Raw genomic sequence first — 98,132 nt, 5'->3', positions numbered from 1 at the left:
CTGCGGTCAGCGTCGTCTTACCATGGTCAACGTGCCCAATCGTGCCGATGTTGACGTGCGGTTTTGTACGCTCAAACTTTTCCTTTGCCATGATGGCCTCCTTTTTCGGTAATGAAGGGAGCGTGATACCCACGCTCCCTCAAATCTTTGGTTATGCGTATTTCGCCTGGATCTCGTCCGAGATGTTCTGCGGAACCGGGTCGTAGTGGTCGAACTGCATGGTGAACTGGGCGCGGCCCGACGACATCGAACGCAGAGTGTTGATGTAGCCGAACATGTTCGCCAGCGGAACGAACGCGTCGATCGCGATCGCGTTGCCGCGCGGTTCCTGACCAGACACCTGGCCACGCCGCGAGGTCAGGTCGCCGATGATACCGCCGGTGTATTCTTCCGGGGTGATCACTTCGACCTTCATGATCGGTTCCAGCAGTTTCGCGCCAGCTTTGCGCATGCCTTCACGCATACACATACGGGCCGCGATTTCGAACGCCAGAACACTCGAGTCAACGTCATGGAACTTACCGTCCAGCAGGGCAACCTTGAAGTCGATCACGGGGAAGCCAGCCAAAGGGCCGCTGTCCATAACCGACTGGATGCCTTTTTCAACACCCGGGATATATTCCTTCGGAACAGCACCACCAACGATGCGGCTCTCAAACGAGTAACCTTCGCCCGGCTCGGTCGGAGTGATCTCAAGCTTAACCTCACCGAACTGACCCGAACCACCCGACTGTTTCTTGTGGGTGTAGGTGTGTTCGACCGGCATCGAGATGGTTTCACGATAGGCCACCTGAGGTGCACCAATGTTCGCTTCAACCTTGAACTCGCGCTTCAGACGGTCAACCAGGATGTCGAGGTGAAGCTCGCCCATGCCCTTCATGATGGTCTGACCCGATTCCAGGTCGGTTTCCACACGGAAGGACGGGTCTTCGGCGGCCAGACGGGCCAGACCCTGGGACATCTTCTCTTGGTCGCCCTTGGTTTTGGGCTCAACCGCGATCTCGATCACCGGATCGGGGAAGGTCATGGTTTCCAGAACCACCGGATCCTTCGCGTCACACAGGGTGTCACCGGTGGTGGTGTCTTTCAGACCCGCCAGCGCGATGATGTCTCCTGCAAACGCTTCTTCGATCTCTTCCCGGTTGTTCGAGTGCATCATCATCATACGACCGATGCGCTCTTTCTTACCTTTGGTCGAGTTCAGGATCGAGTCACCCTTGTTCATGGTGCCCGAGTAGATCCGAGTGAAGGTCAGCGAGCCAACAAAGGGGTCGTTCATGATTTTGAACGCCAGACCCGAGAAGGCCATTTCGTCGTCTGCACGACGTGCGATGTCACGAACTTCTTCCTCGTCGCCGGGTTTGAAGCCCATGTAATCGACAACGTCCAGCGGGCTGGGCAGATAGTCGATCACAGCGTTGAGCAGCGGCTGAACGCCTTTGTTCTTGAACGCCGAGCCACCCAGAACCGGAACGAACGCGATGTCCAGAGTGCCTTTGCGCAGCAGTGCGCGCAGGGTCGGAACGTCGGGCTCATTGCCTTCCAGGTATTCCATCATCGCGTCGTCGTCCATTTCGACGGCCGCTTCGATCATCTTACCGCGCCATTCGTCAGCCATGTCTTTCAGGCTGTCGCGGATCGGAGCTTTGATCCAGCTTGCGCCCAGATCTTCGCCCTGCCACAGCCACTCTTCCATAGTGACCAGGTCGATCAAACCTTCCAGCTCGGACTCGGCGCCGATCGGAATACCAACCGGAACAGCGCGTGCGCCGGTGCGGTCTTCGATCATGCGAACGCAGTTGAAGAAGTCTGCGCCGATCTTGTCCATCTTGTTGACGAAAACCATACGCGGAACTTTGTAGCGGTCAGCCTGACGCCACACGGTTTCGGTCTGGGGCTCAACACCTGCGTTTGCGTCCAGAACGCAGACGGCACCGTCGAGAACCGCCAGCGAACGCTCAACTTCGATGGTGAAGTCAACGTGGCCGGGGGTGTCGATGATGTTCAGGCGGTGCTTGGGGGTATCGGCGGTTTGACCGTCCTCGGTGCGCTCCCAGAAAGTGGTGGTCGCAGCCGAAGTGATGGTGATGCCGCGTTCCTGCTCCTGCTCCATCCAGTCCATGGTGGCTGCACCATCGTGCACCTCACCGATGTTGTGGGATTTACCAGTGTAATACAGGATACGCTCCGAGCAGGTGGTTTTACCTGCATCGATGTGCGCCATGATACCGAAGTTACGGTATAGTTCGAGCGGATATTCGCGTGCCATTTTTGATAAGCCTCTGAATTACCAACGGTAGTGGCTGAAGGCTTTGTTCGCCTCGGCCATCTTGTGGGTGTCTTCGCGCTTCTTCACGGCGGTACCGCGGGACTGTACAGCGTCCAGCAGTTCGCCGGCGAGGCGTTCTTCCATGGTGTTTTCGTTGCGGCCACGCGCAGCAGTGATCAGCCAACGGATGGCCAGTGCTTCGCGGCGCTCGGGGCGCACTTCGACCGGAACCTGATAAGTTGCACCACCAACCCGGCGCGAGCGAACCTCGACCGACGGCTTGATGTTGTCGAGCGCTTCGTGGAACACTTCGACAGGTGCGCGCTTGATCTTGTTCTCAACGCGGTCAAAGGCGTTGTAAACGATGCGCTCTGCGACCGACTTCTTGCCGTCGATCATCAGGTTGTTCATGAATTTGGTCAGTACCTTGTCGCCAAATTTGGCGTCAGGCAGGACTTCGCGTTTTTCGGCGGCGTGACGACGTGACATATCAGCCTCTCCTTCTTACTTGGGACGCTTCGCGCCGTATTTCGAACGACGTTGCTTACGATCTTTGACGCCCTGAGTATCCAGAACACCGCGCAGGATGTGGTAACGCACACCGGGAAGGTCTTTTACACGGCCGCCACGGATCAGAACAACCGAGTGTTCCTGCAGGTTGTGGCTTTCACCGGGGATGTATGAGATGACCTCGAACCCGTTGGTCAGGCGCACCTTGGCAACCTTACGCATAGCCGAGTTCGGCTTCTTCGGTGTGGTTGTATATACACGTGTGCAGACGCCGCGTTTCTGCGGGCACTGCTCCAGGTGCATGGACTTCGAGCGTTTTACTTTGGGCTGCCGCGGCTTGCGGATCAGCTGTTGAATAGTTGGCATTCCGGTTTCTTCCCCGTTTTGCAACACACATGACATGCACGCGCATTGCGTGCGGTTAAACTTGCTGCACTTATGCGTCCACAAGCGCAAAACCCGCGAACGTTCCCATTCCGAGGTGAACGTCGCGGTTGGTTATCAGAGGACGCGAACTGCAAAATTGTCCGGGTCTTGACCAGTTCATTACTGAAATCGGTTTTGGGGCGGCCCCCGGTACCGAGATGACGCGCGTAATAGGGGGAGTCGGCCCAAGTGTCAACAGCACTTACCCCAGTGCGCCAAACTGGCCAGATTGCGCTGTGATATCAACGATTGCGCACACCGGCCAGCCTCTTCTGGCGTTGCGGGTGAAGGCATAGCCCGGCATAGTGCGCGCAGAACAGTTTTGCGATGGATGACAGATGCAGGTTATCGGCCTTTGCCGCTTTTCCTTTCCGGCCCTTGGCAGCTTTCAGACCGAACATGAAACCCTGGATGATCGGCGTCGTCACCTCTACAGCCCTGCCCGTCTGGAAGAGAGGTTCCGATTGTTTGAGTCCTCGACCCTGCCCTGTTTTCGCGAACACACCGACGAGGATTTCGAGCTGCTGGTGGTGATCGGAGACTGCCTTCCGAAAGATGCCTATGACCGGCTACACGACCTGACAGCAGATGTGAAACAGGTCCGGATCGTTCAGGAATCGCCTCGGGCCGACAAATCGCATCGCCATATCATGAAAGATATCCTGAACGCGGCCCGCAAAGACCCGGCTCAGCCTTGCATCCAATTCCGCCACGACGATGACGACGCGGTATCCGTGGATTTCGTTGAACGTCTGCGCGAAGCCGTCCGCGACAGCAAAGGCCTGATGGAGCGCAACACCATTGTCGGCATTGATTTCAATCAGGGCTTCTTTGCCCGTCTCAACGCCGATGGGATAACGGCGAAACCGACGCATAAACCGCTTTTGGGCGTGGGTCTTGGGATGCATATCGCAGGCGGCTGCAAACAGACCATCATCAGCTTTACCCATCATCGCATGGGCCGCTTCATGCCCATCGTCAGCTATACCGACGCACCAATGTGGATGCGTTCGCTCAACGGGTTCAACGACTCACGCGGGGCGCGCAACTATGACCGCGAACTCTCGGCCCTCAGCCCCGAGCTTGAGGGAGAGTTCATCGCCCGTTTTGCCATTGATCAGAGCATCGTCCGAAACGTTCACGGCGCGCCCTGAGTTGTCCTTTCGCGGAACAGTGTGAACAAGCCAGCCGCGACAACCAGCCCGGCGCCGAACAAGGTCACCGCATCGGGCCATTCGCCAAACACCACCCAGCCCAGCCCCAAGGCCCAAATCAGACTGGAGTATCGGAAAGGGGCGATAAACCCAACCTCGCCTTCTCGCATCACCTTCACGCTGCACAGATATCCGATCAGGACAAATACAGCAGCCGAGGCCACCAGAACAGCATTGCCGCCGGACAGGTTGACCCAGCCCTCAAACGTCGACACCAGCCCTGCGGCAACAGAGATCGACAGCGAAGTGGCAAGGGTCACCACCAGTGATGGAACCTGCGGTGACATGCGCCGGGTGATCAAGTCTCGGATCGTCACCGAGACCACGGCCAGCAACGCATAGATCGCGTAGACGCTGAATCCGTCCGGGCCGGGCCGAACGATCAGCAACATGCCCATGAACCCGACGACAATCGCCATAATGCGCCGCCAGCCGATATGTTCCGAGAAGAACAGGACCGCCCCCAGCGTCACGGTCAAAGGCAACACCTGAAGAACCGCAGTCACATTCGCCAACGGCATGTTCTTGAGCGCAGTCAGAAAGAAAAACGTCGCAGATAGTTCGGCGACACAGCGAATTGAGACCAACCATTTGTCATGCCGAGAAAAATTCAGGTGCAAAGCTCCAAGATGGCGCGCCAACCCGTAAACCAGCAGTGTCGCCAATGCCCCCCGGATCGCAACCAACTGAAACAAGGGAAGTTCTCGCAGCGCGATTTTGACCAGCGTGTCATTCACTGTAAATGCGGCCATGCTGGCCATCATCAGCAGTGCGCCTTTAACATTTGGACTCATTCAAACAATACTCGGCCTTCAAACAATGGCGGTATTCACGCTTCAATCTCACGCAAAGTCAATTCGCGCGTTTCAATCCCAAAATTTTTTCACAAAGAGCAACTGTAACCGGTTGTTTTCCAGTCGCTTCAGTCCGTCATCTGAGCCGACGGCGTCGATTTAGAGATCGCGATCTCCTCTTCCGTCATATCTTCCGCCACACCTTCGAACAACGGGGTCGAAAGATACCGTTCACCGGTATCTGGAAGCATCACCAGCATCACCGATCCGTCCGGAGCGGTCTCGGCCAGTTTCATCGCCACCGCAAATGTGGATCCACCCGATATGCCGGTGAAAATCCCCTCTTCCGCAGCCAGACGGCGCGACCAGGCAATCCCGTCTGCGCCGGGCACGGGGATCAACTCATCATAGAAGCCGTTGTCTATGGCCTCCTGCAGGACCCAAGGAATGAAATCAGGCGTCCAACCCTGAATCGGATGCGGCTCGAAGTTCGGATGGCTTTCGGTCGGCTGATGTGTGTCGTTGCGGGTATTCACATAGCCTGACGAGACAATCGCCGCATTCGCAGGTTCCGTCAGGATAATCTTCGTCTCCGGGCGTTCTTTCCTCAGAACCCGCGCCACGCCAGAGACGGTTCCGCCGGTGCCATAACCCGTCACCCAATAGTCGAGCTTCTGCCCGTCGAAATCCGCCAGAATCTCTCGCGCGGTAGTGTTTTCATGAATGTCGGCATTTGCCGCGGTTTCAAACTGGCTGGCGAGGAACCAGCCATTCTGCTCGGCCAGCTCCTTGGCTTTGGTATACATGCCAAACCCTTTCTGGGCGCGCGGAGTTAGAACAACCTTAGCCCCCAGGAACCGCATCAGCTTACGCCGCTCGACCGAGAAACTGTCGGCCATGGTCACAACCAGAGGATAGCCCTTGGCCGCGCAGACCATCGCTAATCCGATCCCTGTATTGCCCGAGGTCGCCTCAACAACCGTCTGCCCCGGTTTCAGCCGACCGTCCCGCTCGGCCGCTTCGATGATGTTCAACGCCAGACGATCCTTGACGGAACTGGCCGGATTGAACGCTTCGAACTTCACGTAAACCGTCACGTTTGAGGGCGCGATTCTATTGATGCGCACGCAGGGCGTATCTCCGACAGTGTCCAGAATGCTGTCATACAGGCGCTTGCGCCCTTGCGTTTGCCGGGTTGTCATGGCGGCCCCCTCCTCTGCTTTGCGCAACCATGCCACAAACCGGGTCACATTGATAATTTTCTTTGCGAAAGCGCGCTTCGGCGGGCGCAAACAAAAAAGGCCCCGCGAAATCGCAGGGTCTTTTCTGTCTTTCAGGTCCGAGGGTTACTCGCGGCTTTCCGGTGTTTCCACCAGAACGTCAAGCTCATCCCCGACCATGTCGTCGTCAAAGCTAGGCGCGGCCAGAGCAGCAGCGGCTTCGGCCTCTTCCCGACGGGCTTCAATGACCACATTGTCACGCGACTGCGCGATGTGGCGCACGGCCTGAGTTGCACCACCGGTACCGGCGGGGATCAGGCGACCAACGATGACGTTCTCTTTCAGGCCAACCAGCTTGTCTTTCTTGCCCTGAACCGAAGCTTCGGTCAGCACGCGGGTGGTTTCCTGGAACGACGCCGCCGAGATGAACGAACGCGTTTGCAGCGAGGCTTTGGTGATCCCCAGAAGGATCGGCTCGCCCTGTGCCGGACGACCACCGCGGGCGATGGTCTTCTCGTTGGCCGCGTCGAACTCTTGCTTGTCGACATGTTCGCCTTTCAGCAGGGTGGTGTCGCCTGAATCCAGGATCTCCCACTTCTGCAGCATCTGGCGCACGATGACCTCGATGTGCTTGTCGTTGATCTTCACGCCCTGCAGACGATACACGTCCTGCACCTCGTCGATCATGTAATCCGCCAGCGCTTCGACACCCATGATGGACAGGATGTCATGCGGAGCCGGGTTACCGTCCATCAGGTATTCACCCTTCTGGATGAAGTCCCCTTCGGCGACCGGGATGTGCTTGCCCTTGGGCACCATGTACTCGATAGTCTCCATGGACTCGTCAGCCGGTTCGATGCTGATGCGGCGCTTGTTCTTGTAGTCGCGGCCAAAGCGCACGTAACCATCGGCTTCTGCGATGATCGCGTGATCTTTCGGACGGCGGGCTTCGAACAGTTCGGCCACACGCGGCAGACCACCGGTGATGTCCTTGGTCTTGGCGCCTTCACGCGGGATACGCGCGACAACGTCACCGGCTTCGACAGTCTGGCCATCTTCGACCGACAGGATCGCATCCACCGACATCGGATAGTGAACCGGGTTGCCCGCATCGTTGCGGACCGGCTCGCCATCTTCGCCGACCAGAATGATCTCGGGCTTGAGGTCGCTGCCTTTGGGGGCGGCGCGCCAGTCGATCACGATCTTCTGGGTCATACCGGTTGCTTCGTCGGTCTCGTCGCGGACAGCAAGGCCCGAAACAAGGTCGACGTATTTCGCGGTACCGGCTTTCTCGGCGATGATCGGCAGGGTGTAGGGATCCCATTCGAACAGCTTGTCGCCACGGGCCACTTTGGTTCCGTCCTTGACGAACAGCTTGGAGCCATAGCCCAGCTTGAAGCTGGCCCGCTCTTCGCCGTGTTCGTCGTTGATCACCAGCTTCATGTTCCGGCCCATGACCAGGCTTTCACCTGCGGCATTGATCAGAATCTGCGGGTTCTCGAAGGAAACGACACCTTCCTGGCTGGCTTCCTGGAACGACTGCTGGCCACCTTGCGCAACACCACCGATGTGGAAGGTCCGCATCGTCAGCTGCGTACCGGGTTCACCGATGGACTGAGCGGCGATGATGCCGACAGCTTCACCCGTGTTCACCATGGTACCGCGTGCAAGGTCACGACCGTAGCAGGTGGCACAGACGCCTTCCTCGGACTCACAGGTCAGAGGCGAACGGATGCGCATCGAGGCAACACCGGCTTCGTCGATAGAGTCGGCCATACGTTCGTCGATCAGCTGACCTGCGGCCACGATCACCTCATCGGTGCCCGGACGCAGAACATCGTCAGCAGCCACACGGCCCAGCACACGTTCGGCCAGCGATGCAACAACCTCACCGTCATTCACGGCTGCTTCGGCAGTGATCGCACGCTCGGTGCCACAGTCGATCTCACGAACGATGCAGTCTTGTGCCACGTCCACCAGACGACGGGTCAGGTAACCCGAGTTCGCCGTCTTCAGAGCGGTATCCGACAGACCCTTACGGGCACCGTGGGTCGAGTTGAAGTACTCGAGAACGGTCAGACCTTCTTTAAAGTTCGAGATGATCGGCGTTTCGATGATGTCACCGTTCGGCTTGGCCATCAGGCCGCGCATACCGCCCAGCTGTTTCATTTGAGTGACCGAGCCACGCGCACCAGAGTGGGCCATCATGTAGACCGAGTTCGGTTCCTGCTCGGAGCCGTCCTCAGCCCGATCCGACGACGAGATCGTCGACATCATGGCCTCGGTGACGCGGTCGTTACACTTCGACCAGGCATCGACAACTTTGTTGTACTTTTCGCCCTGAGTGATCAGGCCGTCCATGTACTGCTGTTCAAAGTCCTTCACCTGACCGCGGGTGTCATCAACGATGCCCCACTTGTCACCCGGAATGACCATGTCGTCCTTACCGAACGAGATGCCCGCCTTGAACGCTTCTTTGAAGCCCATCGACATAATCTGGTCACAGAAGATAACCGACTCTTTCTGACCGCAGTAACGGTAGACGGTGTCGATCACCTGCTGCACTTCTTTCTTCCGCAGAAGACGGTTGACCAGCTCGAACGGCGCTTTGTTGTTCATCGGCAGCAAGGCACCCAGACGCAGACGGCCCGGAGTGGTTTCATAACGCTTCTGAACTTCGTTGCCTTCGTCGTCGATCTGCGTGATCCGCGCGGTGATTTTCGAGTGCAGGTGCACTTCGCCGGAATCCAGCGCGTGCTGAACTTCGTCGATCGACCCGAACACCTTGCCTTCGCCCGGCATGCCTTCACGTTCCAGGGTCACATAGTAGAGACCCAGGATCATATCCTGCGACGGAACGATGATCGGCGCGCCGTTTGCAGGCGACAGAACGTTGTTCGTCGACATCATCAGAACACGGGCTTCCAGCTGCGCCTCAAGGCTCAGCGGCACGTGAACAGCCATCTGGTCGCCGTCGAAGTCAGCGTTAAAGGCCGAACAGACCAGCGGGTGCAGCTGAATGGCTTTACCTTCGATCAGGACCGGCTCGAACGCCTGAATGCCAAGACGGTGAAGCGTCGGCGCACGGTTCAGCATAACTGGGTGTTCGCGGATCACCTCGTCGAGGATATCCCACACTTCGGGACGCTCTTTCTCGACCAGTTTCTTCGCCTGTTTCACGGTCGAAGACAGACCCTTGGCTTCAAGACGCGAGTAGATGAACGGCTTGAACAGTTCCAGCGCCATCTTCTTGGGCAGACCACACTGGTGCAGCTTAAGCTCCGGACCGGTCACGATGACCGAACGACCCGAGAAGTCGACGCGTTTGCCCAAAAGGTTCTGACGGAAACGACCCTGCTTGCCTTTCAGCATGTCCGACAACGATTTCAGCGGACGCTTGTTGGCGCCGGTGATCACGCGGCCACGACGGCCGTTGTCGAACAGAGCATCCACGGATTCCTGCAACATCCGCTTTTCGTTGCGGACGATGATGTCAGGCGCGCGCAGTTCGATCAGACGCTTCAGACGGTTGTTCCGGTTGATGACGCGGCGATACAGATCGTTAAGATCCGAGGTCGCGAAACGGCCACCATCCAGCGGAACCAGCGGACGCAGTTCCGGCGGAATGACCGGGATCACGGTCATGACCATCCACTCGGGTCGGTTCCCCGACTCGAGGAAGGATTCGACAACCTTCAGACGCTTGATGATCTTCTTGGGCTTCAGTTCGCCGGTTGCTTCGGCCAGATCAGCGCGCAGCTGCTCGGCTTCGGCTTCCAGATCGATCTGGGCCAGCATCTCACGGATGGCTTCGGCACCGATATTGGCGGTGAACGCGTCCATGCCATAGGCATCCTGCGCGTCCATGTACTCTTCTTCGGTCAGCATCTGGCCATAGGTCAGGTCAGTCAGACCGGGCTCGATGACGACATAGTTTTCAAAGTACAGAACGCGTTCCAGATCACGCAGCGTCATGTCCAACATCAGACCGATGCGGGACGGCAGCGATTTCAGGAACCAGATATGCGCAACAGGCGCGGCCAGTTCGATGTGGCCCATACGCTCGCGGCGGACTTTCTGCAGGGTGACTTCCACGCCACACTTTTCGCAGACAACGCCGCGATACTTCATCCGCTTATATTTGCCGCACAGACATTCGTAATCTTTGATCGGGCCAAAGATCCGCGCGCAGAACAGACCGTCACGCTCGGGCTTGAACGTCCGGTAGTTGATGGTTTCGGGTTTCTTGATCTCGCCATAGGACCAAGACAGGATCCGCTCGGGCGACGCCAGCGAGACCTTGATCTCATCGAAGACCTTCGGGGGCGTCAGCGGGTTGAACGGGTTGTTGGTGATTTCCTGGTTCATTTGTTACCTCAAATCTTGCGGAAGGGGGGACGGGAGAAAGGGCAGCGCCCTTACTCCTCAACCTCCGCATCCAGGAGTTCCATATTCAGGCCGAGGCCACGGACTTCTTTAACCAGAACGTTGAACGATTCCGGTACGCCCGCTTCAAAGTTATCCTCGCCCTTGACGATCGACTCATAGACCTTGGTCCGGCCGGCGACGTCATCCGATTTCACGGTGAGCATCTCCTGCAGGGTGTAGGCGGCGCCGTAAGCTTCCAGAGCCCAGACCTCCATCTCACCAAAGCGCTGACCACCGAACTGCGCCTTACCGCCCAGCGGCTGCTGGGTAACCAGGCTGTACGGCCCGGTCGAACGCGCGTGGATTTTGTCGTCCACCAGGTGGTGCAGTTTCAGCAGGTACTTGATGCCCACGGTCACCGGACGTGCAAATTGCTCACCCGTACGACCGTCGAACAGAACCGACTGACCGCTTTCCGAGAAGCCCGCACGCACCAGCGCGTCGTTGACGTCTGCTTCCTTGGCACCGTCGAAGACCGGGGTTGCGATCGGAACACCACGGGTCACGTTGCCCGCAGCCTCGATCAGACCATCCTCGTCCAGACCGGTGATGCCTTCTTCGTAGACATTCTCGCCATAGGCCAGCTTCATCGCTTCGCGAACTGGGGTCAGGTCGCCGGACCGGCGATATTCACCCAGAGCGTCGTCGATGTTCAGACCCAGACCGCGTGCGGCCCAACCCATATGGGTTTCAAGGATCTGACCAACGTTCATACGCGAAGGCACACCCAGCGGGTTCAGACAGAAGTCAACCGGCGTACCATCGGCCAGGAACGGCATGTCTTCCATCGGAACAACCTTGGAGATCACACCTTTGTTCCCGTGACGACCGGCCATCTTGTCGCCCGGCTGCAGCTTGCGCTTCACGGCGATGAAGACTTTGACCATCTTCATCACACCCGGCGGCAAGTCGTCGCCACGACGGACCTTCTCGACCTTGTCTTCGAAACGGGCGTCCAGAGCACGCTTTTGCACTTCGTACTGCTCGTTCAGAGCTTCAACGATCTGTGCGTCCTGCTCGCCTTCCAGCGCCAGCTGCCACCACTGACCACGGGTCAGGGTTTCCAGCAACTCCTCGGTGATCACCGACCCTGCCTTGACGCCTTTCGGGCCTTTGACAGCGGTTTTACCAAGGATCAGGCCTTGCAGACGCGCATAGATGTTGCGGTCAAGGATCGCTAGCTCGTCGTCCCGGTCACGGGCCAGGCGTTCGACTTCCTCACGCTCGATCTGCAGCGCACGCTCGTCTTTCTCGACGCCGTGACGGTTGAAGACGCGGACCTCAACGACCGTACCGTAATCACCCGGCTTCACGCGCAGCGAGGTGTCGCGCACGTCAGACGCTTTTTCACCAAAGATGGCGCGCAGCAGCTTTTCTTCCGGGGTCATCGGGCTTTCGCCCTTCGGAGTGATCTTGCCGACCAGAATATCGCCCGGCTCAACATCCGCGCCGATGTAAACGATGCCCGCCTCGTCGAGGTTGCGCAGCGCTTCTTCACCGACGTTCGGGATGTCGCGGGTGATCTCTTCCGGACCCAGCTTGGTGTCACGGGCGGCGACTTCAAATTCCTCGATATGGACCGAGGTAAAGACGTCGTCACGCGCGATACGTTCCGAGATCAGGATCGAGTCTTCGTAGTTGTAGCCGTTCCACGGCATGAACGCGACGACCACGTTCTTACCAAGGGCCAGTTCACCCATATCGGTCGACGGACCGTCGGCAATGACTTCGCCCTTCTGGACGGTGTCACCCACCTTGATCAACGGACGCTGGTTGATGCAGGTGTTCTGGTTCGAACGCTGGAACTTGCGCAGACGATAGATGTCAACGCCAGCGTCGCCCAGTTCCAGATCTTCGGTGGCGCGGATAACGATACGCTGGGCATCGACCTGGTCGATGATACCTGCTCGTTTCGCCTGAATCGCAGCACCCGAGTCGATCGCGACCTTTTCCTCGATCCCGGTACCGACCAGCGGCGCCTCAGCGCGCAGCAGCGGAACCGCCTGACGTTGCATGTTCGAGCCCATCAGAGCGCGGTTGGCGTCGTCATTTTCAAGGAACGGGATCAGCGATGCAGCGACCGAGACCAGCTGTTTCGGCGACACGTCGATCAGGTCCACATTCTCGCGCGGGGCAAGCGTGTAGTCACCGGCTTGACGGGTCGACACCAGATCGTTGATGAACTTGCCATCAGCGTCCAGCGTCGCGTTCGCCTGCGCCACGGTGTGACGCATTTCCTCGGTCGCGGACATGTAGTGAACCTCATCGGTCACCTCGGCGTCTTTCACGACGCGGTACGGTGTTTCGATGAAGCCATACTTGTTCACGCGGGCAAAGGTGGCCAGCGAGTTGATCAGACCGATGTTCGGACCTTCCGGCGTTTCAATCGGGCACATCCGGCCATAGTGGGTCGGGTGTACGTCGCGCACCTCAAAGCCCGCACGCTCACGTGTCAGACCACCGGGGCCAAGCGCCGAGAGGCGGCGTTTGTGGGTGACTTCAGACAGCGGGTTGGTCTGGTCCATGAACTGCGACAGCTGCGACGAGCCGAAGAATTCACGAACAGCAGCCGCAGCCGGTTTCGCGTTGATCAGGTCTTGCGGCATGACGGTGTCGATCTCAACCGACGACATACGCTCTTTTATCGCGCGCTCCATGCGCAGCAGGCCAACGCGGTACTGGTTTTCCATCAGTTCGCCGACCGAGCGCACACGACGGTTGCCGAGGTGGTCGATATCGTCGATGTCGCCTTTGCCGTCACGCAGTTCCACCAGCGCCTTGATGCAGGCCACGATGTCTTCGCGGCGCAGGGTGCGCAGAGTGTCGGGCGCATCCAGAGCCAGACGCATGTTCATTTTCACGCGACCAACGGCGGACAGGTCGTAACGCTCGCTATCGAAGAACAGAGTGTCGAACAGAGCCGACGCGGCTTCGACGGTGGGCGGCTCACCCGGACGCATGACGCGGTAGATGTCCATGAGCGCGCTTTCGCGGTTCATGTTCTTGTCCTGCGCCATGGTGTTGCGCATGTACGGACCAACATTGACGTTGTCGATGTCCAGAACCGGAATGTCGGTGATGCCCGCGTCGATCAGCTCTTTCGCGGTGCCGCCGATCAGATCGCCGTCCTTGTCATATTCCAGCGTCAGCTCGTCACCGGCTTCGACATAGATCGCACCAGTTTCCTCGTTGATGATGTCCTTGGCGACGTATTTGCCAACGATGTGATCGAACGGAACCAGCAGGTCGGTGACGGTGCCCTCGTCGATCAGTTTCTTGACCGCGCGCGGAGTGACTTTCTTGCCTGCTTCGGCAATCACTTCACCGGATTTGGCGTCAACCAGATCGTAGGTCGGACGGGTGCCGCGTACACGCTCGGGGAAGAACGGTGTGACCCAGCCCTTCTTCTTGTCCAGCTTGTAGGACACGGTGTTGTAATACGCGTCCATGATCGCTTCCTGATCCAGACCCAATGCATACAGCAGGGTCGTCACAGGCAGTTTGCGGCGACGGTCGATACGGGCGAAGACGATGTCTTTGGCGTCGAACTCAAAGTCCAGCCAGCTGCCGCGATACGGGATGATGCGGCAGGCAAACAGCAACTTGCCCGAGGAATGGGTTTTGCCCTTGTCGTGGTCAAAGAACACACCGGGCGAGCGGTGCATCTGGGACACAATCACGCGCTCGGTACCGTTCACGATGAACGTTCCGTTCGGTGTCATCAAGGGCATGTCGCCCATGAATACGTCCTGTTCTTTGATGTCTTTGACCGATTTCGCGCCGGTGTCCTCATCGACATCAAACACGATCAGACGCAGAGTGACCTTCAGCGGTGCGCTGTAGGTCATGTCGCGCTGCATGCACTCTTCGACGTCGTATTTCGGTTTTTCCAGATCGTATTTCACGAACTCCAGAACGGAGGTTTCGTTGAAATCCTTGATCGGGAAGACCGACTGGAACACACCGTTGATGCCTTCGCCGTCTGTGGGCTGTTCTGCATCGCCGGAGCGCAGGAAAAGATCATAAGAAGATTTCTGCACCTCAATGAGGTTCGGCATCTCCAGCACTTCGCGGATTTTGCCGTAATATTTACGAAGACGTTTCTGGCCAAGGAACGTTTGAGCCATGTCAGATGTCACCTTTCGATGTTCTCAGCGGGCAAAGACACCGTCGGGCCCCGGCATCCTGCACATTCGAGACGACACGCCCGGATCAATTCGTGGCCACCGTCCCGAAGGCGGCCTCCCGATCCGAAAACCGTGTCTTAGAAAACGCCCCACGGCATGAGGCCCTTTCTAAGACAGGTTCGGCTGGACCCGGATTTCTCCGGACCCAGCCAAATTTTTCGGCACATCAGCGATGCGCCAGAGACTAAGCTTAGGCCAGCTCGACTTCGGCGCCAGCTGCTTCCAGCTTGGCTTTGACGTCTTCTGCTTCTGCTTTGTCCACGCCTTCTTTGATCTTGCCGCCGGCTTCGACCAGTTCCTTGGCTTCTTTCAGGCCCAGGCCGGTGATGCCGCGAACTTCTTTGATGACGTTGATTTTCGATGCGCCGGCGTTCTTCAGAACGACGTCGAATTCGGTTTTTTCTTCCTCAGCTGCACCGCCGGCGTCGCCACCAGCAGCCATGACAACTGCGCCGCCTGCTGCGGGCTCGATGCCGTATTCGTCTTTGAGGATGGTTTTCAGTTCTTGTGCTTCCAGCAGGGTCAGACCCACGATGCTTTCTGCGAGTGCTTTCAGATCAGCCATTTTATCAGCTCTTTCCGTTTACAGTGTGTGTTCCAACGTCAGGGGGTATCCCCTACGCAGATCATTCAGTGCCAACCGCTTACGCAGCTTCCGCCTTCTCTTCGATGGTGGAAAGGATGCTTGCGATGTTGCTTGCAGGTGCGCCAATTGCACCGGCGATGTTCGAAGCAGGCGCGCCAAGCATACCAGCGATCGTAGCAATAAGCTCTTCACGCGACGGCATTTTCGACACGGCTGTAACACCAGCCCGGTCCAGAGCGTTCTCACCCATTGCACCGCCAAGGATTTCGAACTTTTGGTTCTCTTTGGCGAAGTCCTCGGCCACCTTGGCTGCTGCCACAGGGTCCTCGGAATAGGTCAGAACGGTCATCCCTGTCAGCAGGTCGGCCATGCTTTCACACGGCTTACCCTCAAGGGCGATTTTGGCGAGCCTGTTCTTGGCAACACGCACGGAACCGCCCGCGTCACGAGCACGTGCGCGAAGGTCCTGCATCTCGGCAACTGTCAGACCGGCGTAGTGAGCAACCACTACGACGCCAGAGCTTTCGAAGATTTGGCCGAGTTCCTCGACCACTTTCTCTTTCTGGGCTCTATCCACAGTTCTCTCCAAGTTTGGGGCGATCACTCACCCCGGCTCATATTTGCCGAAGGCAAGCCCCCGGCGTTCAGGTCCGTTGTTACGGGATTGGCCAAAATGCGCCCGAGGGTGGGACCCTCAGAATTCTTTGGTCTTACCCGTCTCAGGCAGGGAATTAAGGGGCCATATGGCACCACCCACCGTCTTGGACGAAACGAAATAAAGCGCACGACGAATCGCACGCTTTACTTCGCAGCCTTACTTAGGGCAGATGGCGGGGGTTTCCAAGGGGTAAATTGCCCCTATTTGCACTTGCGGCATCAAGGCGGAATACACCCTTTGCATGAGGGACGATCTGCCCAGGGGTCAATAAACGCCAGCAATGTCATTGACAGTGGGTTTCAGCTACGGTCACCTCCGATGTGAATGCCCGAAAACACTCCGGGCTTGAGGCAAAATGACAGCGGTTACTCTGGAAGAATTCGACAAGGCCAGTGCCTGCGCCCAAGAGTTGGCACAGGACTGCCTCGGCACGCCCATCACACAGGTCCGCTTTCACTGTCGATCCCACGCCTTCCCCGATACCCGCCTGGTGTGGAAGGTCGAAACCTCGAACCGATCCTACGCGTTAAAGCTTGATACCTTGTCGCCTGAAACCGGACGCCTGCGCAAAGAGTTCGATCTGCTGGTGCAACTGACCGAACACTTCAAGACGTCCAAAAACAACCGGGTCGTCCGCCCTGTTTACATGTCGCCAAGCGGCGTGTTCATGGTGACCGAGTTTGTCGAACGTCCGACCGCGACAGACATCATCTACAACAGCGACGACGACGCTCAGGTGGCACAAGTCTATCGACGGGCGGGGTCGTGGCTGCATGACCTGCACGGCGTTCAAAACGCCGCGGACTACGCGTTTCGGCCGCGTTGGATGACCGACAACATACGCGAGCAATCCACCCAAGTTCCCTCGCATATCTCGGACATCAGCCAACCCATGGTCGAGATGTTTCTGGCCGAAGCCGCATCCTTGAAAAACCGCCCCGACCTGCGCGTGTTTTCCCATGGGGATTTTCACGGCCTGAACCTGATCATGGGCCAAGGAACTGCCATCGGGCTGGATTTCACCGAGGCCCGCGACAAGCTGGCCGTCTATGATATCGTCGACTTTCTGAAGGCGGATATCTTCCGGGACGGGGCCAATAGGGACATCGATCGAAGCGGCGTTCTGACCCGCAACAAGGAGATGTTCTTCCGCCAGTATCGCCACCCGATCGACACTCAGATCCTCGATTGCTGCCTGCGGGGCCGATTGCTGAAGGACTGGCTGCGCCTTTGGCAACCGGACTTCACCTGCAGCGAATTTGAACTGCGCAAACGAGAGCGGCTGCAATTGCGTCTGCAACAGGCCTTTCGCTAGGGCATCAAAAAACCCGAGCAGCTTGCGCTACTCGGGTTTCAAGGATTTCTACGTCTGCGTTAAGACTTATTCGCCAGCTGCAGCCGCCACGTCCAGAGTCACACCCGGGCCCATGGTCGAGCTCAGCGCGATTTTCTTCATGTAGGTGCCTTTGGCGCCCGACGGCTTGGCTTTCGCAACAGCCGAGATGAAGGCACGGATGTTTTCGGCCAGCTTGGCTTCGTCGAAGGACGCTTTACCAACACCGGCGTGCACAACGCCACCTTTTTCAGCTTTGAACTGAACTTCACCGCCCTTGGCTGCTTCAACGGCCGCTTTCACGTCCATGGTCACGGTGCCAACTTTGGGGTTCGGCATCAGGTTGCGCGGGCCCAGAACTTTACCCAGACGACCAACGATCGGCATCATGTCAGGGGTCGCGATGCAGCGATCAAATTCGATGGTGCCGCCCTGGATGGTTTCCATCAGGTCTTCTGCGCCAACGATGTCTGCACCTGCTTCTTTCGCTTCGTCAGCTTTGGGGCCACGCGCGAATACGGCAACGCGCATCGCTTTACCGGTGCCGTTCGGCAGGCCAACGACGCCACGAACCATCTGGTCTGCGTGACGGGTGTCAACGCCCAGGTTCATCGCGATTTCGATGGTCTCGTCGAATTTCGAGGTCGCGTTGCCTTTCACCAGGGCAACTGCTTCTTCAACCGACAGGTTTTCCTTGCCGGCGACAGCTTCGCGCGCAGCGCGGGTACGTTTACCGAGTTTTGCCATCTTACTTCACCTCGATGCCCATAGAGCGGGCCGAGCCCAGGATGATCTGCATTGCGCCTTCGACGTCGTTGGCGTTCAGATCTTTCATTTTGGCTTCGGCGATTTCGCGAACCTGCTTGGTGGTCACGGTGGCCACGGTTTCACGACCTGGGTTTTCCGCGCCACGAGGACGGTTACGCTTGCCAACCGGCTTCAGGCCAGCGGCTTTTTTCAGGTAATAAGACGCGGGCGGCGTCTTGATGTCCATGGTGAAGGACTTGTCCTGATAATAGGTGATCACGGTCGGGCAAGGTGCACCCTGCTCCATGTCTGCGGTCTTGGCGTTGAACGCCTTGCAGAATTCCATGATGTTGATGCCGCGCTGACCCAGTGCGGGGCCAACTGGCGGCGACGGGTTCGCCTGACCTGCAGGAACCTGCAGCTTCATTGTACCAGCAAGCTTCTTGGCCATTTGGTTTTCCTTTCAACGTAGGCAGGACGCGTCCCACCCGGTTTATGTTGCGTGGTCCGATCTGGGATCGCGATCCCTAAAACCTCCCACGAGAGAATCTCGCCCGATGACGATAGAGGCGGCGTTTATAGGGGAATGAGTGGGTTGGCAAGTGGCTGACACTCTATTGCCAAATGACTTTTAGCTGGCTTGAGCCTAATGGCACTTTTGAATTACTTAACATAGTGATTTTTCTGAATACATAAGTTGCCTGAGAGACTCAGACGGGTGTCTTGTTGCAACTTGGGCACAAAAGGGGTGATCTGGGATGGCATCATCTCGGCTGAACAAGGGACTGCTGATCTGCGTTCTAGTTGCCATGCAGCCAGGATGTGGCAGCAAGGCCCAGGATCAGAGCACAGGACCCCAAACGGACGCCCAAAACAACGGGTCCAACAGTACTTCTTCATTCACTCAGACAGGAATTGATCCCGACACCTACGCCGGTCGGTTTCAGATCAAACTCACCAAAGAAGTGCCGCTACGCGATGTTCCCGTTCCTTTTACGGTCTATAGCGGTCTTGACGAAGCCAGTCCTACCAGATTGCGGATAAAGGCCTTCACGGACTTGCGTGGATTGCAGGAAAAAGCACCCCAGATACTGACCGGCCCACTGGAAGAAAGCTGCAAACGCCAAATTTATCTAGAGGTTCGAAGTGTCTCCGCCAAAGGGGCAACCGTGCAGGTCGTAGGCTCCGCCCGCGCACAGTTTACGAGGTGCAATCGGCAAGAAGAACCCGGCTTTCGCTATTTTGGAGCAACTGTTGACGCAGTTGCAGTCGCCAAGGCCGAAGTAGAAGGCCAATGCCTTAAATTCTCTATCGAAGAAGTTGACCTTAGTCCGCGCGGGTTCATTGGCTCTGTCTCTAACCTGTTCGGTCTGACCAACCGCATCAACCAAGCCGTCCTTGAAAAGGGTGGAGAGTTTTTGGCAGCCCATCCGGTGTGCCCTCCACTCCCCGAGGAATTCGCTGTTCTCGATCCAGTTTACGAGTCTGGCGGCACACGTGAGATTGCCCCCGGTGGTTTGGGGGCAGCTGTTGTCGGATCGGCCGATGTCAGCGCCGAGACTATTGTCAAAGTTCTCGGCGGGCTGAAAGAGCTGGGCGTATTGGAGTTCGCTGAATGAGACTTTGGCTAGTTCTCCCAGTCTTTGCGACGGCTCTACTGTGCCCACGAGCACCCTACGCGCAGCAGGTGGATTTTAGTGTCGCCTCGACGTTACAGATTCGCGAAACAGAACTGCCCTATACTCTTGATCTAGAACTGACGGCCGTAGGCCCCACGCGCCTTGGCGTAGGTGCACTTCTGGATCTACGTCAAACACAGAGGATCGTACCTCAACGATTGGCTGACAACGCGATTGTCGATAACTGCGGCCTGCAAGTCCGGCTCGATGACTTGACCTTGGACGCGCAGGGCGATGCGATAGACTTGGATGGGGACGTAACTATCACGATCTTCGAATGTAGCCGAACCAGCGAACGCGACTTTCAACGAGGTGAGCAGAAAAGAGCGTTCTTGGCGAATATGTTCACCAAAGCGACTGTCGAATTGCGTAACAACTGCGCCCACTTCAAACTCTTTGATCTGACACTTGCCGCGCCTGAGGAACAGCACGAGCAACTTTTAGAGGACGACACACTCGAGTCGGTTAAGGAGCTTATGCTGGCCGCCATAGACTTGGTGCTCAATGAAACCCCGTTGTGCCCGAAACTCCCAGCCGAGCTTGCCTCACTTGACCCAATCTACGAAAACGGCGGTCCGCGCGAGATTGGAGAAGGAGGGCTTGGCGTGTTTCTTGACGGATCTGTGGATGTCAGCCCCTCAACTATTTTGGACATACTGACCGTTCTTCAACAGCAGGAATTGATCCCCGGTCCGCCATAATTGTGCGGTAGTATAGGCTTTGGAATCCACGAAGTCTTCAGATTTAGGCCTGCTGGTCTAGCCGCCGAAACAATGACAAACGCCGCGGTGCTCGTGGCATCGCGGCGTTGCAAAATTCACTGGGAAGCGCGTCAGTCCTGTTTGGTGACCTGAGTAAAGTCCAGCTCGACCGGCGTTTCCCGGCCAAAGATCGAAACCGAAACTTTCAGCTTCTGGTTCTCGTCGTCCACGCCCTCGACCATGCCGTCGAAATCCTCGAATGGGCCGTCGTTGACCTTGACCTTCTCGCCGACCTCGAAGCTGATCATCAGCTTCGGCGCTTCTTCACCTTCCTGAACGCGGTTTAGGATCTGGTTCACTTCGGCGTCGCGCATCGGCATCGGACGGCCTTGGGGACCAAGGAAACCAGTGACGCGGTTGATCGAGTTGATCAGGTGATAGCCCTGATCCGACATTTCCATATGCACCAGCACGTAGCCGGGCATGAAGCGGCGCTCGGTCGTGACTTTCTTGCCCCGGCGCACTTCGATCACCTCTTCAGTGGGGACCAGCACTTCGTCGATATCGTCCTCAAGGCCCTGTTCAGCCACCGACGTGCGGATCTGCTCTGCGATCTTCTTTTCGAAATTCGAAAGAACGCTGACCGAGTACCACCGTTTCGCCATGAACCTGTCGTCCTTGTTTGTCTTGGGCCAAGCCCCGCATCGCGGGTTCACCCTGTATTGAAATCCTGTCGCGGCCTGCCCGCGTGTTCCGGAATAAAAAGCGGCGCGCAGCCCGAATCGCCACACGCCCATTCCGAATAGTCCCGTGTGAACTACTCTGAGATTCCGCGCTGTGCAAGGGGGGCTGCGGTGTTTCCGCGTCTGAGGGCAGTTAGCTGAACGCGCCCAGGATCAGTTGCAAGCCGCCACGAATGCCCAGATCGACCAGGGCAAAGAAAACAGCTGTCAAAGCAGCCATGATGAACACCATGACCGTGGTCAACAGCACCTCGCGCCGTGTCGGCCAGACGACCTTGGAAACTTCGGCTCGAACTTGCTGAATGAACTGTATCGGGTTGGTGGTGGCCATTTGGCGGGGTCTCTCTGCTAGCGGATAGGCCGGACATAGCCGGGCATTGCGGCAATTTCAAGGGCGGTTGGGATCAACTGTGATTTTGCATCCTCCGCCAGCTACTGCTTGGGTTTGTCATCCCATTCATCACTGAGGATACGGCGCGCATCGCCCTCGGGGTCTTCGTATTGGTTCGAGCGGACCGTGTAGACAAAAGCAACGAGGCCAATTCCGCCCAGAAACAGGGAAATCGGGATCAGATAGGCGAGCACTTCCATGATAGTTACCTCAGCCGCAGGGCATTCAAAGATACGGTAATCGACGAGGTCGACATCGCCAACGCCGCAATCAAAGGCGTGGCAAGCCCGATCACCGCCAGCGGCACCGCAATCACGTTATAGACGGTGGCAATGCGGAAATTCTCGCGAATCCGTTTCGTGGCTTTGACGGCAGTTTCACAAGCATCCGCGATGGGGGACAGGTCAGTTCCCAGAAGTACGATATCGGACGCAACGCGCGCCGCATCCAGGGCCGAGGCCGGTGAGATGGACACATGCGCCGCCGCAAGGGCTGCCGTATCATTCAGACCATCGCCCACCATCAGGACCTTGTGGCCCCGTTCGCTGAGGTCCTGAATGCGCTGCGCTTTGTCCTGAGGCAACGCTTCGGCAATCCAGTTCTCGATCCCCAGTTTCGCGGCCAAAGCTTTCACCGCACCGGTCGAATCGCCCGAAATCAGGATCACCTGCTTTCCAGCCTTGGCGAAGCCCGAGACCGCCTCAGCCGCGCCCGGTCGCGGTGCATCGGTGAACCGGAAAGCCACCGGCGCATTCGACCCAACCGACAGCCAGGCGGAAGTCTCGACCCCTTGTTCCGCACCGACCCAAGCCGCGCGTCCAAGGCGCACGCGCTGGTTGCGATACTGGGCCTCCGTGCCATAGCCCGGAACCTCGGTGATGTCGCGCAGCTTGGCGGGTTTGATCCCGGCCTCACGCGCAGCTTTGGCCAAAGCGACCGACAAGGGATGCGCCGATGCCTCGGCCAGAGCCAGTGCGATTTCAAGGTCGGCCGTGCTGTGATCGCCCAGATTCGTCACCTCGGGCGCGCCGGAGGTAAGCGTGCCGGTTTTGTCGAAGACGACCGTGTCGACCTCGGCCAGACGCTCCAGCGCGGTGGCGTGTTTGATCAGCATTCCCTTGCGGAACAACCGACCCGAGGCCGCCGTGGTCACTGCAGGAACCGCCAGCCCCAGCGCGCAAGGGCAGGTGATGATCAGTACCGCTGCCGCGATGTTCAGGGCCGTGCGCAGATCGCCGGAATAGATGTACCAGCCCACAAAGCTGAGCGCCGACAGGATGTGGACGCCGGGGGCATAGAGCTTGGCCGCTTTGTCCGCCAGAGATGTGTATCGAGACCGGCCGGATTCGGCGATGGCCACCAGATCGGCCATACGATGCAGGGATGTATCTTCGCCGACCGCTGTGGCGCGGATGGTTAAAGGGCCGGTCAGGTTGACCTCGCCCGCGCTCACGATCTGACCTGCCTCTGCAAACACCGGCAGGGTCTCTCCCGTCAGCAGGGAACGATCCAATTCCGACTGACCCGAGACGATTTGGCCATCCACCGGCATCCGCCCTCCGGGCCGCACAAGGATCAGGTCACCAACGGCCAGGGTGGATACAGCAACCTCTTCTTCGGTACCGTCGATCAACCGAAGGGCGCGGGGGACCTCCAGCGCTGTCAGTTCCTCAGCCGCGGACCGCGCGGCGGCGCGGGTGCGGTAGTCTAAGTACCGACCCGCCAACAAGAAGAAGGTCAGCGTCAGCGCGGCGTCGAAATAGGCATGTTCGCCGCTCAGCGCTGTTTCCCAAAGGGATGTGACAAGGGCCAGCAGAATCGCCAGAACAATCGGCACGTCCATGTTCAGCCGACGCACGCGAAGGGCTGACCATGCGTTGGCAAAGAAGGGCCGCGCCGAGAAAGCGATCGCAGGCAGGGCGATGGCGGCAGAAATCCAGTGGAACATGTCCCGCGTCGCGTCCGTCGCCCCCGACCAGACCGAGACCGACAGCAGCATCACGTTCATCGAGGCGAACCCGGCCACCGCCAAGCGCATCAGCAGGTCGCGCCCCGCCTTGTCCGCACTGGTGGCCGACAGGGCGCCAGCGTCCAGCTCATGCGCCTCATAGCCCGCGTGCTCGAGCACCGGGATCAGATCAGCAGCGCGCATTTCCGGCGCGGCTTTGATCATCGCACGCTTCAGGGTCAGGTTGACGCGCGCGTCCTCGACCCCGGGATGGGCGTTCAAAGCCCGCTCGACATTGGCGATACAGGCGGAACAATGAATACCGGGCAGAGACAGCGCGATCTGAACATCCTCAGGGATCGGTCGCGCAGGTTCCGCCGGGGCGGCGATACACCCCGGACAAACCGCCGCACCTGAGGATAGCTGAGCCGTCACCGCCCTACCCTTTCACATACAGGGGAACCCGCTGAGCGAACTCGGCCCCTGAATGATCGCGAGCGACCAAACGGATATTCCAGTTCCCCTTGCCCAGCGTCGCAGGCGTTGCATAGGCAAGCCCGTCAAAGGTGAAATCGGGCGAGAAATCATCGCGCACATGGGTTGCACGGCCTACAACGGCCTGCAACTCGGCCACCTGAACCGGCGCGCCGCTGGCGTCTGTGATGTGCAGGATCAGCAGACCGCCCGTGTTTTCAGCGCGCACCTCCCAGCCCAACGCCTGATGCTCCTTCAGACGGTCATTGAACTCCTGACTGGCGACGTATGAGTTTTTGACCTCCAGCCCCGGGAAGGTTTTGACCGCGCTATAGGCCAGGATCAGGTTCACCGTGATGATCACACCAAAGGCACATACGAACACCGCAAGGGCGTGTTTGCCGGTGAATTTCCGCTCGGACATGATCAGTTCCCTCGTCCGTTAAAGCTTGTGTCTTTATAGGCGCGTTCACCGCTGTCGAGGTCCTCGACCCAGATTCGGACGGCAGACGTATCTGTACGCGCAGGCCCCGTATCAGGCGCCGCAGTGATATAGACCCGCACCAGTTGCGCAGTATCGGGGGCCACAGTAACAGTTTGCCCGTCAACGCCTTCGATTTCCAGTAGCATTGCCGGATCGCCGGTCAGAGACAGATTGAACGGACGTTCTTCGCCATGTTTGTTGCGCAGGCGCACGTCGTAGGTGTTGCGGATGGTGCCGTCCGACATCGTCACAAAGGTCGGATTGCGCACAGGCGCGACCGTCAGGTCGATATCAGACCGGATGAACAGCGCGAACAGCAGCGCGAACCCGACCAGAGACCACAACGCGGTGTACATGATCGTGCGCGGACGCAGAATGTGCTTCCAGATATTCTTAGGTGGCTGACCTGCGCGCTCATGCGCCTCATCACTCAGCGCCATATAGTCGATCAAACCCCGCGGTTTGCCGATCTTGGCCATCATGTCGTCGCAGGCGTCGATGCAAAGGGCGCAGGTGATGCACTCCAACTGCTGACCATCGCGAATGTCGATACCAACGGGGCAGACATTCACACAGGCCATGCAATCGATGCAATCGCCCAACTCGGAATCGGCCGTGCGCTTACCTTTGCCGCGTGGCTCACCGCGCCATTCGCGATAGCCGACGACTAGGGTGTCCTCGTCCATCATCGCGGCCTGAATGCGTGGCCACGGGCAGGCATAGATACAGATCTGTTCACGCGCGAAGCCACCAAAAAGGAAGGTGGTGCCGGTCAGGATCAACATGGTCGTGTAGGCAACGGGGTGTGCGTTGCCGGTCACCAGATCACGCAGAAGGGTTGGCGCGTCTGCAAAGTAGAACACCCAAGCCCCGCCGGTAGCCAGGCCGATCAGGAACCATGCGGTCCATTTCGTTAGACGCAAACGGGCCTTGCGGAGGTCCATCTTCTCTTGCCGGTGCAGGCGCAAGCGGGCGTTGCGGTCGCCCTCGATCCAGCGTTCGACCAGAATGAACAGGTCGGTCCAGACGGTCTGCGGGCAGGCATATCCGCACCAAACCCGGCCCAAGGCCGATGTGAACAGGAAAAGCCCAAGACCGGCCATGATCAGCAGGCCCGCAACAAAGTAGAATTCGTGCGGCCAGATCTCGATCCAGAAGAAATAGAAGCGGCGGTTGGCCAGGTCCAGCAACACAGCCTGATCCGGCAGGCTGGGCCCTCGGTCCCATCTGATCCATGGGGTGACGTAGTAGATCCCCAAGGTCACAATCAGGATAATCCATTTCAGGTTCCGGAACGGACCTGAGACACGCCGAGGAAAGATAGGTTCTCGGGCGGCATACAAGCTGGGGGCGGGATCGGAATCGCTCACTGGCTGGCTCCAAGGATGGGTCTTATGGAAGTGTGTTCTTCCAGATCATGGACGCGCAAACATTGACATGGGTCAAAACGCGCATCGGACAAACACCTTTTACCGCGCGTCACCCGCCTGCCGCCTCAACCAGCTGACAAATGTCTTTACCGCCGGTCTTAGAGGCGTTTTGGCCGTCAAAACGTGGTATCCGCTGCTTTCAGGCTCAGTATGGAGCTCGACAAGGCGGCCCGCTTTGATATCCTGCTCGACGAAATGTCGCACCGTGGCTGTGACACCCTGCCCTGCCCGCAGCCCTTCAAGCAGCAAGGTCCCCGGCAGCGAGATGCGCCTCCCCTGAGGCGGATGATCCACCCCGCGTCTGGCCAGCCAGGTCGAGGCCTCGGTGGTGCCAAACTCTTCCAGCCAAGGCAGCTGGCTCAACTCCTCCGGCGTCCAACCCAATCGACCGCCCAGCAGGCTGGGGGCCGCAACGACAACAAAAGGGGTTTCAAGCAGCATTTCGCAATCCACACCGGGCCACCCTCCGGAGCCGTATCTGATCGCAACATCGACGCCGCCCGGCGTCAATTCCACCAGATGCGGAGAAGGGTCGATCGTCAGGCTGATTTCAGGGTATTTGGCCTGAAATTCCGGCAGTCGCGGCATCAACCACGAGGCGGCGAAGGTTGGCGTCAGCGACACGTGAACCGGACGGGCGCCACCCGCGCTCATCACCTCTTCCACGGCAGCGCCGATTGAACCGAACCCAAGCTGCACGGAACGGGCCAGATGCGCGCCTTCGGCTGTTAGGGAGAGGGACTTTCCATCGCGTCGGACCAGAGCGACGCCCATGTGCTTCTCCAACACGCGCAACTGCTGGCTTATGGCAGCGTGACTCACATTCAGCGCCGCGCCGGCCTGCACCACACCACCCTTTTCAGCAAAGGCCGAAAAAGCACGAAGGGACGAGAGCGGAGGCAGTTTCAACCATTTCATATGTAATCCCAGCTTACATATAGAAATAGCAATTGGTTCGCATCCTGTACAGGGAAACATCATCCTAGGCGCATACAGAAAACGCGAAAGGAAAGCCCCATGCTGAGTGTTTTTGCGAAATCGTTCATGACCGCGACACGGATCAACGAGCCAAATCTCAGGGACGTGCCGAAACCAACCCGCAATAAAGCGCGCTGGTTGCCCGAGCATCATTGGTGGAAGAAACACCCGCACACGGTCGATCTTGACGAGTTTTGAAACGCGGCCTGTTCTGGATCGGCCAATGGCTCTATGATGGTTTTGGAAATAGGCACCGGCTGTTCAGGAAACGCGCGAACAGATGGAACAGCCGGTGCCGGGACCAAGGGGCAGCAAGCCGCCCCAAGGTATTCTTTTAGCCCTACTGACCGCCACCCAGTTGGTGGACATAGGCGGTCACGGCGCGGATTTGCGCCTCGGTCAGGCGGGTATCCCACGGGGGCATCACGCCGAAGCGGCTGTAGGTCACCGTCTCGGTAAGGGCCTCTTCGCTGCCGCCATAGAGCCAGATGGCATCCGTCAGGTTCGGCGCGCCCTGGAAGACGTCGCCTTTGCCGTCCTCGCCGTGACAAGCAGCGCAATTGTCTTCGAAGACAACCTTGCCTGCCTGCGCTGCCGCATCATCGGTCTGCGCATTGGTCAGCGACATCACGTACTGAACCACTTGGGTGATCTCTTCCCGTTCGAGAATCTCGCCAAAGGCCGGCATCTCGGAGTAGCGCGCATCGTCGCTTTCCTCGTTCCGGATCCCATAGCTGACGGTGAAATGGATATCCTCCATCGTGCCGCCCCAAAGCCATGCGTCATCCAGCAGGTTCGGGAAGCCCGCCGCGCCCTGCGCGCCCGAGCCGTGACACTGCGCACACCAGGTGCGGAACACAGCGCTGCCTGCGTTGACGGCATATTGCTGCAACTCAGGGTCCGCCGAGATTTCCTCGAGCGGGGTTTCGACCAGCTTGGCGTTCCAAGGAGCGTTGGCCTCTTCGAACGAGACCAGCTCCTGCTGGACTTCGGCCCGAGATGACCAACCCATGACGCCTGCCGTCGCCGACTGAACCAGTGGCCATGCGGGATACATGATCGTGTAGATCACACCCCAGAAGATCGTGGCGTAGAAGGTCCACAGCCACCAGCGGGGCATCGGGTTGTCAAATTCTTCGATGCCGTCCCAGCTGTGACCAGTTGTATTCGGGTCACCCGGCTGTTTATCAGGTGTCTTAGTCATTTCCGCGCCTCCTCGGATGTGGCGGGTTGGTCTTGCTGCGGTGCAGGTGCATCGACGTGGCGGAAAGGGATGTTGGCGGTGTCGCTGTATTCCTTGCTGGCGCCTGGGCGGAACACCCAGACAATGATGCCAACAAAGAAGGCGAACAGCAGAAGCAACATCCAGCTATCTGCGAACTGTCTCAGGAGAGTATATTCTTCCATTGCACCCTCCCTCAGCGGTTTGCGTCAGGCGTGAAGGTCGAGAAGTCGACCAGCGTGCCCAGCATCTGCAGATAGGCGATCAGTGCGTCAGCCTCGGTCAGGTCGGATTGACCATCGAAGTTGCGCACGTTGACCTTGTCACCATAGCGCTCCAACAGTCCGTCATAGTCACTGTCGGGATCGGCCTGAGCGCGGAAGTCGGCTTGCGCGTTCTCCAGCATCTCGTCGGTGTAGGGTGTACCGACCACCGCATTCGCCGCCATGATGTCGCCGATATACTTGCCGTCGATCTTGCGGTTTTCGAGGAAGCCATATTTCGGCATCACCGATTCCGGCACCACCGATTGCGCATCACGCAGGTGGCGTACATGCCAATCGTCCGAGTAGCGGCCGCCAACACGCGCCAGATCAGGCCCGGTCCGCTTGGATCCCCACTGGAACGGGTGGTCATACATCGACTCGGCCGCCAGCGAGTAATGGCCATAGCGTTCGACCTCGTCCCGCATGGGGCGGATCATCTGGCTATGGCAGACATAGCAGCCTTCGCGGATGTAAATCTCACGGCCCGCCATTTCGAGAGGGGTGTAAGGGCGCATGCCCTCCACCTTCTCGATGGTGTTCTCAAGGTAGAACAGCGGGGTGATTTGAACGATGCCACCGATGGTCACGACCAGAAAGCTGAAGATCAGCAGAAGGGTCGCGTTGGTCTCAAGCACTTTGTGTTTGTCAAGAATTGCCATTGCTCCGGCCTCCTTTATTCAGCCGGGACTGCGACGGTCAGGCTGGCCTCTTTGGCCGGCGCCTTACGCACAGTCATCCACAGGTTGTAGCACATGATCACCGAGCCAGCGAGGAATAGAACCCCACCAAGACCGCGAACCACATACATCGGGAACTTGGCGGCAACGGTGTCAGCGAACGAATTCACCAGGAAGCCGTTGGCATCCACTTCGCGCCACATCAGGCCTTCCATGATACCGGTGACCCACATCGACGCGGCGTAGAGCACGATGCCGATGGTGGCGAGCCAGAAGTGCCAGCTGACCATCTGTAACGAATACAGACGCTCACGCTTCCACAGGACAGGCACCAGATAGTACAGCGCACCAAAGGTGATCATGCCGTTCCAGCCCAGCGCGCCTGAGTGTACGTGACCAATGGTCCAGTCGGTGTAGTGGCTCAGCGAGTTCACCGCACGGATCGACATCATCGGACCCTCAAAGGTGGACATGCCGTAGAAGCCGACCGAGATGACCATCATACGGATGATCGGGTCAGTGCGCAGTTTGTCCCATGCGCCCGACAGGGTCATCAGACCGTTGATCATACCACCCCAGGACGGCATCCACAGCACGATCGAAAACACCATGCCCAGCGTCGAGGCCCAGTCGGGAAGCGCGGTATAGTGCAGGTGGTGCGGACCGGCCCAGATATACAGGAAGATCAGCGCCCAGAAGTGGATGATCGACAGCTTATACGAGAATACGGGACGTTCGGCCTGTTTCGGGATGAAGTAGTACATCATGCCCAGGAAGCCCGCAGTCAGGAAGAAGCCCACAGCGTTGTGGCCATACCACCACTGGATCATAGCATCCTGTACGCCCGACCAGACGATAACCGATTTCGAACCCCAGATACTGACCGGGATGGTCATGTTGTTGACCAGGTGCAGCATCGCAACGGTCACGATAAAGGCCAGGTAGAACCAGTTGGCCACATAGATATGCGGCTCTTTCCGTTTGATGATCGTACCCAGATAGACAGCCAGATAGGCGACCCAAACGATGGTCAGCCACAGGTCCACATACCATTCAGGCTCGGCATATTCCTTGGACTGCGTGCCGCCCAGAACATATCCGGTCGCTGCCAGAACAATGAACAGCTGATAGCCCCAGAACACGAACCAGGCCAGGTTTCCGCCCCACAGACGCGCCGCGCTGGTGCGCTGAACCACGTAGAACGAGGTCGCGATCAGAGCGTTGCCCCCAAAGGCAAAAATCACCGCCGAGGTGTGCAGCGGACGCAACCGCCCAAAGTTCAGATAGCCTTGCGCCCATTCGAAATTGAGCGTTGGAAATGCCAGCTGGAACGCAATGAAAGTTCCCGCCAGGAACCCGACCACGCCCCAGAAGGCCGTTGCGATCACGCCGTAGCGGATCACGCCATCCATGTACTCGCCCGAGCGATCGACAAGAATATCTGGCTCATCCGTGTTTCGAAGCGTCCAGATGAACAGACCACCGGCGATGATCATCACCAGTATCGCATGCACCTGATACGCCAAATCGCGTGCATAATTGGACCCGATCGCGGCAAACAGCACGACCAGACCAAGCACGATCAGCTTGATGTAATTCGACATATTGCGTCCCTTTACCCTGCCCTGCGCGATTTACGTGCCGCACAGAACCTTTTTGACTGTCCCCCGTAATGAAGAAGAACACCCTCTGCCGCTTTGATCTGAGTCAAGACAATCCGTTGTTTTCTGTGACACCCATAGTCAAGTGGAGGGGCGCTGGTCGCATTGGATCGGCTGCTCGAAAGACGAGGTCGATATGGCTTACAAATCAATTCTCACAATCATGACGGAAACTACGAATGCGCAGGCAGCGCTTTCTCAAGCGGCGGCATTGGCCGAAGCGCAGGATGGTCATGCCGAGGCCCTGTGCCTAGGCGTCGATCGCAGTCAGACAGGGTATTACTACGCCGGGGCGAACGCACTTATCCTTCAGGAAACCCTCAGCCGGGCCAATGCCGAGGCCGATGAACTGCTAAGCTATGCCGAGGATTTTCTGGGAAAAACCGGTGTGCGGTGGTCTGCCGAAAACGGAGTCGCCCAGATCGCGGACATTGGACGCCACGTTGCCCATCGTGCACGGTTCTCGGATTTGGTTGTCCTACCGCACCCCTATGGTGAAGGGCGCGGTGCCGAAGCGGAACCGATTGTCGAAGCCGCCATGTTCGAAGGTCACGCTCCGGTCATGGTCGTCCCGAACGCGGGGCAACCTGTTTCGAAGCCTAAAAACATCATGATCGCGTGGAACGAAAGCGTCGAGGCTATGCGCGCGGTGCGCTGCGCCCTGCCATTTCTGAAAGATGCCGATCTGGCGCGTATCGTGGTGATCGACCCGCCACGCCATGGGCCCGACCGCTCTGACCCGGGCGGCATGCTGTCCCAGACGCTCGCTCGGCACGGTGTCCGGTGCGATATCGAAGTCCTTAGCAAAACAATGACCCGGGTGTCGGACATTCTGAACCGCCACGCTATGGACACTGAATCAGACATGATTGTCATGGGCGCCTACGGCCATTCTCGCTTTCGCGAAGCGATCCTTGGCGGTGCCACGCGCAACATGCTGGAACAATCCGCTGTACCGGTCTTCATGGCGCACTGATCGCGTGCTGACCCGAACAAAAAAGCCGCCCTGCGGGGCGGCTTGATCACCTTGGTATATGACTGTCAGGTGGCGTCGCTAAACCAAGAAACCTCCGTCCGAGTCATCTCCGGCCTCTTCCATAAGGCGACCCAGATCGGGGATGGTGACGTGGCGTTTGCCTTCCAACACGATAACCCCGTCCTTTTTCAAGGCCGAGATCTGTCGGCTCACCGTTTCAAGCGTCAGACCGAGGTAATCCGCCATCGCCTCACGCGTCAGCGGCAAGTCGAACACGAGTGGGCCTGACAGCCCTTTTTGCGTGATCGAGGCATCCCGGCGCGCGATGATCGAAAGCAGGCTGGCGATCTTCTCCCGCGCCGTCTTGCGACCCAGAACAAGCATCCATTCCCGCGCTGCGTCCAACTCGTCCAGAGTCATCTGCAAAAGCCGATGCGCGATATGAGGGGTCTCACTCAACAACCCTTCGAACGGCTTCTTGCGAAAGCAGCACATCACCACATCCGTGGTGGCCTGAACGTCATATGGCGCAGAATCACGTCCGGGACGCCCGACAAAATCACTGGGCAGCAGCAGACCCACCATCTGGGTCCGCCCGTCCTCCATCGTCTGGGTTAGGGACGCGATACCCGAAACGACCGAACCGACAAAGTTCATCTGATCGCCGGACCAGATGATCGTCTGACCCGCTTCGAAACTTCGATAATATTTAATCTCTTCAAGTGACTGCAGCTCATCAGCATCGCACCGGGCACAGACGGCTCGATGACGAATCGGGCATTCGTCACAGTTGGAATGATCAAACTTTATCTCTACTGACATTCGCTTTCCTACTTGATCTCTATCAAAGCAACCAAGACTTGGGTCCCTTAAAGGTATCTCCATGATAGATAAATCACAATTGGCAAGGCTTGGACTTTTTGACGCGAAGGTGCCTCGCTACACCAGCTACCCGACCGCCCCCCATTTCAGCAATGACGTGGGGGCTGATCTATTTGGTGACTGGATCGCACGGATTAAACCCGGCAGCGCCATCTCGCTCTATGTCCATGTCCCCTTCTGTCGGCGTCTATGCTGGTTCTGCGCCTGCCGCACGCAAGGCACGCAAACCGACAGCCCCGTGGTTGCCTATGTCGACGTATTGAAGGCCGAGCTTGACCTATTGGCCGCGCGCCTGCCCGAGGGGGTGGTTCTATCCCGCCTGCATTGGGGCGGCGGCACCCCGACCCTGCTGAATGCCGACCTGATGCGCGATCTGGCGCGCTACCTTCTGGATATCGTGCCGCTGGGACCGGATGCCGAGTTCTCGGTCGAGATCGATCCGAATGAGATTGACGAAGCGCGGCTGGATGTCCTCGCCGAAGCGGGCATGAACCGCGCCTCGATCGGGGTGCAGGATTTCGATGATGAGATCCAGAAAACCATTGGGCGCATCCAAAGCTACGACACCACGCGGGATACGGTGGATATGATCCGCGCGCGAGGGATCACCAGCCTGAATGCCGATATCCTGTTTGGTCTGCCACACCAGACCAAGGCGCGGATGACCGAAAGTGTGCAGAAGCTGTTGTCGCTCAGCCCGGATCGCGTCGCGCTCTACGGCTATGCCCATGTTCCATGGATGGCGAAACGACAGCAACTGATCCCGTCCGAGGCGCTGCCAACGCCCGAGCAGCGTCTGGATCTTTTCGACACCGCCCGCCGCCTGTTCATGTGGGACAATTACGCCGAAATCGGAATCGACCACTTTGCGACGCAACAAGACGGGCTGACCAAAGCGTTGAAAGCGGGCCAACTGAAACGCAACTTCCAGGGCTATACCGATGATCAGGCCGAAGTTCTGATCGGCGTCGGTGCAAGCTCGATCTCGCGCTTTCCGCAGGGCTACGCGCAAAACAACCCCGCGACCTCGGCTCATACAAAGGCAATCCGCGACGGTCAGTTCTCGACCTCGCGCGGGCATATGTTCAAGGGACAGGACGTGCTGCGTGCCCGCTTGATCGAAGCGTTGATGTGCGATTTCCGGGTCGACTCGGCCGAGATTCTGCGCGGCCATGATGTATCCATCGCAGAGCTGAACAAGATGTATGCTGAGGTAAACGCAAGATTTGACGGCCTGCTGCGCGTCACCGATGACGGGCTGTTTATCCCGCCCGAGGCGCGTGCTCTGACCCGGATGATCGCCCGCAGTTTCGATGCCTATGACCTGAGCAAAGCCGGACATAGCTCTGCGATCTGACCTTGGGTTTAAGGGTTGGGTTTCGGCAGCTCCAAGCCGATCCCGAACGAGGGCTTGACGCAAGGCTGGTGTTTTCTCCACACTCGGGGCGTGGGTCTTCGATCAGGTCCACAGCCCGAGGCAGGCAAATCCGCAGACAAACCATGCCAACGCATTTGCGCAAGGCAGCCCCTTTCGTGCAGCCACTCTGCAACCTGAAAGAGGGACAGCACATATGCGCGTTTTCACCGTCCTAGGCCCCAGTCAATCGGGCAAATCCACTCTGGTCGAGGCCATCAGCCGCCTCGACGGGCGCCCGACAACATTCGACATCTCCGGAACCGTGCATTTGCACGGTTTTTCTTATTTGGACGAACCGTGGTGCGCGGTCGACGTGGATGGCGGCGGCGATGCGCTGGCCTATGTGGGACCAGCCATGGCGATCTCGGACGCCGCCGTGGTCGTCGTCCCGCCAGACCCCGATGCCGCCGTACTTTGCGCGCCGTATCTGCGGCTGGTGGAAGAGGCCGGCATCCCCTGCTTCCTGTTCATCAACCGAATGGACAACCCCAACGGCCGTATCCGCGACATCATCGCGGCCTTGCAGACCTATTGCACCCATCACATCGCCTTGCGGCAGGTCCCGATCCGCGACGGCGATACAATCATAGGCGCGGTTGATCTGATCTCGGAACGCGCTTGGAAGTATCAGGAGGGCCAGCCCTCGGCCTTGATCGAACTGCCTCAATCCGTCGAGGACCGTGAGCAGGAAGCCCGCACTGAATTGCTGGAAACGCTTTCGGATTTCGATGACCATCTGCTGGAGCAGCTGATCGAAGACAAGCAGCCCCCCAGTGCCGAGATTTACGATCTGGCCGCTCAGGTCCTGCAAAATCACCAGCTGATTCCGGCCTGCCTGGGGGCCGCGCAACATGGCAACGGGCTTACCCGGTTGATGAAAGCGCTGCGGCACGAAGCACCTGAGTTCGATATCGCCGCCGGGCGAGATGAGGCCGCAGACAATGCGCGCGCGATTGCGGGCTTTGCTGATGTGAAGAAACATATCGGCAAGATCACCGTGCTGCGCGGGTTGGGCGATGGCGTCAAAGCGCATGAGGCCCTTGGAGGCGACACGGTCGGCAATTTGACGAGCCTGGACGCCAAAACACAGATCGGTGCGTTGGAGGCCGGACAGATCGGGCTTGCGGTCAAGTCTGATCACCTGAACCCCGGATACATCTATGACAGCCGGTCGGCCACACCGCTTCCGGACTGGGCGTCTTCGCATCCAGTTGCGCACCGGCAGGTCGTCTCACCCGCGCATGAGCGCGACGACGTGCGCCTGTCTAACGCCCTGAGCCGTTTGGTTGAGATAGACCCGGGGTTGCACATGGAACAAGACGAGCTGAGTGGTCATTCCGTACTGGGTTCGCAGGGTCCGCAACACATGCGGCGCGTGACGGCCAAACTGCTGGAGGATTTCGGGATCGAGATCGAAACCGACCCCGTCGAGACCGCCTATCGCGAAACCATCCGTACGCCGGTCGAACATCGCCACCGTCATCGCAAGCAATCGGGCGGCGCCGGACAATTCGCCGACGTTGTGATCTCGGTCGCGCCTCTACCCCGTGGCTCGGGCTTTCAATTCGAAGAGGTTGTGAAGGGCGGTGCGGTGCCGAAGAACTACATCCCATCCGTGGAGCACGGGGCCAAAGACGCTTTGGTACAAGGCCCCGAGGGCTTCCCGGTCGTGGATGTCAAAATTACCCTAAGCGACGGCAAACACCACAATGTCGATAGTTCGGACTACGCCTTCCGGACGGCGGGCAAGAACGCGGTGCGCGAGGCGTTGCCGCAGGCCAAGCCCGTGGTACTGCAACCGATTCTCACAGCCGAGATTCATCTGCCTTCAGATTTCGTCGGCGATCTGGTTCCCACAATCAGTTCTCTGCAAGGGCAGGTTTTGGGGTTCGAGGGCAATCCGAATGCCTCAGGTTGGGAAATCTTCAACGCCCAACTTCCGGCCGTGGCGCAAGATGAGCTACACCGAACCCTCGCTAGTGCAACTCGGGGAACGGGGTGGGTCAAACTGAGCTTCGATCATTATGAAGAGCTTCGCGGACCGGTTCCCAAACCCGCCGATCGCGAGAAAGCCAGCGCTTGAAGGAAACGCGAGGCGGGCCTTAGCCCGCCGCCGCAATCAGTTCACGGGTGTAATCTGTTTGCGCATTTTCGAACAAATCCTCGGATGCGCCCATCTCGACCACGTCGCCATTGCGCATGACGATGACCTTGTGGGACATCGCCCGCACAACTTTCAAGTCGTGGCTGATGAACAGATATGCCAGCCCGTATTTCCGCTGCAGATCGCGCAAAAGATCAACGATCTGAACCTGCACCGTCATGTCCAGCGCGCTTGTCGGCTCATCCAGTACCAGTAGTTTCGGACGCAGCACCATGGCCCGCGCAATCGCAATCCGCTGACGCTGTCCGCCCGAGAACTCATGCGGGTAGCGATCCATTGAGGCCGGGTCCAAGCCCACCTCTGTCATTACTTCAGCCACCAGCTCTCGCGGGGCGCGATGCGGGTCGACATTGTGAATAGAGAGCCCCTCGGAGATGATCTGCTGGCATGTCATACGCGGGCTCAGGCTGCCGAACGGGTCCTGAAAAACGATCTGCATGTCCTTGCGCAGGCGCCGCAATTCTCGCGTGGACCAGCGGCGCACATCCTGATCGCGGAAGGTGATCCCACCCTCGGACGCGATCAGCCGCATGATGGCCAGCGCCATCGTCGTCTTGCCCGAGCCGCTTTCTCCGACGATGCCAAGGGTTTCCCCGGCCCGGACGCTGAAGGTTGCATCGTTGACGGCTTTCACATAGCCGACAGTGCGTTTCAGAAAGCCGCGCTGGATCGGGAACCAGACCTTCAGGTGATCGGTTCGGGCGACCTCTTCTGCGTCTGCGGCGACGGGATCGGGGTGTCCCGAGGGCTCGGCCTCCAGCAGTTTGCGCGTGTAGGGATGCTGTGGGTTGTTGAAAATCTCTGCCGTGATTCCGGTTTCGACAATCTCACCGTCTTTCATCACGCAGACCCGGTCGGCGATCCGACGCACAATCCCAAGATCATGGGTGATGAACAGCATCCCCATGTTCTCAGATTTCTGCAGCTCGGCCAGAAGTTCGAGAATCTGCGCCTGTATGGTCACATCCAAGGCGGTCGTCGGTTCATCCGCGATCAGAACATCCGGTTTGTTGGCCAGCGCCATGGCAATCATCACACGCTGCCGCTGCCCGCCCGACAGCTGGTGCGGATAGCTGTCCAGACGATCCTCAGGGTCGCGAATGCCAACCTTGTTCAGCAACTCCACAATTCTGTCGCGCGCGGCATCCCCGGCCAAGCCCTGATGCAGCGCCAGCGATTCTGCCATCTGTTTCTGGATCGTGTGCAGCGGGTTTAGCGAGGTCATCGGCTCCTGAAAGATGAAGCTGATATCGTTGCCGCGCACCTCCATCAACTTGTCCTCGGACGCCCCGATCATCTCGGCCCCGTCATATTTGACCGAACCTTCGACCATGGCGCTGTCGCCCAGCAGCGACACTGTCGACAATGCCGTCACCGACTTGCCCGAGCCGGACTCACCCACCAGTGCCACCGTCTCACCTCGATCCACGGTGAAGGAGACGCCTTTGACCGCAGCCGATACCTCGCCGTCCTGGCGGAACGAGACCTTGAGGTTGTTTACATCCAAAAGGCTCATGAGAAGGTCTTTCTGGGATCAAACGCATCGCGGACGCCTTCGAAAATGAAGACCAGCAGCGACAGCATGATGGCAAAGGTGAAAAAGGCGGTAAAAGCCAGCCACGGGGCCTGCAGGTTCTGTTTTGCCTGCAAGGTCAGCTCACCCAGCGACGGGGCCGAAGAGGGCAGACCGAAGCCAAGGAAGTCCAATGAAGCCAGCCCGCCAATCGTACCGGTTACGATGAAGGGCATGAAGGTCAGCGTCGCAACCATCGCATTGGGAAGCATGTGGCGGAACATGATCGTCATGTTGCCCACGCCCAGCGCCCGCGCGGCGCGGACATATTCCAGATTGCGCGCCCGTAGGAACTCGGCCCTTACAACGCTGACCAAGCCGGTCCAGCTGAACAGGATCATCAGGATCACCAGAAGCCAGAAACTTCGGCCGAGAATGGCGAACATAATGATGATGACATAGAGCGACGGGGTCGCGGACCATATCTCGATGACCCGTTGAAAGATAAGATCGAGCCAACCGCCAAAGAAGCCCTGTATGGCCCCGGCGAAAATACCGATCAGGCTGGCCACGCCGGTCACCATCAAAGTAAACAGGATCGACAGGCGGAAGCCATAGATCACCCGCGCCAGCACATCCCTTTTGGTATCGTCCGTGCCCAGCAGGTTCTGCCCGTTGGGCGGCAAGGGGGCCGCACCGGGGCGATCGACGCTAGTGTTGTAGGAATAGGGGATCAGTGGCCAGATGGCCCAACCTCGCTCGAACCCTTCGGCTTGAAATGTCCCCGCTTCGATCTGCTCGATGATACCTTCGGGATCGTCGAAACAGTCCTCAAGTCCGCCACTGTCGATCAAGCAGCGGACCTCGGGGTCGCGATAGATCGCCTCGGTTTGGAAATCGCCGCCAAATTCAGTTTCGGGATAGAAGTTAAAAATCGGCGTGTAGAATTGACCACGATATTGCACGAGGATCGGTTTATCGTTGGCAATGAACTCGGCGAACAGGGACAGGCCGAACAGCACCGAAAAGATGATCAGCGACCAGAAAGCCCGGCCATTGCGTCGGAAATTGCGCCAACGCCGTTGGTTGAGAGGGGAAAGCGCCATTTACCCCTCCCTCTTCTCAAAATCGATGCGTGGATCGACCAGCACATACATTAGGTCGCTGATGATACCGACAACCAGCCCCATGAGACCAAAGATGAACAGAGTGCCAAAGATCACCGGGTAGTCTCGCGCCACCGCGGCCTCAAACCCAAGGCGACCCAGACCATCCAGCGAGAAGATCGTCTCGATAATAATTGACCCGCCGAAGAAGACACCGATGAAAACTGCCGGAAAGCCCGCAATCACGATCAGCATCGCGTTGCGGAAGACATGACCATAGAGAACCTTGCGTTCCCCTAAGCCTTTGGCGCGGGCGGTCATGACATATTGCTTCTTGATCTCATCCAGAAACGAATTCTTGGTCAGCAGTGTCAGCGTCGCAAAGGCTGAAATCGTCAGGGCAATGATCGGCAGCGCGATGTGCCAGAAATAGTCGGCTATCTTGCCCAAAAGGCTGAGGCTGTCCCAATTGTCAGAGGTCAGCCCCCGCAGCGGGAAGATCTGCCAGTAGGATCCACCGGCAAAGAGTACCAGCAGGAGAATGGCAAACAGGAAACCGGGGATGGCGTAGGCCACGATGATCGCTCCACTGGTCACGGTATCGAACCGCGACCCGTCCTTGACTGCTTTGCGGATGCCTAGCGGGATCGAGACCAGGTAGGCGATCAAGGTCGACCACAGGCCAAGCGAGATCGACACGGGCATCTTTTCCAACACCAAATCAATCACGCTGATCGACCGGAAATAGCTCTCGCCAAAATCGAGCGTCAGATAGTTGCCCATCATTCCAAGAAAACGCTCAAGAGGCGGCTTGTCGAAACCGAATTCCTTTTCCAATTCCGCAATGAACTCAGGAGGCAGGCCGCGCGCGCCCACATATTTGTCGTCGAAGACACCGCCTGCAGGCTCGGACCCGGCACCGGCGTCTCCACCCCCGGCGAAGCCCGCAAAGACATCGCCCTGTCCTTCGATCTGAGCGATGATTTGTTCAACGGGTCCACCCGGAACAAACTGCACCAGCGTGAAGTTGACGACCATTATGCCCAGCAAGGTCGGAATGACCAAAAGCAGGCGTCTTAGAATATAGGCGCCCATTTTACCGCAGCGCGCCTTTTGCCTTCAAATCGGCTTCTTTCTCGGGGTTGATCCACCAAAGGTCCAAATGACCTAACGAATAGGGCGGCAGGTTCTCAGGGTATTCGTACATGTCGTAATAGGCTGTCCAGTAGTCCGCGATGTATCCCACGGGGATCACGAAAAACTCATATCTCAGGGCACGGTCCAAAGCCATAAGTGCCGCGTCCTGATCAGCCTGATTGTCGGTTTCAAAAGACGCTTCAATAATCGCGTCGACCAACGGGCTTGCCAGGCCAGCGGGATTGAACAGGCTAAAGGCTGCCTCTTCGGACCCATACATCTGGCTCAATCCGCCTCCGGTCGACAGGAACGACCCATACCGCGTGGAATAGACCATGTCGTAGTCGCGCTCTCGGCTACGCAATGTGTATTGTGCCGGATCAACCTTTTCCGCAGATGCATCTACACCCAGTGCCTGAAGATTCTGAACATAGGTTTCGATCATCGTCGCCGTCGATGTCGGCAAGTTCGAAGGGTATGGGATATTCACCTTCAGCGTCTGCCCTTCGGCATTGCGACGCACGTTGCCTTCGCCCACGGGCCAACCCGCCTCGTCCAACATCTTCGACGCTTTGCGCAGGTTGCGCCGGTCGTTCAGGCGCGCCGGGTTGGATTCATGCGCAACGACGACATCCTCGGATATAAAATCGGCTGGGACGACATCGCCAAGCGTTTCCAAGAAGGCCAGCTCTGGGCCCGCTGGGGTGCCCTGCGCTTCAAGCGGTGTGCCTTGCACAAAAGAGTTGCGAGGTGAATTCAATCCAAACAACAAGGATTCGTTTGCCCATTCAAAGTTGAATGCCAGAGCCAACGCTTTGCGGACGTTCTTATCTGCGAATTGGGGCTTGCCGAGATTGAACACAAAACCAGACGGTGTCGGCGGGCTGCCATCCTTGATTTCGTCACGCACAACCGAACCTTCTGTCAGCTTGGGGAAGTCATAACTTGTCGCCCAGAGCTTGGGATCGCTCTCGATCCGCATCGTATATTCGCCCGCCTTGAAACCTTCGAAAGCGGCAGTCTGGTCAGCAAAATATTCGACGCGAATAGTGTCAAAGTTGTTGCGGCCTACGTTGAATGGCAGGTCTTTGCCCCAATAGTCGTCGCGGCGCTTGTAGACGATACGGCGGTTGATGTCATAACTGTCCAGCTTGTATGGACCCGAACCGACCGCCACTTCCAGCCGAGGTTCATCCAGACGACGCGACTCGTCGGCTTCAAACCATGCTTTCGAGAAAACGGGCGTCGATCCTACGGTTTCGATCAAGCTACGGCGTGTAACTTCTGGGTTGAAAGTGAACCTCACGGTGTGATCATCCAGCGCCTCAGCCCCGGTGACCATACGCCCGACGGCCTGCGCGTAAGACGGCAGGCCCTGCTCGATAAACAAACGGTGGCTGTAAACAACGTCTTCAGCCGTGACCGGTGTTCCATCCCAGAATATGGCCTCAGGGCGCAAGTTGAAAATGACGTAGTTGCGCCCTTCGTCGTACTCGAGGCTTTCCGCCAGAACACCGTAGTACTGACCGACGCTGTCATCCGCGCTTTCAAACAGGCGGTCATATTGGATTGTGGTTAACGCTCCACTCCGACCCTTTCGTGAGTAAGGATTCAGCGAGTCAAAGGTTCCAGAGGCTGCCAGTGACATCTCACCGCCCTTGGGAGCGTCGGGATTGACGTAATTCAGATGCGGATAGTCCGCCGGGTAGTCCAGATTTCCAAAATAGGAGTACCCATGACTGGTTGTAACGTTTTCATCATTTGCTTGGGCGACCTCGGCTGATCCGAGCGCTACGGCGACCAACCCTAAGACCACCCCCCAATGCCGAATACTCATGTCGCGCGCAGCAGGCAGGAGGGGTTTCATATGGCTCATCCTCTGGATTGTTGTCGTCATCTATGTTTGTTCCGCCAGCTAAATCGCCAGTCCTGGCTGATTCAAGTTTAGAATGCGTGAACGCTTTGTGAAGATTTTCGACATAAAAAAAGCCGCTGCACAAGGCAGCGGCTTTGGGTTTTTTCACAAACGTGATGGCAATCAGTTGCCGATGGTTTGCAGATAGGCAATCAGGTCAGCGCGTTCTTGAGGCTTTTTCAGGCCGGCAAAGCTCATGGATGTACCCGCGATATATGCGTTGGGTCTTTCAACGAAGGCATCAAGCGCTTCGGGGGTCCAGTTGCCACCATGCGCCTGCATCGCCGCCGAATAGCCGGTGAAGCCTTTGGCCGACGCAACGGGCCGGTCTACAATGCCGTATAGGTAGGGTCCGGTGCCGTTCGCACCGTCTTCCAACTTGTGGCACGCAGTACATTTGCGGAAAACTCTGGCGCCCTTTTCAGGGTCCGCGGCGGCCAGCAGGTCTTCAAAGACCACCTCTTCGCCATCGGCGCTTTCACCCGAGCTTTCGGTCTCGATGATGTAGGCAGCCTGTGCATCCCCATGGCCCCCATGCGAATGGTACAGGATGTCACCACCCCATTTGGCAAGAAGCAGCACAAGGAACGTGCCAAACAGGCCCGCAGCGGCCTTGGTAACTGTCATCGTGTCGAACATTGATCGCTAGTCCATTTCAGCTGTCTGAAAAGGTGTCTAAGGCTTCCCCTTGCGAGAGGCAAGGTATAGACACCGCGACGAAACGCCCAATTTTGTAACTTGTTGCACGGGACCGACCAAATGACCAAACGCATTGCCTTTCAAGGCGAACCCGGCGCCTACAGCCACGAGGCCTGCCGCAACGCGCGCCCGGAAATGGAGGCGCTGCCGTGCCGTACTTTCGAGGATGTGATCGAATCAGTTCGGTCCGGCGTGGCTGATCTGGCGATGTTGCCGGTCGAAAACACGACCTATGGGCGGGTGGCCGATATCCACCGCCTGTTGCCGCATAGTGGCCTGCAGATCATTGATGAGGCCTTCGTGCGCGTTCACATCAACCTGCTGGCCGTACCCGGCGCGACGCTGGACGACATCACCGAGGCGCATTCCCATCTGGTGCTGCTGCCCCAATGCGCAGGCTTCCTGCGCCAGCACGGTATTCATGGGCGGGTCAGCCCCGACAACGCCCGCGCCGCGCGTGAGGTATCCGAGGCGGGTGAAATCCATTCCGCCGCTCTGGCCAGCGAACTGGCCGGAGAGATCTACGGTCTGAACGTCCTCGCCCGTCATATCGAGGATCATGGCGACAACACCACGCGTTTTCTGGTCATGTCACCCAAGGCTGACCTGTCGCGTCGGGGCGAGCATGGCATGATCACCAGCTTTGTCTTTCAGGTCCGCAACATTCCTGCGGCGCTCTATAAGGCGATGGGTGGGTTTGCGACAAATGGGATCAACATGACCAAGTTGGAAAGCTACATGGTCGATGGCTCGTTCACCGCGACCCAGTTCTATGCCGATATTGTCGGGCATCCGGAAGACCGGAACGTGCAACTGGCCATGGACGAGCTTGAGCATTTCACCACCAATGTGGAAATACTTGGCGTCTACCCGGCAGCCCAGCCACGCGGCTAGGCCCGCGCTTCAGGTAAATGTGAGTTTAAGCGCCATGCCTGTGGCGCTGCTCCAGTTCTCGGGCGAATTCCGCAAGGCGCATTTGAAAGCGTTTGCGAAACCGCGCTTGGCCCAGCTTCATCGACTGCAGCAGCAACCGCGCCGGCAGGGACTTGGCGCTGAGTGACAGGTCCACACTCAAGCGGGTCCGACGCTGAGACAGGGCCATAAAGTCAACCACCGTAACCCCGGTCATGCCCTTGCCCGTCGCCTCGAATCGCATTTGCGAGGGGTGGTCGCAATCGGTCAGCAGTACGGACATCTTGCGGGGTTTGCCGCGCAGCTTGAACTCGGTCTCCCACGCCATGCCTGCGGAGGGTGCGACCCCACCAGTGGTACGGCGCACGTCAACGCCACGGCGCATCGCCATGCGTTCGAACCGATCGAAATCGGCAACCATGTCAAAAACCGAGTGGATGGGAGCCTCGATATCTTCGCGCGCTGAAAACTGCATGTGGGCCTTTGCTGCTCGTTCTTTCCGTTTAGTGTTTCTTTAGTCCAGCGTATCTGCAAGCCAGTTCTGAAGCAGGAAATGCGCAATCGCCCCCTTGCGAGCGGGCAGCAGGCGCGGGTGCTCCCCCGCGAAGGCCTGCATCATCTCGGATTTGCTGACCCACATTGCCTCTTCGATCTCAACCGGGTCGATCTGGATGTCCCGAGACAAAGCTTCGCCGGCACAGCCGAACATCAGCGACGCCGGAAACGGCCAGGGCTGGCTTGACAGATAGGACACGGCACCCACGGGAACGCCCGCCTCCTCCATCACCTCGCGCCGCACTGCAGATTCGAGTGTCTCGCCCGGCTCGACGAAGCCTGCCAGCAACGAGAACATGCCCTCAGGCCATCCCGGCGAGCGCCCCATCAGCACGCTGTCGCCATGGGTGATCAACATGATCACAACCGGGTCGGTGCGTGGGAAGTGTTGGCCGCCACAAGCCGGGCAACTGCGCTGCCATCCGGCTTGCGATACGTCGCTTGGCGCGCCGCAGCGGGCACAGAAGCGGTGCGTCTCGTGCCAGCCGATAACCGCCTTGGCTGTCGCCGCAAGCTCGGCATCGCGGGCGGATAGGCGCGTCATGATCCGACGCAGCTCGGCAAACACATGGCCCTCAGGCAGATCGGGATGCTGTTGCTCGGACGGGTCGATGAAATTGCCCAAGCTCGACAGATCCAGCCCCTCGGCCTGCCATTCAGAGATATCGGCAGCAAACACCGCCGCCCCTTCATCGGAACAGCCAAGCAGGATCGGAGCCTCAACCACGCCACCTGGGCCATTCGCGACCAGAGGATGCGCCATGTTGACCAGACCCAACCGATCCAGGGCCTCGCCCTGCACCAGCACTTTTCCACGCCACAGCAACAAGCAACGGGCCTTTGGATCTTGAGCCGCTTCCGTCAGCTTGTCCGCATCCCCACGCAGATGGGCCGCACGCTCAAGGCCTGAGCTGCCGAATGTCACGGTCTCTGCGTTTTTCATTGGGGTCCCCTCGGGTGTTTGCGCCTAGGGCTGCCATGTCCGCGCAGGTGTTGCAATGTCAATTCACTACTGCGGCATATCGACAGGTGCCACCGAAACACCGCATGACCGCCTCGGATTTTTCACTTATTTGTCCTCTTGGTAAAATTTCTTAACTCTCATAGCCCAAAAGTAGACAACCAAACGTGAACGCAATTTCCCCGCGCATGAAAGACGCGCAGGACGCAGGAACGCATATCCGCATTCTGGCAACCACAGATCTGCATATGACCCTGACAGGGTTCGACTATTATGCGGACAAAGCAGACCCGACCATCGGGCTGACGCGTACGGCGTCGGCGATCCGAAACGCCCGCAAACAGGCCAAGGGTGCCTTGACCCTTCTGTTCGACAATGGCGACGCGCTGCAAGGGACGCCGATTGGGGACTGGGCGATGGAAAACGATGGCCTGCACCCGATGATGCAGGCCTTCAAAGCACTAGAATATGACGCGATCGGCTTGGGCAATCATGATTTCGGGTTCGGGCTGGATGTGCTTGAACGCGTCATAGACCAAGCCCCTTGCCCCGTGATTTGCAGCAATTTGACCCACATGGACAACCGGCAGCCCTGGCTGCGCAGTGTCGTTCTAACCCGGTCCATTGCGCAGGAAGAAACGATCCGAATCGGCGTATTGTCAGTGCTTCCGCCTCAAACCACGATGTGGGAGGCGCATCACCTGAAAGACACGTTCATTGCCGAGGACGCCCTGACCGCCGCCCGAAGAGCAGCTGAGGCATTGGGCGCGCAAGGCTGCGATCTGGTCGTCGCGCTGGCGCATTCAGGGTTGGAGCAATCGGTCGCTCAGCCGGGGCTTGAGAATGCGGTGATTCCCCTCGCCGAGATTGAGGGCATAGACGCGATTGTTGCTGGTCACACGCATCTGACACTCCCCGGCGCGGGGCATCACGGGCTTGACGGTGTTGATGCCGAAACCGGTCTGGTCCACGGCACACCTGTGGTCATGGCCGGGTCTGCCGGGTCTTATCTGGGGGTCATAGACCTGCATATGACCAAAACGCCCGAGGGGCGCTGGCAGATCACGGATCGCCACTGCAGCCTTGTCGCCACAGCCGGTGAGGTTGAAGACACCAACCTGAGCGACCTGCTCAAGCCTGCTCATCTGGCCACGCGCAAGAGAATGGCCGAACCTGTCAGCCAGACCAAGCAGAGCCTGCACAGCTATTTCAGCTTCTGCGCGCCGGATCGAGGCCTCGCCCTGGTGGCGGCGGCGCAAGCGGCGGGTTTGCGCCCGTTTCTGCACGGCACCGCTTTCGCCGACCTACCGCTTCTGTCTGCAATGTCCCCTTACAAATTCGGCGGTCGCGCCGGGCCGAGGAACTACACAGACGTGCCTGTGGGCGAGATTTGCCTGCGTCACGTCGCTGACCTGCATGTCTTTCCCAACGAGTTGCGGGCCGTCGAAATCACCGGCGCGCAATTGCGGGACTGGCTTGAGATGTCGGCTGGTGTTTTCAACCAGATCCACCCAGACACCCAGGCCGAGCTAACGGATTCCCGCCGGGCAGGGCATAATTTTGACGTCATGTTTGGCGTGACCTATCAAATTGACCTGTCCAACCCGGCGCGGTTCGACAGCAACGGCACCTTGACCGATCCAACCGCCCGGCGCATCCGCGACCTGAGCTTTGACGGACAAACACTCCGCGATGACCAGAGTTTTGTCGTCGCCCTCAACAACTACCGCGCCAGCGGTGGTGGGCATTTCCCTTTCGTCGGAAAGGCACGGACCATTCCGCTGCCGTCCAGAGATATCAAAGGGATATTGCGGGACTACCTGTCAGATCGCCTGCCCGCAGACCCTCTGGATCGGGCTCCATACCCGTTCTCCTTCGCTCCGATGAATGGCGCGCGCACGCTCCTCAAAACTGGCGGCGGAGCATTGAAGTATTTGCCTGAGCTAGGCGAATACTCCCCCGAATTACTGGGGCCCGATGCTGAAGGCTTTGAAAGTATACGACTGACCTTGTGACGGGTTGTCATTTTCACATCGCTTCCCTATATCAGGCCCTGAGAGGTTGGCGCGGGCGAGCGCCTCGCCAACCTGGTCAGGTCCGGAAGGAAGCAGCCACAACGAGCCCCGCTTGGGTCGATGTCCAACCTCTCACTTTATAGAAACCATCAGCCGCAGGAGGGCTTTATGATTGTAGCAAACACCCTTCGGGCAGATCGGTTCTAAACCCAACTCTCCGATTGCCTGAACACATCACCAACGGATGCGCGTCTGCCATCCGATGGGATTGCTTTATCTGAACACAGGCAAACCAATGTCTTTTACTCTTTCGGACCTGGGATGGTCCTCTCACTTTGCTGCACAACACGCGGCGCACGCGCAGCTTACACCTTTTCGTATTACCGGTGTTCACAGGGACCGTCTGGTCGGGATGAACGAGACCGGTGAAATGTCTCTATTGGCCCCTGGTCACTCTACCGGCGATTTTGCGGTTGGAGATTGGGTGCTGGCCGATGACCAAAACCGGGTTCGGCATCTGCTTGACCGGCGCAGCCTGTTGCGACGCCGTGCCGCTGGAACCGGGGCCGAGGCACAGTTGATCGCCGCCAATGTTGACGTGCTGTTCATCGTCAGCTCGTGCAATGCGGATTTCAATGTGCCCCGGCTCGAACGGTATCTGGCGCTGGCGCATCAGGCCGGGTGCTATCCTGTCGTGGTCCTGACCAAAGCGGATAGCTGCTCGGACCCCGCAGCCTATGCCAAACAGGCCGAAGCGTTGGCCCCGTTTCTGACAGTCCTGACGGTCAACGCGCATGACGCGTCAGACCTGCAACAGGTTCTGGCATGGTGTCCGGCGGGTCAGACAGCAGCTTTGGTCGGGTCATCCGGGGTTGGTAAAACAACGCTCGCCAACGGAATGACCGGTCAGGATCAGGCAACAGCCGCAATCCGCGAGGATGACGCACGAGGCCGTCATACCACGACGTCTCGCGCCTTACGCCCGATGCGAAACGGCGGTTGGCTGGTCGACACCCCCGGCATGCGCGCCCTGCGCCTGCTCGATGCGCAGGATGGGGTGGACGAAGTCTTCTCGGACATTCTGGAACTGGCCCACACCTGCCGGTTCTCGGATTGCCAGCATGAGGCCGAACCCGGCTGCGCTGTGCAGGCGGCAATTGAGGCCGGCACGCTGGATGCAGATCGGCTGGACCGCTGGCGCAAACTGAGGCGCGAGGATCAGCGCAACTCTGAGACCGTGGCCGAGGCGCGGGCGCGCGACAAGGCTTTCGGCAAAATGGTCCGGTCCGCGATGCACGGAAAATCCGCGCGGCGCGGCGATTGAAACAGGAGCGCCGGTCCGCCGGCGTCCCCCATCAAGCGATCAATCGGGGCCAGAGCGCCGCATTGCGGCGGGCAAACACACCGATATGGCCGATTTCCGGAACGCCAAACTCTTCTGGTGACAAAAGGTGACGGCGTGCCTTCGGCCCGTAAAGTTCAGCCAACCGCCAAACGGCAGCTTCTGGGACCATCTCATCGTCGGTGAAGGCAAACAGGTCGACGGGAACGTCAGCATCCTGCCACGTAGCTTGCGGCAGTGTGTCTCCGATCTCGGGCAGATAGCTTTGCGGCGCGGTGCACCATTTGCGCCATTGCCAATAGACCTTAGGCGGTAGGTCTGTTCCAAACCCAAGTGCCTTGCCCGGCAAATACCCCAGGCCGCTCACGACCAGAGGCACATGCCCATACCAGAACAACCCGGCCAGAGCGCGGTACGGCCAAGGATGATCGCCCAATTTCACAAGGCCAGAACAGACGCAGATCATGCGATCAATCTTGTCGATATCCGGCTGCACTGGCCCCAGCATCCCTCCAAGCGAATGACCAACTGACCATTGCTGCGCCAGCGGGAACCGTCGGCGCATCTCGGCCCGCGCGGCGGGCATGTCCTGCAACGCCCAATCCGCCATCGAGATCTTCGACCGACGCTGTGGCCCCGATTTCGAATGACCGAATTCCCGGTAGTCATAGATCAGACAGGCGATATCCCGATCCGACGCCAACCACTGTGCGAAATGCTTGTAGTAGTCGCGCGGAACCCCTGTCGCGCTGTTGACCACCACCACGGTTTCGGGCTGCGCCACGGGCCGGTAAATCCGCCCGGACAGGGCGCCATCCCCCACCGGGATCTGAACATCTTCGATCAGCACTGTTTGGTTTGAATCCAACATGGGTATCCTCGGCGGAAAACTGAACTGATGAGTTCATATTGCAACTTGACCCCAGACAGCCCATGCAAGTCAACTGCGATCCCGCTTGACCACGCGTCCACTTCGCGGATCGGCTTTCCGCAACGCAGAAAGTTCAACTTGACTCAGAATGGTTATGAACGCTAGCGATGGTGCGATGGTTCCCGGCTTTCACAAGAGGTCGGGATGAAAAGGGAACACGGTGCGGTTTTCCCCGGCTTGCTCGGGACGAACCAAATCCGCGACTGCCCCCGCAACTGTAAGCGGTGAGCGATGTCGAAGAGCCACTGGCCGAAAGGCCGGGAAGGTCGGCAAAGCAATGACCCGCAAGTCAGGAGACCTGCCATCGTCAACATAACCCAAACTCGGGCGGGGTGTCCGGGCAGGCCGTGACAGACCATATCTGCCCACCTGATCCCAGCCCCTGTCCACCGCGCGGAGGGCGCAGGATGATCTGGAAGACGAAGACTCATAGGTTCTCAGCAACCATCTGCCAACATACGGGCAAGACTTGCCCCGCACTGGCACGGCTGGCGCGTTCGATGGTTGACGCGCTGGAACAAGCCGGTCCGGCGACCACATCGGATTTCGAAATCGAAGGCAGTAGCGATCTGACCCATTGCTCGGACGGCTGCCACGCCCGGTTTCGAGCCAGCCAGTCTCAGGTGCGGGTCTATTGCGGAGCGGACCCTGATGCCGACAGCGAGACCCTCGATCTCTATGCTGACCTGATGTTCGGTACCGACACGAGCAGCCTGCCTAGCGCAGCCATGACTTCCCTGCCCTGCGCCATGCTCGAGGCATCAGTGATTGCGCCGCGCAAACCGGCCCCGGCGGAACTGCAACTGTCGGCTTAGGAGTCTGCCAAAACTCGGGCGGGCAAGATGGCCCAGTGCTTCTGCGCATCGGTTTCGACTGCGCAGGGGCGTAGCTTGCGCAACCGATCCAGCGCTTGGGTTGGAGCCTCGCCGCATTCGATCATCAACCTCAGCACCACCATGCCAGAGCGACCACATCCGCCCTGACAATGGACAAGCACGCGCCCTCCGCCAGACAAAGCCTGCCGCGCCGCGGCACTAACATCGGGCCATTGCGCATCAACTTCTGACGGTGGCACGCCGAAATCCTGAATCGGCAGGTGCACCCAGCGGCTGGCGCGACCCTGAACATCGCGGCCAAAATCGCGGGCTCCGAACTGGACCAGCTCAGCCTCGGTTGTCATCGACAGCACAAGGCCCGGCCTCCAATCTCCGATCGTTTCAAGGTCGCCTGCATAGTCGCCGCCCTTTCCCGGCATCGACGTCAGGGCAAGTGTGCCCCCGCCCACTTGCAAAGCATGAATGACCAAATTCGTCATGACAGCATCCCCCCGGAAGCGTTGATCCTGACTTTAAAGCGTTTCGGGTTTTGTCTGAATCACTCTGCGACACGAATGTCCCGAGAACGCCGCAGGCGTGGCAGGGTATTCGTGTCTCAAGTCAAACCTGAAACGCTCTAGGCTTGATTCACAATCCGCAGAGTGTACCCCTGACGCGCCAGTTTCCAAAACAAAATCGTTCTTTAACTCATGTGGACGCGGGCGGCGCGGGCCTCTACGCTGCGGTGACGTCCCGAATCCGCCAGAGCAGACATGACCGACTCAGACAGCCCCGCCTATCAGGTTCTCGCCCGCAAATATCGCCCGGAAACCTTTGCCGATCTGGTGGGCCAGGATGCGATGGTCCGCACGCTGAAAAACGCGTTCGAAGCGGACCGCATCGCGCAAGCCTTTGTCATGACAGGCATTCGCGGAACCGGTAAAACCACGACCGCGCGGATCATTGCGAAAGGCATGAACTGTATCGGACCGGACGGAACTGGCGGACCCACGACCGAGCCTTGCGGTCAATGTGAGCATTGCGTTGCCATCATGGAAGGTCGCCATGTCGACGTGATGGAGATGGACGCCGCCAGCCGCACCGGCGTCAATGATATTCGCGAGATTATCGACAGTGTCCGCTACCGTGCAGCCTCGGCCCGCTACAAGATCTACATCATCGATGAGGTCCACATGCTGTCGACCAGCGCCTTCAACGCGCTGCTCAAGACGCTCGAGGAGCCGCCGGCGCATGTGAAGTTCATCTTCGCCACAACCGAAATTCGCAAGGTTCCCGTCACGGTTCTGTCGCGCTGCCAACGCTTCGACCTTCGCCGGATCGAACCCGAGGACATGATCGGCCTGTTGCGCAAGATCGCCTCAGCTGAGAGCGCAGAGATTGCCGAGGATGCGCTGGCGCTGATCACCCGTGCTGCCGAGGGATCTGCTCGCGACGCGACCTCATTGCTGGATCAGGCGATCTCGCACGGGGCCGGAGAGACGACGGCAGATCAAGTACGCGCGATGCTGGGCCTGGCGGATCGTGGCCGGGTTCTGGATCTCATGGACATGATCCTGCGGGGCGATGCAGCTGGGGCGCTGACCGAGCTTGGTGGCCAATACGCCGAAGGGGCTGATCCACTGGCCGTGCTGCGTGATCTGGCCGAAATCACTCATTGGGTCTCTGTTGTAAAGATCACTCCGGACGCAGCCGAAGACCCTACAGTTTCCCCGGATGAACGCGCCCGGGGCCAGCAGATGGCTGAGGCCCTCCCCATGCGGGTACTGACTCGGATGTGGCAGATGCTGTTGAAAGCGCTTGAGGAAGTTTCAGCCGCCCCCAACGCCATGATGGCTGCCGAAATGGCTGTGATCCGCCTGACTCACGTGGCCGACTTACCCAGCCCGGAAGAGTTGATCAAACGGCTGCAGGATACGCCTCCGCCCCCCAACGGCGGCCCAGGCGGCGGGATGCCAATCCAAAGCAACGGCGCGGCCCCGGTTGAAGCCCGCGCCGCTACAAGCTACGCCCCTGCGCCACGCAGGTCCGGCGGCGCTCCAGTCGCCGCTTTGGCGCAAGACACGCAGACCGCATTGGCGCGATACCCGAGTTTCGAACATGTGGTCGAGCTGATCCGGAACAACCGAGACGTCAAACTTCTGGTCGAGGTCGAAAACGGCGTGCGGCTGGTCTCTTACCAGCCGGGACGGATCGAGTTCACCCCTTCAGCGCAAGCCCCGACCGATCTTGCACCACGGCTGGGATCGGCCTTGCAACGTTGGACTGGCAACAGATGGGCGGTGTCCATTGTATCGGATGGCGACGCTCCGACGATCGCCGAAATCCGCGACAAGGCCGAACTGGCGCTGAAAGAAGAGGCCACGGCACATCCGCTTGTTCAGGCCGTTCTGGCGAATTTCCCCAAGGCCAAAATCACCCGGATCGAAACACCAGAACAACGAGCCGCCCAAGTCGAGACCGAAGCTCTGCCCGAGGTCGAAGATGAATGGGATCCTTTCGAAGAAGACTGACCTCTATACAAAGCAAAACCCTCCCGCGCCCGCTACGGGCAATCGGCTAAAGCCGCTCACCCTGAGCGGCCTTGGGCCCGGCAGCGCTCGGGCTTTGCCCGAGCGCTGCCGGGCCCAACGGGAGGAAAGGTCTTGCCAAAGACCTTGACGACGGGCGGGAGCGCGCTCTGCTCTTGTGTCACCACGGTGACCCCCGTATCTAGGCACAAACCGGACTTACAGGAGAAGCAAAATGCTCAAAGGATTAGGCGGCCTGGGCGATATGGCCAAGATGATGAAATCCGCGCAGGATCTTCAGACCAAGATGACGGAGATGCAGGAAGAGCTGAACAACCTGATGGTTGTTGGCGAATCCGGCGCAGGGCTGGTCAAGGCAACCGCAACCGCCAAAGGAGAGCTGAAGGGCCTGGATATCGACCCGTCGATCTTCAATGGCGACGACAAGGAAGTGGTCGAGGACCTGATCCTGGCCGCCATCAAGGACGCTCAGACCAAAGCCGCCGAGCGCTCGCAGGCCGAGATGGCCAAACTGACCGAAAGCATGGGCCTGCCCGCAGACATCAAGCTGCCGTTCTGATCTCCATCTTTTCAATAATACTCCCGCCGGAGGCTCCCTCCGGCGCCAGACAGGACAGGCCGTGAGTTCCAACAGCGACATCGACAATCTGATCGACCTGATGGCCAAGCTTCCCGGCCTCGGCCCCCGCTCGGCTCGCCGCGCGGTGCTGCACCTGATCCGGAAGCGCTCCCTGCTGCTAACGCCCCTGTCCGACGTGATGCAGCAGGTCGCCATCACCGCCCGCGAGTGCCTGAATTGCGGCAATGTGGGCACTACCGACATCTGTGACATCTGCAACGATGAGGCCCGCGCGACCGGAGAACTGTGCGTGGTCGAGGACGTCGCCGACCTCTGGGCGATGGAGCGTGCCGGCGTGTTCAAAGGCCGCTATCACGTGTTGGGCGGCACGCTGTCGGCGCTGGACGGCGTCGGCCCGGACGAGTTGCGGATTCCCCGCCTCAAGGACCGTGTAGTGGCCGAAGGCGTCACCGAGATCATTCTGGCCCTGAACGCCACCGTCGACGGCCAGACCACAGCGCACTACATCGCCGATCAGTTGGAGGGGCAGGTCCGCCTGACCTCACTAGCGCAAGGTGTGCCGATTGGGGGAGAGCTGGACTATCTGGATGACGGAACGATTACAGCAGCACTGAGAGCCCGAAAAGAGCTCTGAGTATAGCGATATGACAGCAACCGGAACGCTTTCACCCCTTCCGGTTGCACATGAGACTCTGCCTCGTTTTTCAGGAGTAAGCGCCCGACGAGTAGGTCAATTCGTAGGAATGGCTATAAATCTCGAAGACAATACCAAAGGGGTCTTCGACATAGACCATTCGGTAGGGTTTCTCTCCGGGATAATAGTATCGAATCGGCATACGTTGTTTGCCACCCGCTGCAACGATTTTTTCTACCAGGCCTTCGACATCCGGGTCTTGGACGCAAAAATGGAACGTCCCATTCTGGCGAAAGTCGATATTGTTTTCCGGTACATAATTTCCGTCAAACTCGAAAAGCTCGAACCCGATGCGATCAGCAGTCGCGAGATGCGCAATACGTAGTTTTTTCCATTCCGGACCAAACACATCAGTGCACATGATACCAATATCCGAGTCATCCTCCACCACATCAGTCGGCGGCATGATCACGTAGAAACCAAGGACTTCGGAGTAGAACTTTACAGCCTCGTCAACGTTTGGGACGGACAATCCGATGTGAGAGAACGTTCTTGGATGTTGCGGCATAGCTCGCTCCTTGTTCTATGGGACGAAAACTATTGTTCCACAGCTGAGTTTCAAGCGCCTACCCAGCGAGGCATAGCCGGGTTCAGCCATGCACATAGGTCTTCTTTCGTGGTGCCATCAGTCAAGAATGGCCTTTGCCTGCCGCACGCGGCGTGTACTATGGCTATGACCTTATCCGTTTGATTTTGGGAACTGTTATGAAACGCCTTTTTGCCCTCGCACTTGCCGCCTTTACAGCCACTGCAGCGTTTTCTCAGCAACTGATCGACAAAGGCTTTGTCGACGGCTGGAACATCATGATGGACCCCGCGTTGGGCAATGGGTGCTTGATCCAGACGGTGTATCAGGACCTCTCGGTCGTGCGGATCGGTTATGACGCGCTAGGCAATCGCGGGTATTTCGCCGTCTACAACAAGGCCTGGGGCGAAATCGAACAGGGCAAATCTTATCCGATCCGATTTGCTCTGGACGGCAAAAGCTATGACGCCACCGCCATTGGCTTCAACGAGCGTGACGTCCCCGGCGCGACCGTCTTTTTCACTGACAGGAATTTCGTCACCGCGATTGCTCAGAACAAGACGATGACCGTTTACAACCCGGCGGGCGAGGTGGTGATGGCCATCGACCTCAAAGGCACCGCCAAGGCGCTGGAATACGCGCGAGATTGTCAGAATAAAAAGCTCTAGCGAATCGGGTCGAACAGGGCGTCCTTGGCCGTGCAGTCCCGGATGACATCGCGGCCACAGGGCACGGGATCAAGGTCGCGGGACAGGCACAGGCGGACCTCTTCGATATAGCCCTGTTTGCAGGTGATGGTGATCATGTCGCGCTCGAGCTTAGGGTTGGCCTTTAGAAAGGCCTCTTCGACGATCGACGCGGGCAGTTTGACCGAGGTATCAAGCTGGCGGAACACCTCGGGCCGGGTCACGCGACCATACGCTTCGCGCGACAGATCCATATAGCCCCGCGCCGATAGGCCCGAACAGGTGCCGTGTTTCTTCCACTGATGCCATGCAAGGCCCGCACTGCCCTGAATATCCTCCATCGCGCGGGTCATCGCGCGCGACGGCGGGGCCTCGGGCGTGCGGCAATAGGAGGGCCAGCCCTGATGGAACTGCGGCCAGAGCCCGTGCAATATCCAACCGTGGTCGTGCCGGGCGTCGCATTGATCTGATCCACGCGCATCCCCTTCGCGCGCGCACCAGTTCGGAGACCAGCTCAGCGCCAGAACGTAGTAGTCGAACTCACCAGCCTTTTCGCCCTCGGCCAGCGCGGCGACTGCGCTTATGGCCCACAAAACCAGCGCTAAAAACCCTTGGCGCATTCGCCTCTTCCCTTCTTGCGTCGCGGCGACTATATACACCCCAAGTTCCCCGACAACGGAAACCTGCCCCAAAACCCGGGGCCGCCGAATTCCGGCGACGGGACAGATGTATGTATAGGAGACGGGCTGATGGCAAAACCGCTGATGGCCAAGGCAACAGCCGTATGGCTGGTGGACAACACCACGATCAGCTTTAAGCAGATCGCGGATTTCGTAGGAATGCACGAGCTTGAAGTGCAGGGCATTGCCGATGGCGATGTGGCCGCTGGCGTCAAAGGGTTCGACCCTCTTGCCAACAACCAGCTGACGCAGGAAGAGATCGACGCGGCGCAGAACAACCCGCTGCACAAGCTGAAACTCAAGTTCAACCCGTCGGCAACGGGCGAGGAAAAGCGCCGTGGCCCGCGCTATACCCCGCTGTCCAAGCGTCAGGACCGTCCGAACTCGATCCTATGGCTGGTCAAGTTCCACCCCGAGCTTAGCGACGGTCAGATCGCCAAGCTGGTTGGCACCACCAAGCCGACCATCCAGTCGATCCGCGAGCGTACGCACTGGAACATCGCCAACATGCAGCCCATCGACCCGGTTGCCCTTGGCCTGTGTAAACAGTCCGAGCTGGACGCTGTGGTGCAAAAGGCCGCCGCGAAGAAAGCGGCCGAAGGCGGCGTCATGAGCGATGACGAGCGCCGCAAGCTGGTCTCGACCGAGCAGTCGCTGGAAATGGATGCAGCACCGAAGATCCCGACCGCGATTGAAGGTCTGGAAACCTTCTCGCTGTCTGAAGAGCCGGAAGCCGACAAGGAAGACAGTGATCCGATCGTGGACGCCGACAGCTTCTTCAACCTGCCCAAAGGTGGCGGGGACGACGAAGATGAAGACGATCTGCGCCCCTGATTTCTGGCCCGCCCCGGTCTAAACTGGCTGGGGCGTTTTCTTGAGACCTCTCATGCTCAGCATTCTATCTGCCATCTTTGGCCCACATCGCGCCGTTACGATCTACGCCTTCCTGAAAACCTGGGGTTTGGGTCTGGCTGCTGCTGTGGTCATGGCGGTCATTGTCGGCGGCCTGTTCCTGCTGGGGGATGACGGCGAGCATGAGCATCATTCCTTCATGACCGTCCCGGTTTTGTCGGCCACAGCGATCAACGGGGATCTCAAGAACGGGGTCATCGCTTCGGTTCGTTTGCCGGATGGGACAGCCACGTCGATCACCTCGACTGAGGCGCCGGTTTCCCAATCGGTGGGCACCAGCGCCTGCGTGGAAAAACGCGTCTACGTGGAAAGCGGTGAGGCACGATACCGGTTCAAACTGCCTCGGTTCTGCGAGGCTGGTTGATCCCTAGCGAACCAGAGGAAAACGCCCGGGCACTGCGCCGGGCGTTTTCTTTTTCAGAGCATCCGGAAAAGGATCCCGGCGACAATCGCGCCCCCAACCCCAAGGGTCAAATAGGTTGCAAAGACGCGCGGTTTCACCAGTGACCAAACCGCAGCCATGGCCGGGATTGAGCTGACCGCCCCTGCCACCATGAAGGACATGGCCGCCCCCGCCGTCATGCCTTGCTCCATCAGCCCCGCCAAAAGCGGTGGCGCGACGTAGGAGTTCAGATAGGCGGGCATTCCGACCAGCGCGGCAACGACGATGGGCAGAACGCCTTCTCCGCCGACAACGCGTGCGATCAGGTCTGCTGGCACATAGCTGACCAGAAGCGCCTCAAGCACATAGGCCAGAGCAAGCCATTTCAGCAGGAAGATACCGTTATGAACGAACTCAGAGCGGAAACGCTGACGTCGTTCGGGTTCCTGCCAGAACTTCCAGACGGGTTTGTCATCCAGCTTGGGGCCGCAGCCACAGCAACCGGCGGGTTTGTATTCGCGCAGGGGCTGAACGAAGGCTCCGTTGCGCATCAGAAAACGCACTGCGAACCCGCCGAACAGACCCAAAGCGACTGCTGCAACGGCCTTGCCGATGGCAAAGGGCCACCCTAATGCGCCTGCGGTGATCAGCAATGTCGGCGGATCGATGAGTGGTGAGCTGAGCCAGAAGGCCATCACGGCAGAGAGCGGCGCGCCCAGTGCCAGAAGCCCGGCGATGAACGGGATCACCTCACAGGAACAAAACGGCGCAAGCCCCCCGAAAACGGCGGCCAGAAAGATCATCCGGGTTTCCCGTCCTTCAAAAGCGCGCGCCACCATGACTTCGGCCCCGGTGGCTTTGAGATAGGACAACAGAAGGACTGCGAAAAGGATATACTGGCCCGTATGCGCCAGCGCTTTGGCGGCGAAGGTTACGACCTCAGCCCAGTTTCCCGGATCGAAAACGGCGACAAGCGCCAGTATCGCGACGATCAAAGCCCAAGGCGTTTTGATCACATCCAACGCGAGTTTGGCCGATGCTTTCGGATTTTGTGATAGTTCAGCCATCGTTTGCGGCCTTTCCGATTTCGTCTGCGCAGCATTCGCTTAGAATAAACTGCGCCAGGTTTCGCAACTCGTTGAAACAGGCGCGATTGATCGTCGTGCGCCCGATCTTTTCCTGTTCAACCACACCTCCTGCGGCCAGAAACCGAAGGTGATGCGCAAGGGTGGAGGGGGCGATGCCGGTACGTGTCTGGATCTCACCCACGGTCAGACCGGCCTGCCCGGCCCTCACAAGTGTTTTCAGAACCTTCAACCGGGCCTCGGACCCCATGGCCGAAAATCCTGCTGCAGCGGTTTCCCACATCTGAAATCTCCATTAAACTAGATTTCTAGTTATTTAAGTGATTCGAATTTACTCGTCAAGCCGCATCACAAATTCACTCCGAGGCATGTAAGTCCAGATTGCCACCACCTTAAGTCCAATCTATAAGCGCTCATGGCTATCTCGGTTGACACTTTCTTTCTTGAGCTGAACGGACAGGGGACTCTGCAGGCGCAAATCCAGCAGATGATCGCCGAAGGCATCCTGTCGGGCCGGTTCCACATTGGGGAAAAGCTGCCCTCGTCCCGCAAGCTGGCAACCCATCTGGGCGTCAGTCGGATTACGGTGACACTGGCCTATACCGAGCTTCTGGCCAATGACTATCTCACCGCTAAAGGGCGATCCGGCTACTACGTATCAGAAAATGCGCCGGTCCCTCCGAAATACACACCCGTCCCGCGCAGCGAAGAGACGGTCGACTGGGACAACGCGCTGGCCCGGCGGTTTTCGGGCGGCAATGTGCTGACCAAACCTCAGGACTGGCGCAACTACAAATACCCGTTCATCTACGGGCAGGCCGACAGGACACTGTTTGACCACGCGAATTGGCGGCTTTGTGCGGTGCGGGCGCTGGGACACAAGGATTTCGAGTCCCTCACGACTGACTACGCAGATCAGGACGACCCGCTGCTGGTCGAGTTCATTGCCCGCCACACCCTGCCACGCCGAGGCATCACCGCCCGCCCCGAAGAGATCCTGATCACGCTGGGCGCGCAGAACGCATTGTGGCTGGCCTCGCGCATTCTTTTGAAAAAGGGGCGCACAGCGGCAATCGAAGACCCCTGCTATTACGCTCTGCGTGAGCTGCTGAGCCATTCGGATTGCACCATGGCACCGATCCGCGTGGATGGCGACGGGCTGCCGCCTGGGGCTTTGCCAGACGACACCGATGTTATCTTTACCACCCCCAGCCACCAAAGCCCGACAACGGCCACCATGCCCGTCAGCCGCAGAACCGCCCTTTTGGAACGCGCGAGCGAGTTGAACGCCATGATCGTTGAGGACGACTACGAGTTCGAGATGGCCTATCTGGGCGCGCCTTCACCCGCGCTCAAGTCGATGGATCGCGACGGGCGGGTAGTCTATGTGGGTAGCTTCTCGAAATCGCTGTTTCCGGGATTGCGACTGGGCTACATGGTCGGGTCCGAGACCTTCATCCGCGAGGCGCGTGCGCTTCGGTCGCTGGTGTTGCGGCATCCTCCGGGGCATGTTCAGCGCACAGCAGCCTATTTCTTGTCCCTCGGGCATTACGACGCTCAGATCAGGCGCATGTCCAACGCCTTGGCCCAACGGCGCGAGGCGTTGGACAAAGCCGTTCAAACCCATGCGCTACAAGTCGCAGGGCGTGGCGTGCTTGGCGGGTCGTCCATTTGGATGCAGGCCCCTTCGCATATAGACACCGCGCAACTGGCCACCACATTGCAGGCGCAAGGGGTGCATATCGAACCCGGCGCGCCCTTCTTTTCGGGAACAAAGCCGCCTCGGAATTTCTACCGTCTTGGGTATTCCTCAATTGCGCCAGACCGCATCGAGGCCGGGGTGAAACTGATCGCGGATGCAATCCGGGCCAGTTAACCGTCGGCTGGACGTATTCCGCCGCCTCATCTGGCCCTAACGCCGTCCGCACCCATACGCCAAAACCGTATCAAAGGCCGGGCTGAACCCCCCCGGCCAATTCACGCATTCAGTTTTGGAGAGCCACCGATGAAAATGACCACGGAAGAAGCCTTTGTTAAGGTTCTGCAGATGCACGGAATCGAGCATGCCTTTGGCATCATCGGTTCAGCCATGATGCCGATCTCGGATATTTTCGGGAAAGCGGGCATCACGTTCTGGGATTGTGCACATGAAGGCTCGGGCGGGATGATGGCCGACGGCTACACCCGCGCCACCGGCAAAATGTCTATGATGATCGCGCAGAACGGCCCCGGCATCACCAACTTTGTTACCGCCGTCAAAACCGCCTACTGGAACCACACCCCGCTGCTGCTGGTCACTCCTCAGGCCGCGAACAAGACCATGGGCCAGGGCGGTTTCCAGGAAATGGAACAGATGCGGATGTTCGCAGACTGCGTCTGCTATCAGGAGGAAGTGCGCGACCCGTCGCGTATGGCGGAAGTTCTTAGCCGCGTGATCACCAAAGCCAAGCGCGCCTCAGCCCCGGCACAAATCAACGTGCCCCGTGACTTCTTCACTCAGGTCGTCGATATCGAACTGCCTGCCGTGGTCGAATTCGAACTGCCTTCGGGCGGCGCCTCTGCCGTGACCGAAGCCGCCGCTCTGCTGTCCGATGCCAAGAACCCGGTCATTCTGAACGGTGCTGGCACGGTACTGTCCGCGGGCGGCATCGAAGCGTCGAAAGAACTGGCCGAGCGTCTGGACGCCCCCGTGTGCGTTGGCTACCAGCACAACGACGCTTTCCCCGGCTCGCACCCGCTGTTTGCCGGCCCCTTGGGCTATAATGGCTCGAAGGCCGCGATGGAACTGATCAAGGAAGCGGACGTTGTTCTCTGCCTTGGCACCCGTCTGAACCCGTTCTCGACCCTGCCCGGATACGGTATGGAATACTGGCCGACTGACGCGAAAATCATTCAGGTCGACATCAACCCAGACCGCATCGGCCTGACCAAGAAGGTCTCCGTTGGTATCGTTGGCGACGCAGCCACGGTTGCAACAAGCATCCTGGCACAGCTTTCAGGCACTGCGGGCGATGAAGGCCGCGATGCGCGTAAGGCGAAAATCGCTGAAACCAAGTCGCGTTGGGCGCAGGAACTGACCTCAATGGACCACGAGCAGGACGACCCGGGCACGACCTGGAACGAACGCGCTCGTGCGGCCAAGCCGGACTGGATGAGCCCGCGTATGGCTTGGCGCGCGATTCAATCAGCACTGCCGAAAGAGGCGATCATCTCGTCCGACATCGGTAACAACTGCGCCATCGGCAACGCTTACCCCTCGTTCGAAGAAGGCCGTAAATACCTCGCCCCCGGTCTGTTCGGCCCCTGTGGCTATGGTCTGCCGTCAGTGATCGGCGCCAAGATCGGCTGCCCGGATGTGCCCGTTGTTGGGTTCTCGGGCGACGGTGCATTTGGTATCGCGGTTACCGAACTGACGGCGATCGGCCGTGAAGAATGGCCCGCCGTGACCCAGATCGTCTTCCGCAACTATCAGTGGGGCGCTGAAAAGCGGAACTCGACCCTGTGGTTCGACGACAACTTCGTCGGCACCGAATTGGACACCAAGGTTTCTTACGCCGGTATCGCAGAAGCCTGTGGCCTGAAAGGCGTCGTCGCACGTACGCAGGACGAACTGACAGCTGCGCTGAACCAGGCGATCGAAGATCAGAAGAACGGCATCACTACCTTGATCGAAGCCATGATCAACCAGGAACTGGGTGAGCCGTTCCGCCGTGACGCGATGAAGAAGCCGGTTGCGGTTGCGGGTATCGAAGCAGCAGACATGAAGCCGCAAGTCGAGGCCTGATCGCGGTGAAGCCCCTACATCAAATTCTCGGGGCTGCGACCAGTTCCAAAAAGATCATCGCTCTCGCTGAGGGCGATGATCCACGTGTTGTAGAAGGTGCGTTGAAAGCACGCACCGAAGATGCCGCCGATATTATCCTTGTCGGCGATCAGACCAAAGTTGCCTCTTTACTGGCTGAAAAAGGCGGAAATGATGTAGCCGGGATAGACATTCACGACCCGGTAACTTCGCCCCATTTGGATCGCTTTGCCGATGCCTATTTCGAACTGCGCAAACACAAAGGCGTAACGCCTGAGACTGCGAAGTCGCTGGTGCAAAACCGTCTGAACTACGCCGCTATGTTGGTCCATCTCGGGCTGGCTGACGGCACGGTCGGCGGTGCTGTGGAAACCACTTCGGACACTGTTCGTGCCGCTTTGCAGATCATCGGCAAAGCACCTGACGCCCATATGGTGTCCAGTTTCTTTCTGATGATCTATGACCGCGACCATCACTCGGTTCAGGGCGCCCATATTTTCGCCGACTGCGGGTTGGTTGTTGATCCGAACGAACGCGAATTGGCTGAGATCGCTCAGGCCTCAGCCGCGTCCTATCGCACACTTACCGGAAAAGAGCCTCGTGTTGCGATGCTATCTTTCTCGACGAGCGGCAGTGCCAGCCATCCGAAAGTGTCCAAGGTGGTCGAGGCCACACAAATTGCCAAAGCCGCCAATCCAAACCTGGTCATCGACGGAGAGTTGCAGTTCGACGCTGCCTATGTGCCAGAGGTCGCCAGTAAAAAGGCCAAGAACTCACCGCTGGAAGGGAAAGCAAACGTGTTTGTCTTTCCCAACCTCGATGCGGGCAACCTGGGGTACAAGATCGCCCAGCGCATTGGCGGGGCCGAGGCCATTGGGCCCGTTCTACAAGGCTTGGCAAAACCCGCAAACGACCTATCGCGCGGCTGTTCTTCGGACGATGTGTTGCACATGATCGCCGTGACCGCCGTGCAGGCACAACAAGTGGGTTCATCGCAAGAGCCAGTTCATCCAGCTACTGCATAACCTCTGCGGCTTTGCCGCTTAACTGTAAACGTGTTCAAGAAAGATCAACGAACCGATGCTGGGTAAGACTGAACTCAAAAGCTCCTTCGGCGCGGATGTCGCTCAGACGGCTCGAACCATGTTCCCCGGGGTTATGGTGGCGATCACCGTAGCCGTAACGGCAAAATTCCTGTCGGAGCACTACGCGACCCCAGCCATGCTGATGGCTTTGCTGCTTGGCATCGCGCTCAGCTTTCTTGGCGAAGAGGGAAAGACCGTTCCCGGCATTGGTTTTGCAGCCAGATCCCTGCTGCGCCTCGGCGTGGCACTTTTGGGTGTGCGGATTTCGATGACGCTGATGATGGGGCTGGGTTGGGACCTGATCGCCCTTGTGGTTGGTGGCGTATTGGCCACCATCGCGTTCGGCCTCTTAATCGCGCGGTTCTTTGGTCACAAATGGCGTTTCGCGTTCCTGACGGCGGGCTCTGTCGCCATCTGCGGCGCGTCTGCGGCAATGGCGATCAGCGCCATCCTGCCCAAAGACGAACGCTCAGAAGAGCGGCTGATCTTCACCGTTCTGGGTGTCACCGTCCTGTCGACCATCGCCATGATCGCCTATCCGATTCTGGTGCGCACGCTGGGCATGGATGACGTGGCAGGCGGCGTATTTCTGGGTGGCACGATCCACGACGTGGCACAGGTTGTCGGCGCGGGGTTCTCAATCTCGGAACAAACCGGCGACACCGCCACGCTGGTCAAACTGTTCCGCGTGGCGATGCTGGCCCCGGTGGTTCTGGTCGCCTCGCTGATCATCCGCAGCGTCACCGACATGGACGAAGCAGGCAAGCGCCCTCCGATCCTGCCCGGCTTTGTGATCGGGTTTCTGGTACTGGCCGCAGCCAGCTCGTTGGGCCTGATCCCGCCCTTCCTGTCCGAGTTGCTGAGCCAGACCTCCCGCTGGTTGCTTCTGATCGCGATCGCGGCGGTTGGAATGAAGACGAACCTGAAACAAATCCTATCGGTCGGAGGCGCAGCCATCGCCCTGATCGTCGTGGAAACTCTTTTTATTGCAGGAATTATCCTCGCCGGACTAACATTCCTAACCTGACCCGCCGCCCCGACATAAGGACGCCAGATGACAATCCAGCAACCGAAGATCGACACCAGCCCGAAAGTCTCGGACGAGATCCGGCGCACCACCTGCTATATGTGCGCCTGTCGCTGCGGCATTAATGTTCACATGAAGGACGGAAAGGTTGCCTATATCGAAGGCAACCGCGACCATCCAGTCAACAAAGGCGTGCTTTGCGCCAAGGGCAGCGCCGGCATCATGCAGGTCAACGCGCCCTCGCGTCTACGCAAGCCTCTGCGGCGCGTCGGTCCACGCGGCTCGGGCGAGTTCCGCGAGATAGAGTGGGACGAGGCGATCAGCACCGCCGTCGGTTGGCTGAACGAGCTGCACGAGACTGCCCCGCACAAGCTGGCCTTCTTCACCGGCCGCGACCAGAGTCAGAGCTTCACAAGCTTCTGGGCACAGAATTTCGGTACGCCCAATTATGCAGCCCATGGCGGGTTCTGCTCGGTCAACATGGCAGCGGGCGGCATCTACACAATGGGCGGCGCGTTTTGGGAGTTCGGCCAGCCAGATTGGGACCACACCAAGCTGTTCATGCTGTTCGGCGTGGCGGAAGACCACGACAGTAACCCGATCAAGATGGGCATCGGCAAGATCAAGGCGCGTGGCGCGCGGGTGATCGGGGTGAACCCGATCCGCTCGGGCTACAACGCGGTGGCTGACGATTGGGTCGGGATCACGCCGGGCACCGATGGGCTTTTCATCCTGTCGCTGATCCATGTGCTGATGAAGGCTGGCAAGATCGACCTCGACTACCTTGCCCGCTACACCAACGCGCCGGTTCTGGTGAATGCTTCTGACGGCCCCGAGAAGGGCCTTTTCCTGCGCGATGCAGACGGAAAGCCTTTGGTGATCGACCGTGTGACCGGTGAGCCGACCGCCTTTGACAAACCCGGCGTGCGCCCGGATCTGTCCGCCACCTACGACAAAGATGGCGTAACTCACCGACCGGTCTTCCATCAGATGGCCGAGAAATACCTCTCGGACGATCACGCCCCCGAACAGGTGGCCGAGCGCTGTGGTGTTCCGGCCCAGAAAATCCGCGCCATCGCCGCCGAAATCGCCCGCGTCGCCTTTGATGAGGCCATCGAGCTTGACCAGGAATGGACCGATTTCCGCGGCGAAAAGCACTCCAAAATGACAGGCCGCCCGGTCAGCTTCCACGCCATGCGCGGAATCTCGGCCCATGCCAACGGCTTCCAGACCTGTCGCGCGCTGCATGTGCTGCAGATCCTGCTGGGTACGGTCGAGGTTCCCGGCGGCTTTCGCTTCAAACCGCCCTACCCAAAACCCGTCGAGGCGCACCCGACACCGCACGGAGACCGCCGCCCAGGCCGCCCGCTGGAAGGCCCTCACCTTGGTTTCCCGCGCGGCCCCGAAGACCTGCTACTAGATGAAGACGGCACCGCTCAGCGCATTGACAAGGCCTTTACGTGGGAAAACCCGATGTCGGCCCACGGGCTGATGCACATGGTGATCTCGAACGCCGCCGCGGGTGATCCCTACAAGATCGACACGTTGTTCATGTATATGGCGAATATGTCGTGGAACTCCTCCATGAACACCAAAGGTGTGATGGAGATGCTGTCGGCCAAGACCGAGGACGGCAAATACGTTATCCCGCATATCATCTACTCGGATGCCTATTCATCGGAAATGGTCGCCTATGCAGACCTGATCCTGCCCGACACCACCTATTTGGAACGCCACGACTGCATCTCGCTACTGGATCGCCCGATCTGCGAGGCCGACGCCGCCGCTGATGCCATTCGCTGGCCGGTGGTTGAACCCGACCGTGACGTGCGCGGGTTCCAATCGGTGCTGATTCAACTCGCCAACCGCATGAGCCTGCCGGGCTTCACAAACGAAGACGGCACACCCAAGTGGAAGGACTATGCCGACTATATCGTCAATCACCAGCGCAAACCCGGCATCGGCCCGCTGGCCGGGTTCAGAGGCGAAGATGGCACCAAGGAAGGGCGCGGAGAGGTCAACCCGGACCAGCTGAAGCGCTATATCGAAAACGGGGGCTTCTACGTCGCCCACATCCCCGAAGGCGCGGACTACTACAAACCGTGGAACGCCGCGTATCAGGATTGGGCCGTTGGAATGGGCCTCTACGACAGCCCGCAGCCCTACCTGTTCCAGCTATATTCAGAACCGATGCGCAAGTTCCAACTGGCCGCCGAAGGACACGGACCGAACCAACCCCCCGACCACCTGCGACAACGCATCAAAGACGCCATGGACCCTCTGCCCATTTGGTACGAGACCGACCAACAGGGCAACGAAGGCTTCACCGTCAACGCCCTGACTCAGCGCCCCATGGCGATGTATCACAGCTGGGGCACCCAAAACGCGTGGCTGAGACAACTTCATGGGCGCAACCCGCTTTACGTTCCAACCAAGCTGATGCGCGAACACGGGCTGCAAGACGGCGACTGGGCCAAGGTTACCTCTCCTCACGGCGAGATCACCGTACCCGTGATGGAAATGGCCGCGCTGAATGAAAACACCGTCTGGACATGGAACGCCATCGGCAAGCGCAAAGGTGCCTGGGCGCTGCAAGAGGACGCACCCGAGGCCACCAAGGGTTTCCTGCTCAACCACCTGATCCACGAATTGCTACCGCCCAAGGGGGACGGTATGCGATGGGCCAACTCAGACCCGATCACCGGTCAGGCCGCGTGGTTCGACCTGAAAGTCAGGATCGAAAAGGCCGCCCCTCCGGCGGATACCGAAAGCCAACCCGAATTTGCCCCGATCAATTCCCCCGTCGGCATCGGCCCGAAGGATATCGCGTGGAAGGTAGGCAAATGATCCAATCTTCATCTGGCCAAAAATATCTCGGGGGTGAATTGAGCCAACGGCTCAAGAGGGGGCTGGCCCCCTGCCCCGCCCACCAAAGCCGAGGTTCCTTGATATGACGCAACTCCCCGAATCCACCGATCGCAAAATGGGCCTCGTCATCGACCTCGACACCTGCGTCGGGTGCCACGCCTGCGTGATTTCCTGCAAAGGCTGGAACACCGAAAACTACGGCGCACCCTTGTCTGATCAGGATGCCTATGGCGGCAACCCCTCGGGCACATTCCTGAACCGTGTCCACTCCTACGAGGTCACACCGACCGAGGGCCCTGCCCAACTGATCCACTTCCCCAAATCCTGCCTGCATTGCGAAGACGCGCCCTGCGTCACGGTCTGCCCAACCGGGGCCAGCTACAAACGCGTCGAGGATGGGATCGTTTTGGTCAACGAAAGCGACTGCATCGGCTGCGGCCTCTGCGCCTGGTCCTGCCCCTATGGCGCTCGGGAAATGGATATGGCCGAGGGCGTGATGAAGAAATGCACCCTCTGCGTGGATCGCATCTACAACGAAAACCTGCCCGAAGTGGATCGGGTACCGTCCTGCGTCCGCACCTGCCCAGCCGGCGCTCGACATTTCGGGGACCTCGGTGATCCAGACAGCGACGTCAGCAAGCTGGTCGCTGAACGGGACGGCATGGACCTGATGCCCGAAATGGGCACCAAACCCGTCAACAAATACCTACCGCCCAGACCCAAGGATCAGATCGAGGACCAGATCGACATTCTGGCCCCACTGCTGGCCCCCGTCGCGGAAGAACCCAAAGGGTTCCTCGGCTGGCTCGACAAAACTCTGGAGAAGCTCTGATGCATCCGGCCCCTTCCGTTATCATCTTCACCACCCTGTCCGGCCTCGGTTTTGGGCTGCTGTTCTTTCTGGGCCTCGGAATGCCAGACGTTTCAGGCTGGGTCGCCTTTGTCTTCTTCCTGCTAGCGTACGGGCTGGCCGTCGGCGGGCTGCTGGCGTCAACATTTCACCTCGGTCACCCAGAGCGGGCGTGGAAAGCGTTCACGCAGTGGCGCTCTAGCTGGCTCAGCCGCGAGGGCTGGTGCGCGGTGATCGCACTGGTCCTGATGGGCCTGTTCGCAATCGGTTCGGTCTTTCTGGGCGAAAGGTGGAGCCTTTTAGGCTGGCTCGGCGCGTTGTTCTCGCTGGCGACGGTCTTCACCACGTCAATGATCTACACCCAGCTCAAGACGATCCCCCGTTGGAACATGAAGCTGACACCGGCCATGTTCCTAAGCTTCAGCCTGGCCGGAGGGGCCTTGATGGCCGGTCAAACCTCGGTCGCGCTGCCTTTGCTGTTGATCGCCGCTCTGGTGCAGATTCTGTACTGGCGTCAGGGGGACAAGGCGCTTGCCAGCTCGGGGACTGACCTCGGGACAGCAACAGGATTGGGCCAACGCGGGTCGGTGCGGGCGTTTGAGCCTCCGCATACCGGGACCAACTACTTGCTACGAGAGTTCGTCCACGTGGTTGGCCGCAAACATGCTGAGAAGCTGCGGATCATCTCGTTCCTGCTGGCCTTTGCTCTGCCCGTCGTGTTCATCGCGATTCCGTTGGAAGGGCTCGCGCTAAAACACCTATTCGCGCTGCTGGCCGTGGTTTCGCACTTGGCTGGGGTTGCCGCGTCACGCTGGCTGTTCTTCGCGCAGGCGGAGCATGTGGTTGGGCTCTACTACGGAAAGCGTTGATCACCTTTGCAGCAGACAAAAAAGGGCGGCGCTCGATATTCGAGGCCGCCCCCTTCATTAGAACGTCTAATTTAGATCAGACCTGCATGCGCCATCGCGGCTTCGATCGCAGTCTTGGTGCTGTCTTCCAGTTCAGTCAGAGGGGAGCGAACCTCGGTGCTGCACAGGCCCAGTTTGCTCAGCGCGTATTTCGCGCCGACTAGGCCGGGCTCGATGAAGATCGCTTCGTGCAGAGGCATCAGGCGGTCCTGATAGTCCAATGCCTTGGCATAGTCGCCCGCCAGCGTGGCCTGTTGGAACGCGGCACAAAGTTTCGGAGCCACGTTGGCCGTGACCGAAATACAGCCTACCCCGCCATGCGCGTTGAAGCCCAGCGCGGTGGCGTCTTCGCCCGACAGCTGACAGAAGTCGGCGCCACAGCTTGCGCGCTGCTGGCTGACGCGCGCCAGATCGCCCGTCGCGTCTTTGACACCGACAATCCGTGGCAGCTTTGCCAGTTCACCCATGGTCGCGGGGGTCATGTCGATGACCGAACGGCCCGGGATGTTGTAGATGATGATCGGAATCTCGGCGCAATCGTGCAGGGCGCGGAAATGGGCCAAAAGACCTTTCTGGGTCGGCTTGTTGTAATATGGTGTGACCACCAGTGCCGCATCGGCCCCGACAGTCTTGGCAAACTGAACGAATCGAACTGCCTCGACCGTGTTGTTCGAACCTGCGCCCGCAATTACCGGCACCCGACCTGCGGCCGCTTTGACCACTTCGGCCACGACGGTTTCGTGTTCCTCATGGCTCAGCGTCGGGCTTTCGCCGGTGGTGCCTACAGGAACCAGACCGGTCGAGCCTTCCTTTATCTGCCACTCTACCAAGTGTTTGAGCGTATCCAGGTCCAACTCGCCGTTGCTGAACGGGGTGACGAGGGCTGGCATTGAGCCTTTGAACATGGGTCGCGCTCCTTGAAGTGCGGTTGCAGTATTTGCGCCATCCTCGCTCACGTTTTTGGCTTTGTGAGTTGATACTGGCGGCGCAAGGTTTATCCTGAATGGCTCTATCCTCGGTTGGTTGGGAAATGCAAGGGATGACACGCGTTCTGGCCTTTTTGGCAACAGTGATTCTGTGTTTTGGGATGCAGGCAAGCGCCGCGCGGGCCGATGCTGCCGGTGATCTGCGCGCCGGGCTGGCCGAAATGCGCAAAGGTGACTGGAACGAAGCGCTAGCGGTTTCTGGCTCACGCGGCTCGGTTACTCGTGACATCATCGTATGGCATTGGCTGCGAGAGGGCTTTGGCAGCTCAGGCGATGTGCTTGTGTTTCTTGAGCGCCGCCCCGACTGGCCCGGACTGGCCTGGTTGCGCCGCAAGAGCGAGCCGTCCTTTACCGGGGCTGATCCGGATCGAGCGGTGAACTTCTACGCCGATCAGCCGCCGCAAACGGCCGAAGGCGCGCTGAACTATGCCGTTGCCCTGAAAGCCAAGGGCCGGATTGGGGACGCCGAGGCCGATATCGTAACAGCCTGGCGCACCATGCCCATGGGGTCGGGCTTGCAAAAGGATTATCTTGAGAATTTCGGCAAATTGCTGAAACCGCACCACACTGCGCGGCTGGATCGGATGTTGTGGGACAATCATTTGGTCAGCGCCGGGCGTATGCTGCCTCTGGTCAGCGCCGATCAGCGCAAACTGGCGGAAGCCCGAATTGCCCTGCAAAAACGCGAACCGGGCGTGGACGGTAAGATTTCTGCCGTACCCAAGGCTCTGGCAGGGTCTCCGGGACTGGCTTTTGATCGCTTTGTCTGGCGCGACAAGAAAGAGTTGGACGACAGCGCCATTGATCTGATGCTGTCACGCTCAACTGGCCCGGACGCCCTAGGTGAGCCCGACAAATGGGCTGAGGGGCGACGCCGACTGGCCCGGCTTGAGATGCGGCAGGGCAGTGCGTCCCGTGCCTATGAGGTTGCTGCCAATCACCACATGACGCCCGAGATGGGCTATGGCTATGCCGATCTGGAATGGTTGGCCGGGTTCCTGGCTTTGCGCAAGTTAAACGACCCGGCAACGGCGGTTCGGCATTTCCAGAACTTCGAAGGCGCGGTGAAGTCTCCGATTTCACGAGGTCGTGCTGGTTATTGGCTGGGTCGCGCCTACGCGGCACAAGGAAATGCCGAGAAAGCCTATGACGCTTATGCCATGGGAGCAGACTATCAAACGTCATTCTACGGCATTCTGGCAGCCGAGCAGATCGGGCGGCCGTTCGACAGCACCCTCGCCAACCCGCCCCGCGCCGCGCATTGGCGGCAAGCCGAATTTGCGAACTCCAGCGTATTGGAGGCCGGTCTGCTACTGCTCAAAGCGGGGGAGGACAACCTCTCTGAACGGTTTCTGACCCATCTGGTCGAAAGCCTCGATACAGCGCAAGCCAATCAACTGGGCGATCTGGTCATCGAGTTGAAAGAGCCGCATCTGGCCGTGATGATCGCCAAACGCGCCGCGACCACAGGAACGGTTCTGCCCGCAGCTTATTACCCAGCGCATCCGGTCGCAGATATCGGCTTGCCAATGGCAAAAGAGATGACCTTGGCCATCGCTCGGCGTGAAAGCGAATTTGATCCCGTTGTGATCAGCGGCGCAGGCGCGCGCGGCTTGATGCAGGTGATGCCAGCGACCGCGAAATTGGTCGCGCAGGAGCTGGGCATCCTCAGCGGACATCAGACCGGACGGCTGACTACGGACTGGGAGTATAATGCCAAGCTGGGCGCCAACTACCTGTCCAGCCTCGCGGCGGATTTCAACGGCAACGTGGTCATGATGGCCGCCGGGTATAATGCCGGTCCACGGCGACCGATCTCATGGATGGAGCGCTATGGCGACCCCCGCGCCGGCGAGGTGGATGTGGTCGACTGGATCGAGACCATCCCCTTCAGCGAAACGCGCAACTATGTGATGCGCGTGACCGAAAGCCTTCCGGTCTACCGCGCGCGTCTGGGGAAACCAGCCCTGCCCGTGCCCTTCTCGCAGGAACTGACCGGATCAACCCTTGCGGCGTTCGCGCCATAGGGTGAACAGCCCCGCAGCAACAACCAGCCCTGCGCCGATGACGACCTCGGGGCGGAGGACCTCGTTGAAGATCGCGATACCAAGGATCGCGACCCATACCAGATGGAGGTAGGCAAAGGGCTGCACCGCACTGGCCTCGGCCGCCTCATAGCATTTGATCAGCAACCAATGGCCAAAGGCCCCGCTGACACAGAGCGTTGCCATCCAGGCCCAGTCCGCCTTTGCCATCGGCTCCCAGAACCACATGCCGACTAGCGTCATGGCAACGGCACCGCTGACGCCGGTCCAGAAAAAACTGGTGGCGGCGCTGTCTCGGCGCGCCGCATAGCGGGTGAGCAGCGAATAGACCGCAAACAGAAAGGCCGAGATCAGCGGTATGATCGCCCAAGGGTTAAACACGCCGACCCCCGGTTGCAGGATGATCAGCACGCCGACGCAGCCGACCCCGATCGCCGTCCAACGCCGCCAGCCCACGCTTTCACCCAGAACCGGGCCACTGAGGGCCGCGACCAAAAGGGGGTAGCAGATGAAGACCGCCATGCTGTTGATCAGACCCAGCTTGGTGAACCCGAAAACCGCGACGCAGATCTCGGTCACCAGCAGAACACCGCGAAAGATCTGCAGTTTCGGCTGATCGGTGCGCGCCGCCGCCTTCAACCCTCCCGGAGCGCGGGCCGCCAGCGCAATGACAAAAGCCGCGAAGAACCAATAGCGGACCATCACCACCATATAGGTGTTATACGTCCCCGCCAGATGGCGCGAGATCCCGTCCTGCAGGGCAAACACCACTGTTGAGGCGACCATCAGCGCGATCCCGGCCGAGATATTGTTCTGCTGCGTCACGCTTTCACCGCGCGTGTCATATGCCGTTTGCGACCGTATCCGGGCGCGCGAGTGACTGCGAAACCGGCCTCTTCCAGCCCGCGGCGGACAAAGCCTGCTGCGGTGTAGGTGGCCGCGGTGCCGCCCGGCGCCGTGTGATCGGATACCTGCTGCATCAGATCCGCGCCCCAGAGTTCGGGGTTTTTGGCAGGCGAAAAGCCGTCCAGAAACCACGCATCGGCCTTGCCTGTCCAGCCGGGCAGTGTCTGACGCGCGTCGCCTTCGATCACCTCAAGGTGCAGCGTGTCGAACTGACAGGACCCGCCGCGCCATTGCGACAGGAAGCGCTCGGCCCAGGGTTGAACCTCGGGGAAAGCGGCCAAGGCGCGCGCCATATCCTCGGGGGCCATGGGGAAGGCCTCAAAACTGGTGAAACGCAGCGGGGTGGTCTGGCCCGCGGCCTCCCACGTGGACCAGACGGTCAGCAGATTCAGGCCGGTGCCAAAGCCCAGTTCGGCAATATGAAATCCCGGCGCAAAGCGTGCGGGCAGGTCGTTGCCCGATAGAAAGACATGCCGCGTCTCCTCCAACCCGTTCTGTAACGAGAAATAGGGGTCATCGAACTGGTCAGAGACCGGAATCCGGTCCTCTCTCCAAGTCAATTCGGCGTGCTGGTCTGCCATCGGGGAATCCTGTAGCTAAGCGGCGCGACACTGAACAAGGAAGAGGGGTTTGGCAATGGTCGATGTGACGGTACGCGGCGCTGGCATTTTTGGCCTATCCATCGCCTGGACCTGCGCCCGGCGCGGCGCAAAGGTGCAAGTTGTCGATCCCTTTGGCTCCGGCGCGGGCTCCAGCGGAGGGTTGGTCGGCGCCCTGGCCCCGCATGTGCCCGAGAATTGGAATGCCAAGAAAGCCTTTCAGTTCGACAGTCTGATCATGGCCGAACCCTTTTGGGCGCAGGTCGAAGCGACCGGAGGGGTCTCAGCCGGCTATGGGCGTTTGGGACGTCTGCAACCGATCATGGATGAGCGTAGCCTCCAGCTGGCGCACCAACGGCATGCCACCGCGCAAGAGCTCTGGCAGGGTCTAGCCGAGTGGCAGGTGCTGTCCACGTCGGAGGCAGGCCAATGGTGCCCGCCCAGCCCGACCAGCTATGTCATCCAAGACACCCTGACCGCGCGGATGCACCCGCGCAGGGCCTGTGCCGCGTTGGTTGCGGCGCTCTCGGTCATGGGGGTTGAGGTGGTTGGTGAGGCCCCGGACAAGGGCCATGTTCTGCATGCGACAGGTGTCGCCGGGTTGGAGGAGCTCAGCCAGAGCTTCGGGAAAACCGTCGGCAATGGCGTCAAGGGACAGGCGGCCTTGCTGCGCTTTGATGCGGGCGCGGTGCCGCAGCTATTCGCCGATGCGATACATATCGTACCGCATGCAGATGGCACGCTGGCCATCGGCTCGACCTCTGAGAGGGACTATGATGATCCAACCGGCACCGACGACGCGCTTGAGGATGTGATCGACCGCGCCACCCGCGCCGTTCCCGTGTTGCACGGAGCCGAGGTGATCGAGCGGTGGGCCGGTGTTCGTCCCCGCAGCAAAAGCCGCGCTCCGATGCTGGGTGCGCACCCGCTGCACGACGGTCAGTTCATCGCCAATGGCGGCTTCAAGATAGGCTTCGGCATGGCCCCGAAGGTCGCCGAGGTGATGGCGGACCTCATGCTGGACGGTCGCGATGAAATCCCTGAGGACTTCCGGCCCGAAGCATCACTCTGACTGCGCCTCGGCCTGCATGCACTGTCGCCCATCGGGGCCTCGAACCCACAGGTCCGGCCCGTTGCGGCAGAGTGTGGCGGTCTCAAAGTGCAAAAGCGGCGCGGTTGCCCGGAACGAAAAGCGCGTCAGCGGGCCGATCACCTCCTCGGCAAACAGCATCAGCAGCTGCGCCAATAGCGGCCCGTGTACGACCAGCCCGCCATACCCTTCGACATCGCGCGCATAGTCCAGATCGTAGTGGATCCGGTGGCCGTTGAAGGTGAGCGCGGAGTAGCGGAACAACAGGGTGCTGTCGAAGCTCACCTCGCGATGGTCTGTTTCGTCGCGACGCGCCATGGGCGGCGATGGCTTCACCTCGTCCAGAGCGGGATCTTCGCGATAGACCAAATCCTGCCATTCGGTGACACAGAGCGTCCCATCCTGCCAGATCTCATGTTTGAGCGTGACAAACCCCAATGGCCCAGTGCGCCCGGTTTTGCGGCTCTGTTTCTCCAGAACGGAATGCCGCTCGGCCTCCACACCTGCCCGCAATGGGGTATGGAAGTGCAGCCCCCCCCCGGCCCACATCCGACGCGGCAGGCCCATGTCCGGGATCAGATCAATCCCAACCCGAGGGTGCCCGTCGCGCCCCAAATCAGATGGCCTGCGCGGGGACCAGAAGTAAAGCTGATGAAAGAACGGTGGCAACGCAGAACCGTCCGAGATCATAGGCTCCAACCCCAGCGCAACTTGCAAGGCCGCCGCCCGGGCCGGGTCCATCACATCGCTTTGCCGATCCCCCAGCATACCGTATCCGCCTAAAGACGCCCGACCTCAGCCCGCAGCTTTTGCATCAACGCATGGATGGTCTTTTCATAGCGCTCACTTGTCAGCCGTCCCCCGTCGTCAAACGCGTTGGAGCTGTCGGCCAAATGGACCTCAGGGCCTTGTAGAATGCGTGGCTGGAACGGCACCAAATAGGCGCGAAGGACCATCTGGGCGCGCTCCCCTCCGGCCCGACCCGCCGCGGCGGACATCACCGCAACCGGCTTGTCGGCCCAAGGTTTGCCCGACGTGCGGCTGACCCAGTCCAGCGCGTTTTTCAGCACGCCCGACGGCCCCTTGTTGTATTCCGGTGTGGAGATAATCACCGCATCCGCTTGCGCGATCTGGTCAGCCAGCGTTTGCACGGCGACTGGGATGCCCTCACCCTCTTCCAGATCCCCGTCATAAAGGGGCAGGTTCAGATCCGCTTCGACAAAGCTGGCAGGATCAAAAAGGCGTGCCGCTTCGCGCAGAAGCTTACGGTTTGTTGCTGACTGACGCAGGGAACCGGACAGGCCAAGAAGGGTCGGTTGGGACATTGCGGGAAACTCCGTTTTAGTGTTTCCCAATAGGTAGACCGAGACGCGCCCGATCCAAACCCCATTTCTTGCACAGTTCGTGCGCGCAAAGGGGCAGCCCGAAGGTCGCCCGCAATGCACATAGGATTACGAGTTTGCGCTGGGTACGATAACGATCTCGACCCGGCGGTTCTGCGATTTGCCTTCCGGCGTCAGGTTCGAGGCAACCGGGTTATCTTCGCCACGCCCGATGGTGACAATCCGGCTGTAGTTCACACCGTTCGCCTGAAGGACATCGGCAACCGCATTGGCGCGACGCTCTGACAGGCCTTGGTTATAAGAGGCCTCGCCATCACTGTCGGTGTGACCGATGATCTGCACGTTCGAGTTCGAATAGTTCACGAGGTTCTGACCAACTCGCACCAGATCGGCACGCAATGCCGGGCGGACCGTCGCACTGTCAGTGTCGAAGGTAATGTCATTGGGAACGGTCACAATCAGCCGGTCGCCCGCATTGACGATGGTGATCCCGTCATTGGCCAGTTGCTGACGCAATTCTGCGGCCTGTTTATCAAGCTGGTTGCCGATCAGGCCTCCGCCAGCCGCACCGATGGCACCGCCTGTTACCGCGCCCAAAAGAGGGTTCGAATTATTCGCGATTGCGCCAACACCAGCACCGACCAAACCACCCAAAACTGCGCCTTGCTTTGCGTTCTGATTCGGATCGGAGGGCAGGTTCAACGTGCCCGGATCGGTACAGGCCGCCAGAGCCATGGCCGAGCATAGCCCGGTTGCTAGAAAAAACTTGGAAATCGTCATGGTATCACCTTCTGCTCGGGCCCCCGTTGATCGGGTTTGCCTTGTTGCAAATCAGTATATCACGGCAGCGTTGCGCAGGCTCAAGCAACAAAGCGGTGAAGTCGGCGAATCCCCGCCCATACCAGTTCAGACGGTCTGCGCGGCCGGATCTTCACGCTCCTGCTCGTTCCACAAATCCCGTAGCGAACTGCCTTGGCCCCGGAAACTCTGGCCCGTGTCTTCACAGGCCCAGATGCGGTCCGTCCGGAAATGCCGGAACCCGCCCCGCAGCTCGCACCACCCGGCCAGCATCGTGCATTCGATGTGGTAGATCAGAGCCACAGGCCGAATGACTCGTTCCGAGCGTTCGCCCGCGCCGTTGACATAGGTGATGCGCAGTTTCTGCTCGGCCCGTATAGCTTCACGGTAACTGGCCACTGGGATGCATCCCTTCGCGGGATCATCAACCGGCGCGCCCCAAGTCGAGACCTGCAGCCAATCGGCAGGACAATGGAGCGCGTCGATCTTGTCACAGATGCGCCGCGCCGCCCGTTGCAGATGACTGTCCCCGGTACGCGCCAGCATCGACAACCCGACCCACAGTGCCTCAACCTCTTCGGCGTCGAAATTCAACGGTGGCAGATCATAGCCGCGCCGCATCAGATATCCGACGCCTGCCTCCCCCTCGATCGGCGTGCGCTGCGCCTGTAGCTCGGCGATATCGCGGTAAACCGTGCGCGTGGAGACCTCGAGCTTTTCCGCCAGTTGATCGGCTGTCACAGGCGCATCTGCGGCCCTGAGCATCTGGATGATTTCGAACAACCGGGTCGAGCGGCTCATGTCGGGGTCTCCTGTCAAACTGCTGACAGCCTAGCACATCCCCCTGACAAGAGGGTGTCAGGAGTGGTGCGCAACTTTGGGTTGGATTTCAAAAACCCGGAGGCCCAATATGCCCAGTCTGGACAACCATGTTCTGATGCATCTGAAACTTGAACGCTGGTCGCAGGATCACACCCTTCGCGCCTATGAGATCGAGCGTGAACTAGCCGCAGATCGACACCGCGCACAACCCGCGCGCCGCAAAAGATCGCGTAGGTTTTCTCTCGGGAACCTGAAACTGTTGTGGACCAACGTGGCCTGAACCTAGAAATCCGCCTTGGCACGAAACTTCATCGCAACGCCCCCTTCGGGGCTTTTCAGGCGCAATTCCTCGGAATGCAGCATAAGGCGTGGGAAATCGCGCGCGGCGCCTTCGGCGTAAAACGGGTCACCCAGAATCGGGTGGCCCAAGGTCAGCATGTGAACACGCAACTGATGCGAGCGACCGGTTTTCGGAAACAGCCGCACGCGCGTCGTGTCCCCTTCATATTTGACGACACGCCAATCGGTGACGGCCTGCTTGCCCGTATCATGACACACCATCTGGCGCGGTCGGTTCGGCCAGTCGACGATCAGCGGCAGATCAACCGTGCCCGTCTTGGCTTCCAGCCGCCCCCAAACACGGGCAATGTAGGTTTTGCGGGTTTGGCGCTGCTCGAACTGCATGCTCAGATTGCGTTGCGCGTGGGGCGTCTGCGCAAACACCATCACGCCCGAGGTGTCCCGGTCCAATCGATGCACCAGCAGGGCCTGCGGAAACACCGCCTGCACACGGGTCAGCAGGCAATCCGCCAAATGCGCACCCCGCCCCGGCACCGACAACAAGCCCGAGGGTTTGTTCACCACAATCAGTTGCGCATCTTCATGCAGCACATCCAGTGGCGTCTGGGGGGGATCGTAGGTCTCGCTCATGCCCGCGTGCCTATCCCACAGCGTCCCTTCCCGCAACGTCGTCCTTGCGTGCGGCGCGCTTATCGTGAACCGTTGAGGAAAGAAGGGGAGAGGACATGCATCCAACAATCGAACGCATGCAAGAGGTTGTCGCCAAAGGGGACGAAGCCCTCATTCATGAGCTTTTGGCCGAGGACGTCCGCTTCATGCCGCCCACTTATTACAGCACGTGGACCGGCCGCGCGCCGGTTGCGGCCGTATTGGGCCATGTGGGCAAGGTATTTTCCGACTTCCGCTATCGACGGATCATGGGCAGCGGCAATGACTGGGCGCTTGAGTTTCAATGCAAGGTCGGAGATCTGGATGCGGTCGGCGTGGACCTGATCACGCTGAACGACGACGGATTGATCCAGCAGTTCGAGGTCGTGATGCGCCCTCACAAAACCATTGGCGCCCTGCGTGAGGCGATGATGGCCCGTGTGATGACCGACCCGCGGTTTCTGGAATTCAAATCCGCGCTAAGCTGATCATGTCAAATCCGCTTGCCGCCGATCAGATTCTGCGCGTGCCCCTTCTGCCAGTTCTGGCCGCTCAGGGCTTGGCTGTGCGCCGCAAAGCCCAGTTGCTGCCGGAACCTATTGGTCCGCGCGAAGGGCGAATAGGCCGTGGACCTCGCCTGCGCCTGTTGATTGTGGGCGACAGTTCTGCCGCTGGCGTTGGCGCGGGCACACAGGATCAGGCGCTGTCAGGCCATTTGGTCAAACACTTGGCGCGGCATCACTCGGTCGAATGGCGGCTTGAGGCGACAACCGGACACACGACACGAGACACGCTTGAGAGGTTGCAGGCAATTGATGGCACATACGATGCGGTCGTCACCGCGCTCGGCGTGAACGACGTGACCCGAGGCGTGACCTATGCGCGCTTCGTCGAACGGCAAAACCAGTTGGCACGGATACTGACCCAACGCCTCGGAGCGCGACGCGTCGTGGTGACAGCAGTGCCACAGATGAATCGATTTCCGTCCCTGCCCCATCCTTTGGCATGGGTATTGGGTCGACAATCCGAGCGCTTGGATCGTGGTCTGCGACAGGTCGTTGCCGCCCATCCGCAACTCCGACACTTGTCGCTGGATTTACCGGATGATCCCGCTCTGGCCGCGCCGGATGGATACCACCCCAGCCCCAAAACCTACGCGATTTGGGCTGAAAGCGCCGCGCGGCTTCTGCTTCAGGCCTGAGCCCGCGCCTGCCGGATCATCGGGATCGAATACACCACAAGCGCCGCCCAGATCAGAGGGAAGGCAATCATGCGGGCCCGGTCGATATGTTCTCCGAACACGGCGACTGCGGTGATAAAGATCATGGTCGGCGCGATGTACTGCAGGATACCCATTGTCGACAGCCTAACGAGTTTGGCCCCATTGGCGTAGACCAGCAAAGGCACCGCCGTCACGACGCCTGCACAGGACAACAAAACAGTATCCGATGCCAACACCCCGAAATGCCCAGTCCCCTGAACACCCAGCCACGTCACATATGCGATTGCAGGGATCAAAAGGATCAGAACCTCAAGCAGAAACCCCTGATTGGGGCCAATCGGCAAAGACCTTTTGAAGAACGCGTAGAATCCCCAACTCACCATTAAACCCAGCGCCGCCCAAGGAAGACGCCCAGCCTCGACCACCAGAACCAAAACGCCCAAAGCCGCCAGACCAACAGCAACCAGTTGCATGCGCGTCAGAGGTTCTCGCAGCAACACAGCGCCCAAGGCGATACTGAACAAAGGGTTGATATAATACCCTAGCGCTGCATCCAACGCATGGCCGGTTGAGATCGCCCAGACATAAATCGCCCAGTTCACCGAGATCAGCCCCGCCGTCAACGCCGCCATTCCCAACATCTTGGGATTGCCCAACGCCGCCCTAAGGTCTCGGGTCCGCCTCAGAATGACCAGAAGAAGCCCTGCCACCGGCACCGACCAGATTACTCGATGCGCCACAACCTCAACCGGGCCAATATGGCTCAGCGCTTTCATATAGAGAGGCAGGAAACCCCACATGACATAGGCTGAAACCGCCAGCACAAACCCTTTTGGGGTATCCGCATTTTGTGAAGGTGAGGAGGCAGTCGCCACGGGAAATCTCCGACAAGTATCGGACCCATTTACGGCAGTTCCTGAAGGGTTGAAAACTCTGAAAACAGTGAAGTCGCACATAACGAATTGTGATGGGTCGACTTCGAAACCGTGCTTTTTAGCGAGGCTCTGCCTCGCGCTCCGGGATATTTTTAGCCAGATGAAGACTGGATCCCCTGCTTCATCTGGCTAAAAATATCCCGGGGGAGTCGCGGCTTGCCGCGGCGGGGGCAGAGCCCCCCTGCTCTGCGGTTTAAACTTTCACGCGCTCGGACTTGGGATCATACATCGGCTTCAAAGACGCCTCGGCCTTCACTTTGACACCACAAACGTCGATCTCGTAGCTCGATGCCAGAACATCCGCAGCTTTTTCGCCTTCGCACGGCACGTAACCCAGACCGATTGCGCCACCCAGAGTGTGCCCGTAGTTGCCGGAACTCAGGTAGCCGACATACTCACCATCGCGCACAATCGGTTCGTTGTGGAACAACAGAGGCTCGGCATCCGTCAGCTTGAACTGCACGAGACGGTTTTTGGGCCCGCTCTCTTTGCGCGCAATCACGGCTTCGCGGCCGATGAAGTCACAGCCCTTGTCGACCTTCACGGCAAAACCAAGCCCGGCATCAACCACGTGGTCTTCACAGGTGATGTCATGCCCAAAATGGCGGAAGCCCTTTTCGATGCGGCAGCTGTCCATCATGTGCATGCCGCACAGCTTAAGACCCATATTCTGCCCAGCTGCGTGCAGCGTCTCGAAGGCATGACCTGCCATGTCTGAAGAGACATAGATCTCCCACCCCAGCTCTCCCACATAGGTGACGCGGTGCGCGCGGGCGAGGCCCATGCCAAGCTCGATCTCTTGCGCGGTACCAAATGGGTTGGCCGCGTTCGAGAAATCGTTGGGTGAGACTCTTTCGAGCAAAGCGCGCGCGTTCGGTCCCATGATGGCCAAAACGCCTTCGCCGGCGGTCACATCCGTGATGACGACGTTGAAGTTGCCTGCATGACGCTGCATCCATGTTTGATCTGACAGACGGGTCGCGGCTGGCGTGACGACTAAATAGGCGGTCTCGGTCAGGCGGGTCACGGTTACGTCGGCCTCGATCCCGCCGGTGCGGTTCAGGAACTGGGTGTAGACAATCTTGCCGTTCGGCACCGAGTAGTCGCCGCCGCCGATGTAGTTCATGAATGCCTCGGCATCCGGACCTTCGACGCGGATTTTCCCGAAGGAGGACATGTCATACATGCCGACATTCTCGCGCACGGCGCGGTGTTCTGCGGCAGAGTTTTCGAACCAGTTCTGACGCTTCCAGCTATATTGGTATTCCCGTTCCTGACCTTCATTGGCGAACCAGTTGGCGCGTTCCCAACCGGCCAATTCCCCCATGACCGCGCCTTGTTCCAACAGGTGATGGTGAAACGGAGTTCGCCGCACTCCGCGTGCGGTGGCTTTCTGACGGTAGGGGAAGTGATCGGCGTAGAGCAGGCCCAGAGTCTCTTTCGAGCGCTCGAACAGGTACTGCTTGTTGCCTTGGAAGGGCTGCATCCGGCTGATGTCGACATCGCCCAGATCAAACGGCTTCTCACCGCTGTCCATCCATTCGGCCAGCGCCATGCCCGCGCCACCGGCCGACTGGATACCAATGGAGTTAAAGCCCGCCGCGACCCAGACATTGTCCATCTCGGGCGCAAGACCCAAGTGATAGGCATCATCGGGAGTGAAAGATTCAGGTCCGTTGAAGAAGGTGTGAATCCCGGCTTCGGCCAGCATCGGCATACGGTTCACCGCCGCTTCGAGGATTGGTTCAAAATGGTCGAAATCCTCGGGCAACTGGTCGAACTCAAAGCTGTCGGGGATACCATTCATGCCCCAAGGCTTGGCGTTGGGTTCAAATGCACCCAGCAGGATTTTGCCAGCGTCTTCCTTGTAGTAAGCGCATTCATCCGGGACGCGCAGCACCGGCAGCTGGGTCAGGCCATCGATGCCCTCGGTCACGATGTAGAAATGCTCACAGGCATGCAGCGGAACGTTCACGCCCGCCATGCGACCCACTTCGTGGCCCCACATCCCGGCGCAGTTCACCACCATATCGCATTCGATATGACCCGAGGCGCTGCCATCGTCGGCCACCCAGTCGACGCCGGTGACCTTGCGCCCTTGCCTGACGACATCGGTGACCTTCACGCGTTCTTTAACAATGCCACCGCGCTGGCGCGCACCTTTGGCCAGAGCAAGCGCGATATTCGCCGGGTCACCCTGCCCGTCCAGCGGCAGATACACAGCCCCCTTGACGTCTTCGATATTCAGATGCGGATACAGCTCGGCCACGCGCTCGTTCGAGATCTCTTCGACTTCGACCCCAAAGGCGCGGGCCATGGCGGCCTGGCGGTAGATCTCTTCCTTACGCTCTTCGGTCAGCGCGACAGTGATCGAGCCGCAGCGTTTGAAGCCCGTCGCGACACCGGTTTCTTCCTCGAGCGAGCCGTAGAGCTCCTGACTGTACTTCGCCAGCTTGGTCATGTTCGCCGTCGCGCGTAGCTGGGCGATCAGACCGGCTGCGTGCCAGGTGGTGCCGCTGGTCAGCTGCTTACGCTCAAGCAGTACAACATCTTTCCAGCCCTTCTTGGTCAGGTGATAGGCAACCGAGCATCCGATCACGCCGCCGCCGATGATGACCACGCGGGCCTTGCTGGGAAGATCAACCATAATGCAGACTCCGTTCGTTCAGGTTTGTCCCTGAATGGCATGAAAAATCGGCGCAGAATCCATCAAAAACGTCATCGCATCCGCAAAAATCATCTCTGCGCGGCTTGTCTCTTTTGTTGGCGTATCACAAAGGGCGTCACACCGAAAAAACTCCGGTAAACCGATGAGAACCCGTTCGGGAAACCGCAGGCCAAACCTATTTCGCGCACGCTCATGGTGGTATTCAGTAGAAGGTTATTGGCTTTAGCCAACCGCATTTCACGATAGAACCCGTTGGGTGTAGTGCCGAAGAACGCCTTGAACTTCCGCTCGAGCGATCGATTCGAGATATTCAGGCTGTCAACAAGGTCCTGGATCGGCAAAGGGTCTTCGATATTGGCCTGCATCAGCTTGATGCACTGATCCAGTTTCTTGTCCCCAGTCGCGGTGTTTTTCGCGCCCGAGAACGGCTGCATCGACGAAAAATCGCGGATATTTTCATGCAGCATGACGTCCGCCACAGTCAATTGCGTGGGCCCCGAGATATGGCGCCCGATCACGACCAGTGCGATATCGGTGGTGGCCCCCATACCTGCACAGGTGACGACTGCGCCGCGCTCGGTTGCGATGGACAGTTTCGCTTCGAACCGTGCACCGCGCTCACGCAGGAATGAGGCGTTTTCCCAATGGGTTGCCAGATCGGCTGTACCTTGCTCGTCGATATACCGGCTTGCCGCCTCAGCCAACAAAAACACCCGCGCGCCGCGGTAGGTATAGTTCGACACCACTCGGCCCAAAGACAGGTCGGGGTGATCCGGGTCCGAGTTGCCAATCACAAACAGATAGGTGGCATCGGGTTGGTTCGGGATGGTTTCGGTCTGAACCGTTGCGTCGCTGCTGCTGGCGATCGGACCGCCACGCAGGGATCGGTAGGTATAGGTGAACGGCGGCGTCGCAGACACCCGATTGGAAATCCGTAGAACATCCACCAGCGACGCGAGTTCCAGCAGCACAAAGCCCGGCGCCACCAGAATGTCGAAATGCACGGGGCTGGTCTGACGCGTGGTGGGGGGTGGCGATGGTGTCTCGGACATACCTTTCCCTTGTCGGTTCAGACGATCCGATGACCGGCTGACTTCAGGCGACGCGCGAGGGCCTCGATATGATCCGGGCCGATCTCGCAGCATCCGCCAACAATTGTCGCGCCTTGGTCGACCCAGGCCATCGCGTGGTCGGCATAGGCCTCGGGGCTTAGGTCGTGGCGCTGTGCGAGACTATCAACCGTGGGAGCGTCTTGCAAAAACCCCTCGGCGATATGGGTGAAGCCGTTGGCATAGGCGCCGTAGGGCAGCCCCATCCCTGACAATATCTCAAGCCCGGCTGGAACCGCTTCGGGACGGGTGCAGTTGATCAGCACCGCTTGCGGATTGTAACCCTCGACCAAGGGGGCAATCTGATCCAACGGCTCGCCGGATCGCAGACGCGTTCCGTCCTCATCCATCGGAGACAGGGCCAGCCACACAGGTTTCCCGCAGCCAGCAGTGCCCCTTAGGGCGCCTTCGGCCTCCATCACCGACGAGACGGTTTCGATCAGGATCAGGTCCACACCATCCCCCATAAGCGCGACCAGTTCAGCGAATTTGCGTCCGGCCTCCTCCGGATCAGGCTCAAGATCGGGTCTGTAGGAGGCCAATAGCGGCCCCAACGCCCCAGCGATGCGCCCTCCGTTTCCTGCGCGCGCCAGATCGGCCTGAGATACGGCGGTGTGGATCAATTGCGCCAACTGGTCCTCGATCCCTTCGCGCACAAGGCGCGAGCGGTGGACGGCATAGGTGTTGGTTGTCGCAACTGTGGCCCCGCGCCGGAAGTATTCCGCATGAACCTCGCGCACCAATTCCGGACGATCGATCATCACCCGCGTCGACCAAAGCGGCGTCGGTTGTTTGCCGCTGCGCTTGACCAGCTCCTGCCCGATCGAGCCATCTAACAGAGTAATTTCGGCCATGTCATAAACTCCTTACGGGATCAGCACCAATTTCCCCGGCAACGCTTTGGATTGGAAATCCTCTTGTGCCTTGGCAATATCCCTTAGGGGATAGGTGCGGGAAATCAAAGGCTTGATCCGACCAGCGTTCATCAGCTCAACCAGACGGCCAAACACCTCGGGCGGCTGGTGAGTGCAGCCGTGAATGGTGATATCGCGCAGGTAGATTTCGCGCAGATCGGCCTGCACCATCGGACCTGCAATCGCACCTGATACAGCGTAGTGCCCGCCGGGTTTCAGGGCCAGCATGAGGCCCGCCCATTTAGGGCCTCCAACCACGTCGATCACGACGTCGAACATGTCTGCAGGCAACGCAGCATCGCGATCAAAGGTCTCAACCGCGCCTTGGGATTTCACAACCTCGGCCTTGGCGGCCCCGGTTACGCCAAACACAGACGCGCCGCGCAGGCGGGCCAGTTGCACAGCGGCCAGCCCAACACCGCCCGAAGCGCCTGTGATAAGCACCTTGTGGCCAGCTGTGACCCCGGCGCGGGTCAAAAGGTTCTCGGCCGTGCCATAGGCGCAGGGAATGGCTGCGATCTCGGTATCTGAAAAAGGCGAAGCGGAGACATCGTAGAGATCATCCGCCTCCACCAGACAGTATTGGGCAAAGGCTCCGTCGATCTCCGAGCCTAAGGCAATGAACCCCTGCGGATGGCCGGGTCGCGGGCGCGGCAAATTGATTGGGCAGGTCACGCGCTGACCGGGTTGGAACTCTGCACTCGGACCGACCGCTTCGACGATGCCGCACAGGTCGCCGCCTTGAATTCGAGGGAACTGCAGCGCGCCGCCCCACCCTCCGGCATCGACATCCTGATCGACGTCATCGGTGGCCCCGGTCACGTCCGAGGAGTACCACCCGACCCGCGTATTGATATCCGTGTTGTTGACCCCGGCAGCTGCGACGCGGACCAGAACCTGCCCGGGACCGGGCGTTGGAACGGGAATATCCTCGCGCCACTGTAAAGCCTCCGGCCCGCCGTGATGAGTGAGGTAAACGCCGGACATATGTGCAGGGATCGTCATTTCAGCCTTCCGATTTGGACTTTGGTGAAAGGCAGACTGGGGCCCGCCATGGGCCCCAGCTTGGAGTTTTGTACCAATTTGGCAATCCCCAAAGGGATCAGGCACGCAGACGCTCGTTGGCGGGATCCCAGAGCGGCTGGTCTTCCTGAACAACGGCGCGGTACTTCTGGCCGTAGATCTCAACCTCAAGCTCTGTGCCCGGGTTTGCGACGTCGGTCTTGACCATGCCCAACGCGATGGACTTGCCAACGCGATAGCCCCATGCGCCCGAGGTGGTCTCGCCCACGATCTGATCGCCCTGCCAAATGCAGGACATGTAAGGCGCGTCGCAATCGCCTGCGTCCACTGTCAGCGTGACAAAGGATTTCTTCACGCCCTGTTGCTTTTCGTTCAGGATCGCGGCCTTGCCGGGGAAGTCTTGCGGTTTATCCAGTTTAACGAAGCGCTCCAGCCCACCTTCCAGCAGCGAGTAATCGGTCGACAGATCGCCCTTCCAAGCACGGTAGCCCTTCTCGATCCGCAGCGAGTTCAGGGCGTACATACCGAACGGGGTTGCACCCGCGTCTAGGATGGCGTCGTAGATGGCTGGCATGTCTTCGTTGAGGGCGTGAACCTCCCAACCCAGCTCTCCGGCAAAGGAGACGCGGATCAGGAAGGCTGGTTTGCCCGCAACCGTCGCGGACTGATGCGTCAGCCAGCCGGTGGACAGATCCGCATCGCTGAGTCCCGAGAGGATCTCGCGCGATTTCGGGCCGGTCACGATCAGCGTGTCACGAGTGGTAGTGACGTCCTCGACTGAAACGCTAGAGGGCATGGCGGACATCAGGATGTCGCGGTCGTGCCACTGCGCGGTGGCGGCTGTGATCATCACGAACTCATCCTCGCCTAGTCGGATACAGGACATCTCGGTCAGGATACGGCCACGGTCGTCCGAAATGTAGACGAGGTTGATGCGGCCAATCTTGGGCAGACCACCGGTGATCAGGCCACGCAGAGCTTCTGCCGCTCCTTCACCTTTGACCATGAAACGCGAGAAACCCGGCAGGTCCAGCACACCGCAATTGTCGCGGACAGCTTCGCACTCTTCCTTGATGCGCTGCTCCCACGGGCCCGAGCGACCCCATGTATGCGTGGCCTCAAGCGAGGTGTCGTCGCCCGGCTTTGCAAACCAGTTGGCGCGTTCCCAGCCGTTATAGACGCCCATGACGCCGCCCAGTTCCTTGACCTTGGCATGGACTGGTGACAGCTTTTTTTCGCGCGCTGCGGGCCATTCGTGGTGCGGGAAGTGCATGGCATATTCGTTGCCGTAAACCTCCATACCCTTCTGGTTGCAATAGTCCTGATCGGTGTAGTCGGTGTAGCGGCGCGGATCGACGGCCCACATATCCCACTCGGTGTGGCCATCGACGATCCATTCGGCCAGCACTTTGCCTGCACCACCGCCTTGCGCGATGCCGAAGGTAAAGCTGTGTGCTTCGAACGCGTTTTTCACACCGGGCATCGGGCCGATCATCGGCAATCCGTCTGGCGCGTATGGGATCGGGCCGTTAATCACGCGGCCAACCCCCGAGGTTGCCATCAGCGGAACCCGTTCCATCGCGTCGGTGATGATGTCCTCAATCCGGTCCAGATCGTCGTTCCAAAGCTGGAAGCTGAAATCCTCGGGCATCGGATCGTCTTCGGTCATCCACTCGCCCTTGCAGTTGGGCTCATAGGGACCAAGGTTGAAGCCGTTCTTTTCCTGACGCAGGTAGTATGAGATATCCACGTCGCGCAGCAGAGGCAGCTTGCCGCCGTTTTCTTTCGACCATGCCTCAACCTCGGGGACTTCATCGGTCAGCAGGTACTGGTGGCTCATGACCATCGCAGGCACCATGCGGCCGCCATAGGGTTTGAACATCTCACCTACACGCTGCGCGTAGTAACCGGCCGCGTTGACAACATAGTCGCAGGCGATGTCGCCCTTTTCGGTGTGAACGGTCCAAGTGCCGTCGTCGTGCTGCGTTACATTGGTGGCCGGGCAGAAGCGGATGATTTTTTGGCCCAGATCACGCGCGCCTTTGGCGAAGGCTTGTGTCAGCTGCGCCGGGTCGATGTCGCCATCGGTCGGGTCGTACAGCACGCCTTCCAGATCATGTGTTTCGAGGAAAGGGTAGCGCTCTTTCGCCTGCTCTGGGGTCCACATCTCCATCGGGATGCCCTGGTACAGGCCCATCGACATGGCGCGTTCGAATTCCTGCATGCGCTCTTTACTGTGCGCCAAACGGATCGACCCCGAAACGTGGTAGTTCATCGGATAGTCGACCTCTTCGGCCAGACGCGAATACAGCTCGGTCGAATAACGCTGCATGTTCATGATTGCCCATGAGGTCGAGAAGGTCGGCACGTTACCCGCCGCATGCCATGTAGACCCCGCGGTCAGTTCGTTCTTTTCCAGCAGAACGCAGTCCGTCCAGCCCTTTTTCGCCAGATGATACAGGGACGAGCAGCCGACAACGCCGCCACCGATGATGACCACACGGGCCTTGGTTGGAAAATCACTCATGTGTTTTGATCCTCTGTTACTGTGCCCGCTGGGGCAGATCGTCTGAGATGTCGTAGTAGTCACCCTTGTCCGCGACAAAGATGTGCTTTGAGAGTTTCAGTCCTGTTGGTTCGCTGAGCGCGCCCATCGAGATCGAAATCGTGTCTTCTTCATTGTGCTGCCAGAACAGGAATGAGCCGCACTCGCTGCAGAACCCGCGCCGTGCGGTCTCTGAGGCGCGGAACCAACGCAGCGTGTCACTGGCGGTGAAGCTCAGGTTGTCCTGATGTGTCGAGGTCGATGACCAGACATGACCCGATTGTTTGCGGCACTGACCGCAATGGCAGGCGGAGGGCGGCGAGAGGTCTCCGTTAATCGTAAACGCGACTTTGCCGCAAAGGCAGGATCCCGTCTGCATATAGCTACCCCCTTGCTGCGGGCGCAGAGCTGGCACCCAGCAACACGCCATAGATGATGAAACAGGTCGCCATGATCCGGCGGACCCAGATATTGAACACAGCCCCCAACGCCGCCTTGCCCATCAGCGCGCCCAATAGGGTGAAGCCGGTATAGCTGAGCGTCGTGATGATCAGAGCGGTCGGCATGATCACCCCCATCTGCTGCCAGATCGGCACGTCGGGCTGCACGAATTGCGAAAAGGCCGCCAGATAGCCAGCAACGCTTTTTGGATTGATTGTCGCCACCGCAAGCGCATGCAGATAGACATGCCGCGCAGGGCGCTCAGTGGCAGGCGCCGGCCGTTTCGCGTTGATCCATCCGCGAATACCGACCCAGATAAGAAACCCCGCACCGATCAGTTTAGCGAAGAAGAAGGCGGTAGGTGAGGCTGCGATCAGGGCCGTTACACCCAATGCTGACAAGATCAGAAATGCGCTGGCCTGTGTCAGGATCGCAAGAACACCAAGCATCGCCTTCGGGAAGGGCAAGCTCATACCGTTTGAGATACAATTGACGGCATTCGGCCCCGGAGTGGTGACGAACACCACCCAGAACAGCGCGAATATGGTCCAGGCCTCAAAGCTCATCAGTATACCGGTGGTGCAATGACCCAGATGGCCACGGCGGGCTCATCATAGGGGTTTGCCCATTGATAGGGTTCGTGCTTGATGCGGAAACTATCGCCCGGCCCGACCGTGAAGTGCCGTGCACCGATCGTCAGGTCCAGTTGGCCCGAGATCATATATCCGACCTCCTGCGTTGGCCGGTCCGCGGGTTTTTGCATTTTGGATCGGGGCTCAAACGTGGAATGCACCATCTCGAAATCATCGGTCAGGTCTGGCGACAGCAGTTCTTCGATCAGACCTTCTTCACCCGAGCCCATAGGACGTCGTGAAACGGCGCGAACCACATAGCCTTGCTCCTCAACCGGAGCGGCAGAATGCGAAAACAGCATCGACATGGGAACACCCAGACATTCCGCGATCTGACGCAGGTCCGAGATTGAAGGGTCGGACATGTCCCGCTCGACCTGACTCAGCCAGCCGACCGAGCGGTTCAGGCGATCGGCAATTTCAGTCAGCGTCAAACCCCTTGCCTTTCGCAAGGCCCGCAAGTCCGCTCCGAGCGTCGCGCGCTGAGGGGTTTGCGTGTTCAAAGCCAGACTCCGATTCTCGTGAAATTCCTTCTACGTTTTTCACGATGCCTCAGTTCCGTGAAATTTCAAAGCATTTTTTCATGACAGGTCGTAAGTCAGCGACCAAACCCAAACATAACAAAGGCTTAGGCAGAGAACACGTCTTGAAGAATTTTCGTCAGTTCGGACGCGTCCACATCCGTGAAAGCATCCGGCTGGTCGCTGTCGATGTCAAACACGGCAATAACCGCGCCCGAGTCATCGCGAACCGGCAAAACAAGCTCTGACCTTGTGGAAGATGCGCAGGCGATATGACCAGGAAAGGCATCCACATCCGGAACCAGCTGCACCTCACCCGTGCGCGCGGCTGCGCCGCACACGCCGCGCTCGAACGGGATGACTAGACAGCCGTGACCGCCTTGATACGGGCCGATCTTCAGCAGGCCCGGTTCGGTGACGCGGTAGAACCCCGTCCAGTCAAAGCGATTATCGGCGTGATGCACCTCGCACGCGATGGTCGCCATCAGGGAGACCTGATCGGTTTCGCCTTCGGTCAGGGAGGCGATGGTTTTGGCGAGGGTGTCATAGTCGACGGTCATATTGGCACTGCTCCGATCCGGGTCTTGGGGTGGCGACGCCCCCAGTCCCCGGAGTATTTGCAAAAGCGCGAAGGGTCAAACGCGTTCGATGGCGATCGCCGTGCCCTCTCCGCCTCCGATACAGATCGCAGCGATCCCGCGTTTCAGATCGCGTTTTTCCAGAGCGTTCAGAAGGGTGACCATGATCCGGGCACCAGATGCGCCGATTGGGTGACCCAGGGCGCAGGCTCCGCCATTGACGTTGACCTTGTCGCGCGGCAGGCCCAATTCGTGCATGAAAGCCATCGGAACCACGGCGAAGGCCTCGTTCACCTCCCACAGGTCCACATCATCTTTGGTCCAGCCCAGACGCTCAAGCAGCTTTTGCGCCGCAGGAACCGGAGCGGTTGTGAACAGGCCCGGGGCCTGCGCATGGCTGGCGTGGCCCAAAACGCGCGCGCGGACGGTTAGTCCTTTCGCCTCAGCGGTGTCTACAGAGGCCAGAACGAGAGCGGCCGCTCCGTCAGAAATGGAGGAGGAATTTGCCGCCGTTACAGTGCCGTCTTTGCGGAAGGCTGGTTTCAGCGTCGGGATTTTCTCGGGTCGGGCGGATTTGGGCTGCTCATCCGCCTCAAGCACCAGCGCCCCCTTGCGGGTTTGCACCGTAACCGCGGCAATTTCCCCATCAAACGCGCCACTGTCTTGGGCAGCCAACGCGTTCGAAAGGGATCGCAGCGCATATTCATCCTGCGCCTCGCGGGTGAACTGATAGGTCTCGGCGCAGTCTTCGGCAAAAGTTCCCATCAGACGGCCTTTGTCATAGGCATCTTCAAGCCCATCCAGAAACATATGATCCACAACCTGCCCGTGCCCGATCCGCGCACCGCCGCGCATCTTGGGCAGCATGTACGGCGCGTTCGTCATACTCTCCATCCCGCCCGCGATCATGGTATCTGTGTGGCCCAATGCGATCTGATCAAACGCGATCATGGCGGCCTTCATACCCGAGCCGCACATTTTGTTGAGGGTCGTGGCGGGCACCTCTTCACCCAACCCGGCGGCAAACCCCGCCTGACGCGCTGGGGCCTGTCCCTGCCCCGCCGGAAGCACGCAGCCCATCAGGACTTCGTCGACAGTCTCCGCACCCGCCTGCTGCAAGGCGGCGCGAATCGCGGTTCCACCAAGTTCGGCAGCGGGAACGCCATCAAACATGCCCTGGAACCCGCCCATAGGTGTACGGGCTGCGCCTGCGATCACTACGTCTTTCATCGGAAATCCCTCCTCTTGCCGGAACTTGAATACCGAATGGTAAGATTTGCCGTCTAGCGTATTTCTACGACGCAATTTCAGCTGAAAAGGGCGGTCAATCATGGGGCTGACCAGCACAACTACCGAAGAGGCACAGATCATCACCGTTCATTCGGAACGGATAGATGCGGCCATCGCAATCCAGTTCAAGGAAGACATGCGCCGCGAAACAGAAACCGACGCAACGCGCATCGTTCTGGACCTGGCAGGCGTAGAATTCATTGATTCAAGCGGATTGGGGGCCATCGTCGCCTCGATGAAACAAATCGGAAGCGAACGCCGGTTGGATCTGGCCGGGCTGCAACCCGTGGTCGAAAAAGTGTTTCGCCTGACGCGAATGGATACCGTTTTCAGGTTGTTCGATTCCCTCGACGAAGCGCTGTCGGCGCAAGCAGAGTAACGCGGCCAACGTAGATGTGTGTGACGCCGTCCAGTGATCAAACCTGCCTGCAGTTGAGCTTTCCGGCAATTGAAGCGGAAGCCAGCGCCGGCATTGCAATATTGAGCGCAGGCCTGGCCAAACACGGCTTACCTGTTGAAAAAGCGGACGACGTGAAGATCGCCTTGGCGGAAGCAATCAACAACGTCGTCGAACATGCCTATTCTGGCAATGAACCCGCCAAAGTGCAGGTCTGTTGCCGGTTGGAGCACAACCAGCTGGACATTCTGGTATCGGATACGGGGCGTCCGCTGCCCGGCTGCAAACCTCCGGATGGGACCCCGACCTCAGTTGAGACCAGCCTGCAGGACCTGCCAGAAGGGGGCTTCGGGTGGTATCTGATTCACGAACTGACAAGCGAGATTCGGTATGAGCGTCGTGATGGTTGTAATATTTTGTCATTGCGGTTCGACGTCCCAATGCCCGAAAGAACCAAGGGATTTGACGCGAAATGGCCACAATAAGGCCTTTTTCGAACCATTACGCCGCCCCAAACGACTGTCAAACATGTCACCGTAGCTCAGATAGCTTCCCTCGGCGTCAAGTGTCACAGCCCCCACCCAGTGAACGGCGCCGAGGAACCTCCCTCCCCTCATTGAAGAACTGGACAATCATTCCCTGCGCGATAGGTTCGCGGTGTTTAGAAGAAGGGGATGATGATGCGGGATTTACACAAGCCGGGCCGGTCCGAAGTTCTGGCCACAAACGGGATGTGTGCGACCTCGCACCCCCTTGCGGCGAAAACCGCCGTCGACATTCTGGAACGCGGCGGCAATGCCATGGATGCAGCCATTGCCGGGGCGGCCTTGCTGGGGATTTGCGAGCCGCAGATGACCGGATTGGGAGGCGATTGCTTTGTCCTCTATAATCGCGCGGGGGAAAACCAGATCCGCGCGTTGAATGGCTCGGGCCGGGCACCTGCTGCTGCGCAAGCCGGCGCGCTGCGGGATCGGGGCTTGACCTCGGTGCCTCTGACCAGCCCAGACTCGGTTACGATCCCGGGCGCGGTCGACGCATTCTGTCATCTCAGCCAGACCGAAGGCCGACTGGGACTGGATGCAATTCTGCAACCGGCCATTCGCTATGCGGAACAGGGTGTGCCGGTTGCTCCACGCGTTTCCTTTGACTGGCGCAATGGCGAACCGACCCTCCAGGGGGCCGCGCGGGATCACTATCTTATCCACGGGCAAGTCCCCAAGACAGGTCAGGTCTTTCGTGCGCCAAAACAGGCCGAAGTTCTACGACGGGTCGCAAAGGATGGTCGGGATGCCTTCTACTCAGGTGAAATCGCGGAGGATATGATCGCCGCCCTTTCCGCCTTGGGGGGCCTCCACACCGCCGAGGATTTCCAATCGACCCAATGCACCTCCTCCGAACCGATGCGCGGCACCTATCAGGGCATTGATCTGGTCGAGCATCCCCCCAACGGCCAAGGCGCCACGGCGATCTTGCTGCTCAATATCCTCAAGCATTTTGACCTTGCCAGCACTGACCCATTGGGCGCCGAACGGGTGCATATTGAGGCCGAAGCGACAAAATTGGCCTATGACGCGCGCAACCGTTTCATCGCAGATCCCGACCATATGGCCCGGTCCGAGCGGTTTTTGGACAAAGACATCGCCGCATCCCTCGCGGCTTTGATAGACCCCAAACGGGCCATGCCCGCTGCCGCCCCGCTGACCGAAGCGATTCACAAGGACACCGTCTACATTACCGTCGTCGACCGCGATCAGATGGCCGTGTCGTTGATCTATTCGATCTTCCACAGCTTCGGCTCGGGGGTCGCGTCCGAGAAATATGGAATCTTGCTGCAAAACCGAGGCGCAGGCTTCACCCTGCAAGCCGGGCACCCAAATGAGCTGGGTGGCGGCAAACGCCCGATGCACACGATCATTCCCGGCATGCTGGCCGAGAACAACCGCGTTACGATGCCTTTCGGCGTCATGGGTGGGGCGTATCAACCCACAGGACATGCGCGGTTCGTGTCAAACCTGATGGATTTCGGTTTTGACCTGCAAGAGGCCATCAACGCCCCCCGTGCCTTCGCCGACGGAGGCATCCTGAAGCTCGAGCGCGGGTTCCCCGAAGCGGTTGCTCAACAATTAAGCGAAATGGGTCACACTGTGGAGGTCCCAGAAACTCCACTGGGTGGCGCACAGGCCATACGAATCCGTGAAGACGGTGTTTTGGAGGGGGCCAGTGACCCCAGAAAGGACGGTTGCGCGTTGGGGTATTGATCAACGCGCAGGCGCGCCGCCCCGCTCAGTTCAGATGGAAGTGCAGCGGGTAGGATCCATCTTCGAATGGGCCGAACATGTTAGGGATGTCGGGATGCTCAACCGGCTCACCCGATCGGTCCTCGATCAGATTTTGTTCTGAAACATAAGCTACATAGAAGGATTGGTCGTTCTCAGCCAACAGGTGATAGAACGGCTGATCCTTGATCGGCCGACTGTCTTCGGGGATGGCTTCGTACCATTCCTCGGTATTCGAAAACTCTGGATCCACGTCAAAAATCACCCCTCGGAAGGGATGTTTCTTATGTCGCACAACTTGTCCCAGGCCGTACTTGGCATGTGTCTTTAGCATTGTTTCAGCCCCCAAAGAGGTTACTACCTCTTTCCGGGCAGAAAAGCCAATCATTGATGTGAAATTAAGGGAAACAGTCTGTGAACCTCTTACTGACAGTGTTCGAAATTGCGGCACCCGTGTTCCTTTTGTCAGCAATCGGCTTTGTCTGGGTCAAGCTTGGCTTTGAATACCGCCTACAGTTTGTGACGCGTTTTGCAATGACGCTGGCAGTCCCCAGCCTGATTTTCGTGGCCTTGATGCAGACCGAAATTCCGGGGGGTGATCTGTCACGGTTCACGCTGGCCACCATTGCGGCCAATCTGGTTCTCGCGGTCGTTTTCTGGGTCATTGTAAAGGTGCTAAAGCTTGAGCAACGCACCTACCTTTCGCCGCTGATCTTCGGAAATACCGGCAATTTGGGTCTTCCATTATGCATCTTTGCATTTGGTCAGGCCGGTTTGGGATATGCGGTTATCTTTCTGGCCGTGACCGCACTGTTTTCCTTTACCTACGGGATCTATCTGGTCGCGGGCAAAGGCGCGTTCGGACAGGTCATCCGACAACCCATGGTCTGGGCCACGCTGCTGGGGGCGCTTTTCCTGTGGCAGGATTGGGAAACACCTCAGTTCCTGACCAACACCTTGGATTTGCTGGGGCAAATGGCTGTTCCGATGATGCTTGTGACCGTTGGAGTTGCGATCGCGCGCCTGACCTCTCGCAGTCTTCACCAAGCCATTTGGCTGTCACTTCTCAAGCTGGCGGTTTGCTTTTCCTTGGGATGGGGCGTTGCGATCCTCTTCGGGCTTGAAACCATCGCATTCGGTGTTCTGGTCTTGCAAATGTGTACCCCGGTCGCGGTCACCTCATACCTGCTGGCCGAGCGGTTTGAGGCCGACGCAGACGCCGTAGCAGGCATGGTTATGGTCTCGACAGTGCTGTCTGTCGCCGCGTTACCGGGTGTTTTGGCTATCGTTCTGTAACGATTGTGATTTCCTCAGCGCTCAATCTGCGCTAGAATGCCAGAAAAAAGGCACGAGGCACATGAGCAGAATTCTATTCGTACTCCTAGGGGTGCTGCTTTTGGCATCCTGTGGTGGCGGGTCTAAACAGCCACCCAGCAGACTAAATGACGCGTGCAGCATTGCGCGCGAGAAACCTGACTACATCAAAGCCTTCAAAAAAACCGAGCGTAAATGGGGCGTCCCCGTTCACGTTCAGATGGCGACGATCTATCAGGAAAGCCGTTACCGTCACGATGCGCGGACCCCGCACCGCTATGTGCTGGGCGTAATCCCAATGGGACGGCAAAGCAGCGCCTTTGGCTACAGCCAGGCTCTGGACGGCACGTGGGAAGAATACCAGCGTGAAACCGGAAAACGCCGCGCCAAGCGGGACCGAATTCGCGACGCGTCCGATTTCATCGGCTGGTACATGAACAAAACCTACGAGCGGAACGGCATCAACCTGGGCGACACGCGCAACCAGTATCTGGCCTATCACGAAGGTCATACAGGCTATGCGCGCGGCAGCTACAACCAGAAATCCTGGCTATTGAATGTGGCCAGCGATGTCGATGCACGGGCCAACCTGTATCAAGCTCAGCTGGCCAGCTGCCGCTACTGAATTGGGCGGGTCAGCGATCGCTGGACCCGACCCGCTTTCCGTTCGAGAACAAGCTCTGATCGAGGCGCCCGCCCTCGGTCAGTTCCCCCAGAAGAACCGTGGTTTGGGTGCCTGCGTTGTCGTGGATCACCCATTTCCGCAGCTCTACCGGGTTGTTCGTGAACATAAGCTCAATCCGGCCCGATTCAGGGTTTTTTGGGTCCTGTGCCGTCACAACGGTCGCGGTGCCGTCAAAGTCATGACCAACGACCATATTGGCCTGCCCCAGATTCACGTTCCGGGCCAGCACAAGTGACAGAGGCGTCCGTTTCAGCGGGTACTGCTCGGGCGGCTGGTTGGATTTCGGATCAAAGATCTGAACACTACCAGAGCGTGCAAGAACAACAGCACTGTCGGGCGGATCATATTCGAACCGCATCTTTCCGGGTCGTTGGATCCACAGCTTGCCGGTACTGAGCGAGCCATCATCATTTACTTGGGTAAAGCTGGTCTGAACCGTTTTCATCTTGTTCAGATAATTGGAGATCTCCGACAGCGGCAGCTTGTCCGCCGCCCAAGCGGCAGGCGCGGCCAGTGTCAGAGCAAGGGCAAAAGCAATCTGTTTCATACGACTCAGATAAGGCTTCTGCCCTTGTTATTAAATATCCTACTGCTCGGGGACGAGGATTTCCCGCTTACCCACGTGATTTGCCGCCGAAACAACGCCTTCGTCCTCCATCTGCTCAACCAGACGGGCGGCTTTGTTGTAGCCGATGGCAAGTTTCCGCTGGATGTAGGAGGTCGAGCATTTGCGATCCTTGATCACAATCGCCACCGCCTGATCGTAAAGCGCGTCCTCACCGTTGGTATTGCCACCAGTGCTCAGGCCCAAGACGGCGTCGATGTTGTCTGCCTTTTCTTCAGCCGGGCCATCGACCACACCGCTCATGTAATCGGGCGGACCGAATTGCTTCAGGTGGTTGACGATTTCCTCGACCTCTTCGTCCGAAACAAATGGGCCGTGGCAGCGGGTAATCTTGGCACCGCCCGCCATGTAGAGCATGTCACCCTGCCCCAGCAGCTGCTCGGCGCCCATCTCACCCAGGATGGTGCGGCTATCAACCTT

At 59.0% G+C, this 98,132-nt stretch carries 94 protein-coding genes, 1 other RNA gene and 1 riboswitch (1 of these 96 cut by a window edge); of the genes, 36 read left to right on the top strand and 59 right to left on the bottom strand.

Annotated features, from left to right (window positions below):
- The 4 genes from ACR0AI_RS15840 to rpsL form a co-directional block, all read right to left on the bottom strand.
- The coding region (locus ACR0AI_RS15840) for a GTP-binding protein (protein WP_215675807.1) at positions 1-91 on the bottom strand (91 nt) is incomplete at its 3' end.
- A gap of 60 nt (positions 92-151) precedes the next feature.
- Positions 152-2,269, bottom strand: a complete 2,118-nt coding sequence (gene fusA, locus ACR0AI_RS15835) for an elongation factor G (protein WP_170375372.1) — start codon at positions 2,267-2,269, stop codon at positions 152-154.
- Positions 2,270-2,287: 18 nt separating this feature from the next.
- Positions 2,288-2,758 carry a 30S ribosomal protein S7 gene (gene rpsG, locus ACR0AI_RS15830; RefSeq protein ID WP_039529242.1) on the bottom strand — a complete coding sequence of 157 codons (471 nt, stop codon included), beginning with the start codon at positions 2,756-2,758 and terminating at the stop codon, positions 2,288-2,290.
- A 15-nt stretch (positions 2,759-2,773) separates the two neighbouring features.
- Complete coding sequence (rpsL, locus tag ACR0AI_RS15825) at positions 2,774-3,145, bottom strand: 30S ribosomal protein S12 (RefSeq protein WP_005621086.1); 372 nt, start codon at positions 3,143-3,145, stop codon at positions 2,774-2,776.
- A gap of 398 nt (positions 3,146-3,543) precedes the next feature.
- Between rpsL and ACR0AI_RS15820 the strand changes: the two genes are divergently transcribed.
- On the top strand, positions 3,544-4,359 hold the full coding sequence (locus ACR0AI_RS15820; RefSeq protein ID WP_480675082.1) for a putative rhamnosyl transferase: 816 nt from the start codon (positions 3,544-3,546) through the stop codon (positions 4,357-4,359).
- Here the strand turns inward: ACR0AI_RS15820 and ACR0AI_RS15815 are convergent.
- The 6 genes from ACR0AI_RS15815 to rplJ form a co-directional block, all read right to left on the bottom strand.
- The gene (locus ACR0AI_RS15815; RefSeq protein ID WP_480675084.1) at positions 4,344-5,213 is read right to left on the bottom strand and encodes a DMT family transporter; all 870 of its coding nucleotides are present in this window, start codon (positions 5,211-5,213) and stop codon (positions 4,344-4,346) included. The two genes, ACR0AI_RS15820 and ACR0AI_RS15815, sit on opposite strands and share 16 nt — an antisense overlap.
- Positions 5,214-5,341: 128 nt before the next feature.
- Positions 5,342-6,415: a cysteine synthase A gene (cysK, locus tag ACR0AI_RS15810; protein ID WP_480675086.1), complete on the bottom strand. Its 1,074-nt coding sequence runs from the start codon at positions 6,413-6,415 to the stop codon at positions 5,342-5,344.
- A gap of 144 nt (positions 6,416-6,559) precedes the next feature.
- Complete coding sequence (rpoC, locus tag ACR0AI_RS15805) at positions 6,560-10,801, bottom strand: DNA-directed RNA polymerase subunit beta' (RefSeq protein WP_480675088.1); 4,242 nt, start codon at positions 10,799-10,801, stop codon at positions 6,560-6,562.
- 50 nt (positions 10,802-10,851) lie between these two features.
- The gene (gene rpoB / locus ACR0AI_RS15800; RefSeq protein WP_170375383.1) at positions 10,852-14,988 is read right to left on the bottom strand and encodes a DNA-directed RNA polymerase subunit beta; all 4,137 of its coding nucleotides are present in this window, start codon (positions 14,986-14,988) and stop codon (positions 10,852-10,854) included.
- Positions 14,989-15,238: 250 nt separating this feature from the next.
- Positions 15,239-15,613: a 50S ribosomal protein L7/L12 gene (gene rplL / locus ACR0AI_RS15795; protein WP_008204003.1), complete on the bottom strand. Its 375-nt coding sequence runs from the start codon at positions 15,611-15,613 to the stop codon at positions 15,239-15,241.
- A 79-nt stretch (positions 15,614-15,692) separates the two neighbouring features.
- Positions 15,693-16,211 carry a 50S ribosomal protein L10 gene (gene rplJ / locus ACR0AI_RS15790; RefSeq protein WP_170375385.1) on the bottom strand — a complete coding sequence of 173 codons (519 nt, stop codon included), beginning with the start codon at positions 16,209-16,211 and terminating at the stop codon, positions 15,693-15,695.
- Positions 16,212-16,647: 436 nt separating this feature from the next.
- Between rplJ and ACR0AI_RS15785 the strand changes: the two genes are divergently transcribed.
- Entirely contained in the window at positions 16,648-17,607 is a 960-nt protein-coding gene (locus ACR0AI_RS15785) for a phosphotransferase family protein (RefSeq protein WP_480675091.1), read from the top strand.
- Between the two features lie 66 nt (positions 17,608-17,673).
- Here the strand turns inward: ACR0AI_RS15785 and rplA are convergent, their stop codons facing one another.
- On the bottom strand, positions 17,674-18,372 hold the full coding sequence (rplA, locus tag ACR0AI_RS15780; protein WP_480675093.1) for a 50S ribosomal protein L1: 699 nt from the start codon (positions 18,370-18,372) through the stop codon (positions 17,674-17,676).
- Position 18,373: 1 nt separating this feature from the next.
- A complete protein-coding gene (gene rplK / locus ACR0AI_RS15775) occupies positions 18,374-18,823 on the bottom strand; it encodes a 50S ribosomal protein L11 (protein ID WP_113791694.1) in 450 nt (149 codons plus the stop codon).
- 307 nt (positions 18,824-19,130) lie between these two features.
- Here rplK and ACR0AI_RS15770 point away from each other — a divergent pair, with 307 nt between their 5' ends.
- Positions 19,131-19,991, top strand: a complete 861-nt coding sequence (locus ACR0AI_RS15770; protein ID WP_480675095.1) for a hypothetical protein — start codon at positions 19,131-19,133, stop codon at positions 19,989-19,991.
- Between the two features lie 218 nt (positions 19,992-20,209).
- Positions 20,210-20,752 carry a hypothetical protein gene (locus tag ACR0AI_RS15765; protein ID WP_480675097.1) on the top strand — a complete coding sequence of 181 codons (543 nt, stop codon included), beginning with the start codon at positions 20,210-20,212 and terminating at the stop codon, positions 20,750-20,752.
- Positions 20,753-20,883: 131 nt separating this feature from the next.
- Here ACR0AI_RS15765 and nusG read toward each other — a convergent pair whose 3' ends face one another.
- From nusG to ACR0AI_RS15730, 7 genes are all read right to left on the bottom strand, one after another.
- Complete coding sequence (gene nusG, locus ACR0AI_RS15760) at positions 20,884-21,417, bottom strand: transcription termination/antitermination protein NusG (RefSeq protein WP_480675099.1); 534 nt, start codon at positions 21,415-21,417, stop codon at positions 20,884-20,886.
- A 211-nt stretch (positions 21,418-21,628) separates the two neighbouring features.
- Positions 21,629-21,826 carry a preprotein translocase subunit SecE gene (secE, locus tag ACR0AI_RS15755; protein WP_050605011.1) on the bottom strand — a complete coding sequence of 66 codons (198 nt, stop codon included), beginning with the start codon at positions 21,824-21,826 and terminating at the stop codon, positions 21,629-21,631.
- A gap of 101 nt (positions 21,827-21,927) precedes the next feature.
- Positions 21,928-22,086: a cbb3-type cytochrome oxidase assembly protein CcoS gene (gene ccoS, locus ACR0AI_RS15750; protein ID WP_170375394.1), complete on the bottom strand. Its 159-nt coding sequence runs from the start codon at positions 22,084-22,086 to the stop codon at positions 21,928-21,930.
- 5 nt (positions 22,087-22,091) lie between these two features.
- Complete coding sequence (locus ACR0AI_RS15745) at positions 22,092-24,269, bottom strand: heavy metal translocating P-type ATPase (RefSeq protein WP_480675101.1); 2,178 nt, start codon at positions 24,267-24,269, stop codon at positions 22,092-22,094.
- A 4-nt stretch (positions 24,270-24,273) separates the two neighbouring features.
- Positions 24,274-24,732: a FixH family protein gene (locus ACR0AI_RS15740; RefSeq protein WP_480675103.1), complete on the bottom strand. Its 459-nt coding sequence runs from the start codon at positions 24,730-24,732 to the stop codon at positions 24,274-24,276.
- Positions 24,733-24,734: 2 nt separating this feature from the next.
- A complete protein-coding gene (gene ccoG, locus ACR0AI_RS15735; protein WP_480540203.1) occupies positions 24,735-26,162 on the bottom strand; it encodes a cytochrome c oxidase accessory protein CcoG in 1,428 nt (475 codons plus the stop codon).
- Positions 26,163-26,261: 99 nt separating this feature from the next.
- Positions 26,262-27,140 carry a LysR family transcriptional regulator gene (locus ACR0AI_RS15730; protein ID WP_480675105.1) on the bottom strand — a complete coding sequence of 293 codons (879 nt, stop codon included), beginning with the start codon at positions 27,138-27,140 and terminating at the stop codon, positions 26,262-26,264.
- Between the two features lie 99 nt (positions 27,141-27,239).
- Between ACR0AI_RS15730 and ACR0AI_RS15725 the strand changes: the two genes are divergently transcribed.
- Positions 27,240-27,398 carry a hypothetical protein gene (locus ACR0AI_RS15725; protein ID WP_480675107.1) on the top strand — a complete coding sequence of 53 codons (159 nt, stop codon included), beginning with the start codon at positions 27,240-27,242 and terminating at the stop codon, positions 27,396-27,398.
- A 142-nt stretch (positions 27,399-27,540) separates the two neighbouring features.
- Here the strand turns inward: ACR0AI_RS15725 and ccoP are convergent, their stop codons facing one another.
- Genes ccoP through ccoN form a run of 4 tightly spaced genes read right to left on the bottom strand, consistent with a single transcriptional unit; the run spans position 27,541 to position 30,969 of the window.
- Positions 27,541-28,404 (bottom strand): cytochrome-c oxidase, cbb3-type subunit III, encoded by an 864-nt coding sequence (gene ccoP, locus ACR0AI_RS15720; protein WP_480675109.1) that lies wholly within the window; start codon positions 28,402-28,404, stop codon positions 27,541-27,543.
- Positions 28,401-28,607, bottom strand: coding sequence for a cbb3-type cytochrome c oxidase subunit 3 (locus ACR0AI_RS15715; RefSeq protein ID WP_170375409.1), 207 nt, complete (start codon positions 28,605-28,607; stop codon positions 28,401-28,403). Before ACR0AI_RS15715 ends, ccoP begins: the two co-directional genes overlap by 4 nt.
- Before the next feature lie 11 nt (positions 28,608-28,618).
- On the bottom strand, positions 28,619-29,347 hold the full coding sequence (gene ccoO, locus ACR0AI_RS15710; protein ID WP_170375411.1) for a cytochrome-c oxidase, cbb3-type subunit II: 729 nt from the start codon (positions 29,345-29,347) through the stop codon (positions 28,619-28,621).
- Positions 29,348-29,361: 14 nt separating this feature from the next.
- Positions 29,362-30,969 (bottom strand): cytochrome-c oxidase, cbb3-type subunit I, encoded by a 1,608-nt coding sequence (gene ccoN / locus ACR0AI_RS15705; protein WP_170375413.1) that lies wholly within the window; start codon positions 30,967-30,969, stop codon positions 29,362-29,364.
- A gap of 193 nt (positions 30,970-31,162) precedes the next feature.
- Between ccoN and ACR0AI_RS15700 the strand changes: the two genes are divergently transcribed.
- A complete protein-coding gene (locus ACR0AI_RS15700; protein ID WP_480675111.1) occupies positions 31,163-32,002 on the top strand; it encodes a universal stress protein in 840 nt (279 codons plus the stop codon).
- A 78-nt stretch (positions 32,003-32,080) separates the two neighbouring features.
- On the opposite strand, the gene fnrL is transcribed toward ACR0AI_RS15700, so the two are convergent.
- Positions 32,081-32,824 (bottom strand): transcriptional regulator FnrL, encoded by a 744-nt coding sequence (fnrL, locus tag ACR0AI_RS15695; protein WP_170375417.1) that lies wholly within the window; start codon positions 32,822-32,824, stop codon positions 32,081-32,083.
- A 61-nt stretch (positions 32,825-32,885) separates the two neighbouring features.
- Between fnrL and hemN the strand changes: the two genes are divergently transcribed.
- Complete coding sequence (hemN, locus tag ACR0AI_RS15690) at positions 32,886-34,241, top strand: oxygen-independent coproporphyrinogen III oxidase (protein WP_480675113.1); 1,356 nt, start codon at positions 32,886-32,888, stop codon at positions 34,239-34,241.
- 214 nt (positions 34,242-34,455) lie between these two features.
- Positions 34,456-36,384, top strand: a complete 1,929-nt coding sequence (locus ACR0AI_RS15685) for an elongation factor G (RefSeq protein WP_480675115.1) — start codon at positions 34,456-34,458, stop codon at positions 36,382-36,384.
- A 19-nt stretch (positions 36,385-36,403) separates the two neighbouring features.
- Here ACR0AI_RS15685 and ACR0AI_RS15680 read toward each other — a convergent pair whose 3' ends face one another.
- The 5 genes from ACR0AI_RS15680 to ACR0AI_RS15660 all read right to left on the bottom strand — a co-directional run bounded on the left by ACR0AI_RS15680 (position 36,404) and on the right by ACR0AI_RS15660 (position 42,775).
- The gene (locus ACR0AI_RS15680; RefSeq protein WP_170552547.1) at positions 36,404-37,981 is read right to left on the bottom strand and encodes an ABC transporter ATP-binding protein; all 1,578 of its coding nucleotides are present in this window, start codon (positions 37,979-37,981) and stop codon (positions 36,404-36,406) included.
- Positions 37,978-39,084 (bottom strand): ABC transporter permease, encoded by a 1,107-nt coding sequence (locus ACR0AI_RS15675; protein ID WP_170706364.1) that lies wholly within the window; start codon positions 39,082-39,084, stop codon positions 37,978-37,980. The genes ACR0AI_RS15680 and ACR0AI_RS15675 overlap by 4 nt, the downstream gene beginning before the upstream one ends.
- Complete coding sequence (locus tag ACR0AI_RS15670) at positions 39,085-40,179, bottom strand: microcin C ABC transporter permease YejB (protein WP_170460207.1); 1,095 nt, start codon at positions 40,177-40,179, stop codon at positions 39,085-39,087. It abuts the gene before it with no gap.
- A 1-nt stretch (position 40,180) separates the two neighbouring features.
- Positions 40,181-42,088 (bottom strand): extracellular solute-binding protein, encoded by a 1,908-nt coding sequence (locus ACR0AI_RS15665; protein WP_480675118.1) that lies wholly within the window; start codon positions 42,086-42,088, stop codon positions 40,181-40,183.
- A gap of 171 nt (positions 42,089-42,259) precedes the next feature.
- Positions 42,260-42,775 carry a c-type cytochrome gene (locus ACR0AI_RS15660; protein WP_170375430.1) on the bottom strand — a complete coding sequence of 172 codons (516 nt, stop codon included), beginning with the start codon at positions 42,773-42,775 and terminating at the stop codon, positions 42,260-42,262.
- A gap of 120 nt (positions 42,776-42,895) precedes the next feature.
- Between ACR0AI_RS15660 and ACR0AI_RS15655 the strand changes: the two genes are divergently transcribed.
- Entirely contained in the window at positions 42,896-43,729 is an 834-nt protein-coding gene (locus ACR0AI_RS15655; protein WP_480675120.1) for a prephenate dehydratase, read from the top strand.
- 25 nt (positions 43,730-43,754) lie between these two features.
- On the opposite strand, the gene ACR0AI_RS15650 is transcribed toward ACR0AI_RS15655, so the two are convergent.
- Complete coding sequence (locus ACR0AI_RS15650) at positions 43,755-44,222, bottom strand: SRPBCC family protein (protein ID WP_170661512.1); 468 nt, start codon at positions 44,220-44,222, stop codon at positions 43,755-43,757.
- Positions 44,223-44,261: 39 nt separating this feature from the next.
- On the bottom strand, positions 44,262-45,245 hold the full coding sequence (nudC, locus tag ACR0AI_RS15645; RefSeq protein ID WP_480675122.1) for an NAD(+) diphosphatase: 984 nt from the start codon (positions 45,243-45,245) through the stop codon (positions 44,262-44,264).
- Positions 45,246-45,430: 185 nt separating this feature from the next.
- Between nudC and ACR0AI_RS15640 the strand changes: the two genes are divergently transcribed.
- The 3 genes from ACR0AI_RS15640 to rsgA all read left to right on the top strand — a co-directional run bounded on the left by ACR0AI_RS15640 (position 45,431) and on the right by rsgA (position 48,602).
- Positions 45,431-47,278 (top strand): bifunctional 2',3'-cyclic-nucleotide 2'-phosphodiesterase/3'-nucleotidase, encoded by a 1,848-nt coding sequence (locus ACR0AI_RS15640; protein ID WP_480701389.1) that lies wholly within the window; start codon positions 45,431-45,433, stop codon positions 47,276-47,278.
- A gap of 39 nt (positions 47,279-47,317) precedes the next feature.
- Positions 47,318-47,416: signal recognition particle sRNA small type (gene ffs / locus ACR0AI_RS15635), an RNA gene on the top strand.
- A 157-nt stretch (positions 47,417-47,573) separates the two neighbouring features.
- The gene (rsgA, locus tag ACR0AI_RS15630; protein ID WP_480675126.1) at positions 47,574-48,602 is read left to right on the top strand and encodes a ribosome small subunit-dependent GTPase A; all 1,029 of its coding nucleotides are present in this window, start codon (positions 47,574-47,576) and stop codon (positions 48,600-48,602) included.
- A gap of 31 nt (positions 48,603-48,633) precedes the next feature.
- Here rsgA and ACR0AI_RS15625 read toward each other — a convergent pair whose 3' ends face one another.
- Entirely contained in the window at positions 48,634-49,491 is an 858-nt protein-coding gene (locus tag ACR0AI_RS15625) for an alpha/beta hydrolase family protein (protein WP_480675128.1), read from the bottom strand.
- Between the two features lie 159 nt (positions 49,492-49,650).
- A riboswitch (cobalamin riboswitch) is annotated at positions 49,651-49,872 on the top strand.
- An 86-nt stretch (positions 49,873-49,958) separates the two neighbouring features.
- On the opposite strand from ACR0AI_RS15625, the gene ACR0AI_RS15620 reads away from it, so the two are divergent.
- The gene (locus ACR0AI_RS15620) at positions 49,959-50,366 is read left to right on the top strand and encodes a hypothetical protein (protein ID WP_170638345.1); all 408 of its coding nucleotides are present in this window, start codon (positions 49,959-49,961) and stop codon (positions 50,364-50,366) included.
- On the opposite strand, the gene ACR0AI_RS15615 is transcribed toward ACR0AI_RS15620, so the two are convergent.
- A complete protein-coding gene (locus ACR0AI_RS15615) occupies positions 50,363-50,866 on the bottom strand; it encodes a phosphatase domain-containing protein (protein ID WP_170638343.1) in 504 nt (167 codons plus the stop codon). The two genes, ACR0AI_RS15620 and ACR0AI_RS15615, sit on opposite strands and share 4 nt — an antisense overlap.
- Positions 50,867-51,139: 273 nt before the next feature.
- On the opposite strand from ACR0AI_RS15615, the gene ACR0AI_RS15610 reads away from it, so the two are divergent.
- The 3 genes from ACR0AI_RS15610 to recR all read left to right on the top strand — a co-directional run bounded on the left by ACR0AI_RS15610 (position 51,140) and on the right by recR (position 54,129).
- Positions 51,140-52,897 carry a DNA polymerase III subunit gamma/tau gene (locus ACR0AI_RS15610; protein ID WP_480675131.1) on the top strand — a complete coding sequence of 586 codons (1,758 nt, stop codon included), beginning with the start codon at positions 51,140-51,142 and terminating at the stop codon, positions 52,895-52,897.
- Positions 52,898-53,129: 232 nt separating this feature from the next.
- Entirely contained in the window at positions 53,130-53,474 is a 345-nt protein-coding gene (locus ACR0AI_RS15605; protein ID WP_170328851.1) for a YbaB/EbfC family nucleoid-associated protein, read from the top strand.
- Positions 53,475-53,535: 61 nt separating this feature from the next.
- Complete coding sequence (gene recR / locus ACR0AI_RS15600) at positions 53,536-54,129, top strand: recombination mediator RecR (RefSeq protein WP_170552512.1); 594 nt, start codon at positions 53,536-53,538, stop codon at positions 54,127-54,129.
- A gap of 70 nt (positions 54,130-54,199) precedes the next feature.
- On the opposite strand, the gene ACR0AI_RS15595 is transcribed toward recR, so the two are convergent.
- A complete protein-coding gene (locus ACR0AI_RS15595; protein ID WP_480675133.1) occupies positions 54,200-54,697 on the bottom strand; it encodes a lactoylglutathione lyase family protein in 498 nt (165 codons plus the stop codon).
- Between the two features lie 197 nt (positions 54,698-54,894).
- Here ACR0AI_RS15595 and ACR0AI_RS15590 point away from each other — a divergent pair, with 197 nt between their 5' ends.
- Positions 54,895-55,383, top strand: coding sequence for a hypothetical protein (locus tag ACR0AI_RS15590; RefSeq protein ID WP_480675135.1), 489 nt, complete (start codon positions 54,895-54,897; stop codon positions 55,381-55,383).
- Here the strand turns inward: ACR0AI_RS15590 and ACR0AI_RS15585 are convergent.
- On the bottom strand, positions 55,380-56,021 hold the full coding sequence (locus tag ACR0AI_RS15585) for a ribonuclease T2 family protein (RefSeq protein WP_480675137.1): 642 nt from the start codon (positions 56,019-56,021) through the stop codon (positions 55,380-55,382). The two genes, ACR0AI_RS15590 and ACR0AI_RS15585, sit on opposite strands and share 4 nt — an antisense overlap.
- Positions 56,022-56,150: 129 nt before the next feature.
- Here ACR0AI_RS15585 and ACR0AI_RS15580 point away from each other — a divergent pair, with 129 nt between their 5' ends.
- Both ACR0AI_RS15580 and ACR0AI_RS15575 read left to right on the top strand, forming a co-directional pair.
- A complete protein-coding gene (locus ACR0AI_RS15580) occupies positions 56,151-56,915 on the top strand; it encodes a DUF1013 domain-containing protein (RefSeq protein WP_480675139.1) in 765 nt (254 codons plus the stop codon).
- 52 nt (positions 56,916-56,967) lie between these two features.
- The gene (locus ACR0AI_RS15575; RefSeq protein WP_480675141.1) at positions 56,968-57,357 is read left to right on the top strand and encodes a hypothetical protein; all 390 of its coding nucleotides are present in this window, start codon (positions 56,968-56,970) and stop codon (positions 57,355-57,357) included.
- Positions 57,358-57,410: 53 nt separating this feature from the next.
- Here the strand turns inward: ACR0AI_RS15575 and ACR0AI_RS15570 are convergent, their stop codons facing one another.
- Positions 57,411-58,442, bottom strand: a complete 1,032-nt coding sequence (locus ACR0AI_RS15570; RefSeq protein ID WP_480675143.1) for a permease — start codon at positions 58,440-58,442, stop codon at positions 57,411-57,413.
- Complete coding sequence (locus ACR0AI_RS15565) at positions 58,435-58,743, bottom strand: ArsR/SmtB family transcription factor (RefSeq protein ID WP_480675145.1); 309 nt, start codon at positions 58,741-58,743, stop codon at positions 58,435-58,437. The genes ACR0AI_RS15570 and ACR0AI_RS15565 overlap by 8 nt, the downstream gene beginning before the upstream one ends.
- 132 nt (positions 58,744-58,875) lie before the next feature.
- On the opposite strand from ACR0AI_RS15565, the gene pdxR reads away from it, so the two are divergent.
- The 7 genes from pdxR (at position 58,876) to ACR0AI_RS15530 (ending at position 68,961) form a co-directional block, all read left to right on the top strand.
- Entirely contained in the window at positions 58,876-60,336 is a 1,461-nt protein-coding gene (gene pdxR, locus ACR0AI_RS15560) for a MocR-like pyridoxine biosynthesis transcription factor PdxR (RefSeq protein ID WP_480675147.1), read from the top strand.
- Positions 60,337-60,465: 129 nt separating this feature from the next.
- Positions 60,466-62,244 (top strand): sulfoacetaldehyde acetyltransferase, encoded by a 1,779-nt coding sequence (xsc, locus tag ACR0AI_RS15555; RefSeq protein ID WP_425083548.1) that lies wholly within the window; start codon positions 60,466-60,468, stop codon positions 62,242-62,244.
- Positions 62,245-62,249: 5 nt separating this feature from the next.
- Complete coding sequence (gene pta, locus ACR0AI_RS15550) at positions 62,250-63,287, top strand: phosphate acetyltransferase (RefSeq protein WP_480675149.1); 1,038 nt, start codon at positions 62,250-62,252, stop codon at positions 63,285-63,287.
- A gap of 55 nt (positions 63,288-63,342) precedes the next feature.
- A complete protein-coding gene (locus ACR0AI_RS15545) occupies positions 63,343-64,374 on the top strand; it encodes a YeiH family protein (RefSeq protein WP_480675151.1) in 1,032 nt (343 codons plus the stop codon).
- Between the two features lie 27 nt (positions 64,375-64,401).
- Positions 64,402-67,221 (top strand): molybdopterin oxidoreductase family protein, encoded by a 2,820-nt coding sequence (locus ACR0AI_RS15540; protein WP_480675153.1) that lies wholly within the window; start codon positions 64,402-64,404, stop codon positions 67,219-67,221.
- Positions 67,222-67,324: 103 nt separating this feature from the next.
- Positions 67,325-68,074, top strand: coding sequence for a 4Fe-4S dicluster domain-containing protein (locus ACR0AI_RS15535; RefSeq protein WP_480675155.1), 750 nt, complete (start codon positions 67,325-67,327; stop codon positions 68,072-68,074).
- The gene (locus ACR0AI_RS15530) at positions 68,074-68,961 is read left to right on the top strand and encodes a dimethyl sulfoxide reductase anchor subunit family protein (protein ID WP_480675157.1); all 888 of its coding nucleotides are present in this window, start codon (positions 68,074-68,076) and stop codon (positions 68,959-68,961) included. Before ACR0AI_RS15535 ends, ACR0AI_RS15530 begins: the two co-directional genes overlap by 1 nt.
- 71 nt (positions 68,962-69,032) lie before the next feature.
- On the opposite strand, the gene dapA is transcribed toward ACR0AI_RS15530, so the two are convergent.
- Entirely contained in the window at positions 69,033-69,905 is an 873-nt protein-coding gene (dapA, locus tag ACR0AI_RS15525) for a 4-hydroxy-tetrahydrodipicolinate synthase (protein WP_480675159.1), read from the bottom strand.
- A gap of 134 nt (positions 69,906-70,039) precedes the next feature.
- Here dapA and ACR0AI_RS15520 point away from each other — a divergent pair, with 134 nt between their 5' ends.
- Positions 70,040-72,013, top strand: coding sequence for a lytic transglycosylase domain-containing protein (locus tag ACR0AI_RS15520; protein WP_480675161.1), 1,974 nt, complete (start codon positions 70,040-70,042; stop codon positions 72,011-72,013).
- On the opposite strand, the gene ACR0AI_RS15515 is transcribed toward ACR0AI_RS15520, so the two are convergent.
- Together ACR0AI_RS15515 and mnmC2 are read right to left on the bottom strand one after the other, a co-directional pair.
- Positions 71,987-72,856 (bottom strand): DMT family transporter, encoded by an 870-nt coding sequence (locus ACR0AI_RS15515; protein WP_480675163.1) that lies wholly within the window; start codon positions 72,854-72,856, stop codon positions 71,987-71,989. The two genes, ACR0AI_RS15520 and ACR0AI_RS15515, sit on opposite strands and share 27 nt — an antisense overlap.
- The gene (gene mnmC2, locus ACR0AI_RS15510; protein ID WP_480675165.1) at positions 72,853-73,518 is read right to left on the bottom strand and encodes a tRNA (5-methylaminomethyl-2-thiouridine)(34)-methyltransferase MnmC2; all 666 of its coding nucleotides are present in this window, start codon (positions 73,516-73,518) and stop codon (positions 72,853-72,855) included. Before mnmC2 ends, ACR0AI_RS15515 begins: the two co-directional genes overlap by 4 nt.
- A gap of 55 nt (positions 73,519-73,573) precedes the next feature.
- Between mnmC2 and ACR0AI_RS15505 the strand changes: the two genes are divergently transcribed.
- Positions 73,574-74,608: an NAD(P)/FAD-dependent oxidoreductase gene (locus tag ACR0AI_RS15505; RefSeq protein WP_480675167.1), complete on the top strand. Its 1,035-nt coding sequence runs from the start codon at positions 73,574-73,576 to the stop codon at positions 74,606-74,608.
- On the opposite strand, the gene ACR0AI_RS15500 is transcribed toward ACR0AI_RS15505, so the two are convergent.
- From ACR0AI_RS15500 to ACR0AI_RS15485, 4 genes are all read right to left on the bottom strand, one after another.
- A complete protein-coding gene (locus tag ACR0AI_RS15500) occupies positions 74,600-75,394 on the bottom strand; it encodes an HTD2 family dehydratase (protein ID WP_480675169.1) in 795 nt (264 codons plus the stop codon). The two genes, ACR0AI_RS15505 and ACR0AI_RS15500, sit on opposite strands and share 9 nt — an antisense overlap.
- An 11-nt stretch (positions 75,395-75,405) precedes the next feature.
- Positions 75,406-75,951 carry an NADPH-dependent FMN reductase gene (locus ACR0AI_RS15495; protein ID WP_480675171.1) on the bottom strand — a complete coding sequence of 182 codons (546 nt, stop codon included), beginning with the start codon at positions 75,949-75,951 and terminating at the stop codon, positions 75,406-75,408.
- A gap of 126 nt (positions 75,952-76,077) precedes the next feature.
- Positions 76,078-76,749 carry a YiaD family glycine zipper/OmpA-like lipoprotein gene (locus tag ACR0AI_RS15490; protein ID WP_480675173.1) on the bottom strand — a complete coding sequence of 224 codons (672 nt, stop codon included), beginning with the start codon at positions 76,747-76,749 and terminating at the stop codon, positions 76,078-76,080.
- Positions 76,750-76,875: 126 nt separating this feature from the next.
- Positions 76,876-77,568, bottom strand: a complete 693-nt coding sequence (locus ACR0AI_RS15485; protein ID WP_480675175.1) for a helix-turn-helix transcriptional regulator — start codon at positions 77,566-77,568, stop codon at positions 76,876-76,878.
- A 109-nt stretch (positions 77,569-77,677) separates the two neighbouring features.
- On the opposite strand from ACR0AI_RS15485, the gene ACR0AI_RS15480 reads away from it, so the two are divergent.
- Positions 77,678-77,869: a hypothetical protein gene (locus ACR0AI_RS15480; RefSeq protein ID WP_170471344.1), complete on the top strand. Its 192-nt coding sequence runs from the start codon at positions 77,678-77,680 to the stop codon at positions 77,867-77,869.
- A gap of 2 nt (positions 77,870-77,871) precedes the next feature.
- Here the strand turns inward: ACR0AI_RS15480 and ACR0AI_RS15475 are convergent, their stop codons facing one another.
- Positions 77,872-78,519 carry an RluA family pseudouridine synthase gene (locus ACR0AI_RS15475; RefSeq protein WP_170552452.1) on the bottom strand — a complete coding sequence of 216 codons (648 nt, stop codon included), beginning with the start codon at positions 78,517-78,519 and terminating at the stop codon, positions 77,872-77,874.
- 95 nt (positions 78,520-78,614) lie between these two features.
- Here ACR0AI_RS15475 and ACR0AI_RS15470 point away from each other — a divergent pair, with 95 nt between their 5' ends.
- The gene (locus ACR0AI_RS15470; protein ID WP_170552449.1) at positions 78,615-79,025 is read left to right on the top strand and encodes a nuclear transport factor 2 family protein; all 411 of its coding nucleotides are present in this window, start codon (positions 78,615-78,617) and stop codon (positions 79,023-79,025) included.
- A gap of 2 nt (positions 79,026-79,027) precedes the next feature.
- Positions 79,028-79,738, top strand: a complete 711-nt coding sequence (locus ACR0AI_RS15465) for an SGNH/GDSL hydrolase family protein (RefSeq protein WP_480675178.1) — start codon at positions 79,028-79,030, stop codon at positions 79,736-79,738.
- On the opposite strand, the gene rarD is transcribed toward ACR0AI_RS15465, so the two are convergent.
- From rarD to ACR0AI_RS15410, 11 genes are all read right to left on the bottom strand, one after another.
- Positions 79,729-80,634, bottom strand: coding sequence for an EamA family transporter RarD (gene rarD / locus ACR0AI_RS15460; RefSeq protein ID WP_480675180.1), 906 nt, complete (start codon positions 80,632-80,634; stop codon positions 79,729-79,731). The two genes, ACR0AI_RS15465 and rarD, sit on opposite strands and share 10 nt — an antisense overlap.
- Before the next feature lie 253 nt (positions 80,635-80,887).
- Positions 80,888-83,341 carry a GcvT family protein gene (locus ACR0AI_RS15455; RefSeq protein WP_480675182.1) on the bottom strand — a complete coding sequence of 818 codons (2,454 nt, stop codon included), beginning with the start codon at positions 83,339-83,341 and terminating at the stop codon, positions 80,888-80,890.
- An 89-nt stretch (positions 83,342-83,430) separates the two neighbouring features.
- On the bottom strand, positions 83,431-84,414 hold the full coding sequence (locus tag ACR0AI_RS15450; protein WP_480675184.1) for a GlxA family transcriptional regulator: 984 nt from the start codon (positions 84,412-84,414) through the stop codon (positions 83,431-83,433).
- 17 nt (positions 84,415-84,431) lie between these two features.
- Positions 84,432-85,325: a homocysteine S-methyltransferase family protein gene (locus ACR0AI_RS15445; protein ID WP_480675186.1), complete on the bottom strand. Its 894-nt coding sequence runs from the start codon at positions 85,323-85,325 to the stop codon at positions 84,432-84,434.
- Between the two features lie 12 nt (positions 85,326-85,337).
- Positions 85,338-86,390: an alcohol dehydrogenase family protein gene (locus tag ACR0AI_RS15440; protein WP_480675187.1), complete on the bottom strand. Its 1,053-nt coding sequence runs from the start codon at positions 86,388-86,390 to the stop codon at positions 85,338-85,340.
- 97 nt (positions 86,391-86,487) lie between these two features.
- The gene (locus ACR0AI_RS15435; RefSeq protein WP_480675189.1) at positions 86,488-88,935 is read right to left on the bottom strand and encodes a GcvT family protein; all 2,448 of its coding nucleotides are present in this window, start codon (positions 88,933-88,935) and stop codon (positions 86,488-86,490) included.
- 16 nt (positions 88,936-88,951) lie between these two features.
- Entirely contained in the window at positions 88,952-89,332 is a 381-nt protein-coding gene (locus tag ACR0AI_RS15430) for a GFA family protein (RefSeq protein WP_480675191.1), read from the bottom strand.
- Between the two features lie 4 nt (positions 89,333-89,336).
- A complete protein-coding gene (locus ACR0AI_RS15425) occupies positions 89,337-89,960 on the bottom strand; it encodes a LysE family translocator (protein ID WP_480675193.1) in 624 nt (207 codons plus the stop codon).
- A complete protein-coding gene (locus ACR0AI_RS15420) occupies positions 89,960-90,529 on the bottom strand; it encodes a helix-turn-helix domain-containing protein (RefSeq protein WP_170375545.1) in 570 nt (189 codons plus the stop codon). Before ACR0AI_RS15420 ends, ACR0AI_RS15425 begins: the two co-directional genes overlap by 1 nt.
- Positions 90,530-90,654: 125 nt before the next feature.
- Positions 90,655-91,107, bottom strand: coding sequence for a GAF domain-containing protein (locus ACR0AI_RS15415; RefSeq protein ID WP_480540248.1), 453 nt, complete (start codon positions 91,105-91,107; stop codon positions 90,655-90,657).
- A 75-nt stretch (positions 91,108-91,182) separates the two neighbouring features.
- Entirely contained in the window at positions 91,183-92,355 is a 1,173-nt protein-coding gene (locus tag ACR0AI_RS15410) for a thiolase family protein (RefSeq protein WP_480675195.1), read from the bottom strand.
- A gap of 100 nt (positions 92,356-92,455) precedes the next feature.
- On the opposite strand from ACR0AI_RS15410, the gene ACR0AI_RS15405 reads away from it, so the two are divergent.
- The 3 genes from ACR0AI_RS15405 to ggt all read left to right on the top strand — a co-directional run bounded on the left by ACR0AI_RS15405 (position 92,456) and on the right by ggt (position 95,070).
- Entirely contained in the window at positions 92,456-92,794 is a 339-nt protein-coding gene (locus ACR0AI_RS15405; RefSeq protein ID WP_480675197.1) for an STAS domain-containing protein, read from the top strand.
- A gap of 53 nt (positions 92,795-92,847) precedes the next feature.
- Positions 92,848-93,297, top strand: coding sequence for an ATP-binding protein (locus ACR0AI_RS15400; protein WP_480701387.1), 450 nt, complete (start codon positions 92,848-92,850; stop codon positions 93,295-93,297).
- 195 nt (positions 93,298-93,492) lie between these two features.
- Complete coding sequence (gene ggt / locus ACR0AI_RS15395) at positions 93,493-95,070, top strand: gamma-glutamyltransferase (RefSeq protein WP_480675201.1); 1,578 nt, start codon at positions 93,493-93,495, stop codon at positions 95,068-95,070.
- 25 nt (positions 95,071-95,095) lie between these two features.
- On the opposite strand, the gene hspQ is transcribed toward ggt, so the two are convergent.
- Entirely contained in the window at positions 95,096-95,422 is a 327-nt protein-coding gene (gene hspQ / locus ACR0AI_RS15390; RefSeq protein WP_170375556.1) for a heat shock protein HspQ, read from the bottom strand.
- An 80-nt stretch (positions 95,423-95,502) separates the two neighbouring features.
- Between hspQ and ACR0AI_RS15385 the strand changes: the two genes are divergently transcribed.
- Both ACR0AI_RS15385 and ACR0AI_RS15380 read left to right on the top strand, forming a co-directional pair.
- A complete protein-coding gene (locus ACR0AI_RS15385; RefSeq protein ID WP_480675203.1) occupies positions 95,503-96,384 on the top strand; it encodes an AEC family transporter in 882 nt (293 codons plus the stop codon).
- Between the two features lie 61 nt (positions 96,385-96,445).
- Positions 96,446-97,027 carry a transglycosylase SLT domain-containing protein gene (locus ACR0AI_RS15380; RefSeq protein WP_170375559.1) on the top strand — a complete coding sequence of 194 codons (582 nt, stop codon included), beginning with the start codon at positions 96,446-96,448 and terminating at the stop codon, positions 97,025-97,027.
- A 10-nt stretch (positions 97,028-97,037) separates the two neighbouring features.
- Here ACR0AI_RS15380 and ACR0AI_RS15375 read toward each other — a convergent pair whose 3' ends face one another.
- Both ACR0AI_RS15375 and ACR0AI_RS15370 read right to left on the bottom strand, forming a co-directional pair.
- Positions 97,038-97,634, bottom strand: coding sequence for a LolA family protein (locus ACR0AI_RS15375; protein WP_480675206.1), 597 nt, complete (start codon positions 97,632-97,634; stop codon positions 97,038-97,040).
- Positions 97,635-97,673: 39 nt separating this feature from the next.
- A protein-coding gene (locus tag ACR0AI_RS15370; protein WP_480675208.1) for a DNA translocase FtsK crosses the window boundary here: on the bottom strand, positions 97,674-98,132 show its 3' end. Its footprint extends 2,469 nt past the window's final position; 459 of the gene's 2,928 nt are visible here — the last part of the coding sequence; its start codon lies beyond the right edge, outside the window — the gene reads right to left on this strand; its stop codon occupies positions 97,674-97,676.

Source organism: Ruegeria sp. BG3, from assembly GCF_056538485.1.
The sequence above is the reverse complement of the archived record's forward strand: the minus strand, read 5'-3'. Positions and strand labels throughout refer to the sequence as shown.

What these genes read in the sequence shown, in the direction of transcription:
- rsgA (WP_480675126.1), top strand. Translation starts at nt 47,574, where the DNA reads ATGTCTTTTACTCTTTCGGACCTGGGATGGTCCTCTCACTTTGCTGCA.
- ACR0AI_RS15770 (WP_480675095.1), top strand. Translation starts at nt 19,131, where the DNA reads ATGGCATCATCTCGGCTGAACAAGGGACTGCTGATCTGCGTTCTAGTT.
- hemN (WP_480675113.1), top strand. Translation starts at nt 32,886, where the DNA reads ATGATAGATAAATCACAATTGGCAAGGCTTGGACTTTTTGACGCGAAG.
- ACR0AI_RS15465 (WP_480675178.1), top strand. Translation starts at nt 79,028, where the DNA reads ATGTCAAATCCGCTTGCCGCCGATCAGATTCTGCGCGTGCCCCTTCTG.
- rpoC (WP_480675088.1), bottom strand. Translation starts at nt 10,801, where the DNA reads ATGAACCAGGAAATCACCAACAACCCGTTCAACCCGCTGACGCCCCCG.
- ACR0AI_RS15530 (WP_480675157.1), top strand. Translation starts at nt 68,074, where the DNA reads ATGCATCCGGCCCCTTCCGTTATCATCTTCACCACCCTGTCCGGCCTC.
- ACR0AI_RS15660 (WP_170375430.1), bottom strand. Translation starts at nt 42,775, where the DNA reads ATGTTCGACACGATGACAGTTACCAAGGCCGCTGCGGGCCTGTTTGGC.
- ccoN (WP_170375413.1), bottom strand. Translation starts at nt 30,969, where the DNA reads ATGTCGAATTACATCAAGCTGATCGTGCTTGGTCTGGTCGTGCTGTTT.
- ccoP (WP_480675109.1), bottom strand. Translation starts at nt 28,404, where the DNA reads ATGACTAAGACACCTGATAAACAGCCGGGTGACCCGAATACAACTGGT.
- rpoB (WP_170375383.1), bottom strand. Translation starts at nt 14,988, where the DNA reads ATGGCTCAAACGTTCCTTGGCCAGAAACGTCTTCGTAAATATTACGGC.
- nudC (WP_480675122.1), bottom strand. Translation starts at nt 45,245, where the DNA reads ATGAAAAACGCAGAGACCGTGACATTCGGCAGCTCAGGCCTTGAGCGT.
- ACR0AI_RS15505 (WP_480675167.1), top strand. Translation starts at nt 73,574, where the DNA reads ATGGTCGATGTGACGGTACGCGGCGCTGGCATTTTTGGCCTATCCATC.
- ACR0AI_RS15580 (WP_480675139.1), top strand. Translation starts at nt 56,151, where the DNA reads ATGGCAAAACCGCTGATGGCCAAGGCAACAGCCGTATGGCTGGTGGAC.
- rplK (WP_113791694.1), bottom strand. Translation starts at nt 18,823, where the DNA reads ATGGCCAAGAAGCTTGCTGGTACAATGAAGCTGCAGGTTCCTGCAGGT.
- mnmC2 (WP_480675165.1), bottom strand. Translation starts at nt 73,518, where the DNA reads ATGGCAGACCAGCACGCCGAATTGACTTGGAGAGAGGACCGGATTCCG.
- ccoS (WP_170375394.1), bottom strand. Translation starts at nt 22,086, where the DNA reads ATGGAAGTGCTCGCCTATCTGATCCCGATTTCCCTGTTTCTGGGCGGA.
- ACR0AI_RS15425 (WP_480675193.1), bottom strand. Translation starts at nt 89,960, where the DNA reads ATGAGCTTTGAGGCCTGGACCATATTCGCGCTGTTCTGGGTGGTGTTC.
- fnrL (WP_170375417.1), bottom strand. Translation starts at nt 32,824, where the DNA reads ATGTCAGTAGAGATAAAGTTTGATCATTCCAACTGTGACGAATGCCCG.
- ACR0AI_RS15680 (WP_170552547.1), bottom strand. Translation starts at nt 37,981, where the DNA reads ATGAGCCTTTTGGATGTAAACAACCTCAAGGTCTCGTTCCGCCAGGAC.
- ACR0AI_RS15435 (WP_480675189.1), bottom strand. Translation starts at nt 88,935, where the DNA reads ATGAGTGATTTTCCAACCAAGGCCCGTGTGGTCATCATCGGTGGCGGC.
- ACR0AI_RS15730 (WP_480675105.1), bottom strand. Translation starts at nt 27,140, where the DNA reads ATGAAATGGTTGAAACTGCCTCCGCTCTCGTCCCTTCGTGCTTTTTCG.
- ACR0AI_RS15495 (WP_480675171.1), bottom strand. Translation starts at nt 75,951, where the DNA reads ATGTCCCAACCGACCCTTCTTGGCCTGTCCGGTTCCCTGCGTCAGTCA.
- secE (WP_050605011.1), bottom strand. Translation starts at nt 21,826, where the DNA reads ATGGCCACCACCAACCCGATACAGTTCATTCAGCAAGTTCGAGCCGAA.
- ACR0AI_RS15475 (WP_170552452.1), bottom strand. Translation starts at nt 78,519, where the DNA reads ATGAGCGAGACCTACGATCCCCCCCAGACGCCACTGGATGTGCTGCAT.
- rplL (WP_008204003.1), bottom strand. Translation starts at nt 15,613, where the DNA reads ATGGCTGATCTGAAAGCACTCGCAGAAAGCATCGTGGGTCTGACCCTG.
- ACR0AI_RS15815 (WP_480675084.1), bottom strand. Translation starts at nt 5,213, where the DNA reads ATGAGTCCAAATGTTAAAGGCGCACTGCTGATGATGGCCAGCATGGCC.
- ACR0AI_RS15450 (WP_480675184.1), bottom strand. Translation starts at nt 84,414, where the DNA reads ATGTCCGAGACACCATCGCCACCCCCCACCACGCGTCAGACCAGCCCC.
- ACR0AI_RS15535 (WP_480675155.1), top strand. Translation starts at nt 67,325, where the DNA reads ATGACGCAACTCCCCGAATCCACCGATCGCAAAATGGGCCTCGTCATC.
- ACR0AI_RS15410 (WP_480675195.1), bottom strand. Translation starts at nt 92,355, where the DNA reads ATGAAAGACGTAGTGATCGCAGGCGCAGCCCGTACACCTATGGGCGGG.
- ACR0AI_RS15715 (WP_170375409.1), bottom strand. Translation starts at nt 28,607, where the DNA reads ATGGAAGAATATACTCTCCTGAGACAGTTCGCAGATAGCTGGATGTTG.
- ACR0AI_RS15470 (WP_170552449.1), top strand. Translation starts at nt 78,615, where the DNA reads ATGCATCCAACAATCGAACGCATGCAAGAGGTTGTCGCCAAAGGGGAC.
- ACR0AI_RS15440 (WP_480675187.1), bottom strand. Translation starts at nt 86,390, where the DNA reads ATGACGATCCCTGCACATATGTCCGGCGTTTACCTCACTCATCACGGC.
- ACR0AI_RS15610 (WP_480675131.1), top strand. Translation starts at nt 51,140, where the DNA reads ATGACCGACTCAGACAGCCCCGCCTATCAGGTTCTCGCCCGCAAATAT.
- ggt (WP_480675201.1), top strand. Translation starts at nt 93,493, where the DNA reads ATGCGGGATTTACACAAGCCGGGCCGGTCCGAAGTTCTGGCCACAAAC.
- ACR0AI_RS15455 (WP_480675182.1), bottom strand. Translation starts at nt 83,341, where the DNA reads ATGGTTGATCTTCCCAGCAAGGCCCGCGTGGTCATCATCGGCGGCGGC.
- ACR0AI_RS15490 (WP_480675173.1), bottom strand. Translation starts at nt 76,749, where the DNA reads ATGACGATTTCCAAGTTTTTTCTAGCAACCGGGCTATGCTCGGCCATG.
- ACR0AI_RS15430 (WP_480675191.1), bottom strand. Translation starts at nt 89,332, where the DNA reads ATGCAGACGGGATCCTGCCTTTGCGGCAAAGTCGCGTTTACGATTAAC.
- ACR0AI_RS15665 (WP_480675118.1), bottom strand. Translation starts at nt 42,088, where the DNA reads ATGAAACCCCTCCTGCCTGCTGCGCGCGACATGAGTATTCGGCATTGG.
- cysK (WP_480675086.1), bottom strand. Translation starts at nt 6,415, where the DNA reads ATGACAACCCGGCAAACGCAAGGGCGCAAGCGCCTGTATGACAGCATT.
- fusA (WP_170375372.1), bottom strand. Translation starts at nt 2,269, where the DNA reads ATGGCACGCGAATATCCGCTCGAACTATACCGTAACTTCGGTATCATG.
- ACR0AI_RS15785 (WP_480675091.1), top strand. Translation starts at nt 16,648, where the DNA reads ATGACAGCGGTTACTCTGGAAGAATTCGACAAGGCCAGTGCCTGCGCC.
- ACR0AI_RS15375 (WP_480675206.1), bottom strand. Translation starts at nt 97,634, where the DNA reads ATGAAACAGATTGCTTTTGCCCTTGCTCTGACACTGGCCGCGCCTGCC.
- ACR0AI_RS15520 (WP_480675161.1), top strand. Translation starts at nt 70,040, where the DNA reads ATGACACGCGTTCTGGCCTTTTTGGCAACAGTGATTCTGTGTTTTGGG.
- ccoO (WP_170375411.1), bottom strand. Translation starts at nt 29,347, where the DNA reads ATGGCAATTCTTGACAAACACAAAGTGCTTGAGACCAACGCGACCCTT.
- dapA (WP_480675159.1), bottom strand. Translation starts at nt 69,905, where the DNA reads ATGTTCAAAGGCTCAATGCCAGCCCTCGTCACCCCGTTCAGCAACGGC.
- ACR0AI_RS15575 (WP_480675141.1), top strand. Translation starts at nt 56,968, where the DNA reads ATGCTCAGCATTCTATCTGCCATCTTTGGCCCACATCGCGCCGTTACG.
- ACR0AI_RS15725 (WP_480675107.1), top strand. Translation starts at nt 27,240, where the DNA reads ATGCTGAGTGTTTTTGCGAAATCGTTCATGACCGCGACACGGATCAAC.
- nusG (WP_480675099.1), bottom strand. Translation starts at nt 21,417, where the DNA reads ATGGCGAAACGGTGGTACTCGGTCAGCGTTCTTTCGAATTTCGAAAAG.
- hspQ (WP_170375556.1), bottom strand. Translation starts at nt 95,422, where the DNA reads ATGCTAAAGACACATGCCAAGTACGGCCTGGGACAAGTTGTGCGACAT.
- ACR0AI_RS15565 (WP_480675145.1), bottom strand. Translation starts at nt 58,743, where the DNA reads ATGTGGGAAACCGCTGCAGCAGGATTTTCGGCCATGGGGTCCGAGGCC.
- ACR0AI_RS15740 (WP_480675103.1), bottom strand. Translation starts at nt 24,732, where the DNA reads ATGTCCGAGCGGAAATTCACCGGCAAACACGCCCTTGCGGTGTTCGTA.
- ACR0AI_RS15820 (WP_480675082.1), top strand. Translation starts at nt 3,544, where the DNA reads ATGCAGGTTATCGGCCTTTGCCGCTTTTCCTTTCCGGCCCTTGGCAGC.
- ACR0AI_RS15615 (WP_170638343.1), bottom strand. Translation starts at nt 50,866, where the DNA reads ATGACGAATTTGGTCATTCATGCTTTGCAAGTGGGCGGGGGCACACTT.
- ACR0AI_RS15675 (WP_170706364.1), bottom strand. Translation starts at nt 39,084, where the DNA reads ATGGCGCTTTCCCCTCTCAACCAACGGCGTTGGCGCAATTTCCGACGC.
- ACR0AI_RS15480 (WP_170471344.1), top strand. Translation starts at nt 77,678, where the DNA reads ATGCCCAGTCTGGACAACCATGTTCTGATGCATCTGAAACTTGAACGC.
- ACR0AI_RS15655 (WP_480675120.1), top strand. Translation starts at nt 42,896, where the DNA reads ATGACCAAACGCATTGCCTTTCAAGGCGAACCCGGCGCCTACAGCCAC.
- pdxR (WP_480675147.1), top strand. Translation starts at nt 58,876, where the DNA reads ATGGCTATCTCGGTTGACACTTTCTTTCTTGAGCTGAACGGACAGGGG.
- ACR0AI_RS15540 (WP_480675153.1), top strand. Translation starts at nt 64,402, where the DNA reads ATGACAATCCAGCAACCGAAGATCGACACCAGCCCGAAAGTCTCGGAC.
- ACR0AI_RS15415 (WP_480540248.1), bottom strand. Translation starts at nt 91,107, where the DNA reads ATGACCGTCGACTATGACACCCTCGCCAAAACCATCGCCTCCCTGACC.
- ACR0AI_RS15650 (WP_170661512.1), bottom strand. Translation starts at nt 44,222, where the DNA reads ATGCAGTTTTCAGCGCGCGAAGATATCGAGGCTCCCATCCACTCGGTT.
- ACR0AI_RS15500 (WP_480675169.1), bottom strand. Translation starts at nt 75,394, where the DNA reads ATGCTGGGGGATCGGCAAAGCGATGTGATGGACCCGGCCCGGGCGGCG.
- ACR0AI_RS15570 (WP_480675143.1), bottom strand. Translation starts at nt 58,442, where the DNA reads ATGGCTGAACTATCACAAAATCCGAAAGCATCGGCCAAACTCGCGTTG.
- ACR0AI_RS15445 (WP_480675186.1), bottom strand. Translation starts at nt 85,325, where the DNA reads ATGGCCGAAATTACTCTGTTAGATGGCTCGATCGGGCAGGAGCTGGTC.
- ACR0AI_RS15605 (WP_170328851.1), top strand. Translation starts at nt 53,130, where the DNA reads ATGCTCAAAGGATTAGGCGGCCTGGGCGATATGGCCAAGATGATGAAA.
- ACR0AI_RS15670 (WP_170460207.1), bottom strand. Translation starts at nt 40,179, where the DNA reads ATGGGCGCCTATATTCTAAGACGCCTGCTTTTGGTCATTCCGACCTTG.
- ACR0AI_RS15620 (WP_170638345.1), top strand. Translation starts at nt 49,959, where the DNA reads ATGATCTGGAAGACGAAGACTCATAGGTTCTCAGCAACCATCTGCCAA.
- ACR0AI_RS15405 (WP_480675197.1), top strand. Translation starts at nt 92,456, where the DNA reads ATGGGGCTGACCAGCACAACTACCGAAGAGGCACAGATCATCACCGTT.
- ACR0AI_RS15625 (WP_480675128.1), bottom strand. Translation starts at nt 49,491, where the DNA reads ATGTTGGATTCAAACCAAACAGTGCTGATCGAAGATGTTCAGATCCCG.
- ACR0AI_RS15595 (WP_480675133.1), bottom strand. Translation starts at nt 54,697, where the DNA reads ATGCCGCAACATCCAAGAACGTTCTCTCACATCGGATTGTCCGTCCCA.
- ACR0AI_RS15485 (WP_480675175.1), bottom strand. Translation starts at nt 77,568, where the DNA reads ATGAGCCGCTCGACCCGGTTGTTCGAAATCATCCAGATGCTCAGGGCC.
- ACR0AI_RS15585 (WP_480675137.1), bottom strand. Translation starts at nt 56,021, where the DNA reads ATGCGCCAAGGGTTTTTAGCGCTGGTTTTGTGGGCCATAAGCGCAGTC.
- ACR0AI_RS15380 (WP_170375559.1), top strand. Translation starts at nt 96,446, where the DNA reads ATGAGCAGAATTCTATTCGTACTCCTAGGGGTGCTGCTTTTGGCATCC.
- ACR0AI_RS15700 (WP_480675111.1), top strand. Translation starts at nt 31,163, where the DNA reads ATGGCTTACAAATCAATTCTCACAATCATGACGGAAACTACGAATGCG.
- ACR0AI_RS15685 (WP_480675115.1), top strand. Translation starts at nt 34,456, where the DNA reads ATGCGCGTTTTCACCGTCCTAGGCCCCAGTCAATCGGGCAAATCCACT.
- rpsL (WP_005621086.1), bottom strand. Translation starts at nt 3,145, where the DNA reads ATGCCAACTATTCAACAGCTGATCCGCAAGCCGCGGCAGCCCAAAGTA.
- rpsG (WP_039529242.1), bottom strand. Translation starts at nt 2,758, where the DNA reads ATGTCACGTCGTCACGCCGCCGAAAAACGCGAAGTCCTGCCTGACGCC.
- ACR0AI_RS15545 (WP_480675151.1), top strand. Translation starts at nt 63,343, where the DNA reads ATGCTGGGTAAGACTGAACTCAAAAGCTCCTTCGGCGCGGATGTCGCT.
- ACR0AI_RS15590 (WP_480675135.1), top strand. Translation starts at nt 54,895, where the DNA reads ATGAAACGCCTTTTTGCCCTCGCACTTGCCGCCTTTACAGCCACTGCA.
- rplA (WP_480675093.1), bottom strand. Translation starts at nt 18,372, where the DNA reads ATGGCAAAACTCGGTAAACGTACCCGCGCTGCGCGCGAAGCTGTCGCC.
- xsc (WP_425083548.1), top strand. Translation starts at nt 60,466, where the DNA reads ATGAAAATGACCACGGAAGAAGCCTTTGTTAAGGTTCTGCAGATGCAC.